The organism is Agrobacterium sp. 6Ca8, from assembly GCF_055382765.1.
In genome coordinates this window covers 170,671-284,144 of the sequence record NZ_AP026435.1, presented here as the reverse complement: position 1 = coordinate 284,144, position 113,474 = coordinate 170,671, and the positions used below count along the sequence as shown (strand labels likewise).

105 protein-coding genes and 15 pseudogenes (2 of these 120 only partly in view) are annotated in these 113,474 nt (G+C 56.0%); 50 read left to right on the top strand and 70 right to left on the bottom strand.

The features are described from left to right. The 6 genes from ACZ5A6_RS25005 to ACZ5A6_RS24980 all read right to left on the bottom strand — a co-directional run. A protein-coding gene (locus ACZ5A6_RS25005) for a sugar phosphate isomerase/epimerase family protein (RefSeq protein ID WP_111800562.1) crosses the window boundary here: on the bottom strand, positions 1–770 show its 5' portion. The gene continues 67 nt to the left of window position 1, outside the view; 770 of the gene's 837 nt are visible here — the first part of the coding sequence; the start codon lies at positions 768–770; its stop codon lies off the left edge, out of view. Continuing rightward, complete coding sequence (locus ACZ5A6_RS25000; protein WP_065659044.1) at positions 770–1,846, bottom strand: Gfo/Idh/MocA family protein; 1,077 nt, start codon at positions 1,844–1,846, stop codon at positions 770–772. The genes ACZ5A6_RS25005 and ACZ5A6_RS25000 overlap by 1 nt, the downstream gene beginning before the upstream one ends. A 23-nt stretch (positions 1,847–1,869) precedes the next feature. Next, positions 1,870–2,955, bottom strand: coding sequence for an ABC transporter ATP-binding protein (locus tag ACZ5A6_RS24995; protein ID WP_065659043.1), 1,086 nt, complete (start codon positions 2,953–2,955; stop codon positions 1,870–1,872). A 5-nt stretch (positions 2,956–2,960) separates the two neighbouring features. Next, positions 2,961–3,875, bottom strand: a complete 915-nt coding sequence (locus tag ACZ5A6_RS24990; protein ID WP_112403122.1) for a carbohydrate ABC transporter permease — start codon at positions 3,873–3,875, stop codon at positions 2,961–2,963. Next, positions 3,859–4,740: a carbohydrate ABC transporter permease gene (locus ACZ5A6_RS24985; RefSeq protein WP_236735805.1), complete on the bottom strand. Its 882-nt coding sequence runs from the start codon at positions 4,738–4,740 to the stop codon at positions 3,859–3,861. The genes ACZ5A6_RS24990 and ACZ5A6_RS24985 overlap by 17 nt, the downstream gene beginning before the upstream one ends. 106 nt (positions 4,741–4,846) lie before the next feature. Then, positions 4,847–6,100 (bottom strand): ABC transporter substrate-binding protein, encoded by a 1,254-nt coding sequence (locus ACZ5A6_RS24980; protein WP_112403167.1) that lies wholly within the window; start codon positions 6,098–6,100, stop codon positions 4,847–4,849. A 151-nt stretch (positions 6,101–6,251) separates the two neighbouring features. Here ACZ5A6_RS24980 and ACZ5A6_RS24975 point away from each other — a divergent pair, with 151 nt between their 5' ends. From ACZ5A6_RS24975 to ACZ5A6_RS24965, 3 genes are read left to right on the top strand one after another with little or no spacing between them, the layout of a single operon-like run. Continuing rightward, the gene (locus ACZ5A6_RS24975; protein WP_174007425.1) at positions 6,252–6,596 is read left to right on the top strand and encodes a CidA/LrgA family protein; all 345 of its coding nucleotides are present in this window, start codon (positions 6,252–6,254) and stop codon (positions 6,594–6,596) included. Beyond that, positions 6,589–7,287: an LrgB family protein gene (locus ACZ5A6_RS24970; RefSeq protein WP_112403126.1), complete on the top strand. Its 699-nt coding sequence runs from the start codon at positions 6,589–6,591 to the stop codon at positions 7,285–7,287. Before ACZ5A6_RS24975 ends, ACZ5A6_RS24970 begins: the two co-directional genes overlap by 8 nt. Positions 7,288–7,310: 23 nt before the next feature. After that, a complete protein-coding gene (locus tag ACZ5A6_RS24965) occupies positions 7,311–8,528 on the top strand; it encodes an ROK family transcriptional regulator (RefSeq protein WP_112403128.1) in 1,218 nt (405 codons plus the stop codon). Here ACZ5A6_RS24965 and ACZ5A6_RS24960 read toward each other — a convergent pair. The 7 genes from ACZ5A6_RS24960 to ACZ5A6_RS24930 all read right to left on the bottom strand — a co-directional run bounded on the left by ACZ5A6_RS24960 (position 8,518) and on the right by ACZ5A6_RS24930 (position 14,893). Beyond that, positions 8,518–9,234, bottom strand: a complete 717-nt coding sequence (locus ACZ5A6_RS24960) for an HAD-IA family hydrolase (protein WP_464111587.1) — start codon at positions 9,232–9,234, stop codon at positions 8,518–8,520. The two genes, ACZ5A6_RS24965 and ACZ5A6_RS24960, sit on opposite strands and share 11 nt — an antisense overlap. After that, positions 9,221–9,655: an RbsD/FucU family protein gene (locus ACZ5A6_RS24955; protein ID WP_112403130.1), complete on the bottom strand. Its 435-nt coding sequence runs from the start codon at positions 9,653–9,655 to the stop codon at positions 9,221–9,223. The genes ACZ5A6_RS24960 and ACZ5A6_RS24955 overlap by 14 nt, the downstream gene beginning before the upstream one ends. An 85-nt stretch (positions 9,656–9,740) precedes the next feature. Beyond that, a complete protein-coding gene (locus tag ACZ5A6_RS24950; protein WP_162714266.1) occupies positions 9,741–10,826 on the bottom strand; it encodes an ROK family protein in 1,086 nt (361 codons plus the stop codon). A 210-nt stretch (positions 10,827–11,036) separates the two neighbouring features. Then, entirely contained in the window at positions 11,037–11,807 is a 771-nt protein-coding gene (locus ACZ5A6_RS24945) for an SDR family NAD(P)-dependent oxidoreductase (protein WP_111800553.1), read from the bottom strand. 29 nt (positions 11,808–11,836) lie between these two features. Then, positions 11,837–12,598, bottom strand: coding sequence for an ATP-binding cassette domain-containing protein (locus ACZ5A6_RS24940; RefSeq protein ID WP_065659035.1), 762 nt, complete (start codon positions 12,596–12,598; stop codon positions 11,837–11,839). Continuing rightward, positions 12,595–13,833, bottom strand: a complete 1,239-nt coding sequence (locus ACZ5A6_RS24935; protein WP_112403134.1) for an ABC transporter permease subunit — start codon at positions 13,831–13,833, stop codon at positions 12,595–12,597. Before ACZ5A6_RS24935 ends, ACZ5A6_RS24940 begins: the two co-directional genes overlap by 4 nt. A 22-nt stretch (positions 13,834–13,855) precedes the next feature. Then, on the bottom strand, positions 13,856–14,893 hold the full coding sequence (locus tag ACZ5A6_RS24930; protein ID WP_464111586.1) for a substrate-binding domain-containing protein: 1,038 nt from the start codon (positions 14,891–14,893) through the stop codon (positions 13,856–13,858). Between the two features lie 249 nt (positions 14,894–15,142). Between ACZ5A6_RS24930 and ACZ5A6_RS24925 the strand changes: the two genes are divergently transcribed. Then, complete coding sequence (locus ACZ5A6_RS24925; protein ID WP_112403136.1) at positions 15,143–15,895, top strand: IS6 family transposase; 753 nt, start codon at positions 15,143–15,145, stop codon at positions 15,893–15,895. A 554-nt stretch (positions 15,896–16,449) separates the two neighbouring features. Here ACZ5A6_RS24925 and mcpU read toward each other — a convergent pair. From mcpU to ACZ5A6_RS24890, 7 genes are all read right to left on the bottom strand, one after another. After that, on the bottom strand, positions 16,450–18,537 hold the full coding sequence (mcpU, locus tag ACZ5A6_RS24920) for a methyl-accepting chemotaxis protein McpU (protein ID WP_112403140.1): 2,088 nt from the start codon (positions 18,535–18,537) through the stop codon (positions 16,450–16,452). A gap of 164 nt (positions 18,538–18,701) precedes the next feature. Further along, positions 18,702–19,943: an NAD(P)/FAD-dependent oxidoreductase gene (locus ACZ5A6_RS24915; RefSeq protein WP_112403142.1), complete on the bottom strand. Its 1,242-nt coding sequence runs from the start codon at positions 19,941–19,943 to the stop codon at positions 18,702–18,704. A 6-nt stretch (positions 19,944–19,949) separates the two neighbouring features. Next, the gene (locus ACZ5A6_RS24910) at positions 19,950–20,303 is read right to left on the bottom strand and encodes a RidA family protein (RefSeq protein WP_112403143.1); all 354 of its coding nucleotides are present in this window, start codon (positions 20,301–20,303) and stop codon (positions 19,950–19,952) included. A 64-nt stretch (positions 20,304–20,367) separates the two neighbouring features. Further along, positions 20,368–21,141 (bottom strand): amino acid ABC transporter ATP-binding protein, encoded by a 774-nt coding sequence (locus tag ACZ5A6_RS24905; protein WP_112403145.1) that lies wholly within the window; start codon positions 21,139–21,141, stop codon positions 20,368–20,370. 8 nt (positions 21,142–21,149) lie between these two features. Next, the gene (locus ACZ5A6_RS24900) at positions 21,150–21,806 is read right to left on the bottom strand and encodes an amino acid ABC transporter permease (RefSeq protein ID WP_112403147.1); all 657 of its coding nucleotides are present in this window, start codon (positions 21,804–21,806) and stop codon (positions 21,150–21,152) included. Next, positions 21,806–22,453 carry an amino acid ABC transporter permease gene (locus ACZ5A6_RS24895; RefSeq protein WP_112403149.1) on the bottom strand — a complete coding sequence of 216 codons (648 nt, stop codon included), beginning with the start codon at positions 22,451–22,453 and terminating at the stop codon, positions 21,806–21,808. The genes ACZ5A6_RS24900 and ACZ5A6_RS24895 overlap by 1 nt, the downstream gene beginning before the upstream one ends. 53 nt (positions 22,454–22,506) lie before the next feature. Next, complete coding sequence (locus ACZ5A6_RS24890; protein ID WP_112403151.1) at positions 22,507–23,328, bottom strand: transporter substrate-binding domain-containing protein; 822 nt, start codon at positions 23,326–23,328, stop codon at positions 22,507–22,509. A 310-nt stretch (positions 23,329–23,638) separates the two neighbouring features. Between ACZ5A6_RS24890 and hisC the strand changes: the two genes are divergently transcribed. Both hisC and ACZ5A6_RS24880 read left to right on the top strand, forming a co-directional pair. Further along, positions 23,639–24,754: a histidinol-phosphate transaminase gene (gene hisC / locus ACZ5A6_RS24885; protein WP_112403174.1), complete on the top strand. Its 1,116-nt coding sequence runs from the start codon at positions 23,639–23,641 to the stop codon at positions 24,752–24,754. A gap of 15 nt (positions 24,755–24,769) precedes the next feature. Further along, entirely contained in the window at positions 24,770–25,507 is a 738-nt protein-coding gene (locus tag ACZ5A6_RS24880; protein WP_464111585.1) for a TetR/AcrR family transcriptional regulator C-terminal domain-containing protein, read from the top strand. A 62-nt stretch (positions 25,508–25,569) separates the two neighbouring features. Here the strand turns inward: ACZ5A6_RS24880 and ACZ5A6_RS24875 are convergent, their stop codons facing one another. The 5 genes from ACZ5A6_RS24875 to hutI form a co-directional block, all read right to left on the bottom strand. Next, positions 25,570–26,136, bottom strand: a complete 567-nt coding sequence (locus ACZ5A6_RS24875) for a HutD/Ves family protein (RefSeq protein ID WP_112403155.1) — start codon at positions 26,134–26,136, stop codon at positions 25,570–25,572. 69 nt (positions 26,137–26,205) lie between these two features. Continuing rightward, a complete protein-coding gene (hutU, locus tag ACZ5A6_RS24870) occupies positions 26,206–27,879 on the bottom strand; it encodes a urocanate hydratase (protein WP_464111584.1) in 1,674 nt (557 codons plus the stop codon). After that, entirely contained in the window at positions 27,876–28,694 is an 819-nt protein-coding gene (hutG, locus tag ACZ5A6_RS24865) for an N-formylglutamate deformylase (protein ID WP_112403022.1), read from the bottom strand. The genes hutU and hutG overlap by 4 nt, the downstream gene beginning before the upstream one ends. Position 28,695: 1 nt before the next feature. After that, on the bottom strand, positions 28,696–30,231 hold the full coding sequence (hutH, locus tag ACZ5A6_RS24860; protein ID WP_112403023.1) for a histidine ammonia-lyase: 1,536 nt from the start codon (positions 30,229–30,231) through the stop codon (positions 28,696–28,698). Positions 30,232–30,278: 47 nt separating this feature from the next. After that, a complete protein-coding gene (hutI, locus tag ACZ5A6_RS24855) occupies positions 30,279–31,529 on the bottom strand; it encodes an imidazolonepropionase (protein WP_112403024.1) in 1,251 nt (416 codons plus the stop codon). A gap of 98 nt (positions 31,530–31,627) precedes the next feature. Between hutI and ACZ5A6_RS24850 the strand changes: the two genes are divergently transcribed. From ACZ5A6_RS24850 to ACZ5A6_RS24825, 6 genes are all read left to right on the top strand, one after another. Next, positions 31,628–32,968, top strand: coding sequence for a formimidoylglutamate deiminase (locus tag ACZ5A6_RS24850; protein WP_112403025.1), 1,341 nt, complete (start codon positions 31,628–31,630; stop codon positions 32,966–32,968). 96 nt (positions 32,969–33,064) lie between these two features. After that, positions 33,065–33,826, top strand: a complete 762-nt coding sequence (gene hutC, locus ACZ5A6_RS24845) for a histidine utilization repressor (RefSeq protein ID WP_162714248.1) — start codon at positions 33,065–33,067, stop codon at positions 33,824–33,826. A 683-nt stretch (positions 33,827–34,509) separates the two neighbouring features. Next, positions 34,510–34,920, top strand: a complete 411-nt coding sequence (locus ACZ5A6_RS24840; protein WP_464111583.1) for a L,D-transpeptidase family protein — start codon at positions 34,510–34,512, stop codon at positions 34,918–34,920. Next, the gene (locus ACZ5A6_RS24835) at positions 34,856–34,993 is read left to right on the top strand and encodes a L,D-transpeptidase (RefSeq protein WP_464111603.1); all 138 of its coding nucleotides are present in this window, start codon (positions 34,856–34,858) and stop codon (positions 34,991–34,993) included. Before ACZ5A6_RS24840 ends, ACZ5A6_RS24835 begins: the two co-directional genes overlap by 65 nt. Positions 34,994–35,339: 346 nt before the next feature. Then, the gene (locus ACZ5A6_RS24830) at positions 35,340–35,753 is read left to right on the top strand and encodes a hypothetical protein (RefSeq protein WP_464111582.1); all 414 of its coding nucleotides are present in this window, start codon (positions 35,340–35,342) and stop codon (positions 35,751–35,753) included. A gap of 172 nt (positions 35,754–35,925) precedes the next feature. Next, on the top strand, positions 35,926–36,348 hold the full coding sequence (locus ACZ5A6_RS24825; RefSeq protein WP_464111602.1) for a gamma-glutamylcyclotransferase family protein: 423 nt from the start codon (positions 35,926–35,928) through the stop codon (positions 36,346–36,348). A 121-nt stretch (positions 36,349–36,469) separates the two neighbouring features. Here ACZ5A6_RS24825 and ACZ5A6_RS24820 read toward each other — a convergent pair whose 3' ends face one another. Beyond that, positions 36,470–36,835: a beta-lactamase family protein gene (locus tag ACZ5A6_RS24820; RefSeq protein WP_162714246.1), complete on the bottom strand. Its 366-nt coding sequence runs from the start codon at positions 36,833–36,835 to the stop codon at positions 36,470–36,472. A 60-nt stretch (positions 36,836–36,895) separates the two neighbouring features. On the opposite strand from ACZ5A6_RS24820, the pseudogene istA (ACZ5A6_RS24815) reads away from it, so the two are divergent. Then, positions 36,896–38,462, top strand: a pseudogene (istA, locus tag ACZ5A6_RS24815) (IS21 family transposase). Then, positions 38,395–39,129: an IS21-like element helper ATPase IstB gene (istB, locus tag ACZ5A6_RS24810; RefSeq protein ID WP_062610304.1), complete on the top strand. Its 735-nt coding sequence runs from the start codon at positions 38,395–38,397 to the stop codon at positions 39,127–39,129. The pseudogene istA (ACZ5A6_RS24815) and the gene istB (ACZ5A6_RS24810) overlap by 68 nt, the downstream one beginning before the upstream one ends. A gap of 113 nt (positions 39,130–39,242) precedes the next feature. Here the strand turns inward: istB (ACZ5A6_RS24810) and tnpB (ACZ5A6_RS24805) are convergent, their stop codons facing one another. The 4 genes from tnpB (ACZ5A6_RS24805) to istA (ACZ5A6_RS24790) form a co-directional block, all read right to left on the bottom strand. Continuing rightward, entirely contained in the window at positions 39,243–39,398 is a 156-nt protein-coding gene (tnpB, locus tag ACZ5A6_RS24805) for an IS66 family insertion sequence element accessory protein TnpB (protein ID WP_112403033.1), read from the bottom strand. After that, positions 39,395–39,745 (bottom strand): IS66-like element accessory protein TnpA, encoded by a 351-nt coding sequence (gene tnpA / locus ACZ5A6_RS24800; protein WP_464111581.1) that lies wholly within the window; start codon positions 39,743–39,745, stop codon positions 39,395–39,397. The genes tnpB (ACZ5A6_RS24805) and tnpA (ACZ5A6_RS24800) overlap by 4 nt, the downstream gene beginning before the upstream one ends. A 203-nt stretch (positions 39,746–39,948) precedes the next feature. Next, on the bottom strand, positions 39,949–40,731 hold the full coding sequence (gene istB, locus ACZ5A6_RS24795; RefSeq protein WP_111785441.1) for an IS21-like element helper ATPase IstB: 783 nt from the start codon (positions 40,729–40,731) through the stop codon (positions 39,949–39,951). Continuing rightward, a complete protein-coding gene (gene istA / locus ACZ5A6_RS24790) occupies positions 40,721–42,253 on the bottom strand; it encodes an IS21 family transposase (protein WP_111785440.1) in 1,533 nt (510 codons plus the stop codon). Before istA (ACZ5A6_RS24790) ends, istB (ACZ5A6_RS24795) begins: the two co-directional genes overlap by 11 nt. Before the next feature lie 126 nt (positions 42,254–42,379). Between istA (ACZ5A6_RS24790) and ACZ5A6_RS24785 the strand changes: the two are divergent. From ACZ5A6_RS24785 to tnpC (ACZ5A6_RS24765), 5 genes and pseudogenes are all read left to right on the top strand, one after another. Next, positions 42,380–42,685, top strand: a pseudogene (locus ACZ5A6_RS24785) (hypothetical protein); the annotation flags it as partial. Positions 42,686–43,145: 460 nt separating this feature from the next. Then, a pseudogene (locus tag ACZ5A6_RS24780) lies at positions 43,146–44,360 on the top strand (IS3 family transposase). A 36-nt stretch (positions 44,361–44,396) separates the two neighbouring features. Then, positions 44,397–44,786: an IS66-like element accessory protein TnpA gene (tnpA, locus tag ACZ5A6_RS24775; RefSeq protein ID WP_162690705.1), complete on the top strand. Its 390-nt coding sequence runs from the start codon at positions 44,397–44,399 to the stop codon at positions 44,784–44,786. Continuing rightward, positions 44,783–45,136 (top strand): IS66 family insertion sequence element accessory protein TnpB, encoded by a 354-nt coding sequence (gene tnpB / locus ACZ5A6_RS24770; RefSeq protein WP_162690704.1) that lies wholly within the window; start codon positions 44,783–44,785, stop codon positions 45,134–45,136. Before tnpA (ACZ5A6_RS24775) ends, tnpB (ACZ5A6_RS24770) begins: the two co-directional genes overlap by 4 nt. Positions 45,137–45,205: 69 nt before the next feature. Next, a pseudogene (gene tnpC, locus ACZ5A6_RS24765) lies at positions 45,206–46,570 on the top strand (IS66 family transposase); the annotation flags it as partial. Between the two features lie 2 nt (positions 46,571–46,572). On the opposite strand, the gene ACZ5A6_RS24760 reads toward tnpC (ACZ5A6_RS24765), so the two are convergent. Together ACZ5A6_RS24760 and ACZ5A6_RS24755 are read right to left on the bottom strand one after the other, a co-directional pair. Then, positions 46,573–47,760, bottom strand: coding sequence for an IS110 family RNA-guided transposase (locus tag ACZ5A6_RS24760; protein WP_112403342.1), 1,188 nt, complete (start codon positions 47,758–47,760; stop codon positions 46,573–46,575). 598 nt (positions 47,761–48,358) lie between these two features. Continuing rightward, positions 48,359–49,486 (bottom strand): IS110 family RNA-guided transposase, encoded by a 1,128-nt coding sequence (locus ACZ5A6_RS24755; protein ID WP_065659364.1) that lies wholly within the window; start codon positions 49,484–49,486, stop codon positions 48,359–48,361. Positions 49,487–49,530: 44 nt separating this feature from the next. Between ACZ5A6_RS24755 and ACZ5A6_RS24750 the strand changes: the two are divergent. After that, a pseudogene (locus tag ACZ5A6_RS24750) lies at positions 49,531–49,776 on the top strand (transposase domain-containing protein); the annotation flags it as partial. Between the two features lie 209 nt (positions 49,777–49,985). Here ACZ5A6_RS24750 and ACZ5A6_RS24745 read toward each other — a convergent pair. From ACZ5A6_RS24745 to ACZ5A6_RS24735, 3 genes and pseudogenes are all read right to left on the bottom strand, one after another. Next, positions 49,986–50,411, bottom strand: a complete 426-nt coding sequence (locus ACZ5A6_RS24745; protein WP_019567122.1) for a hypothetical protein — start codon at positions 50,409–50,411, stop codon at positions 49,986–49,988. Positions 50,412–51,322: 911 nt separating this feature from the next. Continuing rightward, a pseudogene (locus tag ACZ5A6_RS24740) lies at positions 51,323–52,100 on the bottom strand (IS5 family transposase). 93 nt (positions 52,101–52,193) lie between these two features. After that, entirely contained in the window at positions 52,194–53,162 is a 969-nt protein-coding gene (locus ACZ5A6_RS24735; protein ID WP_112403307.1) for a GlxA family transcriptional regulator, read from the bottom strand. A gap of 104 nt (positions 53,163–53,266) precedes the next feature. Between ACZ5A6_RS24735 and ACZ5A6_RS24730 the strand changes: the two genes are divergently transcribed. From ACZ5A6_RS24730 to ACZ5A6_RS24720, 3 genes are all read left to right on the top strand, one after another. Beyond that, the gene (locus ACZ5A6_RS24730; protein WP_112403286.1) at positions 53,267–53,809 is read left to right on the top strand and encodes a cysteine hydrolase family protein; all 543 of its coding nucleotides are present in this window, start codon (positions 53,267–53,269) and stop codon (positions 53,807–53,809) included. A 121-nt stretch (positions 53,810–53,930) separates the two neighbouring features. Then, on the top strand, positions 53,931–54,704 hold the full coding sequence (locus tag ACZ5A6_RS24725; protein WP_162714297.1) for an MBL fold metallo-hydrolase: 774 nt from the start codon (positions 53,931–53,933) through the stop codon (positions 54,702–54,704). Positions 54,705–54,854: 150 nt separating this feature from the next. Then, entirely contained in the window at positions 54,855–55,037 is a 183-nt protein-coding gene (locus ACZ5A6_RS24720; protein WP_464111601.1) for a carboxymuconolactone decarboxylase family protein, read from the top strand. A 232-nt stretch (positions 55,038–55,269) separates the two neighbouring features. On the opposite strand, the gene ACZ5A6_RS24715 is transcribed toward ACZ5A6_RS24720, so the two are convergent. Next, a complete protein-coding gene (locus ACZ5A6_RS24715; RefSeq protein WP_464111580.1) occupies positions 55,270–56,076 on the bottom strand; it encodes a L,D-transpeptidase in 807 nt (268 codons plus the stop codon). A 10-nt stretch (positions 56,077–56,086) separates the two neighbouring features. Here ACZ5A6_RS24715 and ACZ5A6_RS24710 point away from each other — a divergent pair, with 10 nt between their 5' ends. Genes ACZ5A6_RS24710 through ACZ5A6_RS24700 form a run of 3 tightly spaced genes read left to right on the top strand, consistent with a single transcriptional unit; the run spans position 56,087 to position 58,091 of the window. Beyond that, on the top strand, positions 56,087–56,749 hold the full coding sequence (locus ACZ5A6_RS24710) for a response regulator (RefSeq protein ID WP_112403305.1): 663 nt from the start codon (positions 56,087–56,089) through the stop codon (positions 56,747–56,749). Between the two features lie 20 nt (positions 56,750–56,769). Next, a complete protein-coding gene (locus ACZ5A6_RS24705; RefSeq protein ID WP_464111579.1) occupies positions 56,770–57,204 on the top strand; it encodes a sensor histidine kinase N-terminal domain-containing protein in 435 nt (144 codons plus the stop codon). A gap of 23 nt (positions 57,205–57,227) precedes the next feature. After that, a complete protein-coding gene (locus ACZ5A6_RS24700; RefSeq protein WP_464111578.1) occupies positions 57,228–58,091 on the top strand; it encodes an ATP-binding protein in 864 nt (287 codons plus the stop codon). A gap of 37 nt (positions 58,092–58,128) precedes the next feature. Here ACZ5A6_RS24700 and ACZ5A6_RS24695 read toward each other — a convergent pair whose 3' ends face one another. After that, positions 58,129–58,827, bottom strand: a complete 699-nt coding sequence (locus ACZ5A6_RS24695) for a L,D-transpeptidase (protein ID WP_464111577.1) — start codon at positions 58,825–58,827, stop codon at positions 58,129–58,131. Between ACZ5A6_RS24695 and ACZ5A6_RS24690 the strand changes: the two genes are divergently transcribed. The 5 genes and pseudogenes from ACZ5A6_RS24690 to ACZ5A6_RS24670 form a co-directional block, all read left to right on the top strand. Next, entirely contained in the window at positions 58,753–59,163 is a 411-nt protein-coding gene (locus tag ACZ5A6_RS24690; protein WP_112403303.1) for a thioredoxin family protein, read from the top strand. The two genes, ACZ5A6_RS24695 and ACZ5A6_RS24690, sit on opposite strands and share 75 nt — an antisense overlap. Positions 59,164–59,371: 208 nt before the next feature. Beyond that, on the top strand, positions 59,372–59,995 hold the full coding sequence (locus ACZ5A6_RS24685) for a DsbA family protein (RefSeq protein ID WP_464111600.1): 624 nt from the start codon (positions 59,372–59,374) through the stop codon (positions 59,993–59,995). After that, positions 59,995–61,833, top strand: coding sequence for a protein-disulfide reductase DsbD (gene dsbD / locus ACZ5A6_RS24680; RefSeq protein WP_464111576.1), 1,839 nt, complete (start codon positions 59,995–59,997; stop codon positions 61,831–61,833). Before ACZ5A6_RS24685 ends, dsbD begins: the two co-directional genes overlap by 1 nt. Before the next feature lie 211 nt (positions 61,834–62,044). Further along, entirely contained in the window at positions 62,045–62,632 is a 588-nt protein-coding gene (locus ACZ5A6_RS24675) for a TlpA family protein disulfide reductase (protein WP_162714287.1), read from the top strand. A 10-nt stretch (positions 62,633–62,642) separates the two neighbouring features. Further along, positions 62,643–62,850 (top strand): annotated as a pseudogene (locus tag ACZ5A6_RS24670) (IS110 family transposase); the annotation flags it as partial. A gap of 20 nt (positions 62,851–62,870) precedes the next feature. Here ACZ5A6_RS24670 and ACZ5A6_RS24665 read toward each other — a convergent pair. Next, a pseudogene (locus ACZ5A6_RS24665) lies at positions 62,871–63,125 on the bottom strand (IS110 family transposase); the annotation flags it as partial. A 191-nt stretch (positions 63,126–63,316) separates the two neighbouring features. Continuing rightward, positions 63,317–64,303 (bottom strand): GlxA family transcriptional regulator, encoded by a 987-nt coding sequence (locus ACZ5A6_RS24660; RefSeq protein WP_112403272.1) that lies wholly within the window; start codon positions 64,301–64,303, stop codon positions 63,317–63,319. Between the two features lie 117 nt (positions 64,304–64,420). Between ACZ5A6_RS24660 and ACZ5A6_RS24655 the strand changes: the two genes are divergently transcribed. Then, positions 64,421–65,425: a helix-turn-helix domain-containing protein gene (locus ACZ5A6_RS24655; protein WP_162714285.1), complete on the top strand. Its 1,005-nt coding sequence runs from the start codon at positions 64,421–64,423 to the stop codon at positions 65,423–65,425. 116 nt (positions 65,426–65,541) lie between these two features. On the opposite strand, the gene ACZ5A6_RS24650 is transcribed toward ACZ5A6_RS24655, so the two are convergent. From ACZ5A6_RS24650 to ACZ5A6_RS24630, 5 genes and pseudogenes are all read right to left on the bottom strand, one after another. Beyond that, positions 65,542–66,108: an HD-GYP domain-containing protein gene (locus ACZ5A6_RS24650; RefSeq protein WP_313595622.1), complete on the bottom strand. Its 567-nt coding sequence runs from the start codon at positions 66,106–66,108 to the stop codon at positions 65,542–65,544. A gap of 45 nt (positions 66,109–66,153) precedes the next feature. After that, positions 66,154–66,480 (bottom strand): annotated as a pseudogene (locus tag ACZ5A6_RS24645) (DUF3391 domain-containing protein); the annotation flags it as partial. A 153-nt stretch (positions 66,481–66,633) separates the two neighbouring features. Next, positions 66,634–67,116, bottom strand: coding sequence for a chemotaxis protein CheW (locus tag ACZ5A6_RS24640; RefSeq protein ID WP_112403265.1), 483 nt, complete (start codon positions 67,114–67,116; stop codon positions 66,634–66,636). Then, on the bottom strand, positions 67,116–69,038 hold the full coding sequence (locus ACZ5A6_RS24635) for a methyl-accepting chemotaxis protein (RefSeq protein WP_112403263.1): 1,923 nt from the start codon (positions 69,036–69,038) through the stop codon (positions 67,116–67,118). The genes ACZ5A6_RS24640 and ACZ5A6_RS24635 overlap by 1 nt, the downstream gene beginning before the upstream one ends. 506 nt (positions 69,039–69,544) lie before the next feature. Continuing rightward, positions 69,545–69,796, bottom strand: coding sequence for a helix-turn-helix domain-containing protein (locus ACZ5A6_RS24630; RefSeq protein ID WP_464111599.1), 252 nt, complete (start codon positions 69,794–69,796; stop codon positions 69,545–69,547). 835 nt (positions 69,797–70,631) lie between these two features. On the opposite strand from ACZ5A6_RS24630, the gene ACZ5A6_RS24625 reads away from it, so the two are divergent. Next, on the top strand, positions 70,632–70,919 hold the full coding sequence (locus tag ACZ5A6_RS24625; RefSeq protein WP_162714282.1) for a hypothetical protein: 288 nt from the start codon (positions 70,632–70,634) through the stop codon (positions 70,917–70,919). Between the two features lie 271 nt (positions 70,920–71,190). Here ACZ5A6_RS24625 and ACZ5A6_RS24620 read toward each other — a convergent pair whose 3' ends face one another. From ACZ5A6_RS24620 to ACZ5A6_RS24595, 6 genes are all read right to left on the bottom strand, one after another. Continuing rightward, positions 71,191–72,345 (bottom strand): ABC transporter ATP-binding protein, encoded by a 1,155-nt coding sequence (locus tag ACZ5A6_RS24620; RefSeq protein WP_112403257.1) that lies wholly within the window; start codon positions 72,343–72,345, stop codon positions 71,191–71,193. Then, positions 72,342–74,303 carry a glycoside hydrolase family 127 protein gene (locus tag ACZ5A6_RS24615; protein ID WP_464111575.1) on the bottom strand — a complete coding sequence of 654 codons (1,962 nt, stop codon included), beginning with the start codon at positions 74,301–74,303 and terminating at the stop codon, positions 72,342–72,344. The genes ACZ5A6_RS24620 and ACZ5A6_RS24615 overlap by 4 nt, the downstream gene beginning before the upstream one ends. A gap of 27 nt (positions 74,304–74,330) precedes the next feature. Beyond that, positions 74,331–75,200 carry a carbohydrate ABC transporter permease gene (locus tag ACZ5A6_RS24610; protein ID WP_112403298.1) on the bottom strand — a complete coding sequence of 290 codons (870 nt, stop codon included), beginning with the start codon at positions 75,198–75,200 and terminating at the stop codon, positions 74,331–74,333. Between the two features lie 5 nt (positions 75,201–75,205). Next, entirely contained in the window at positions 75,206–76,123 is a 918-nt protein-coding gene (locus tag ACZ5A6_RS24605) for a carbohydrate ABC transporter permease (protein ID WP_112403253.1), read from the bottom strand. A gap of 83 nt (positions 76,124–76,206) precedes the next feature. Then, entirely contained in the window at positions 76,207–77,445 is a 1,239-nt protein-coding gene (locus ACZ5A6_RS24600) for an ABC transporter substrate-binding protein (RefSeq protein WP_112403251.1), read from the bottom strand. Between the two features lie 38 nt (positions 77,446–77,483). Beyond that, positions 77,484–78,497 (bottom strand): LacI family DNA-binding transcriptional regulator, encoded by a 1,014-nt coding sequence (locus ACZ5A6_RS24595; protein ID WP_112403249.1) that lies wholly within the window; start codon positions 78,495–78,497, stop codon positions 77,484–77,486. Between the two features lie 433 nt (positions 78,498–78,930). On the opposite strand from ACZ5A6_RS24595, the gene ACZ5A6_RS24590 reads away from it, so the two are divergent. Then, entirely contained in the window at positions 78,931–79,158 is a 228-nt protein-coding gene (locus ACZ5A6_RS24590; RefSeq protein ID WP_112403247.1) for a hypothetical protein, read from the top strand. A 195-nt stretch (positions 79,159–79,353) separates the two neighbouring features. Here ACZ5A6_RS24590 and ACZ5A6_RS24585 read toward each other — a convergent pair whose 3' ends face one another. Continuing rightward, on the bottom strand, positions 79,354–79,704 hold the full coding sequence (locus tag ACZ5A6_RS24585) for a winged helix-turn-helix transcriptional regulator (protein ID WP_112403245.1): 351 nt from the start codon (positions 79,702–79,704) through the stop codon (positions 79,354–79,356). Positions 79,705–79,790: 86 nt separating this feature from the next. Here ACZ5A6_RS24585 and ACZ5A6_RS24580 point away from each other — a divergent pair, with 86 nt between their 5' ends. Then, positions 79,791–80,648: an NmrA family NAD(P)-binding protein gene (locus ACZ5A6_RS24580; RefSeq protein WP_112403296.1), complete on the top strand. Its 858-nt coding sequence runs from the start codon at positions 79,791–79,793 to the stop codon at positions 80,646–80,648. Positions 80,649–81,105: 457 nt separating this feature from the next. On the opposite strand, the gene ACZ5A6_RS24575 is transcribed toward ACZ5A6_RS24580, so the two are convergent. The 3 genes and pseudogenes from ACZ5A6_RS24575 to istA (ACZ5A6_RS24565) form a co-directional block, all read right to left on the bottom strand. After that, the gene (locus ACZ5A6_RS24575; RefSeq protein WP_464111574.1) at positions 81,106–81,417 is read right to left on the bottom strand and encodes an ArsR/SmtB family transcription factor; all 312 of its coding nucleotides are present in this window, start codon (positions 81,415–81,417) and stop codon (positions 81,106–81,108) included. 772 nt (positions 81,418–82,189) lie between these two features. Further along, positions 82,190–82,971: pseudogene (gene istB, locus ACZ5A6_RS24570) on the bottom strand (IS21-like element helper ATPase IstB). After that, a pseudogene (gene istA, locus ACZ5A6_RS24565) lies at positions 82,961–84,461 on the bottom strand (IS21 family transposase). The pseudogenes istB (ACZ5A6_RS24570) and istA (ACZ5A6_RS24565) overlap by 11 nt, the downstream one beginning before the upstream one ends. A gap of 236 nt (positions 84,462–84,697) precedes the next feature. Here istA (ACZ5A6_RS24565) and ACZ5A6_RS24560 point away from each other — a divergent pair. Further along, a pseudogene (locus ACZ5A6_RS24560) lies at positions 84,698–84,922 on the top strand (transposase domain-containing protein); the annotation flags it as partial. A 111-nt stretch (positions 84,923–85,033) separates the two neighbouring features. Here the strand turns inward: ACZ5A6_RS24560 and ACZ5A6_RS24555 are convergent. Next, on the bottom strand, positions 85,034–86,014 hold the full coding sequence (locus ACZ5A6_RS24555) for a helix-turn-helix domain-containing protein (RefSeq protein ID WP_112403235.1): 981 nt from the start codon (positions 86,012–86,014) through the stop codon (positions 85,034–85,036). A 144-nt stretch (positions 86,015–86,158) separates the two neighbouring features. Then, entirely contained in the window at positions 86,159–87,295 is a 1,137-nt protein-coding gene (locus ACZ5A6_RS24550; protein WP_464111573.1) for a mandelate racemase/muconate lactonizing enzyme family protein, read from the bottom strand. Between the two features lie 83 nt (positions 87,296–87,378). On the opposite strand from ACZ5A6_RS24550, the gene ACZ5A6_RS24545 reads away from it, so the two are divergent. The 5 genes from ACZ5A6_RS24545 to ACZ5A6_RS24525 all read left to right on the top strand — a co-directional run bounded on the left by ACZ5A6_RS24545 (position 87,379) and on the right by ACZ5A6_RS24525 (position 92,363). Further along, complete coding sequence (locus ACZ5A6_RS24545) at positions 87,379–88,065, top strand: GntR family transcriptional regulator (protein WP_464111572.1); 687 nt, start codon at positions 87,379–87,381, stop codon at positions 88,063–88,065. 110 nt (positions 88,066–88,175) lie between these two features. After that, positions 88,176–89,411 (top strand): ABC transporter substrate-binding protein, encoded by a 1,236-nt coding sequence (locus tag ACZ5A6_RS24540; RefSeq protein ID WP_464111571.1) that lies wholly within the window; start codon positions 88,176–88,178, stop codon positions 89,409–89,411. A 74-nt stretch (positions 89,412–89,485) separates the two neighbouring features. Continuing rightward, complete coding sequence (locus tag ACZ5A6_RS24535) at positions 89,486–90,412, top strand: carbohydrate ABC transporter permease (RefSeq protein ID WP_464111570.1); 927 nt, start codon at positions 89,486–89,488, stop codon at positions 90,410–90,412. Beyond that, positions 90,412–91,257, top strand: a complete 846-nt coding sequence (locus ACZ5A6_RS24530) for a carbohydrate ABC transporter permease (protein ID WP_464111569.1) — start codon at positions 90,412–90,414, stop codon at positions 91,255–91,257. Before ACZ5A6_RS24535 ends, ACZ5A6_RS24530 begins: the two co-directional genes overlap by 1 nt. Positions 91,258–91,274: 17 nt before the next feature. Continuing rightward, positions 91,275–92,363 carry an ABC transporter ATP-binding protein gene (locus ACZ5A6_RS24525; protein ID WP_464111568.1) on the top strand — a complete coding sequence of 363 codons (1,089 nt, stop codon included), beginning with the start codon at positions 91,275–91,277 and terminating at the stop codon, positions 92,361–92,363. 790 nt (positions 92,364–93,153) lie between these two features. Here the strand turns inward: ACZ5A6_RS24525 and ACZ5A6_RS24520 are convergent. The 14 genes and pseudogenes from ACZ5A6_RS24520 to ACZ5A6_RS24455 form a co-directional block, all read right to left on the bottom strand. Then, entirely contained in the window at positions 93,154–94,059 is a 906-nt protein-coding gene (locus ACZ5A6_RS24520; protein ID WP_112403227.1) for an amidohydrolase family protein, read from the bottom strand. Next, a complete protein-coding gene (locus tag ACZ5A6_RS24515) occupies positions 94,059–94,808 on the bottom strand; it encodes an SDR family oxidoreductase (RefSeq protein ID WP_112403225.1) in 750 nt (249 codons plus the stop codon). Before ACZ5A6_RS24515 ends, ACZ5A6_RS24520 begins: the two co-directional genes overlap by 1 nt. A 121-nt stretch (positions 94,809–94,929) precedes the next feature. Further along, positions 94,930–95,919 (bottom strand): aldo/keto reductase, encoded by a 990-nt coding sequence (locus ACZ5A6_RS24510; protein ID WP_112403294.1) that lies wholly within the window; start codon positions 95,917–95,919, stop codon positions 94,930–94,932. 19 nt (positions 95,920–95,938) lie between these two features. Continuing rightward, a complete protein-coding gene (locus tag ACZ5A6_RS24505) occupies positions 95,939–96,283 on the bottom strand; it encodes an L-rhamnose mutarotase (protein WP_464111567.1) in 345 nt (114 codons plus the stop codon). Next, a complete protein-coding gene (locus ACZ5A6_RS24500; protein WP_112403223.1) occupies positions 96,283–97,344 on the bottom strand; it encodes an ABC transporter ATP-binding protein in 1,062 nt (353 codons plus the stop codon). The genes ACZ5A6_RS24505 and ACZ5A6_RS24500 overlap by 1 nt, the downstream gene beginning before the upstream one ends. A gap of 15 nt (positions 97,345–97,359) precedes the next feature. After that, the gene (locus ACZ5A6_RS24495) at positions 97,360–98,193 is read right to left on the bottom strand and encodes a carbohydrate ABC transporter permease (RefSeq protein ID WP_112403221.1); all 834 of its coding nucleotides are present in this window, start codon (positions 98,191–98,193) and stop codon (positions 97,360–97,362) included. Between the two features lie 10 nt (positions 98,194–98,203). After that, complete coding sequence (locus ACZ5A6_RS24490) at positions 98,204–99,070, bottom strand: carbohydrate ABC transporter permease (protein ID WP_464111566.1); 867 nt, start codon at positions 99,068–99,070, stop codon at positions 98,204–98,206. 67 nt (positions 99,071–99,137) lie between these two features. Further along, positions 99,138–100,400: an ABC transporter substrate-binding protein gene (locus tag ACZ5A6_RS24485; RefSeq protein ID WP_112403219.1), complete on the bottom strand. Its 1,263-nt coding sequence runs from the start codon at positions 100,398–100,400 to the stop codon at positions 99,138–99,140. A gap of 407 nt (positions 100,401–100,807) precedes the next feature. Then, a pseudogene (gene tnpC / locus ACZ5A6_RS24480) lies at positions 100,808–101,589 on the bottom strand (IS66 family transposase); the annotation flags it as partial. Then, positions 101,588–101,836, bottom strand: a pseudogene (gene tnpB, locus ACZ5A6_RS24475) (IS66 family insertion sequence element accessory protein TnpB); the annotation flags it as partial. The pseudogenes tnpB (ACZ5A6_RS24475) and tnpC (ACZ5A6_RS24480), both read right to left, overlap by 2 nt. Beyond that, positions 101,833–102,291: an IS66-like element accessory protein TnpA gene (gene tnpA / locus ACZ5A6_RS24470; RefSeq protein WP_112403215.1), complete on the bottom strand. Its 459-nt coding sequence runs from the start codon at positions 102,289–102,291 to the stop codon at positions 101,833–101,835. The pseudogene tnpB (ACZ5A6_RS24475) and the gene tnpA (ACZ5A6_RS24470), both read right to left, overlap by 4 nt. A gap of 996 nt (positions 102,292–103,287) precedes the next feature. After that, positions 103,288–104,229 carry a GlxA family transcriptional regulator gene (locus tag ACZ5A6_RS24465; RefSeq protein ID WP_112403213.1) on the bottom strand — a complete coding sequence of 314 codons (942 nt, stop codon included), beginning with the start codon at positions 104,227–104,229 and terminating at the stop codon, positions 103,288–103,290. Positions 104,230–104,365: 136 nt separating this feature from the next. Next, complete coding sequence (locus tag ACZ5A6_RS24460) at positions 104,366–105,508, bottom strand: DJ-1/PfpI family protein (RefSeq protein ID WP_112403211.1); 1,143 nt, start codon at positions 105,506–105,508, stop codon at positions 104,366–104,368. Positions 105,509–105,902: 394 nt separating this feature from the next. Next, positions 105,903–106,085 (bottom strand): annotated as a pseudogene (locus ACZ5A6_RS24455) (tripartite tricarboxylate transporter permease); the annotation flags it as partial. A 1,053-nt stretch (positions 106,086–107,138) separates the two neighbouring features. Here ACZ5A6_RS24455 and ACZ5A6_RS24450 point away from each other — a divergent pair. From ACZ5A6_RS24450 to ACZ5A6_RS24410, 9 genes are all read left to right on the top strand, one after another. After that, positions 107,139–107,855, top strand: a complete 717-nt coding sequence (locus ACZ5A6_RS24450) for a Crp/Fnr family transcriptional regulator (protein WP_464111565.1) — start codon at positions 107,139–107,141, stop codon at positions 107,853–107,855. A 232-nt stretch (positions 107,856–108,087) separates the two neighbouring features. Continuing rightward, the gene (locus ACZ5A6_RS24445) at positions 108,088–108,681 is read left to right on the top strand and encodes an SCO family protein (protein WP_112403205.1); all 594 of its coding nucleotides are present in this window, start codon (positions 108,088–108,090) and stop codon (positions 108,679–108,681) included. Between the two features lie 9 nt (positions 108,682–108,690). Further along, complete coding sequence (locus tag ACZ5A6_RS24440) at positions 108,691–109,074, top strand: c-type cytochrome (RefSeq protein WP_112403203.1); 384 nt, start codon at positions 108,691–108,693, stop codon at positions 109,072–109,074. Positions 109,075–109,120: 46 nt separating this feature from the next. Next, complete coding sequence (locus ACZ5A6_RS24435; RefSeq protein ID WP_112403201.1) at positions 109,121–110,224, top strand: ABC transporter substrate-binding protein; 1,104 nt, start codon at positions 109,121–109,123, stop codon at positions 110,222–110,224. Further along, positions 110,221–111,279, top strand: a complete 1,059-nt coding sequence (locus ACZ5A6_RS24430; protein WP_464111564.1) for a FecCD family ABC transporter permease — start codon at positions 110,221–110,223, stop codon at positions 111,277–111,279. The genes ACZ5A6_RS24435 and ACZ5A6_RS24430 overlap by 4 nt, the downstream gene beginning before the upstream one ends. 8 nt (positions 111,280–111,287) lie before the next feature. After that, positions 111,288–112,037: an ABC transporter ATP-binding protein gene (locus ACZ5A6_RS24425; RefSeq protein ID WP_112403199.1), complete on the top strand. Its 750-nt coding sequence runs from the start codon at positions 111,288–111,290 to the stop codon at positions 112,035–112,037. A gap of 58 nt (positions 112,038–112,095) precedes the next feature. Continuing rightward, positions 112,096–112,593, top strand: coding sequence for a copper chaperone PCu(A)C (locus ACZ5A6_RS24420; protein ID WP_112403197.1), 498 nt, complete (start codon positions 112,096–112,098; stop codon positions 112,591–112,593). A 319-nt stretch (positions 112,594–112,912) separates the two neighbouring features. Continuing rightward, positions 112,913–113,314 (top strand): DJ-1/PfpI family protein, encoded by a 402-nt coding sequence (locus tag ACZ5A6_RS24415; protein WP_112403195.1) that lies wholly within the window; start codon positions 112,913–112,915, stop codon positions 113,312–113,314. Further along, positions 113,280–113,474, top strand: the 5' end (the start) of a protein-coding gene (locus tag ACZ5A6_RS24410) for a helix-turn-helix domain-containing protein (protein ID WP_162714280.1). It continues 195 nt past the right edge of the window; only the first 195 of its 390 coding nucleotides appear in the window; the start codon lies at positions 113,280–113,282; its stop codon lies off the right edge, out of view. The genes ACZ5A6_RS24415 and ACZ5A6_RS24410 overlap by 35 nt, the downstream gene beginning before the upstream one ends.

Here is a 113,474-nt window from a genome sequence, read left to right as displayed (position 1 = left end):
GATAGACCATGGGTGATCAGGCTACCGCCGAAGCCTATGGCGGCAAGGCGACGAAGATAATAATTGTAGTCCAGAACGCCCTTGCCGGCGGTCGCAAATCGCCCGTCGCTGGCCCGGTCCTTGGCATGTGCCATCACGATCCGATCGGCTAGCAGGTCGATTGCCGAGGAAACAATCGTCTGCTGCTCTTCTGGCGTTTCGACCTCAAATAAGTTCGCCGGATCCAACACGATCTTGAGACGTGGGCTCTTTAACTCGTCAATCAGCTGGCGGGCCTTCGCGGCTGAATTAATGACATTGGCGAGTTCGGGTTCAATGCCGAGATCGATATCGTAGCGATCGGCAATTTCGATCGCAGTGCCCATTGCTTCGACAAGGTCACGCCAGGCTTCGGGCGTGTTGTTGTCCGGGTGCTCCTTCCATTGGTCGACAGGATCGCGCGTGCCGGTGCAAAGCGTGATGAGACCTGTCGACATGGCGGCACAACGCTCCGCCAGAACGGCCAACCTGCGGTGGCCGGCGTGGCGCACGGCAAGGTCTGGGTGGATCATATTGTAGGTGCCCGAGACAGCGACAATTTCGACACCGGCCACAGCAGCAGCATTCGCCACCGCGCGCGCCTGCTCCTCGCTGATCTCGTCCGGCATAGGGGCAAGACCCGAGCAGGCCATATTGTACTGCGTGGCCGAAAATCCTGCGTTGGCGACGGATTTGAGTACCGGGCCCGGCTCGGTACCCTCAAAGGTTTTGGCGAAAATTCCGAGCTTCATCACACACCACCCGTTACATCGGCAAGCGCGACCGGTTTGCCGCTTTCTACGGAGCGGGCAATGGCGACCATCGCCTGTACAGATGCCAGCCCATCATTGATATCGGCCCCTTCCATCGATGCCTTATCCAGGATCGTGCGCGCAAAGCTCTCGACCTGACGGCGGTAGAAATGGCCGTCGGCGCCAAGCACGCGATGGGTCGCGCCGTCAGCTTCGCGGAAAATGTCCACTTCGCTGGATTTGTAATACCAGGGGTTATAGGTCTTTCCGAGAATGCTGCCGTTCTTGCCGTAAATCTGGAACCCTTCGTGCCAGTCCATCCGGACCTGGACGGTGAGGTCGAGATGGCCGAGCGTGCCGGAAGCAAACTCGACATCAACGAACCAGCACCAGATGCCGGCCCGTTCAGAAAGACGTGCATGGACCGAGACGATATCGCCCGCAAAGTAGCGGGCGGTATCGATCAGATGGCAGCCATGGGCCAGCATGTAGTACCGCCGCAGGTCGGCCTTCGGATTTTGGGAGGGCTTTCTGGCATTGGCGCTGGTGACGATCAGCGGTTGGACCGCATCGGTCATCGGGTAGCGATGGGTGTTGTCGCAGTACCAGGCCTTCAGGGCGATCAATTCGCCCATTTCATCGCTGATGAAAGACTTTGCCGCCTGCAAACCTGCGTCGAAGCGTTTCATGTGGCCGACCTGCAATATCTTGCCGGACTTTTCGACCGCGTCCTTGAGAACGAGGCATTCCTCGACCGTCACGCCGATCGGCTTTTCGCAAAGGACATGCTTGCCGGCTTCAAGTGCTTTGATTGATGCAGGGACGTGGAAGGCGTCGGCCGTCGCGATGATGACGGCGTCAAGGTCCGGATCGGCCAGCATCGTGTCATAGTCGTTGTAGGTCTTCTGCGCACCATGTGTGATTGCCATGCGCTCGCGCAGATCGTCGGCTACATCGCATATGGCGTAGAGATCGGCGTTGACCGCTTTCGTGCAGCTTTCGAAGTGAGCGGCCTGTGCGATTTGTCCCGCACCGAGTACGCCTATACGGAGACGACGTTCCTGTTTTGCTGGCATCGGAAATTTCCTTTGATCGACGGTTAGATTGCGGCGCCAGTTTCGGCGTCGAAAAGAACGGCTTTCGAGAGGTCTACGGAAAAGCGGGCCTTTTCACCGACGCGGATCTGGGAACCCGTGGGGAGCCGGGCCATGATGTCGCGCTCACCCAATTTCGACGCCACGAAGATATCAGGACCGGTCGGCTCGACGACTTCGACGTAGACATCGATTGTCGGAAACGGCGTGGCCTCATTTCCAGCCAGCGATAGCCATTCGGGTCTCAGCCCTAATAGGACCTCCTTGCCTTGCGGGGGCTTATCGAAGAGCGAAGCAGGGACCGGCAATGTCACATCCGCGCCGTGGATGGAAAGGCGCTGCGAGCCGGTGGCAATCACGGCCGGAAGCAAGTTCATCGGCGGCGATCCCATGAAGGTTGCGACGAAAACGTTTGCGGGACGGTCGTAGATGTCTTCGGGCGTCCCGAACTGCTGGAGGATGCCGTCTTTCATGACCGCAATCCGGGTCGCCATGGTCATTGCCTCGATCTGATCGTGCGTGACGTAGACGATGGTGGCGCCGAGCCGCTGGTGCAGTTTCTTGATCTCGGTGCGCATCTCGACGCGCAGCTTTGCATCAAGGTTCGACAACGGCTCGTCGAAGAGAAAGATCTTCGGCTCGCGCACCAGCGCCCGTCCCATGGCGACGCGCTGGCGCTGCCCGCCGGAGAGTTGGCCCGGGCGCCGCTTGAGTAGGTGGCGAATTTGCAGCAGGTCTGCAACCTTGCCGACGCGCTCCAGCCTTTCGGGCTTCGGCATCTTGCTCATTTCCAGCGAGAATCCGATGTTTTGCTCGACGGTCATGGCCGGATAGAGCGCATATGACTGAAACACCATTGCGATGTCTCGCTCCTTCGGCTCAAGTCCCTGGACAGACTTGCCATCAATGGTGATGGAGCCCGACGTGTGCTCGTCCAGTCCAGCAATGATGGACAGGAGTGTCGATTTTCCGCATCCCGAAGGACCGACCAGGACGAGGAATTCCCCGTCTTCAATGGCAATATTGATGTCCCTGAGAACCGTCAGACTGCCGAAGCTTTTGTTGATATGGTTGATTGCCAGATTGGCCATCGTCGTTATCCCTTCACTGCGCCGGCCATCAGACCACGAAGGAAATACCGCCCTGCCGCCACGTAGATAATTATGGTGGGTAGCGCGGCGATCATCGCGGCGGCCATGTCTTCGTTGTAGGCCTTGGTGCCTGTTGATGTGTTGACCAGGTTGTTCAGGGCGACCGTGACGGGTTGGCCGGAGCCAGCTGCGAACGAGACCCCGAACAGGAAGTCATTCCAGACGCCGGTGAACTGCCAGATGATGGACACCATCACGATCGGCCATGAGATAGGCAGCAGTATCCGGAAGAACACTGCCCAAAAGCCCGCGCCGTCGATGCGCGCTGCCTTGAAAATCTCGACTGGGACAGTCACGAAATAGTTTCTGAAGAACATCGTCGTGAAGCAAATCCCGTAGACAACATGGACGAGAACCAGCCCGGGTATCGTTCCGGCGAGCCTCAATTGCCCGAGTAGCCCGGCCATCGGGATGAGAACGATCTGCAGCGGTATGAAACAGCCGAACAGGATGAGGCCGAACAGGATATTGTCACCCCTAAAACGCCAGTTTGCGAAGATGTAACCGTTCAGCGCCCCGAAGCCGACCGATAGCAATGTGGCCGGTATGACAATCAGGAAAGAATTGCCGAAATAGCCCTTCAGGCCCCCGCAGGTAACGCCGATACATGCCGATCCCCAGACGTGCTTCCAGGCCTCGAACGTGATGGCTCGCGGAAAGGAGAGAATATTCCCGGTTCGGATCTCATCCATGCTCTTCAGGGATGTGAAAAGCATGGAGGTAAGCGGCGCCAGAAAGACGGCGGCCAGGAGGATCAGACATCCGTAGATGAACACGCGGCCAAGGATGCGCGAAAATCTTCTCACATCAGCGCCCGAAGCCAGCATTGCGGCGCTTTCGGCGTCAAGTCGTAGGCTCATGGCGCAGCTCCGAATAAAGATATGGAATGATGATGCTTGCCAGGGTGACGAGCATGACGGTTGCGCTGGCGGCACCGACCGCAAGTTCATTGCGGGTAAACGTCATCGAATACATGAAGGTCGAGGGCAGTTCGGTCGACACGCCGGGGCCACCCTTTGTCAGCGCCACCACAAGGTCGTAGCTCTTGATGGCAAGATGGGCCTCGATGACGAAGACGGTCAGGAACGCGGGTCGAAGCGCTGGAATGATAATGCGCGTGTAGACCTTGTGTATGGGCGCGCCGTCTATGCGTGCGGCGCGGAGGATTTCGGTGTCCACGCCGCGAAGACCCGCCAGGAAAAGCGCCATGACGAAACCGGTCACCTGCCAGACGCCGGCAATGACGATTGTGTAGATCGCGCGGTCGGGCTCGATCAGCCACTGGAAAGTAAAGGACGTCCAGCCAAGCGCGCGCATCATGTGCTCAAGGCCGAGACCCGGATTGAGCAGCCACTGCCAGATAACCCCCGTCACGACGAAGGAGAGCGCCATGGGGTAAAGAAAGATGGCGCGGAAAACGCCCTCGAATCGAATGCGTTGGTCGATCAGAATCGCGATGAACAGCCCGAGGCAGGTGGCGCCGACAATGTAAAGGCAACCAAAGATTGCCATGTTCTCTATGGCGGTAATCCATCGCGGATTTTCGAAAAGCCGGCCATATTGGCGCCAACCGACGAAGGTGAAGCTGGCAAACATCTTGGATCCGGTGAAGGAAAGAAGTGTCGTATAGGCGATAAAGCCATAAACGCAGACCGTGACGACCGCGAGCGACGGCGATAGAACGATTGCGGGCATGACCTTGCCAAGGCGTTTTGAAATGGACATCTGCTGGCCCGGAATCGACAGGTTGGCGTTCGGCATCGGCCGAGCACACAACCTTGCTGCAGGATACCCCCACCGCCATTCGACGGCAGGGGCAGGGAGGAGCTGATTATTTCGCAGCGTTGATCGAGTTGATCAGCGCGGTCACGGCATCCTTCGACGACATGTCCGAGTTGAAATGCTGGGTCACGACGTCAAAGATCGCGCGCTGGATGGAGGCGGGCTCCGCGTGACCGTGGGCAAGTGACCCCATGAGAGTGCCGGACTTCTCTGCTGCCTTCAGGTCGGCCATGGACTTCTGGGCGCAGGCGTCGAACTTGTCGTCTGGCACGTCTGAACGGGCCGGAATGGATCCCTTTACGAGATTGAAGGCTTCCTGGAATGCGGGTGACATGACGCTCGATGCAAGCTTGATCTGGGCGTCGACCTTGTCGGCGCCGACCGGGAACATGGCGAGGAAGTCGGTATTGAAGAGGAACGAACCTTCGGTGCCAGGTGCGGTGACGCAAAGGATATCGACGCCAGGTGTCATGCCAGCCTTGACGATTTCGCCCTTGGCCCAGTCACCCATAAGCTGCATCGCTGCGTCACCCTTAAGCACCATGCCCGTCGCAAGGTTCCAGTCCCGTCCGGAAAAATTCGGGTCGACAAAGCCGCGGATCTTACGCATCTGGTCGAAGACATTGAGCATGGTGTCCGAACCAAGCGCGGTCTCGTCGAGCTCGATGATGGCCTTCTTGTAGAAGTCCGGCCCGCCAAGCCCGAGAACGACGTCATCAAAAATCGTATCGTCCTGCCAAGGCTGTCCGCCATGCGCCAAAGGCGTGATGCCTTTTGCCTTCAGCTTGTCCGCAACGGCGTTGAACTCGTCCCAGGTCTTCGGCGGCGCCAGACCGTTGTCCTTGAAAATCTTGGCGTTAATCCACAGCCAGTTCGGACGATGGATGTTGACCGGCACGGCCTGCCACTTTCCGTCATGGACGGCGAACTGCTTGATCTGCTCCGGAACGACCTTGTCCCATCCCTCTTTTTGAGCGACTGCGGTCAAATCACCGAGTAGACCCTGTTCGGACCACTCGTTGACCGCCATGCCCAGCAGCTGAGCAGCTGTGGGAGGATTGCCTGCGGCAACCCGGGCTTTCAGGGTGGTCGTTGCCGCTTCGCCACCGCCGCCTGCGACCGGCATATCCTGCCAGCTGACACCCTTTTTCTGCAAATCGTCCTTTAAGACCCCGACTGCCGCCGCTTCGCCCCCGGAAGTCCACCAGTGCAGCACCTCGACGCTTTCAGCCGCGAATGCAAGGCCGCTGACCGAGGCACTGAGGGCAGCCGTCAAGGCCATCATTTTTAAAGATAGGCGCATGTAATCCTCCCAACCAACCGGCCCCATGCCGGCTTCAAACAAACGACACTCCCTTCGTTTGTTTCGATTGAAAACAAACATAATCAAGTTTATGAGTCAAGCGAGTTTGTTGTGGAGCCGAACAATGGTCGTTGGGATTACGATACTGCTGATGTTTCAGCTAGCTGGAGAGGCCATCGCCTATTATCTGCATGGCATCGTACCAGGCCCAGTCATCGGAATGGCGCTGATATTTGCGGGGCTGGGCGTAACGCGAGAGCGGTTTTGGGTGACGCTGTCCGAATCGGCAGTCCTCACATCCCGAGCCCTGCTGGCAAGTTTCGGGGTACTGTTCGTCCCTGCCGGCGTGGGGATCGTGCAACATTTCGACCTCATTGCTGAAAGAGGTCTGTTGCTTTTCGCAACGATAGTCGTCTCCACGTCCGCGACGCTTATCGTCACAGTATGGACATATCTGGCAACCAAACGGCTAGTGGGGAGAACAAGCAATGGATGAAGGATTGTGGGTCTATCTCGCAGCCTCCCCTCTCTTATGGCTTTCCGTCACGCTCCTAGTGTGGATAAGCGCGCTTAAGATCGAAAGCTTTCTTCCCGCCAATCCTCTCATCAATCCCGTTTTGCTCTCGGTTTCCGCAATCGTATGTCTTCTTGCTGTCTTTCACATTCCCTACCAGACCTATTTCGCCGGGGCGCAGTTCATTCATTTTCTGCTCGGACCAGCAACAGTGGCGCTCGGGATACCACTCTATGAAAAGCTTCACCTGGTTAGGGCCAATCTTATTCCGATGGTCGTGGCACTGCTTGCCGGGAGCCTGACGGCGGTGACCACTACGATCTATTTGGGCCATGTCTTCGGCTTCGATCAGACAGTCATTGCTTCGCTCGCCCCAAAATCGGTCACCGCGGCAGTCGCTATGGCAATTTCATCAGGTTTGCACGGCGATCCGGGCCTGACCGCGGCCGTCGTTATTTTGGCCGGAATTACCGGCTCCGTCATCGTGACCCCACTGATGAACGCCATGAAGATCAGCGATTACAGTGCGAGAGGATTTGCTGTAGGGCTTGCATCTCACGGTATTGGCACGGCACGCGCCTATTCGGTTGACCCGGTGGCAGGGCTTTTTTCCGGCCTCGCCATGGGCTTGAATGCGATCGTCACTTCCTTGATTGTACACCTCTTTTTGTGACTCTATTCGACTGGAGACTGCCAATGTCCATGCCGCGCGCCGTAAGGCACATTAACGAGGTCAGGGCGCTGGATGTTGTGTTTCGCCATGGCAGGATTAGCCGGGCGAATATCGCCAAAGAACTCAGCATGGTTCGCTCGACGGCAAGCAGTATCGTTGCCAGCCTGACGGATGAAGGGTTGCTGGTGGAAGATGAATCCCAGGATGATAAAAGCGCTGGTACGGGCCGGCCCGGCACGTTTGTTCGGATTAATCCGAACTACGGGATGTTCATAGGCGCTGATATCGGCGTCGGGCGAATGAACGTCGTCGCCCTCGATATGGAGGCGACGGTTATCGCGCAGTCCAGGTCGGATTTCAGCCTCCTGGAGGCAAGCCCGGACCTCGTGGTGCAGCGGCTGGTGGATGTGGTTGAGGGTATCCGGGAACCGCTTGGGAAGGACTATCGCATCCGGGGCCTATGTCTGACCGCGCCAGGGGTAATAGATCGGAATGGCACGATTTTGCGTGCGCCCATTCTGGGATGGCGCCAAGAACCGATCCTCGAGAGACTACAACAACGACTGCCCGACATACCGCTGCTGATCGCTGAGAACGATGCCAACGCATTCGCAATTGCCGAGATTTACCAATCCAAAGATGAAAGCGTCGATACGGAGATCTACATCTATCTCGACGCCGGCGTCGGCGGGGCGATCGTGAACTCCGGTCAACTTTTCCGCGGCCAGGACGGTTACGCTGGCGAGCTTGGCCATATTATCCTTGGTGACGAAGGCTTCGTTGAGCTGGCCACGATTTCTGGGTCGTTTGAGAGTTTCATTGGCCGGGAGGCCGTCCTCGCGCGCTACCGCTTTCACGGGGGATCGGCAGGCGACATTCAAGCATTCATCCAGGCAGCGAGACAACAGGAAAGGGCCGCTCTTTCGACACTCAGGGATTGGTCATTTTATCTCGGCCGTGGAGTCGCAACGTTAACGAGCATATTCAATCCCGCGCGGATTGTGCTTGGCGGCCCGGTCGCCGCACTTTTCGAACTTTGCCGGGAAGAGACATTGGAAAAAGTGGCCCGGAACCTGCTTGAAGGGCATCCGATACCTGAAATAAAACTTTCGACCCTCGGCCTCGAAGGTCCCGCCATCGGCGGCGCGTCAATGCTGCACAAACAGATGTTTTCCGTGGATGAGAGCCTCGTTTTTGGCCGTCCGAAAACGGAAGCTCTACGCGAAAAAGTCAGCGATTAGGATGTAGCAGGCTAAGGCCCCCGTTGACGATTTTCGCGTTGATACGCTCGTAATTGTCGAGTTGCTTGTGAACTCCCGTCAATCGCTGCTTGTGCGTCTCAGTGATAACGACGACCTGGCAACCCGCCGCTGTCGCGGCGGCAATACCGACCTCGGCATCCTCGAATACAAGACAACGAGTCGGATCAACCGAAAGACGCTCGGCGGCGAGAATAAAGCAATCCGGGGCCGGTTTGCCCCGACGCACATCCTCGGATGTCACGATCGTCGCGGGCATTGGCAGACCGGCTGCCTCGATCCGTCTTCTGGCCAGGGCAGCAGGAGCGGATGTTACGACAGCCCACCGGTGGGATGGGAGGCTTCTTAAGAACCGCTGCGCGCCGCCAATGGCGATAACGCCCTTGATCTCATCAATTTCCGCTTGCGTTATGACTGCTGCCTCGGCCTCCGGATCAATATCCGGGAGGCCGAGAGAAGAAATTGTTTCCGAGGCTCTTCGCCCGTGGATTGTCGGCAGGAACACCTCTGGATCTAATCCGAACTTCCATGCCCACGCTCCCCAGACGCGTTCGGCAGCCGCGATCGAGTTGAGGATGGTCCCATCCATATCGAAAAGGAAGGCATCGAAAGTGGATGCGAAGAGATCGGGCAATGCTTTACCGCCTTTGTTTGAGTTCCGGCTCGACGCCAGCTCACTCTGGTGCAATGACGCCCTTGCGGAGAATGACGCTCCCGTAGAAGCGCCTCTCTCCCGTCACCACGACGGTGTGGGCGGCGCGAACGCGGTCTTTAAACTCGTCTGGCTCCACTGCAGTCAGTTCAACTGCTTTACCTTGTGTCTTCTCTAGGCCGGCGCTGTAGTCTTCGAAGACCGGCAAGATCTTGGCGGCATCGCCTTCGGCGATCATCCGCCAAGCCACATGCGGTTCCTGCTCTTCCAGTGGGAAGATCTTAAGGATGGCGTCCAGCGCTCTTGGGCCAGAAATGCCATCGAGGCGAATGAGACGGTCGTCGCCTGGATCGCAAGGGAAATTTGCATCAACGATCGCAATATCGTGTCGATGTCCCATCGATCGAAGAGCGTAAAGAAGTTCTGGCGAGAGAATTGGGTCGATTTGCTTCAGCATTGGTTTCCTCCACTCGTTGGCTATTTGCTTTTGTATTATACAAATACAAATAGGCTGTCAAACTCGTTTGGTGTTAGGTCTGGAATTAAACGGTGGGTAGTTCAGGAAGGTCGAAAAGGCTCTCGCGAAGAAGGGCGGCAGCGCCGATGGCGGCCCCGTCACCACCGAACCTGGCGACCGATATTGGCGGTACGTTAAACCCGTGGACGAGGTTTTCGGAAAGCAGGATCTCGACGCGCTTCGATACACGCGGATAGAGGACGGCAAGGGGCCCCCCCAGCACGATCGCTTTCGGATCAAGGATATGAATGAGATTCAGGAAACCGGTCGCCAGCGCCAAGGCCCATTCGTTGAGTGCCTCATCGAGAACCGAGGATCCTTCCAGCGTCACAAGTTTGGCCAACCCTTCCGGAATCGGGACATCGTGTTCGATGAAGGGAAGAAACTTCTGATAACCGGCCAAAATTTCGAAAGTGTGTGTCCCCGCCATTCCAGGCTGTCCGCCCATGACCATATGTCCGACTTCGCCACCCAGTCCGTGGGCACCCTCGACGACGCGGCCCTGACGGAGATGGGCACTGCCGATGCCCTGCGCGAGCAATAGCAGAAGCACGTCGCTCAGGTCGTTTTCCGATGCGTCGGCCGCTACGGCACTCGCAAGAGCAACCGCGTCGTTGCAAATTTGGACCTTCAGTGAGGATTGCATCGCATCCGACATCGCCGACATGACGTCGACATCACGCCAACTCAGCCACGGCGCAGAAATTATACGGCCTTCACGCACGATGCCTGGAGCGGAGATACAAACGCCGCGCACGCGCGATGCCTGTACCTTCGATATGTCGATCAATTCCTTGGGCAAGGTCGCGAGCAGCTCAATGACTCGCTTCGGGTCATCATAACGGTCGGCGATCGACACGATCCGCTTTGCGACTACATGCATCGAGAAGTCGATCAAAACGGCGTTGATTTCAGCCGAGGAAATATCAAGTCCGATAAAGTAGGCGCCGGCCGGGTTCAGCGACACGAGCGCGCCTGGACGCCCGGCACCGTTGGCTTCAGCGCTCTCATTGAGGTCGATAACCAGATTTTCTGACAGCAGCTGTTTTATCGAGTTGCCGACGGTCGCCCGCGTCACGTTCAGTTCGCGTGCAATATCCGCGCGCGACAAAGGGACGTCTCTACGCAAGACGCGAAGGCACCGCACAGCATTCATGTGTCTTAAGACACTGTTCGTCGTCAATGTTCCTCCTAGAGACAACATGTGTCGGTCAGGAGCTGTTTTCGGGCATCGGCAAAGCACTCGAATCGTTGCCGAAAGTATCCGTAGAGGCAGTAGCAGATGCCCGCGTGCAAGCAAAGGTTAGGATAGACGTCCCATTCATGCGATCGACCATCCACCGTCAACCAACAGATTGGCGCCTGTGACAAGAGATGCAGCAGGAGATGCGAGATAGACAACAGCGCCGACGACATCATCGGTATCGCCGATCCGCCCCAGCGGAATATGGCCCACCGTCCGAGCGTAGAAATCAGGGTCAGCGAGGACCGGCCGGGTCGAATCCGTCCAGATGAAGGTCGGTGCGACGGTATTGACCGTGATGCCGTAATGCGCCCATTCCGCGGCCAGGCACCGGCTCAAATGGTTGATTGCTGCCTTGCTCATGCAATAAAGCGCTTCACCGCGAAGTGTCACCGTCCCGGCCTGCGAACTGATGTTGATGATCCGGCCGCTTTTCTGCCCAATCATATGACGGGCGACGGCCTGCGTGACAAGAAACGTGCCTTTGATGTTTACGTCGAGAATTTGGTCAAGGTCCTTCTCCTCAACGAGTTCCGCAAGATTGCCCGGGGCGACGCCGACATTGTTCACCAGCACGTCGATTTTTCCGAATGCGGCAACTGCCTCAGCAACGGCGTCCAAAATCTGGCCGCTGTCTGAGATATCCATTGTAACTGCGAGAATGCGCCGACCAGTTGTTTTCAGTTCGGCCACCAGGTCGGCAACCGCCTCTACGTTGCGGACGCCGATGACGACATCGGCGCCGGCCGCCGCGCAGGCGAGCGCACAGGCGCGACCGATCCCGCGGGCCGCGCCGGTGACCAGCGCCACTTTTCCATCGAGACTGAAATTTGGTGCTTTGACTGTCATGTTTCTATCCATTCCGGGGTTGGTGGGCCTTATGCCATCGCGGCGGCAAGTCGGGCGGGCTTGCGGCCGAGGATGATCATTTCCAGGGCGTCGTCCTGTGTCAGCTCGCTTGTAGCGTAGGAGCCTACAACTCGACCTGACTTCATGACGGTGATCCTGTCAGACAGCGCAAAGACATCGTGCATGTCATGACTGATGAGAAAGATACCCAGACCCTGCTTTTTGAGCTCCTGGATCAGTAGGCCGACATTTTTTGTCTCCTCAGGACCCAGAGCTGCCGTCGGTTCGTCCATAATGAGGATTCGCGCATTGAAATGAAGGGCTCGCGCGATGGCAACAGCTTGACGCTGCCCTCCGGACATCGACCTGACAGACGACGTCAGAGAAGGAATCCTCAGCCGCATGCGCTCGATCGTCTGTCGGGCGCCATGCTCCATCGCCTCGGTGTCCAAGAAGCCGAAGCGGTCCGTCTGTTCGCGTCCGAGGAAAAGGTTGGAGATCGCGTCGAGATTGTCGGCAAGCGCCAGTGTCTGATGGATTGTCTCGATACCGAGTTCCTGCGCGTCATGCGGCGAGCGGATATCGACGGTCTTGCCATCGATGAGGATCTCGCCGCTGTCTGCGGGGAAAACCCCTGAAAGCATCTTGATGAAGGTCGATTTGCCAGCACCGTTGTGGCCGAGCAGAGCGACGACTTCGCCAGGCAAGAGCGACACACTGACATTTTCCACCGCGTGAACGCCGCCAAAGGCCTTGTTGACGTTGCGGGCTTCGAGCAGTGGGGTTGTCATGATGGTCTCCTTTCGCGCCACATTGTATCAATCCAGACGGCAAGCACGAGAACCGCGGCGAGCACCATGCTCTGCAACGGGCTTGCGATGCCCATGAGAACCATTGCGCTTTGAAGGCTCTGCATGATCAGGGCGCCGACGCAGCCGCCGAGGATCGTCCCCGCTCCACCTGCAAGCGACGTCCCACCAATTACGGCGGCGGCAATGACGTAAAGTTCCATCATCGTGCCCGCTCCGCTTGCAGCGGCATTCAATCGGGCCGTCAGCACGATGGAGGCCAAACCGGAAAGGAACCCCATCAACACGAAGACCTTGAGGACCACGCGCTGGGTATTGATGCCCGTTAACCGGGCGCTCAGCGGATCGCCCCCGACTGCAAAGACATGACGTCCGAACCTGTGTCGTTTGGCGATAATTGTCATCAGCGTCGTCACTGCAATCAGAATGAGCACAGGCACGGCCAATCCCATAGACTCTGTCGTTCCCGGTCGCTTGTAGCTGTTCATGACCGCGACAAGACCGAATGCGCAGATGCACCAGAGAGCCGCCGAGACAACGTCGAGTGCCGTCGACGGGTTCTGAATGCCAAGCGACTTCTTCCGCTGATATTTGCGCACGAGATTGAAGACAATATAAGCGCTGACTGCGGCGGCGGCGGCCCAGCTCAACGTGGCTCCGAGAACGCCATTCTGACCGCCGCCGAAAATCTGAAATGTCGCGTTCAGTGGGGCGATCGTTGTGCCGTCATTCAACTCGTATGCGGCATTGCGCAAGAAAAGCAGGCCACCCAGGGTCACGACAAATGACGGTATTCGCGCATAGGCGACAAGGGCGCCTTGGAGCAAACCGATGATCATGCCAGCCGCCAGCATGACAAGGCAGGAGATCCACCAGGCCTGCATGCTGTCGGGAAGCCAGTTGCTCTGTACGAGACCACCGAGAACCCCGAGAAAGCCGACCTGAGATCCGACCGACAGATCGATATGGCGCGTAACAATCACGAGAATCATGCCCGATGCCATGATCGCCACGACGGAAACCTGCAGCGAGAGATTGAACAAGTTTCGAGGCGATAGGAATACGCCGTTGGTAAGGGTATTGGCGCAAAGCCAGATCAAGGCGAGGACGATCACCATCGCCACAAGGCGAGTGTCGCGGGCACCTCCCCCGACCGCTTGTAGCAGTCGGGGGAGAAGCTTCGTTGAACTGGACGCAGGTTGGAGAATAGATGTCATGACAAACTCCAGCTGGGACTGCTTATTCGCAGACTTTTGGCGGGTTTTTCGTCACGCCTTTGCAAAGCACGTCTCTCGAGATCCACCCAGCCTTCACAACGAGGTCGAGATTCTCGCGCGTGATGGCGATTGGATCGAGGATGATCGCGGGCTGCAAGGCGCCGGTGGATGTTGTGCCAGGCTTTGCCCCTGCCACTGCGTCAATTTTCGTGCCCTTGATAATTTCGACGGCGACCTTTGCGGCGACCAGTCCAAGCGCGTTCGCGTCCTTCCAGACGGTCATCGTCTGCTCGCCTTTGGCGATGCGATTGAGGACGTTTTTGTCGCCGTCCTGCCCGGAAATGGCGACCTTGCCCAGAAGATCCTGGCTGGCGAGTGCTGCCGCCACGCCGTTGGCGATGCTGTCGTTCATGGCGAGCACCGCATCGACCTTGTTATCGTTTGCGGTCAGTACCTGCTCCATAAGCGCTTGTGCCAAGTCGGGCTTCCACTGCTCGACATTTTGCTGGGCGACGACCTTGATGTCACCCCTGTCGATCGCCGGCTGGATTGCCTGCATCTGCCCGCTCTTGAAAACCTGCTGGATCGTCTGGGCCGGATCTCCATCCATCGAGACATAATTGCCTTTCGGCACCGCCTTCAGCAGGGCTTCCCCCATAACGCGGCCGACCGCCACGTTGTCGAAACTCGTGTAAAGGACATCGCCGGTGTCGATCGGCGCATCGTATGCGATCACGGCAATGTTGCTGCGCTTGGCTTCATCGATAACGGGAATGATTGCCTTGGCATCCTGAGCGACGACGACGAGGACTTTGACGCCGCGCGCAATCAGGCTCTCGATGTCGGCGGCCTGCTTCTGGGGATCGCCCTGCGCGTCGATGCCGACATAGGAAACACCGGCCTTGTCGAGAACGGATTTTATCGCGGCTTCATCGATCTTCCAGCGTTCGTCCTGGAAATAACGCCAGCTCACACCCACCGTGTCCTGAGCGGCAGCCACATTCGTCATCAGCGCAACAGCGGTGATGGCACCGGCGAGCATATGCGAAAACTTCAGCATTCTGTTCCTCCCTTTGAAAAAGCCGCGCGGTCTCCCGCCGCACGCTTTAGCAAGACCTCCCGTCGTGCTATTTGTATTTGTTTAAAGCAGATACATATTAGAGTCAATTGGGTTGTTGTTGAGGTTTCGCCGGCGGTAACAAGCATTTGCCCCGCCAGCAGCAAGGAGGCCCTGTCGCAATTTTCTTGGTTAACCGCGTGTTGACGATTACCGGAGAAATTTCCGCTCCCAATGTAGTGGAGCATAACAATGATTCTGAATGCCATTGCCGAGAAGCTGAAGCGCCAGTCGAAGGGTGATTTCAAAGGGCGGCATTTCGAGGCATGGCTGATCGTGCAGGCAGTCACGTGGTATCTGCGCTACCCGCTCAGCTACCGAGACCTTGAGGAGATGTTCCAAGAGCGCGGCTTCGAAGTAGACCACAGCACGATCAACCGCTGGGTCCTTGCCTATGCACGACTCATCGAGAAGCGGCTGCGCCAGTTTCGGCGCCCGCACAGTGGCTCGATCCGCATTGACGAAACCTACGTCAAGATCCGCGGCAAGTGGCGCTATCTATACCGCGCCATCGACAAGCACGGAAGCCCGATCGACTTCCTGCTCACCGCAAAACGCGACATCGACGCGGCCAAGCGCTTCTTCCGCAAAATGCTCAAGGACGAGCCACTCCTCTCGCCGACAAAGATCGGCACGGATGGCGCCAATACCTTCCCCTCGACGATCAAGACGGCCATCGACGATGGTCTGTTGCATCCAAATCCGGTCCACTATGTCACCAAGTACCTCCAGCAAGGCATTGAGAGCGATCACTTCCGAGTGAAGAAGAACATGCCGAAGATCGGCGGCTTCCAATCTTTCAGCACGGCGCGTCGAACAATTGCCGGTTTCGAAGCGATGCTCTGGCTGAGAAAGGGCTTCGGCTTCAGTGGCGATTGGACCGTCAACGATCAGAACGATCTGCTCGCGCGCCTCTTCGGACTTCAAAAGGTTAACAAAGCTTGAAGGTAGGCCCCGCTTTTGCGGTCATGCTGACATCACTGAAAGTTTGCAACAGGCCCTCTTCAACACTTGCCTAGGGCCGATCGTTTCTCCCTGTCAGCGCGAAAGGATACGCATGCATATAAAGGACGCCCACGCAAAGGGCGCGAATGGGTAGGAAATCGTTGCCGCCCGACCCTTTCGTCTCGTGAACGAAACAATGACTGTCTGCCGCGAAGATGCCTTCGGCCCCGTCACTTCGCGTTACGCCTACCGAACCGATCGCTTCCGCCATTGATTTGCCCTGCGCATTCAGCACGACAACCGGACGAAGATTCGTGCCAATGTCTTCTGCCTTGTCATTTCAATGTCCTTGTGCTCATAAGTCAAACTTCAAGAAGCGACACCTCTATTGGCAGACCACCAGGACAAACCTACCCCGGTGACCCGCACTTCACAGAATTACCACCCGAAATCACATGGATAGAGACTGGGAATGCCGACTCTTTTTCCCATGCTCCAAAAGCACGCCCTCCATCTGATACCCTTTGTCTGCCCGTTGACAGTGCCTTGGTCACTCAGGCGGCATCACTCCATGGTTTTTCCGCAACCGCGATATCTTCCAAACAAAATCGATTTAGCAAAGTTTTGAGTGCACCCGCTTCCGTTGCCAAACCATGGCTGGCAGCAGTTTGCTCTTCCACCATGGCTGCATTCTGCTGTGTGTTCTGATCCATCGTGTTGATTGCAGTATTGATCTCGTTAAGACCCGTCGATTGCTCGCGGGTGGCTGTCACTATCGCACGGACATGGGTGTTAATTTCTTGCACCTGGGTGACTATAGTCTCCAATGCACGACCAGTTTGGCCGACAAGTGCCACGCCGGACTGAACCTGAGTGCCAGACGTATTTATTAGCGTCTTGATTTCTCGTGCCGCATTTGCAGAACGCTGGGCAAGTTCACGCACTTCCTGTGCCACCACCGCAAAACCTTTACCTGCTTCACCAGCGCGCGCCGCTTCCACACCGGCATTGAGCGCCAGCAGGTTGGTCTGGAAAGCGATATCGTCAATCACACCAATGATGTTCTCGATTTCGCTTGACGATTTCTCGATCCCTTCCATGGCGTTTACAGCCTGGCGGACCACGTTGCCCGAATTTTCGGCATTGCCACGGGCGCGGTCCACCAGCCTGCCGACCTCCTCGGCTCGCTGTGCGGAATCACGCACGGTGATGGTGATCTGTTCAAGTGCCGCTGCTGTTTCCTCCACAGAGGCCGCTTGCTGTTCGGTGCGGTGGGCAAGATCGTCTGCGGCATTGCGAATTTCATTGGCCCCTGAATCGATTGCCTTGGCATTTTCGCCTACCGCGACCAGCGTGCGGTTGAGGTTGGCAATAGAGTCGTTGAAGTCGGTGCGGAGGCGGTCAAGATGGTCAACGAATGGTGTGACAATGCGGTGCTGGAGGTTGCCGTGCGAAAGTTGCATCAATCCCTCAGCAAGAGCATCAACTGCATGCTGCGTGGTGGTAGCATCACGGGCGGCTGTCGCCTCTCGCTCCCAGCGTTCCTGCTCCGAAAGCGAACGGGTATGTTCCGCAGCACCCTCAAGACGGAGACGTTCCTGTGCATTGGTGCGGAATACCGCCACTGCAGCAGCCATTGAGCCGATCTGATCGGTACGCTGCTCACCGGGGATGGCCACATCGAGCTTGCCCAGAGCCAGCTCTTCCATCGCAGCAGTCATCTGGGTGACTGGATTGATGACCAGACGACCAAGAAGAAACGTCAGGAAGGCAATCATTGCTGCCACGGCCAGCACGGTCGCAAGTGTAGCGGCAACACGGAAATGGTTGATAGACGCATAGGCCGTGTCGGCATCGACAACAAAGCCGATATACCATTCGACGCTCGGCAGGCCGCTGACTGGCACAAAACTTACCAGCGCACGTTTTCCTACCATTTCGGTAACGATCACATCTTGCGAGACAACCGGTTCCTCAAATGGCAGCATGCTGCTCATTGGTTTGTTTGCAAGTGCCGCATCTGGGTGAATAAGGATCTGGCCGCTTTTGTTGACAAGAAAAGCAAAGCTCCCATCACCGACATTGATGGAGTTGATGATTTCAATCAGTGTGGTCAGAGTAACATCTGTTGCGGCCATGCCAGCCAGCTTGCCATCGCGTTTGACAGGAACGGCAACGCTGACAACCAGATCGCCGGTCGCGGCGTCGATGTAAGGCTCCGTCAGCACGGTCGTGTCGGCTTTTGCCGTGGTCTGGTACCATGGACGCTTGCGCGGATCATAGCCGTCGGGCATCGGGGTTACGGGCCAGTTGGTAAAGCGGCCATTTTCATCGCCGAAAGCAGTCGATCTGAATTCCTTCAGAAGCCTGTCATTGAACAGCGCGGCCTCCATGGCGGCCTGATCGGGTGCCTTGGCGATTGCTGCAGCCACAAATTCTGTGAGAATGACGCGGCCGTTCAGCCAGTTGGCGATGCTGTGGGCAGCCTGCTTGCCAGAGGACTGGATATTGCTCTCCACTGCGCGCGTTGTTGCGCTGTATTGCAAACTATCAATGTAGATAGAGAAACCGGCAAAAGCCGCCACAACGACAAGCGAGGCGGCAACCAATATGCGTGTCATTAGATTTGATTTACGAGACATGGAAAGCCCTTCAGATGCGCGGCAGCGAGTAAAGCAGCGCCCGGTCATTGCCGGTAAGATAACGGGACATGCCCTCAGGGGCGTCGTAATCCACACGCATCATGCGGCTTCTGCATAGTCACTTCTAAAACAGGCGGTATTATCAAAGGCAGTGAGAGACGCGCTTAATGAAAGCGCGCCGGAGAAAATCTTGAAGAAAGTATGTTCGAAGGCTTGCCGGATATCTCGCCCACCAAGACCTGTGCCGTGGACGGCCCGAGTGTGAAGCCGTGATGACCATGGCCAAAGTTGCACCAGATGCCGTCTGTGCCATGCAACTTGCCAATGACGGGCAACATGTCAGGCATGCAGGGTCTCCAGCCCGCCCAGGGTTCATGTTCGACCGGGCTTCCCAGATCCAGCACTTCACGTGCCGACTTCTCACCCCGTTCCAATTGCTTCGAGGTTTTGGGTGCATTCGGAAAACGCGCAATTTCCGCACCCGTTGTCAGCCGCAGGCCCTGCCTCATGGGGCAATACAGAACCGCCGCTGCCACATCGAAAAGCGGACGGGTGGGGAGAGAAGGAGCATCATAATGACGGTGATAACCGCGCTTGTATATCATCGGGAAGACATGCCCGAAGCGGCGCAACAAGTTTGGCGACCAGCTTCCGAGAGCTACCACAACCTGCTCGCCGCTCGCCATACCGCCATCGTTCAACGTCACCTGCCAGCCTGCCCCCGATGAGACGAGCGTTGTGGCATCTCCCTGTACGAGGCTACCGCCCCGGCTCTGAAAGAGATCGGCATAAGCCCGCACCAACGCCGCAGGGTCGACGCAACTGCGGCTTGCACGCCAATGAATAGCTCCGGCGAAATCCCGTTGCAGCACGGGTTCTTCTTTCCGCAAGTCTGCGTTGTCGAGGATTGTGGTCTGTATTCCATACTCGCTCGTTAAACGCTCTGCGTTCCGTGCGTCCTTGTCGAACGCTGACGCACCCCGATGCATCTGGATGTATCCTGTGCGTCTGATGAGCGCCTCGGCTCCGGACGCCTGGATGAGTTGATCGTGGGTTATGCCGGAGGGTTCGATGATGGTGCGGTAGACAGATGAAATCTCCCGATGCCGACGAGGTGCCGAGTTCAGAAAATACCCTGCCAGCGAACCGGCAGCAGCGGGAAGAGCAGCCAACTGGTAGTTTACGGAGTTATCCAGCCCGAAGGCCAGACGGATCAGGCTCAAGGGATCGCGTGGAAAGCCGTAAGGTTCTGTGGCTTCAACCTGGATAATTCCTGCGTTCCCGTAGCTGGCCTCACTTGCTGAGAGATTACGGTCTACAACTGTGACGTGATGCCCGCATTCCTGCAAAGCCAACGCGGTCGTCACGCCAACTATGCCCGCGCCGAGAACGATAAAGTCAGTCATGTGCGATCACAATTCCTGCGCCTGGGCGATAACCGTAATTTCGATCAGTGCATCAAGCACCAGATCAGTGACGATCGTGGTTCTTGTCGGTAGTTCACCTTCTGCGAAAAATGTCCGGTATGCCTGGTTGAAGCCTGCAAAATCATGTTTGTGAACCAGATAGCAGGCGCAAGAAACGATATCCCGGCGCGATAGGCCAATGTTGGCAAGCGTGGTTTCTATCCGGTTCAGGGTGGTCTCTGTTTGCTGGACAATATCGCCGCCGATCTGGCCTGACGCGTCAAAGCCAAGCTCTCCCGACAGATAGACCGTATTGCCGACACGGCGGAGCGGCGAAAATGGCAGTGTTGATGTTGTCATTCTGATTTGTCTTTCTTGTCTATGTCTTCACGAAATCTGCCGTTGCGGTGACTTCGAACCGCGTTCAGATGTCATTACGTTCATGATAGCTGTGAAGGAACGCTTCCAGACGAGGGTCCGAAGGGTTTCTGAAAATCTCGGACGGACTTCCGGTGGCAACCATTTTTCCTGAGACCATGAAGGCCACCTGATCGGCGACATGCGAGGCGAAACCCATTTCATGGGTGACGACAACCATGGTCATACCTTCCGCTGCAAGTGTCTTCATCACCTGCAGAACTTCACCGATGAGTTCAGGGTCAAGCGCGGATGTAGGCTCATCAAACAGCATCAGCCGAGGCTGGATTGCAATGGCGCGTGCGATTGCCACCCGCTGCTGCTGTCCGCCCGACAGGCGGCTCGGATAGTTCTCACCTTTGTCTGAGAGACCGACCTTGGTCAGGGCCTCCATGGCCTTTTCCTTCGCCTCGCGAGCGGACAGGCCACGCACTTGCACAAGCGGTTCCGCAACATTCTGCAGCGCCGTCATGTGGGGCCACAGATTGAATTGCTGGAAGACCATTCCGATCTTGCGGCGCATTTCGCGCAGTCTCGCAGTGGACATTTTAGGACCACCGGGGCTGTCATAGCCTATCAGTTCGCCATCGATACGCACTTCACCGGAGTCATATTGCTCCAGAAAATTGATACAGCGGAGCAACGTGGATTTGCCCGATCCGGATGGACCGATAAGGCAGGTCACCTTGCCGGGCGGAACATGAAGCGAGACTTCATGCAGCGCCCTAAAGGTGCCGAAGCTTTTTGAGACCTTCAAAAGGTTAGCAGAAGACATGGACATAAGGGTTCTCACTTAATCAGATAATGGGTGACACGGTTTTCGAGCATCCGTCCGAAACGCGATATGGCCTCAACGAAAATCCAGAAAAAGAGAGCCAGTGCGAGGTTCGCTTCAACGAAAGCGAAAGTCTCTGCTGACATGGTCTGCACCTGGTACAGGAGTTCCGGCACGGTAACGACCGACAGGATGACGGTTTCCTTTGTGAGGATAATCGCAAAGTTGGTCAAAGCCGGTAGTGTCGAAACCAGCAGGATCGGGATCATGATGCGGCGAATGATGCTTGCTTCCGAAAAACTCATCGCCCTGGCGGCCTCGATCTGTCCATGAGGGACCGACTGAAAACCGGCACGGAATATTTCTGCGAAATATGGGCTTCCATAGATGATCAGGCCAACGAGACCTGCTTCAAGACTTCCCAGCCGCAAGCCCAAATGGGGACCACCATAATATAGCAAAAAGAGCTGTACGAGAAACGGTGTACCTCGAATAACCTCGATATAGGTCTGCAAGAGTGCCCGAACAAAGCCGTTCGAGTAGCGTTGTATGATGGCGATCGTGAACCCTACAACTGCGCCGCCGACTGTGCCTATTGCCCAACACAGGATCGTCATTCCGAAACCAGACAAGAGCGCCGGACCGTATTCAATGAAGAGGTTGATATCCATCAGATCGCGCTCCTTTTTTCAAGAAAACGCCCAAGCAGCGCGAGGGAGAGATTGATAAAGAGATAGACCGCAGCGGCCGAACTGAAGATTTCAAGCGGACGATAGGTTGCGGAAGACAAGGCCTGGCTCGTTCGGGTCAACTCTGTGATGCCGACAAGCGAAACCAGGGACGAGGCTTTCACCAGCAAGATCAGTTCATTGATGAGTGCTGGGAGGGAAATCCTAAACGCCTGCGGTAGAATGATCCGTGTCCAGATCCGCGTTGGCGCAAACCCGAGCGTGACCGCCGCTTCGCGCTGTCCCGGCGGAATCGCGTTGATCGCACCACGCAGGTATTCTGCGACATAGGCTGACGAACATAAACCGACCGTGCCGACGGCAGCCACCATCGCTGGAACGTTTAAACCGATTACCGGGAGCATATAGTAGAATAGAAGAAGCTGAACGAGCAGCGGTACGCCGCGGAAGAAGCTCGTGTAGATAGCGCTCGCCGTACGGATACTACGGATCGGCGATATTCTGGCCGCACAGAGCACAGCGCCAAGAACAAGCCCGATGGCCACTCCAAGGATTGAAACCAGAAGTGTCAGCCGCGCAGCCCAGAGCAACTGGGGTAGATTGTCAATGATGACCTTAAATGAGAACATTGTCGCCTCCCGACTGACGGGCAGCTATAAAGCTGCCCGTGACGAAGTCTCTATTACTTGACGTCCGGAAAAGTCTTCGGCAGCTCGATGACCTGTCCGAACCACTTCTTTTGAATCTCGCCAAGTCGTCCGTCGTCCTGCAGCTTGATCAGAATGGCGTTGATTTCCGTGACCAGAGTGGCGCTCTTTTCTCCCTTGCGTGCTGCCCAGGCGTAGTAGGATTTTTCACCGAACGGTGGGCTGACGGTTGAGAAAAGTTCTGGACGCTTGGAGGCGGCGTAAGCACCAAGCGGCGCGCCGTTGGCAACAGCATCAATCCGCCCTGCGGCGAGATCGGCATAGGCATCTTCGGTAGAGGCATATTCCTTAACCGTCACATCTTTGAGCTTGGCTGCAAACGCCTTCAACTCGCCAAGTTCTGCCGAGCCCTTCTGCGCAGCAATCGTCTTGCCTGTGATGTCTTCAGGCTTTTTGATCGTATCATCGCCAGTGCGCTTGACCAGCCCAACGGTCGCGTCGGAAATCGGAAGAGTAAAGGTATAGCGCTCCATACGCTCATGCGTGATCGTGACCGGAGCATTCGTCATGTCGAATTTGCCAGCTTCCAGGCCTGGAAGCACAGCCGTCCATGGAAGGTCCTGGTATTCAGGCTTAACACCCAGTTCTGAAGTTACGAGATCCGCCAGATCGCGGCAGAAGCCTTCGTACTTGCCATTCACAAGCATATCGAAAGGTGGGTAAAGCATTTCGGTTGCGAAATGGATTTTACCGCTCGCCTTGATGTCGGCGAGTTGGTCGGCATGCGCGGATGAAAAACCGATGGCGACCCCGGCAAGGCAGATTGCCGCAGTTTTCACGAATGTTGAAATGCCCATTATGGCGCTCCCTATTGTTGTGAGGGCACTGATGCATCACTTCGCGCGCCCTTATTCGCGAAATGGTCTTTCTCAAAAAAATCACTTTCCTTTTCCCAGAATGATTTTTTTGTTCACTGGCCAATTGATATTATGTATATACCTATTATTCTGTCAATGATGTATTTCTGACTTCGCAATTTTCCTCGGTACCCGGCAGGGGCGACCGCTTGAATGGCGAAGCCAGATGTTGTGGCAGGCAAAACTCCTGCTTGGCATGGGAGTGCATCGGAATGAACAACCGGAACGTCATCTTGTGGAAGGTCCAGACATGTCACTAATCGAGGAAAATGCCCTCAAGTCCCGCCCGGAAGTCGCGGCACTTCCTGCATACAATGCCGGAATAACGGCATCTGTCGCCAGGCGGGTCAGCGGGCGGCAGGATGTTGCAGCACTTGCAAGCAATGAGAATCCATACGGTGTTTCACCTGCCGTCACGGCAGCGCTTAGTGGCATAGACCCTTCCCGCTACAGTGATTCAGCCGCATCGACATTGCGCCATGCCCTGTCAGATAAGCTGGGCGTCGGTATTGAGCGGATCACCTGCGGCAACGGGTCCGAGGAACTGATCGCAGCACTCTCCCGAGCCTATCTGCAAAAGGGTGATGTCGTCCTGACCGTATCCCCCAGCTTCGGGCTTCATGAGATAGAGCCTATGGCAGCGGGTGCACGGGTCGTAAAAGTGCCTATGACGGATAAGCTTGAATTCAATATCGACGCTCTGGAAGAGCAGCTCGCCCGGCGACCGAAGATCGTCTTTATCTCTTCTCCCTCCAATCCTGTCGGTGTAGCCCTTGCACTGCCAGAACTTGAACGACTTCTAGACGCAACGTTGCCCGGAACCCTTTTCGTTCTGGACGAGGCTTACTTCGAACTCATCGATTCCGACTATCCCGATGGTCTGAAGGTGCTGAAAAACCGCACGGGCCTTTCCTGGGTCGTGCTGCGCACCTTCTCCAAGGCCTATGGTCTGGCCGGTCTGCGTGTGGGGTATGGTGTTGCCTCGGATGCCGGCATTGCCCGCGCCATGCGCTCGACACTCACGCCATTTAACGTCAACTCCGTTGCACAGGCGGCGGCGACTGCTGCCTTGCAGGATGAAGAGTGGATGCAAAATGTCACAGCAAGAATCAAGGCCGATAGGGTCATTCTCACAGAACGCTTGCGTAAAATGGGCGTTCGCGTCGTTCCATCCCAGACCAATTTCCTGTTTCTCGATCTGGGAAAAGACGCCGCAACCGTGGCGAAAGCCTTGCTTCAGAAGGGAATCATCGTCAAACCCTGGATGGAGGCGAATTACACCAACTTCCTGAGAGTCAGTATTGGGACGGCAAAAGACAATGACAGATTTGCTCAGGAACTCGAACTGCTCCTCACACTTACATAGTCACAACGGATGACAGTGTCGAAGAAGGATTCTATCTTGAAAAAACGTCCCCTTGGTCGCGCTGCGGCCATCGGGCTCACCCGGGAGCGCATCGTGGAGGAGGCCATCGCCCTCATCGATGATGAGGGCCTAACGGGCTTCTCCGTCCGTGCGCTGGCGCGCCGCCTGCAAGTTTATCCAACCGCTCTATATTGGCATGTCGGTGGCGCGAAGGCGGATCTTTTCGCTGAAATTTCCGGCTCACTGATCGCAACTCTGGTCATGCCGAACGAAATTTCGGACGACTGGCGTGAAACGATCAGGATACTGTTCAGGCGCTTTCGCGCGCGCATTCATGAGCACCCACGGGCAGCACCTCTATTGGGACCGCATATCCGCTCCAATGGAGCACCAAACGCTCCGTGGGTTGAGGTCATCCTGCACGCACTGACCAAAGCAGGTTTTGACGGACAGGGTCTGATCAACGCGTTCAACGCTATAGTCGGCGCGCTTGAAGGTTACGTCACCATCGAGCTCGCCGCAGACAGTGCAGTTCCGGGCTCGGAGTGGGTTACAGCCTTTGACAAGGGGCTGGAAGACCTCGACCGGAAGGAATTTCCGCTTGTTACGCAGCACCTGCCGCAGATGTACAACCGGGCATTCGTCATGCGCTGGCAAAATGGCGAAGCCGCCCCTCTCGATGATGGATATGACTTTTTGCTCGAAACCCTCATTCTGGGGCTTGAGGCACAAGTCATGAATAACCGGGAATAGCGGCCACGCATCCGGAGTCTGTGAGGTTCATAAAGAACCAGGCAGGCTCTGGCTTCTCGCGCTCAGACCGGGGTGATGCGGATCAGGAAGGAATCCACCGGCATATCGGAGGTGATCGTCATGGTGCCATCCAGTATGGCACAATCGAGCGCGCCAAGTTCCTCTGCATGACCTCCATGGTCGATCCGCAGATGGCCGAGAACGAGAAGCAGCGTGACACCACCATCGGCATAAAGATCATGCTGGCCCTCGAATGTCCGCCGCTCCACCTTATGCGTCCATTGTCCGCGACGGGTCATGATGTTGAGATCGGTGATGGTGCCCGCTACAAGGCGAGCGGATGTTGCAGCATCGGCGGGAAAGGCCAGTGGCTCCGATGCCCGGGTTAACACGACAGGCTGGCGCCCGGCAATATCGAGTTCCATACCTTCGCCTTCAAGGATCGACAGGGTGCGATCTATCCCGGAAAATACAGAGAAAGGCCCGTCGCTTGCGACCGTTGCCATGCTGACGCGCCAGCCAAATTCAGACAGATCGGCATCCGGTGGAAAAACTGCGATCTCTGTCGTCTCACCGCCACCATTCTTCCATGGCATGCGTCGATGGTCATTGTTGCGCAGTATCTTCATGGTAGCGGCCCAAATGTTTTGACACGGTCGGCCGGGCTTCAAACCATAGCTCGAAGCCCGGGTTTTTGTTTACTTACCGAGAATGCCGGGCAGTCGCAGGCCCTGCTCTTTTGCGCATTCCACGGCGATTTCGTAACCGGCATCGGCATGGCGCATGACGCCGGTTGCCGGGTCGTTCCACAGCACGCGCTCTATGCGGCGGGCCGCGTCATCGGTGCCGTCGCAGCAGATGACCATGCCGGAATGCTGGGAAAAGCCCATGCCGACACCGCCGCCGTGGTGCAGGGAAACCCATGTCGCGCCGGATGCGGTATTGAGCAGCGCGTTCAGCAGCGGCCAGTCGGATACGGCATCCGAACCGTCCTGCATGGCTTCGGTCTCGCGGTTCGGCGAGGCGACGGAGCCGCTGTCGAGGTGGTCGCGGCCGATGACGATCGGAGCGCTGAGCTCGCCGTTCTTGACCATTTCGTTGAAAGCAAGACCGAGACGATGGCGATCACCAAGGCCAACCCAGCAGATACGCGCCGGCAGGCCCTGGAAGGCGATGCGCTCGGCGGCCATATCAAGCCAATTGTGCAGGTGCTTGTTGTCGGGCAGCAGTTCCTTCACCTTTGCGTCGGTCTTGCGGATGTCTTCCGGATCACCCGATAGTGCCGCCCAGCGGAACGGGCCGACGCCGCGGCAAAACAGCGGGCGGATATAGGCCGGAACGAAGCCCGGGAAGGCGAAAGCGTTTTCCAGCCCTTCTTCTTTTGCCACCTGGCGGATGTTGTTGCCGTAGTCGAAAGTCGGAATGCCCATGTCCTGGAAGGCAATCATCGCTTCGACATGTTCGCGCATCGAGGCACGGGCAGCTTTTTCGACGGCTTTCGGATCGCTCTCGCGCTTTTCCTTCCACTTGGCCATCGTCCAGCCCTTCGGCAGATAGCCGTTGATCGGGTCGTGCGCCGAGGTCTGGTCGGTTACCATGTCTGGACGGATGCCGCGGCGGACCATTTCCGGAAGGATTTCAGCGGTGTTGCCGAGCAGGCCGACGGACTTTGCCTCGCCGGCGGCGGTCCAGCGCTCAATCATCTCCATCGCCTCATCAAGAGTTTCGGCGCGGGCATCGACGTAGCGGGTGCGCAGACGGAAATCGATCGAATCGGGATTGCATTCAATGGCAAGGCAGCAGGCACCGGCCATCACGGCGGCAAGTGGCTGGGCGCCGCCCATGCCGCCAAGGCCGCCGGTCAGAACCCATTTGCCTGTGAGATCGCCGTTATAGTGCTGGCGACCGGCCTCCACGAAGGTTTCGTAGGTGCCCTGCACGATGCCCTGGCTGCCGATATAGATCCACGAACCGGCGGTCATCTGGCCATACATTGCCAGACCCTTCTTATCCAGTTCGTTGAAATGGTCCCAGGTTGCCCAGTGTGGCACGAGGTTGGAATTGGCGATCAGCACGCGTGGTGCATCCTTGTGGGTGCGGAACACGCCGACAGGCTTGCCGGACTGCACCATCAAGGTTTCGTCTTCGTTGAGGTCGCGCAGCGTTTCGACGATCTTGTCGAAATCCGCCCATGTGCGGGCAGCGCGGCCAATGCCGCCGTAGACCACCAGCTCATGCGGGTTTTCTGCGACCTCCGGATCGAGATTGTTCATCAGCATCCGAAGCGGTGCTTCGGTCATCCAGGATTTTGCGGTCAGTTCTGTCCCGCGAGCGGCGCGGACGTCGCGGATATTGTGACGAGGATTGCTCATTTTGTTCCCTTTTTCGTATTTGCCAATGTCAGCGCTGCTGTTTCGATGCGCGTGAGAATGTCTTTGAGGTGAATGCGAAGCTGTTCCGCCTTGCTTTCGTCATACGCGAAGGGCGGTGTCTCAGTGATCAGATGGGTGGCTTGCGCCAGTTCCATCTGGATTGCATGAACTCTGGTTTCGGGCTGACCATAATGCAGCGTCGTCCAGCCGCCCTTGAAGCGGCCGTTCAGAATGCTGGTATATCCCTGTGCATTCGAAACGACATCGATAGTTGCATCCTGAATTGTGAGGTCGCAGGTTTTGCCCGAATCTGTGCCAATGTTGAAATCGGGCAATGTGCCTTCGAACAGGAACGGGATGCCCGACCGGATCGAATGGCAATCATAGAGCACCGCAACGCCGTGGATTGCCTTCACCCGCTCGATCTCGGCAGCAAGTGCTGCGTGATAAGGCGCATGGAACCCGGCCAGGCGGGATGCGATGTCCGTTTCGGTCGGCTCCTCGCCATCCTTCCAGATTGCGACGCCATCGAAATCCGTATCAGGCACAAGCCCGGTCGTATTCTGACCGGGATAGAGACTGTTCCCGGCGGGGTCACGATTGGCATCGATGACATAGCGATGGAATGTGGCGCGCACCGTCGTCACATCCGGCAAAAGGCCATCGTAGAGATGATGGATATGCCAGTCGGTGTCGGCGAGACCCCGTCCGTTGTCGTTCAGCCGCTCCCATATCGCGGGCGGAACATCCGTACCGGTGTGGGGAAAGCCAAGAATAACGGGGGAACTACCCCGTCTGACTTCAAAGACGCTCACCTCACGCCTCCAGAACCGGAAGAATACCGCCGGAAACCGCAGCGTTCAGAGCACCGGTCGCAACAAGCTCGCTTGCTGCTTTGAGGTCGGTTGCCATGTAGCGGTCGACGTCCAGTGTCGGTACGACCTTACGGATCGCTGCGATGGCATTAGTCAGTTCCGGGCTGGTGGCGAGGGGGCTGCGGAAATCGATGCCCTGGGCAGCAGTCAGCGCCTCGATGCCGATGATCGCAAACAGGTTGTCGGTCATCTGCAGCAGACGACGCGCACCGTGGCAGGCCATGGAAACGTGGTCTTCCTGGTTGGCCGAGGTCGGAGTAGAGTCAACCGAGGCCGGATGCGACATCTGCTTGTTTTCCGACATCAGCGCTGCCGATGTCACTTCGGCGATCATGAGACCGGAGTTGAGGCCTGGTGTTTTGGCAAGGAATGCCGGCAGGCCGTAGGAGAGCGCCGGATCGACCAGCAACGCGATGCGCCGCTGAGCAATGGCACCGATTTCGCAGATGGCAAGCGCGATCTGGTCCGCCGCAAAAGCCACAGGCTCGGCATGGAAGTTGCCGCCGGAAACCACCGAGTTATCAGACAAAACCAGCGGATTGTCTGTCACCGCATTGGCTTCGATTTCGAGTGTACGGGCCACAGAGCGCAGGAGATCGAGGCATGCGCCGTCAACCTGCGGCTGGCAGCGGATGCAATAAGGGTCCTGAACCCGCTCGTCGCCTTCGATATGGCTGACACGGATTTCGGATCCTTCCAGCAGGTTGCGCAGTGCAGCCCCCGCATCGATCTGGCCCTTGTGGCCGCGCAATGTGTGAATATCGGGATGGAAGGGAGCCGAAGAACCCATAGCGGCATCGGTGGAAAGCGCACCGGTAACAAGCGCCGATTGTGCAGCACGATGAGCGCGGAACAGGCCAGCCAATGCGAGAGCTGTGGAGACCTGCGTACCGTTGATCAGTGCGAGGCCTTCCTTGGCTGCCAGCACGACCGGCTTGAGGCCAGCGCGTTCAAGGGCTGTACGTCCGTCAAGCTGTTCGCCGTTGAAGAAGGCTTCACCTTCGCCCATCATCACCGCTGCCATATGAGCCAGTGGCGCGAGGTCGCCCGAAGCACCAACGGAACCTTTTTCAGGGATAACCGGGATGACACCCTTTTCGAGCATGCTTTCAATCAGCCGGATGAGTTCGAGCCGCGTGCCCGATGCGCCACGACCGAGCGAAACAAGCTTCAGCGCCATGATCAGGCGAACGATGTTCTCGGCAAGCGGCTGGCCCACGCCACAGCAGTGCGAGAGGATAAGGTTACGCTGAAGGATGGCCACATCGGCGGCGTCAATCTTGATGCTCGCCAGTTTACCGAAGCCGGTATTGATGCCATAGACGGGCGCGTTTCCGGCGGCGATCTCGGCGATACGGGCCGCGGCCTTTTCGATGCCCTTGTCGAACGAGGGATCAAGCCGGGCCGGTTCTCCGGTCCAGTAAATTGTCTCAAGGGTCGAAAGCGGGACAGAGCCCGGCTGAAGAATTAGCGTCATTTTGAAGTCCTCACCAATACACGGGATCTAGACCGTGTGCCTCAAATTCAGTGTCCGTTGCGTATGCGCGCATGCAGCGGGTTAAAGCCCATGCGGTAGACGAGTTCTGCCGGTCGCCCGATATTCCAGATGGCGAAGTCGGCCCGTTTTCCGGCCTCCAGCGTCCCCACTTCATCGACCAGACCCAATGCACGCGCCGCTTCCCGCGTCACGCCGGCAATACATTCGTTCACCGTCATGCCGAACAGGGTCGCCGCCATGTTCATGGTCAGCAGCAGCGAGGTCAGCGGTGAGGTGCCAGGATTGCTGTCGGTGGCAATTGCCATGGCAACGCCCGCCGTGCGGAACAGATCGACCGGCGGCTTCTTCGTTTCGCGAATGAAATAGAAAGCACCAGGCAGAATGACGGCAACTGTACCGCTCCTTGTCATCGCCTCTGCGCCTGCTTCGTCGGTATATTCCAGATGATCCGCCGACAGTGCGCCATATTCTGCCGCAAGCGCTGCGCCATGCAGATTGGAAAGCTGGTCGGCATGCAGCTTGACCGGCAGACCGTGGGCTTTTGCAGCCTCAAACACCAGCCGCATCTCATCAGTCGAAAAAGCAATACCTTCACAGAAACCGTCAACCGCATCGGCCAAGCCTTCCGCCGCTATGGCGGGCATCATCTCGTTGATGACTTTTTCGATGTAACCTGCCTTGTCGCTCTTGAATTCAGGCGGCAAAGCGTGAGCGCCTAGGAAGGTCGTTCGGACGGTAACGTCGCGCTCTTCACTCAATCGTCGCGCGGCGCGCAAGGCCTTAGCTTCGTTTTCAAGGTCAAGCCCATAGCCGGATTTGACTTCTACAGTGGTCACACCCTCAGCGATCAGCGCATCCAGCCGTGGCAGCGTCTGCGCTACCAGTTCGTCTTCGCTGGCTTCGCGCAGTGAGCGGACGGAAGAGACGATGCCGCCTCCCGCGCGGGCAACCTCTTCATAGGTAGCACCGGCAAGGCGCATTTCAAACTCGTTGGCACGATTCCCGGCATAGACCAGATGCGTGTGGCAATCGATCAGACCAGGTGTGATCCAGCGTCCGCCGCAATCGATAATTTCCGCAGCGTTATCAATCGGGAAAGGCAGATATTCTTCAGCGCCGACATAGAGAATGCAACCGTCCCGAACGGCAATGACACCGTTTTCGATGAGGCCAAGCCCCGGCAAAGAAGGGTTTAGCGTTGCAAGCCGGGCGTTTCGCCACAGGCAATCACAGTCGCTTGATGGCTGGCTGTTCGGTGCCGAATTTATGGAAGACATCGTTTTCTGGCCTTTCCTTTTCGTGCCGTTATGTATAGACATAAAGAAAATGAGCGCAAGTGTTTTTTTAAGAGAAGCAGTCAGGAAGGGATGAGGTCATGACCAGCATTCATGTTAAATCGGCTCTGACGCCAGCGGGATGGCAGAAGAATGTGCGGCTGAAGATTGAGGATGGCCGCATCGTTTCCGTCGAGGCGAGCACTGCGGCGCAGCCGAGTGACGAGCGACATGATATCCTCGTGCCGGGTATGCCGAACCTGCACAGCCACGCATTCCAGCGCGGCATGGCAGGCCTTGCAGAAACCCGTGGTCCCGGTGCCGACAGCTTCTGGAGCTGGCGCAATGTGATGTACCGTTTTGCGCTATCGATGACGCCAGATCATGCCGAAGCCGTTGCCAGCCAGCTCTATATGGAAATGCTGGAAGCAGGTTTTTCGCGTGTTGGCGAATTCCATTATCTGCACCACGATATTGATGGCCGCCCTTACGCCCACATTTCTGAAATGGCTCAGCGGATTGCGGCGGCAGCATCCCATACGGGGATCGGCCTGACGCTGCTTCCGGTTTTCTATGCCCATTCGACTTTCGGCGGTGCGGCACCCAATGAAGGCCAGCGCCGGTTTATCAACACTGTAGAGAGCTTCGAGCGGCTGCTTGATGGCTGCCGTTCTGCGGTCAAAACTTTGCCGGATGGCCGTGTCGGCGTTGCTCCGCACAGTCTGCGAGCAGTCACACCGGACGAGCTTGCTGCGGTCGTTGCGATGACCAAAGACGGGCCTATCCATATTCACGTGGCCGAACAGGTCAAGGAAGTCGAGGATTGCATCGCCTGGTCCGGCGCGCGCCCAGTTGAATGGCTGCTCGACAATGCCGGGCTTGATGGCCGCTGGTGCCTGATCCATGCAACCCATATGACCGACAATGAAACCCAGCGCATGGCTGAAAGTAAAGCGATCGCCGGCCTCTGCCCGATCACCGAAGCCAATCTTGGTGATGGCACGTTCAACGCGGTGGTGTTTGGCGAAGCAGGTGGCAAGTTCGGCATCGGTTCGGATTCCAACGTTCTGATCGGTTTGCCTGACGAGTTGCGTCAGCTGGAATATTCGCAACGCCTGGAGCATCGCTCCCGCAACGTTATGGCGGCACCCGGTCAGTCGACAGGACGTGCGCTGTTTGACGGTGCGATCGAGGGCGGTTCGATTTCCATGGCGATCGAAACCGGTATCGCCGCCGGTAAACCTGCCGATTTTGTCAGCCTGCGCGCACCGGACGGCGATCTCACCGACGATGCGGCTCTGGATTCCTGGCTGTTTGCCAATGGCACGAAGCCTGACAGCGTCTGGGTAGCGGGCCGCAAACAGGTCGAAGGCGGCAGGCATCACAAGCGCGACGAGATATCAGCCCGGTTCCGCAGTGTGATGCATGAGCTTCTTGCGTGAGCCGCTCAACTTCAGGCACTACATTTTTTACCGACAAAAGTTGCTGAATAATGTCTAAAGACTGAAGCGATTCGTAGAGGTGGTCATGTGGTGAAAATGCAGGATGATGATGCGGTCGTTGATGTAGCGCTTGCCGAGAGCGCCGGCGACATGTCGCTGCATCAGCGTATCCTCGGCGATATAGAGCAACGCATTTTATCCGGAGAATGGCCACCCGGTTTTCGCATTCCGTTCGAAGTTGATCTGGCCGAGCAATATAAGTGCTCACGCATGACTGTGAACAAGGCTTTGACGCAGCTGGCAAAAACCGGATTTATCGAACGTCGGCGCAAGTCAGGCAGCTACGTCACACATCCACGGGCGCAATCCGCGGTGCTGGAGATCCGCGACATCAAGCTTGAAGTCGAGTCCCTCGGTTTTCCCTATCGTTACAAACTGGCGACGCGGACCAGGCGTCGGAGTTCAGCCGAGGACCGGCTGCGCCTTGGCCTTGAGGTTGCAGCACCTGTGCTCGATATTCAATGTACGCATTTTGCCGGTCACAGACCATTTTGCGTCGAGCACCGTCTCATCAACCTGGCCGCGGTCCCTGATGTTGCAGCCGAGACATTTGAACAGGAAGCGCCCGGTCAATGGCTGCTGAACAGGGTTCCCTGGAGCGCGGCCGAGCATACGATACGGGCAGTTTCCGCTGACGAAGGCATTGCATTGGCTTTGGGCGTTGCGATTGGAACTGCATGCCTTACAGTGGAGCGGCGGACATCAAGCAATGGCGCCTACATAACGCATGTTCGCTTTATCTACCCCGGCGAGCGGCATGCGCTTGTTGCAAACTTCATGCCCTCACAGCCGAAATGAGAGTCCACCGACAGCGACGCGTCCAGGCGCAGGCTTATTCTTACGCCTTCGCCGGAGATTCTCTGCTTATACCGAATGTACGATCGAGAATGGAGGCAAGGCGCCGAAGACAACCAATATACCCTGGGACTCTGAAATCGGCCCGCTGGCTGAAGATTCTTCCCCGACTCTATGATTTCTGCCGTCCTGATTGAATGCGTATTTCCACACCATTAAAAGCGAGCCAGTTGCCTAAAAAAAACACACGAAATCACCAAGATTGTTTTACGCATTATTTGTATAGACATAATGACCATTGCCTTTTTATAGAGTGGCATCCTCTGACGTACCTTCAGACTCCAAACTACCCATGTGCTCGAAACGGCGCTGATCACAGTACCGCACCACACTGTGGTTCGAACACTGGAAGAATATCTTGACCTATCGTGTAAGTCGCCGTTCCTTCGTTGCGCTTGCTGCGACCTCTTTGATGAGTGCTGCCTGCACCCAGACACCAAAGCCAAAAATCGAGACGGCGTAGTTCTGTCGGAAGGCAAATCCGAAAAGTCTGTACTGCCTGAAATTCCGCAACCAACTGAAAACAAACCGGACTATGCAAAAATCTACGCGGACGTAGAAGATGGTGGGCATTTCGTTCCTGCGATACCATATCATAAAATAGCCCCCAGTTTCTTCGTCAGGAAGTGGCTTTTGAAACCGTTGAACCGGTACACTCGGTTATCGTCGATACCGAAAAAAGATTCCTTTACTGGATTCTTTCCGACGGCAAAGGCATTCGCTGTGGCGTAGGCGATGGAACCCAGGGCAGGACTTGGAAAGGTCGGGCGGTCATACATTACAAGCGAAAGTGGCCTCGTTGGATTCCAACCGAAGGAATACTCGCGCGTTCGCCGAAGATGAAGATCTATGGAGTGGAAAGTGGGGGATGCCACCTGGCATTCGTAACCCCATGGACGACCGCGCTATGTACATATTCCAAGATAGAAAAGATACGTTTATCGTATCCACCGAAATCCTCAGTGGGAATCGATTGGCAAGAATGCGTCAGCGGGTTGCGTCCGCATGTTGATACAAGATTCGTTCAATTTGTATGATCGTATCAAAGGCCACACGCCCCTTCTTGTTATGAGAAATAGCGGTACCTCCGTACCTTGCTGCTACGCTTAAGTTGAGCTTAATAGTGCGATGTTGAGCTCTTTTTGAGGATCGTTGCGATGGCTACCAGCCTTCTTGTGACAGCGACGATAACGGGATTGTGGGGCTTACCACGCTCCTTCAGTCGTAGAGCATCTGGTTGCAATAAAGGGTTGTGATAGGCGGCCGGGAGTGCGGCCTGGTACAAGGCGCAGCGCTCTCCCGCGACCGTACGCTTGCTTCGCATCATTAGGTTGTCGTAGCGCGCAGGCGCAAGTCTTGTCATAGCGGCGACTTCAGCCGATATCATTTTGCCTAAGTCCTGTGCCAAAATGACTATCCTCATGGAAGCGAGCGTTGTAGTTCCACCGATCCAGAAATGCGTTTGATTATGAAAGTATCAATTCCCCTAGAAGCTTTTCCCGAATTAGGAACGGTCGAAAACCCTGCCGTGCTGTATGACGGGAACGACGCATTCGTTCGCTATGAAGCCTCGTTGCGTGCAGGAGGCGGCAATGTGGTGCTTAAATTTGGAGAAGTTATCGATTTCAGAATAACGCCGATAAACGTTGATGGCCTGAAAGAGTGCCGGTATGCGGTCCACCCATGGAGTTTCAACGAGATTGTTGGCGGCGAAGAGACCTCCAAATGGAAGGCTCTGAACCCTAGACTCTGGCTTATATCTTTCAATGACGTAATGATCGAAGTTCTGTTTGAAACGATTTCTCTCATCCACCGCGACATGGAAGGTGGGCCACAATACAAAACGTTGATTAGTGCCCTACCTGATTGAAGTGCACAGGGATTCTCAAATCGGTGACCTTGAAATGACCCGTTGAAAGAGGGCCGTCAGCTTGACTGATGGCCTACGTTCAACCCCTGTCGACTTTACAACGATCAGGGTGACTTAACGTGATAGCTATCAAGGCGATTTCTGCAGCCCGGTTTGAAACCTCCCACGCGGACTGGACAAAGTCAGTACCATCCAAAAATGCTGCTGGCGGAGCAGTATCGTTAGGTGTAGATCGAGGCAAAAGACTAGGGAAAACGCCAAGTCTAACATCGAGCACCGTCTGGCCACCTATGGCACCCTTGCACCGGGTCGCGCGAACCACCATCAGCTGGATGGCCTGATTGGCACGTGGTCGAAAGGCACCGTGTATGGGCGCTTGCTGGAAAATGGCTGGGGCGCGGCGATGGGCTTTCCCGGCATGGTGTTGGACAGCGACGGCTCCGCTATCGAGGTACACCTGTTCGAAAGCGCGGATTTGCCTGCCCATTGGGCTCGCCTTGACCATTTCGAGGGTCCCGGATATTGCCGAAGCGAAGTTGTGGTTGAAACCGACAACGGCACCGTTATGGCGTATCTTTATCTGTTGGCTCAGTGACTTAAGACACCGAAGCCGTGTCAATGAGATGATATGCCGCTGACAAAGATTGCGATCTGCAACTGAACGAGAAGCGCCGTTGGGCCCTCCTCGACATATTATTTGTCAAAGCGGTGCAGTCTCAATTCTCGCAGGCGGCAAGTACCAGATCGCTGAGACGCGACAATCTTTCGAAGTGCACCAGTCCTTCCATGAAGCCTGATGACAGGAACACAAATGTCAGGTCTCGGGCAGGATCGACCATCCACATGGTCGACGCACCGCCGACAGCACAAAAAGCACGAGACGATGCGGTGAGCCCCATGGGCGTGAGGAAATGTCCCTCGCCACGGGCATATCCACCAAGAAGCGAGAAGTTGGCTCGCTGAGGCTCGCGTCCTTCGGCTTCCACAATGAACTCGGTCGCGCCGTTCAGCATATCGCCGGTGTGGTTACGTGTGTTTCGGCGTGGAATATTGACCCCTCTGGCGGGGTGACCGGCGTCCAATTTTGACCCCCCACCTGTTTCGTCTGACCATCCGTCTTTTGCTGGCGGATGGAGGGGGAGTTGAAGCGAGTGGATACGATTGCGCGTGTTCGTCGAGCCTTCCATGTGCAGGGCTGGTCGGTGAAGAGGATCGTCCGGGAGCTGCATGTTTCCCGCAATACGGTGCGGAAGATACTGCGATCCGATGAGACCGACTTTTCCTACGAGCGCGAACGGCAGCCGCTTCCGAAGACCGGGGCCTGGAAGGCTGAGATTGAGCGCTTCCTGGCCGCGAACGAAGGCAAGCCATCTCGCGAGCGACTGACGCTGATCCGGATTTACGAAGAGCTTCGGGCGTTGGGTTACGACGGCAGCTACGATGCAATCCGGCGCTATGCGAAGGGATGGTCGAAGGATCGAGGGGCCGTGACGGCCGAAGCCTACGTGCCGCTCTACTATGCGCCCGGCGAGGCTTATCAGTTCGACTGGAGCCATGAGATCGTCCTGATCCAGGGCGTGACGACAACGGTGAAGGTTGCCCATGTCCGGCTTTGCCACAGCCGGATGATGTTCGCGCGGGCCTATATGCGTGAGAGCCAGGAGATGGTCTTCGACGCCCACGACAAGGCCTTCGACTTCTTCCGTGGCACCTGCACGCGCGGCATCTACGACAACATGAAGACGGCCGTGGAGGCCGTCTTTATCGGCAAGGAACGGCTCTACAATCGCCGTTTCCTGCAGATGTGCAGCCATTATCTCGTCCACCCGGTGGCCTGCACGCCAGCATCCGGCTGGGAGAAAGGACAGGTCGAGAACCAGGTCGGCCTTGTGCGCGAGCGGTTCTTCACGCCGCGTCTCAGGGTCAAAAGCCTGGAGGAACTCAATGTCTGGCTGCTCGACAAATGCGTTGCCTATGCCAAGGCCCATAGCCATCCCGAACAGACGGCGCAGACGATCTGGCAGATGTTCGAGGCCGAACGCAGCAGCCTCGTGCGCTACGTCGGCCCGTTCGACGGTTTCCACAGCGTTCCGGCCTCGGTGTCGAAGACCTGCACCGTCCGCTTCGACAACAACAAATACTCGGTCCTGTCGACTGCCGTCGGCCGCCCAGTCGAGGTTCATGCCTATGCTGATCGGATCGTCATCAAACAGGATGGGGTGACGGTCGCTGAACACCAGCGTAGCTTCGGCCGTGGCGATACCGTCTATGATCCCTGGCACTATGTCCCTGTCCTTGCTCGCAAACCCGGTGCCTTGCGCAACGGTGCTCCCTTCCGCGAATGGGTTTTGCCAGCCGCGATGGAGAAGGTGCGCAAGCGGTTGAAGAGTGCTGACGACGGTGATCGACAGATGGTCACCATACTCGGATGCGTTCCCGCCGATGGTCTCGCAGCCGTTGAGGCTGCCTGCCAGGAAGCGCTCGATCACGGCGTCTGCTCCGCCTCGGTGATCATCAACATTCTGGCGCGAAGCCGCGATCCGGCTCCCGCTGCAACCCTGCAAATCCCGGATGCGCTTCGGCTTGCCCATGAGCCGGTCGCCGACTGCGCCCGTTACGACAGGCTCAGGAGGGTAAGTTGATGGAACGCACACAGGTTCTCGAACTGATGGGCACGCTGAAGCTCTACGGAATGCGCAGCGCTTATGACGAGGTCATGGGAAACGGCATCAAACGGCAGCACGAACCGCCGCGCATCGTCGGTGATCTCCTGCAGTCGGAGATCGCCGAGAAACAGGCCAGGTCTATCCGCTACCAGCTCAGCATCGCCAAATTGCCTTTGGCAAAAGACATCGACGACTTCGACTTCGCCGACACGCCCGTCAATGAACCCCTGGTGCGAGAACTGGCCACCGGCACCTTCGTCGCCGACCAGCGCAATGTCGTTCTCGTCGGCGGCACAGGAACAGGCAAGAGCCATCTGGCTATCGCGATTGCCCGTGCGCTCATCCGCAACGGCACACGTGGACGCTTCTTCAACGTCGTCGATCTGGTCAATCGCCTGGAAACGGAAACGCGCAACGGCAAGCAAGGTCGGATGGCCGATTACCTCACGCGCCTCGACTTCATCATCCTCGACGAACTCGGCTATCTACCGTTCGCACAGGCCGGGGGTCAGCTCCTGTTCCACCTGATCAGCAGGCTCTACGAGCGCACCTCGGTCATCGTCACGACCAACCTTGCCTTCGGCGAATGGCCGTCGGTGTTTGGTGATGCCAAGATGACGACGGCCCTCCTCGATCGCCTGACCCATCACTGCGAGATCGTGGAAACCGGCAACGAGTCCTGGCGCTTCAAAAACCGCTCTCAAAGCTAAAGCCAAAGACACCCGTCACCCGCACTTGGCCTACCCTCTGCAACCCCGGCCAGCGCCGGGCAGGCCAAGCGCTGATCGCCTACAGGGGGTGAATATTGGACGCCGATAAGGGGTCAACATTCCGCGCCGATTGACACCCGGAAGACATAAAGAGCCCCGTTGAACGGATCACTGCCAGCATCTCGAACCAGTGATAGCAAGCTGTCAGGTCCCTTACGGAAGTCGATCGGATGGCTCGCTAGAAAGACTTTCACGTTCGACGGGATCATGCCGACCGCACCGCTCGGATCACGCGACTGAGGTGTGCTTCATCGGCATCCACCCCCGCCCGGATAATCACGTCGCCGATAACCACCTCGATCACCGCCTGCGCGCAAACCGGTCCCGAATCCGCCTCAACAGCCGCAGGCACCGAAGAGCCCCCTTGTTCGGCGCGAGCATCACGACGCCAGCCGAATAACTGTGATGGATGTATGCCGATGCGACGCGCAATTGCCGAGACATTCGCTCCAGGCTCCATCGCCTCAGCCACCGCTCGCTCCTTGAAATCATCGGACCAACGCCGCCGAAACTGCCGCGGCGCGCCCTCTAAACGTTCCGGAACGGCCTCGATCATATGAAAGTTTCTAGTTCCAGAGATAGGCGCAGACATAGAAGCTCACAGCTGGTGAATAGTCATTACGCAATAGCTGAGCTCGCGCTACTGACGCCAGATGGGGTCAGCTTGCCGCTTACATGTTGATTTCCGCGCAGAAGTGAGCCGGTTTTTCCACCGAGAAGTGAGCCACCTCTGAGTATGGTTTTCTGATCAGGTTTTGGTCAAGGGCTTGGCTTTTCTCCTCTCTTGTGTGCTGCGGCGGCGGAACTGGCTTTGAAGCGGAAGCTGTCGTTTCCTGTTTCCAGGATATGGCAACGATGGGTCAGGCGATCGAGGAGCGCGGTGGTCATTTTGGCATCGCCGAAGACAGATGCCCATTCGCTGAAACTCAGGTTGGTGGTGATGACGACGCTGGTCCGTTCATAAAGCTTGCTCAGCAGGTGGAAGAGCAATGCTCCACCTGAGGCGCTGAATGGCAGATATCCAAGCTCGTCGAGGATGACCAGGTCAAGACGGACCAGGGTCTCGGCGATTTGTCCCGCCTTGCCCTTGGCCTTTTCCTGCTCAAGCGCATTGACCAGTTCGATCGTCGAGAAGAAGCGAACTTTTCTGCGATGATGCTCGATGGCCTGGATGCCGAGGGCTGTCGCGACATGGGTTTTGCCTGTTCCTGGGCCGCCGACAAGCACGACATTGTGCGCTCCATCCATGAACTCACATCGATGCAATTGCCGCACTGTCGCTTCGTTGATCTCGCTGGCGGCGAAGTCAAAGCCGGAAAGATCCTTGTAAGCCGGGAAGCGAGCCGCCTTCATATGATAGGCGATGGAGCGAACCTCGCGCTCGGCCATTTCGGCTTTCAGCAACTGCGACAGAATGGGCACCGCCGCATCGAAAGCCGGGGCCCCTTGTTCGATCAGGTCTGTGACGGCCTGGGCCATACCGTACATCTTCAGGCTTCGCAGCATGATGACAACGGCGGCACTTGCAGGATCATGACGCATGGCGACCTCCTGCGATCCGGACGCGCAGGCCATCATAGCGTTCAACATTTGCCTCAGGTTCACGCCGTAAGGTCAGCGCCGGCGGCGTATCGATACCGGGACCGTCGGTCGTCTTGCCGTCGATCAGCATGTGCAGCAGATTCAGCACATGCGTTTTGGTCGCCACGCCCGCCTCCAGGGCGAGTTCCACGGCTTGCAGGACGGCCTCTTCGTCGTGATGAAGGACAAGGGCGAGGATATCGGCCATCTCACGATCACCGCCGGGACGGCGAAGCATCTGATCCTGTAGTTGCCGAAAGGCCGAAGGCAATTCCAGGAAGGGCGCACCATTACGCAACGCACCGGGTTTGCGCTGGATGACGGCAAGGTAATGCCGCCAGTCGTAAATCGTTCGCGGCGGCTTGTCGTGACTGCGTTCAATGATCCGCGTATGTTCGCAGAGGATATTGCCCTCGGCTGCAACGACCAGTCGCTCGGGATAAATCCGCAGGCTGACGGGCCGGTTCGCAAAAGACGCAGGCACGCTGTAGCGGTTCCGTTCGAAGGTGATCAGGCATGTCGGTGAGACGCGCTTGCTTTGCTCGACGAAGCCGTCAAAGGCGGCAGGCAACGTCATTAATGCCGCCTTCTCTTCGGCCCAAATGTCGGCGATCGTACCGGGCAAAGTGCCGTGCGGTGTCTCACGCCATAGATCCTGGCAGTGCTGTTCCAGCCAGACGTTCAGTGCCGCCAGATCTGCGAAGGCGGGCATCTGTTGCCACAACCGCGGACGGGCATCCTGGACGTTCTTCTCGACCTGTCCCTTCTCCCAGCCTGCCGATGGATTGCAGAACTCAGGCGCAAAGACGTAATGGTTCGTCATCGCGAGGAAACGGATGTTGACCTGCCGCTCTTTGCCGCGACCGACACGATCGACCGCCGTCTTCATGTTATCGTAGATGCCGCGACCAGGCACGCCGCCGAACACACGGAAGCCGTGCCAGTGGGCGTCGAAGAGCATCTCGTGTGTCTGCAAAAGATAGGCACGCAAGAGGAACGCCCGGCTGTGCGCCAGCTTGATGTGTGCGACCTGAAGCTTCGTACGCTCACCGGCTATGACAGCGTAGTCCTCACTCCAATCGAATTGGAATGCTTCGCCAGGACGGAAAGACAGCGGAACGAATATGCCACGCCCCGTCGTTTGCTGCTCACGTTGCCGATCAAGTCGCCATTCACGGGCAAAGGCAGCCACCCGGCCATAGGAGCCGGTAAAACCAAGGGCAACCAGATCAGCATGAATCTGCTTCAACGTACGCCGCTGCTTGCGCGACTTTCCAGCCTCGCTCTTCAGCCAACCCGCCAGTTTGTCGGCAAATGGATCGAGCTTGCTCGGTCGTTCGGGGACCGTGAATGTCGGCTCGATCGTGCCGGCATTCAAATATTTGGAGATGGTGTTGCGTGACAATCCGGTTCGTCGGCTGATCTCGCGCACCGACAACTTCTCGCGCAGTGCCATCCGACGGATGATATTCAAAAGTCCCATGTGGATCACTCCGTTGCCCCCGTCACTCAAAGCGATGGGGAAAGGTTCACATGGCTCAATTCTCAATGGAAATTATGCGCCTAACCGGCTCACTTCTGCGCGGAAATCAACAGCTTACAGCTATCGAGCGCTGACGCGGCCTATAATCAGACGACATTCTATGAAGCTTGGCGTCTCATCATCCAACGCTACGGCATCTATAACCCGTATACGGGTCGCGGAGCTATCAGAGGCTTGCTGCCGCACGGCCCTCACAATGTTCGGGACGTGTTGGCAACGCACATTCTGAAACTCACCGGCTCATATGAACAGGCGAGCTATGCCATTCAGGATACGCCGGAGATGGTGCAGCAGCACTACGGGCGCTTCCTCCCACAAGACAAGGCAGCCCTCGCCGCAAAAATATTGAACCAGGTGTGGGAAGCGGCTTGAAGACAAGTAGGCTGGCGATGGCGTAAACATCGCCGGCGTTTCAGTGATTAGATACACTGATCCAGCGAACTGCTTTGTCACATATTGCACTGCGAGCTATGGATTCCAAAGGTAGATCTCGAAGGGATCGAACCGTCGTCCCGCTATTCCCAAATGGGGCAGTTGAGAGGCCGCAACCTCGCCGCCATCCTTTCCCCGCAGAACCGGTGCCGGCTCGATATCACCCGCAATGACGGTCCGGCGAATGACGTTGCGTACGTTGCCTTGGTCACACGGAGAGGTGCAACCTCGCATATGCGAATCGTATCACGGGCGATATAATAGGTTCGCAACAAACTTCGTTTCCGTCATCACACTCATATCAATCACAATCGTATGTATTTGAATGAGTCTGTAGTGGCCCCTTAATTCCCCGGACACGATCTCCCACTTGTTAAGTGTTAGGAGTAATGTTCCCATTATGACCAGTCACATACCTAAGATAGAAGTGCTGTCCGGCCCTGAGCGCCGCCGTCGCTGGTCGACAGCGGAGAAGCTGGCGATAGTCCAGGAGACCTACGAGCCTGACGTCACGGAGCATCGTTGCGCGACGGCATGGCATTCAGCCGAACCAGTTGTTCGCCTGGCGCAAATTGGCGGCACAGGGTGCGCTGACGGCGACGGCATCTCAGGAAGAGGTTGTCCCGGCATCTGAATACAAAGCACTTTAGAACCAGGTGAAAGAGCTTCAGCGCCTCCTCGGCAAAAAGACGATGGAAGGCGAAATCCTCAAAGAAGCGCTTGAGATAGCATCAGGGTCAAAAAAACACCTGTTGCGCTCGCTCTCGTTGCCGAAGGACGGTTCGCGATGACGGCGGTGTGCGAGACCTTGGGTGTCGCCCGGTCCAACATAGCGGACCGCGTGAGGCAACGTCCTTCCAGAGCCAGAGGGCGGCCGCCGCTCGCTGATCAGGAACTGATGGATGAGATCAAGACGATCATCGATGACATGCCGACCTACGGAAATCGCCGGGTCCACGCGATCCTGCGCCGTAAAGCCCGCAGCGAAAACCGTCCATGGCCAAATGCCAAACGCGTCTACCGGGTGATGAAGGTTCACGGCATGCTTCTTCAGCGCCATACGGGTGCAATCGACACCCGTCGCCACGATGGCCGCGTCGCCGTCGAGCAATCCAATATGCGTTGGTGTTCAGACGGGTTTGAAATCAGCTGCGACAACAAGGAGAAGGTGCGCGTTGCTTTCGCTCTCGATTGCTGTGATCGCGAGGCCATCGCCCATGTCGCGACAACCGAAGGCATCAAGAGCGAGGACGTCCAGGACCTTGTCATCACGGCTGTTGAGAACCGTTTCGGTCTCGTCAACACACTTCCAAAGCCAATCGAATGGCTGACGGACAACGGCTCCTGCTTCATCGCAAAGGAAACCAAATCACTGCTCATCGATATCGGCATGGAGCCGTGTTCAACGCCCGTTCGCAGCCCTCAGTCCAACGGAATGGCCGAAGCCTTCGTCAAAACCTTCAAGCGCGATTACGTCCTGGTGAACCCCTTGCCGGACGCCATGACCGTCATCGCACAACTGCCCTCATGGTTCGAACACTACAACACCCTTCACCCGCATAAGGCAGTAACCGGTGTTCTGCCCCCACATTGCCCGTCGTCGCCTGATCTGTGATCGACATTCCGTGGATGAGCGACAAGGAGTTTCTCCATGGAGTCTACGTTGGAGGTTGTCAAAACGCGGCGGAGCAGACGTGAGGCCCATCGCCAATGGCCCGATGAGGTCAAGGCGCGGATCGTTTCGGAGAGCTTGAGACCAGGCGTAACCGTGAACGAAGTAGCAGGGCGCTACGGGCTGAAGGCCAACCACCTGTCATCGTGGCGGACGTTGGCTCGGCAGGGCAAGCTTGTGCTGCCAGAGCCCGAAGACGGGGTCGAGTTTGCGGCCATCGTTGTTGATGCTCCATCGCCGGAGCCGCAGGCAGCCAAGGTCGCTTCCCGCGCCGAGATCGTCGTGGGTCCAGTTACAATCTTTCTTGAGGAAGGCGCGTCAGCGTCCCGGATTGCTGCAATCGCCCGCGCCTTGGCGGCAGCTACATGATCTTTCCGTCGAACCGCGTCAGGATCATGGTGGCGACCAAACCTGTGGACTTCCGCAAGGGTCATGATGGTTTAGCGGCGCTGGTGAAGAACGAACTGCACAAGGACCCGTTCACTGGAACGGTCTTTGTCTTCCGGTCCCGCAAGGCGGACCGGTTGAAGCTGATCTACTGGGATGGCTCCGGGATCGTCATGGCCTACAAACGGCTGGAAGAGCACACGTTCACGTGGCCCGGCATCAAGGATGGCCTGATGACGTTGACCCATGCCCAGTTCGAGGCCCTGTTTGCGGGCCTGGATTGGCGGCGGGTTCATGTCGTCCAGACGAGAGCACCGGAAGCCATAGAATAGCTGCGGCACAATGACTCAGCAGGGCAAATTGCAGAGGCAAATCGGCTCCGGATTTGGTAGCTTCCTGCTATGTTTGATGCCGCCGACCTTCCCGATGATGTTGCTGCCCTGAAGGCGATGCTGATCGCGGCGCAGGCACGCGAGGCGGCCAAGGACGTCGCGATAGCGAGCAAGGACGAGCATATCGCCCGCAAGGATGAGCGGATCGAGCGGCTTGAGAAGCTGGTCGCAGCATTCAAGCAGGCAGCCTTCGGGCGCAAATCCGAGAAGACCGATCCGGACCAATTCGACCTGGCACTGGAAGACCTGGAGACGGCTATGGCCGTGATCCATGCCGAAGATGAGGCGGACGTTCCGGCTGGAAGCAGGATTGCTAGGCCACGCGCGATCAATCGCGGTTCCCTTCCGAAGCATCTCCCGCGTGTCGAAGAGGTGATCGAGCCGGAAAGCCTGACGTGCGGCTGCGGCGGTTGTCTGCATTGCATTGGCGAGGATGTCTCCGAGCGACTGGACGTGATCCCGGCACAGTTCCGCGTGATCGTCACCCGGCGGCCCAAATATGCGTGCCGTGCCTGCACTGACGGTGTCGTTCAGGCTCCGGCACCAGCACGGCTGATCCAGGCAGGGCTGCCGACGGAAGCGACCGTCGCCCATGTGCTGGTCTCCAAATATGCAGACCACCTTCCGCTCTATCGGCAGGCCCAGATCATGAGCCGCCAAGGCATCGATCTCGACCGCTCCACGCTCGCCGACTGGGTCGGCCGGGCAGCCTATGAACTGCGGCCCGTCTTCGATGCTTTGGTCGCCGACCTGAAGCGCTCAACCAAGCTGTTTATGGATGAGACTCGTGCCCCGGTTCTCGATCCCGGCTCCCGCAAAACCAAGACCGGATACTTCTGGGCACTGGCGCGGGATGATCGCCCGTGGAGCGGCTGCGCTCCACCAGGCGTGGCCTTCACCTATGCGCCCGGTCGCGGTGGCATTCATGCCGAACGGATACTGCAGGGCTTCACGGGCATTCTGCAAGTGGACGGATATGCCGGATACAACAGGCTGATCGCGCCGGAGCGCGTTGGTCCCGACATTCAGCTCGCCTATTGCTGGGCACACGCTCGTCGCAAGCTGGTGGAGATCACTCGCATTGGCTCAGCACGGATTGCCGAGGAAGGAGTGAAGCGGATCGGAGAGCTGTATCGCATCGAGGCCGAGCTGCGAGGCCTTGACGCGGAGGCTCGACTTGTCGGACGACAGGAACGCTCAGCGCCACTCGTCGCAGACTTGCATAACTGGCTTGTCCATCACCGCGCACGCGTCGCAACGAAGTCGCCGCTCGGCGAGGCATTGGCCTACATCGCCAAATACTGGGATGGTCTGAAGCTCTTCCTGACCGATGGACGCATCGAGATCGACACGGATGTTGTTGAACAGCCCCTTTCTCAGCCTTTTTGTGGTTTAGGTGGCCTATCTCTCCAGGCTTCGACCATGGCTGCGTAGGCTGCCTCCGCCTGTGCAACGAGCTCCATCTCTCGATGTCGGATTTCCTTGATCCAGTAATCGCGGGCGGGACCAGCGGGCCCATGTGCTTTGGGAGCGCCGGCACGAAGTTCAAGCTTGCGCATCTTCATGGCGACAAAGGCGGGCCGAGCCCATCTGTAGGGAGCCTCCTTGGTCAGCAACTGCCAGATCAGATTTGCGATCTTGCGCGCCGTGGCGACCGCCGCGACGTTGAGACCTTTGCGGTCCTTTATCCGGAGAAAGAAGGCACGCAGCGGCCCCGGGACCGACGCGGCCGACCAGGCAGCTTCAATCAGCATCGTTCTGGCAATCGCGTTTCCCTGTTTCGAGATGCGGCCATGGATTGCGCCGCGATCGCCGGACTGGCGCACCCGTGGGGTCAAGCCGAAGTAGCTCGCAAGCCGGTCGGGCGTCGGGAACCGGGAGATGTCGCCAATGGCGGCTATCACCGCCGTGGCAACCACGGAATTTACTCCGGCGATCGTCATCAGCTTGCGCGTGCGAGTGTCGTCAAGCGCAATTCGGGCCATAGCACCATCCAGCTTTTCGAGCTTGGCCTTCAGCCAGTCCAGTTCATCGAGATGGCGGGCGAGGAGGTCGCGCTCTGCCTTGGGCAACGGGGCCTTCGAAAGCCAGTCTCTGCCATCTTTTCCGAACAGATGTCCCGAGTATTTCGGCACGAGATTGGCGTGGAGAACGGCCTGAACCCGGCTCTTCACTCGTCGCACTGATCGTACGAGCGCCGCGCGCTCCGACACGAGACGACGCAGGTTCAGGGTATCATCATCCGCGGCCCAGACCTCCGGCAAGAAGCCGGCGGCATGAAGCTGCGCCAGAATCCGCGCGTCGACTTTGTCGGTCTTCACGCGCGCGTGGGCGATGGCCTTCACCTGAAGCGGGTTCGCGATCACGACCTTGGCCACGAACGGCGTCAGCAACCTTACGATGGCCGAGGTGTTCCCGGTTGCTTCCAGTATGACTTCGTCATCCTTTCGAAGCTTCTGCCCAAAGGCCACCACAGCGTCGTAATCCAGGTCCACCCGGAATTCTTCAGTGACCTTGCCCCTGTCAAGAACCGCGACCTGCGCAAAACTTCGATGCACATCCATTCCGATCGACCGCATTCCAAATCCTCCATGTTGTTGATGGGGGAGTGCGCGGGCTGTGCGACATCTACGGATACGCGCTCGCAGCGCAGACGGGATAGTCGCAGGGGCGGCCAGATAACAACGCGAGCTCGCAGCTCAAAGTCAATTCGGCCTGCCCGCTTCTTCGCACTCCGACGCCCCTGTCCCGACACGACAATTCTAACATGACAGGATAGAATCTGCCGAACGTTCGTGGGACGCCGATGGCAACATGCCCGATAACAACATCGCTGAACGAGCCATGCGTCCGCTCGGAATTGGAAGGAAGAACTCTCATGACCGTCCGTCAACAATAAAGGGTATGCGAAATCGCCGCCCGCTTGCGCGTAGCCAAAATGTATGGAGCCCAGCAGGGACAGAGCACCGGGTAAGAATTATCGACGGTCGCTCAAACTCTCATTCTGGGGTTTGGTTATCCCAGTTGTGACCATGCGTCGTGGGCTGCCTCGTTCTGGCTGCGGGGATCGATGATCGCCCCTCCAACTTGCCTGAGGATTCTCCATACCGCACCCGATGCCCTGACCATGCCGGGCAGATTTATATCTCTATGTTCGTCGCTTCATTTTTCCAGGTCTGGTTTCAGCTCGCTAGGCTGAACATGTTGGCATACTGCCCAAATGAACCCGAGTAGTTCACGCGCGACTGCCGTCACCGCAACTTGGCTTCGCTTCCCGTTGGAGATTAGTTTGCGATACCTGCCATGTAATCGGACCTGAGCCTTCCAGGCTATATCTTTGATGACCTGTTGGGTCTCGGGCATTCGCGTCCAGCACCACTGCCCGACTTTCGGCCTGTTGCGGTAACACCAAGCTGCTTCGAACAGAAGTGAGCGTAACGTTATGTTTCCGCTCTTGGTAATTCCGCGCGGCCGAAGCGATTTACCACTTGACCGTTCTCCTGGCACCAGGCCGAGATATGCCATCAGCTGACGAGGATTAGCGAAGCGCATGAAGTCGCCTATCTCCGCGACTAACGCCACTGCCACTACGACCCCAATACCCTTCAGCGCCTGAAGCGCCTCGACAATAGGGGCCAATGACCAATGCGGTATCAGTTCGACGATCTGTTCGTCGAGTTCTTTCCGGCGGCTTTCAGCTTGCTCATGTGCATTGAGATAACTCTGGAAGGCAATCTGTTGAGCGATGTGATCAAAGCTTTGGTCGGATAGCCAGACCCTGTGCCGATAGGTCCAGCTTTTCGCGCCGAACTGTCTTCCCTGACGTAGCAGAAAGCTCTGGATTCGCTGTCGCGCTTTTCGAACATCGTAGGAGGCAGTCTGTCGTGCCCTCGCAAGATCTCGCATCGCTTCATGCACCTCGTCCGGTACCCACACCGCAGTCAGCTCACCTGCACGAAGCAATCGCGCCAACATAGATGCATCGCGGGTGTCATTCTTTATCCGGTCGCTGGGCTTCTTGGGAGTCATCGATGGAGCGACAACGATACATTTCGCACCCTTGGCATGCAGCGTTCTGTAGAGCCCATAACCGGTCGGGCCGGCTTCATGAGCGAACTCCAGCTCGGCATATTTGCCACGAAGCTTGTTGAGCAACTTGTCGACTGAAGTTGGTGTATTCGCAATCGTGCCCCACGATCGGACTTCGCCATTTCGTTCGGCCTCGGCTACCGCAACGGCGATGGTATCCTTATGGACGTCAAGGCCGACATATGCTGTCATCTTTTCCATGATCGTTCCCTTCCGTTTTAGCGCCCCTCTGGCGCTAAAACATCTTGCGAGGGATCGCTGCCCCCGCCAAGGACGGTCATATCATCTGGCTCTTCGCCGGATCAGACCGCGGCGCGGATCGTGCAGCCTTCATGGCCACGTTGATCATGACGGCAAAGCTCAACGACATCGATCCGCAGGCGTGGCTTGCCGACGTTCTTACCCGCATCGCTGACACGCCGATTACCAAGCTGGAGCAATTGCTTCCGTGGGATTGGAAACCACCGGCTATTGAAGCACAAGCGGCATAACCTAAGGCCTTTTAAAAGGCGTCTGCTGCTATTCGTATCGTAGCAGCAGAGCAGCTTCCTCATATCGAGCCAACAAACGTAACGCTGTGGCTTATTTCAAAATTTTATCAATAAATCCGGTTGGGATTCTGAGGGGTTTCGCTGCAACTGGCGGGAAGCACGAGCTCCCCGCGCAGTTCAATCGAGCTTTCCTAAACTTGGCCAAGTTCTTAGCCTCCAAGGTTCTTGAACACCTCCTGGCCGCGCTGCGTCAGAGCATACGTATTGCCAGCATTTTTCTTAACCAAACCGTACGTCTTCAGGTGTCCGATTTGAGTATCGACCATCTTGGTAACACGCTTAGTGGTGTTCGTATAAGCGCTCGCATTGTTGCGGAGATCGTTCAGCGTTTTGCCATAAGGCTGCAATTCGCCTTCGATCCAGCCTTCAACAATCTCCTTGCGATCGACTGGAAGCTTAGACTTGGTCACCATCTGAGCGACAGTCATAAAGAATGCCGCCGTTTCCAACTGTACCAAGGCCTTAGCTGCGCCTTTCGGCGTCTTGTAAATATCGCGATCCGTGTCGTTAAGCAGCCGGACCCATTCCTGGGTCCAAGCCTGAGAAAGTTCCTTGAGAGCTGACATTGCGGTCATGGTTTAGCACCCTTCGCGCGTGGCTGGATCTGCCCATGCAGTCCTTGAGAATAGCCACTATATTGCGTAGAATCCCCGTGACCGAGTAATGGAACAAAGCCACTACATCCCGGAAAAAGGTTACTACTGCAATTTGCGCGATATCGTAATGAGCGCTAAACATTCTGAATCCTTCCTAATCTTGTAGGCAGGCAGACAATACCATAACTCTTCCGCTTCGGAAGAACCTCCACTTTTTGTGGAGAACTCGGCAAGATTAAGGCCTTTAAGTTGGCATAAAAAATACACCGCCAAGCTTCTTCCTAAGGAGCTTTCTCTCGACAAAGGCGCGAAGGTGTTCAGCTCACAAAAAGTGGACGTTATTGGCGCACTTTTCGTGGGCCTCATAGTGATCGGCATCGACCACCCGAGCTATGGAGAGTCAATTGAAAAGGCCCAGCAGTGTTGTTTCCGCTATCGTTATTGGAGCGTGCGTTTCCGCGCCGCTGCTTTTCAGCGCAATCGAACTGAAGATCATTCCGATAAAAGAACCAATGCCATTTACGGAATGTGGCGTCATCGAGGAGGCCGACTTCGGTTACTTCGGTAAGATCAGGGGTTGCGTTGGTTGGTCTTTTCAGTTCCCTAAGTCCAACCCGTACATGATTATCCTGCGAACCCTCCAGTCGAAATAACTGCTTATCCCCATTTTCGATAAGGGCGCCGCAGAGAGCTGCGCCTCTTTTGTGTCACAGGACTGGAGTGCGGACGAATGACCTTCACCAAAGGCTCACCTCGATCAGATGCTTCCGTGAAATTGGACGCCACCGACCCGCGATGCTCGAGCAGTCAGACTTGCGGCCTTCACCGGAGGCTTACGTTTCGCAACACCAACGGATCGGACCACCTCCTCGGGGGGTATGCAGCGCCTGCTAGGACGCGGACTCATTAGCTGAAGCGATCCAGATCCTCGTCGCGGCAAGTTTGAGCCCGGCAAGGTAATTATCTGCGCGTCTGTCGTATCGTGTTGCCAGACCACGCATCTGTTTGATGCGGTTGAAGAAACGGTCTATGAGATTTCGCTGGCGATAGACGCAGCGATTGAAGCTAAAGGTCTGTTTGCGGTTGGCCTTGGCGGGAATGTTTGCCCAGCATTTGCGTTGCTTGGTGAAGTTACGGATCGCGTCGGTGTCATAGGCTTTGTCTGCAAGCACTGTCGTTCCAGACTGAATGTCACTCAGCAGCTTTTCGGCCATCGGAGCATCGGCGGCCTGACCGGCGGTCAATTCCAGTCGAACAGGCAAACCATCAGCATCGACGAGCGCGTGAATCTTTGTCGTCAGGCCGCCACGCGAACGTCCCATGCAAGGATCGGTAGATCCCCCTTTTTTGCGTTGGCACCATGCTGGTGAACGCGGACGCAGGAAGGATCGATCATGACGATCTCTCCAGCATAATGCCTTGAAACAGCGCCAAGAAGGCGATCCCAGACGCCTGCCTTGCGCCAGCGCGAGAAGCGATTGTAAAGCGTCCGCGCGGACCATAGCGCTCGGGTACATCATGCCAGGACGAGCCAGTCCGAAAGCGCCATAGGATACCATTGATCACCCGGCGGTCATCCACGCGCTCAACTCCACGGCTGTTGGTCGGCAGCGAAGGCGCGATAACCGCCCATTCCTCGTCGGTCAGTTCGTGACGGCGCATGACAATCTCCTTTCCAGGAAATTGAATCACACAACGCCATCAACGTGAACCCGTTATGGGGACGCAGCTTAGGGCAAACGTCGAGGTCCTCAGGCATGGTCAGGCTTGAAAACGTTGGCGATATTCTCCGGGCGTCAAACCAACAATGCGAACGAAGATTTTGCTAAACGCGCTGGGATCGGTATAGCCGACCTCCCAGGCGATGCGTCCGACTGGAGAATGGCCGAACTGCAATAGCTCTTGGGCCTTGGCGACCCTAAGGCGTTGAGCGTAATCGGTCGCGGTCATGCCCGTGGCTTTCTGGAAGCGACGCAGGAACGTGCGTTGTTCCAGCCCTGCCTGTTCGGCCAGGATGGCAAGCCGAGCCTCCTTGCCCCCATTCGCCTGAAGAAAATGCTGTGCCTTGACGATGGCTGCGTCCCTATGGCTCAGCCGTGGGGCGAACCCGCTGTAAAAGCGTTGCTCACGCCCCGGCGGATCGACCAGCAACATGCGCGCGGTCTGCACCATCGCCACAGGACCGAGAAAGCGCTCCACCAGCTTCAAGCCGAGATCGGTCCATGCCATGAGCCCGCCCACCGAGATGATATCGCCGCCGTCGACAATCAGCCGATCGGTATCGAGCGCCACATCAGGGAAGCGGTTGCGGAAGGCGTCGGCAGAACCCCAGTGGGTTGTGATCGTTCGTCCGGCAAGAAGCCCGGTTTCTGCCAGAAGGAACGCCCCGGCGCAAACGGAAGCCAGTACCGAACCCTCACCATGACATGTGCGCAGCCAGCGCGCAAGCGGCGCGGCAGCCTCAGCCGATATTGGTGGCTCCAGCGAAGGCGGCAGAATCAGCACGTCGCAAGGGCCTGTGTCCTCCCCGGTTGCATCGGTATCGCTGTCGAACACAGCAACGGGCTCTTCATCGCCCTCGATCCGCAAATGCCGCACCAGCAGACGCGGGGTAGCGGGATCGGCATTATCAGCCAACCGGCAGGCGACCTTGAAAAGGTCGGTCAGCCCCAGCACCGCTGATGTCTGCGCGCCTGGGTAAAGCAGGATCCCTATCCGCACATGCGCCATGTCGATATCGCCCTTTATTATGTCGTTTTCGCCAATTGCGCCAACACTCACCTGAAACGATATTCAGCGCAAGCAACAACTAACTCTAAAAAGGATTTTTCGGGATGTCGAAGCGAGCTATTCTGATCGTCGACCTTCAAAATGAATATTGGCCATCGGGCAACCTCCCGCTCCATGGCATCGACGCGGCCGCCACTAATGCCGCCCGCGCTGTGGCGCATGCCCGAGCGAAAGGTGATCTGGTCGTCAACATTCGCCACGAGATGCCCGACGCGCCGTACTTCGTGCCCGGCAGCGCAGGGGCCGAGATAAACGACGTCGTGCGGCCTGCGACCGGTGAGCCTATCATCACCAAGCACTTCCCTAACTCTTTCCGCGAAACCGGGTTGAGCGATCTGCTCCAGGAACACGGCGTTCAGGACGTCGTGGTCGTCGGCGCGATGAGCCATATGTGTGTTGATGCGACGGTGCGTGCGGCCAACGATCTCGGGTACAAAACAACGACGATCCACGATGCCTGCGCAACGCTTGATCTGAACTTCAACGGTATCACGACTCCAGCAGCGCAGGTGCATGCAGCAATGATGGCAGCGCTTTCCTTTGGCTATGGCGCCGTAATCTCCACCGAGTCCTTTCTCGCTCACTAACGACCTATTCCGGAGAAGACTATCCATGACCACACGCAGAGAGCTTTTTGCCCTATCGGGCGCTGCGCTTGTCGCCAGCGCCTTCCCGGCCGGCGCAGAGGTTGCCACGCCGCAGGACAGTGTGAAAATAACGCAGATACGCAACGCAACGCTCCATATCGTCTATGGCGGCGTTCGTTTCCTTGTCGATCCGATGCTTTCGGATCGTCACTCCTGGCCAGGTTTTGAAGGCTCGGTGAACAGCGAGGAACGCAATCCTCTCGTGCATCTTCCTATAACTAAGGAAGAAATCATCGACGTGGACGCGGTCATCGTCACCCATCTTCACGAAGACCATTGGGATGAGGAAGCGCGCAAAGTTTTGCCGAAAACACTGCCGATTTTTGCCCAGAACGACGCGGATGCTTCAATCATCCGGGGACAGGGGTTCTCCGAAGTTCGCGTGCTATCGGAGACATCCAGCTTTAAGGGTGTACAGCTCATCAAGACGAACGGTCGTCACGGGACTGAGGCGCACTACGCTAGGATCGGCAGTCTTCTCGGTGAGGCGTGCGGTGTCGTGTTCAAGAAAGCCGGACTTAAGACCGTCTATCTGGCTGGCGACACGATCTGGCACGAAAGGGTAGCGACAGCTCTGAAAACGCATCGTCCCGATGTGGCTATCCTGAACACCGGCTATGCGATGACCGCCGGGATTGAGGGCGGCATCATCATGGGAACGCAGGATGTGCTTTCGGTCCACAAGGCCGCCCCTGAAACCCTCCTGATCGGCAGCCATATGGAAGCGGTGAACCACTGCACTGTGAGCCGGGCTGACCTTCGGGCTTTCGCCCGTGCAAACGGTTTCGCTGACAAGCTTCGCACTCCCGGTGACGGGGAAACCGTTATCCTTTGAACTGACTTATCGTTGGGCGCCTTGAATACGGCAGTGCCCAACGCCAGGCCGCCCCCGAGTGCCGCTCAACATTTGCAGTTATTCTCTCCCATTAACACCAGAAACAGGAGCATAATTGAGGTGCACACTCACGACGAGAATCTAAAGTATATGCCCGATCTGCGGGATGCCGCGCCCGAGATGGTGGCCGCAACTTTCAATTTCGATAAAGTATCGTTCAACAAGAATGTCGGGAGCCTAGACCTTGCCACTCGTGAGTTGATCGCTGTGGGCGTCGCGGTCACAACGCAGTGTTCATACTGCATTGTCGATCATGCGAAGCGGGCTATCTAGGTGGGTGCATCTAAAGAGGAGGTCGTGGAAGCCATTATGGTGGCTTCGGGGCTTCGCGCCGGAGGAGGTATCACCCATGGCTGGCAGGCGATGAAGAGCATTTCTGAAGGGAAATATTGAGATAGAAGAGAGGGCGTCAGACGGGCAGTTCAGCATCAGTTTCTATGGCGATATCGACATAGTGCGGAGGTGATCGAGATATCCAATAATGCCCGGTCGAGTTTGCGAATGCCTAGTGCACCACGATACGTGCCCCGTGTTGCACTCGGCTGTGAAGATCGATGATGTCCTGGTTCAAGAGCCGTATGCAGCCAGCGGATACCGCTTTGCCGATCGAAGTCGGATCGTTGGTGCCGTGGACGCGGTAATAGGTGTCAACACCATCCTTGTGCATGTAGAGCGCACGCGCGCCCATGGGATTGCGAGGTCCGCCATCGACACCATTGCCATAGCGCGCATATTGCTTGGGATTGCGTTCGATCATGCTGGGCGTCGGCGTCCATCGTGGCCAGGCCGCCTTTCGCGCGATCACCGCTTCACCGCCGGAAAAGGCCCGCGCAACCGGTCCGACCCCGACGGCGTAGCGCATGGCTTTTTGTCCGGGCAGGATAAAATAGAGATAGCGTGCGGTCTGGTCCACGACGATTGTTCCGGGCTTCTCGGCGGTCGGATAGTCGATGACCTGCCGAACATGGCTCGGGTTCATTTTTGACGTATTGACGGCTGGAATCTGGAAGCCACCATCCGACATAGTGCGATATATGTGGGCAGAATCTCTTTCTGCCTGTCCAAAGGCTATGATCGCCGGGTCCGTCCGCGCGTGCGGCGCGAATTGAGCCGATGTCGTCTTGTGCTCGGCGCGCGATGTAGAGCATGCTGAGAGGGCTACTGTGCACATCAGCGCGAGCGCAACGTTCTTTGAAAAGTACAGGATCGGCAAAAAGAAGCCCTCAGAATCATTGGCGAAAACACGTCGTCCATGGGGCGCGATCCTTAAGGCTGCCTTAAGCCTGTCCGATAAAGACAGGCGGAAGGACAAGGGGACTGATATGCGGATACTTATTGTCGAGGATGATGCCATTCTGCGGGACGGTCTGAGGGTCGGCCTGGAAATAAACGGCTTTACTTCTGACGCCGTCGAGACGTGTGAGGAAGCAACCGCTGTTCTCAAGAATCATGAGTTCGATGCAATTGTGCTTGATCTGATGCTGCCTGACGGTTCCGGGCTCGATATCCTCAAATCCTTGCGCGATCGCCGTGACGACACGCCCGTGCTTCTGTTGACGGCAAGGGATGCGGTTTCTGACAGGATCACAGGGCTGGACACAGGCGCTGACGATTATCTGGGCAAGCCCTTTGATCTTGATGAGGTGGCAGCACGATTGCGCGCCCTTGTCCGTCGCGGCTCGGGTCGGTCGCGCGCTGTGCTGGAATGGCGGTACTTGCGGCTCGATCCCTCTTCTCAGGCCGTGGAACAAAACGGTGAAGCTGTGCGGCTTTCGCGCCGGGAATATTCGATCCTCCATGTCCTCATGGCCCATCCGGGACAAATCCTCTCCAGGAGCCAGATCGAGGGCAAGCTCTATGGTTGGCAGGAAGAGGTGGAGAGCAATGCTGTCGAAGTGCATGTCCATCATCTGCGCAGCAAACTGGGGCCGGGCGTCATCCACACAGTTCGGGGGATCGGCTATCGTCTCGGGGAGGAATCGTAATACCTTCGATCAGCGAACGATTGTTCCTGATCCTTGTTCTGACCACTGGCCTGGTCTGGCTGTCAGCCGTGGTGTGGATTTTCCTCAGCACGCGCGCCGAAGTCGAAAAGGTGCTTGATGCACGCCTCATGGAAGCGGGGCGCATGGTCAGTTCCCTGATCGCCAGCCAGGATATCTCGGTCGATCAGAATCCGAGCCCGGCTGCCGGGGTTCCAGTGCGGGCCCACTATTCTTATAACCACCAGCTTTCGTGCCAGATATGGTCATTGCAGGGCGCGTTGATTGGACGCTCCGAGAGTGCCCCCGATCAAAAGCTCTCCGAGAATGCTGACGGCTTTTCAGAGACCGAGATCGACGGCGAACACTGGCGTGTCTATGCGGTCACCAACAATGAACTCGGCGTCCGCGTCCTGATCGGCGACAACATATACGCGACGGCCGCGTCAATGATGTGATCAGTGGGCTTCTCCTTCCCGTCATGCTGATCCTGCCTGCTCTTGCCGGCCTGATCTGGTTGAGCGTGAGACGGGGTCTCGCGCCATTGAACAAGATCGCGGATAACCTGGAGCAGAGGCATGCTTCCGACCTGCGGCCGATCGAAGACGTCGAAATCGCCAGGGAGATCGTACCCGTTCTCCAATCGTTGAATGGCCTGTTTGCCCGCGTTGCCGGGCTGCGTGAGAGGGAGCGGAACTTCATCGCCTTCGCCGCACATGAACTCAGGACTCCGCTGGCCGGCCTCAAGACACAAGCGCAGGTAGCACTGGCCAGCAAAGACCACACGAGTCGTGACCAGGCGCTGCGGCAGATCATGGTCGGCGTCGACCGTACCGGGCGTCTCGTCCGGCAACTGCTCGACATGTCGGCAGTCGAAGCGCGTGATCGGGATGCGCCGGCCGTGGTTGTGCAACCCGGGAAGATCCTTCGATCATTGGCGGCAGAACTCGCCGACCCGGCGAGACAAGTAGAGATCGAGATTTCCCCCGAGCTTGACGGGATCGAACTTGCCATCGATCCGGAGACATTCACGCTGGCGGCACGCAATCTGATCGAGAACGCAGTCAATCATTCGCCTCCAGGCGGCGTGGTCCGTTGCCGTACGGCCGACGATGCTGAGGACGGTCTCGTCATCATCGAGGACGACGGTCCAGGTATTCCCGATGACGAGCTTCCCAAGGTTACGGAGCGTTTTTTCCGCGGACGAAACAAGGTCCCCGTTGGCAGTGGGCTGGGCCTGGCGATTGTCGAACTTGCATTGGGTCGAAGTGGCTGGCGCCTCAAGCTCGAGAATCGGATTTCGGGCGGGCTGAGCGCCGTCATCGCTCAGCCACATCGTTTGTAACCTGGCGCATCGCTGGAATACGGGCATTTCTGTCGGATTATCCGATCACGAGCCGATCGGCTTTAGCTGGATCCGGAATGACGACGATCTTGCTGCCGTCAGGCACATTATCGGCAAGATGAATGACGTCCTGATTGAGCAGCCGGATGCAGCCCGACGACACGGCCTTTCCGATGCTGCGAAATTCAGGCGAACCATGGATCCGGTAGATCGTGTCCTTGTTACCTTCGTGAATATAAAGGGCCCGGGACCCTAGCGGGTTGTTGAGACTGGGGGGCATTCCGCCACTGGCAATGCTGTAGGGCTCGAGCTTAGGCTGACGGGCGACCATCTCGTTGGGAGGGTTCCACCGAGGCCATTTGCGCTTATATGCAATATGTCCTTGGCCAGCCCATAAAAAACCGTCGCGACCGACGCCGACGCCATACCGTCCCGCTCTTGCGTTGGGCCTGACGTGATAGAGATAGCGGTTGGGCGTATCGACAATCACAGTGCCAACCTTTTCGTCGGTTGGATAGTCTATCTCGGTACGCCACCACCTCTCGTCGACCTGCGAGACGTCCACCTCGGGGATCGGGAACTGTTCGTCAGGAATAGCCGCATAAATCAGTGGCGTGACTGGGTGACTGGGCTCAGGAACTGATGCAACCGCAGTCGTCGGTTGTCGCGTGGACATGCAGCCTGTCAATGTCAGCGCGCTGCTGGCACCGAGAAGGAACGTGCGTCGGGTGACCATCGCGGCGAATTGGCTCGCCTTGCGAAGAACTACGGATATGCCTTGATCGATATACGAGCGGACTGGTGCGCCGTCTGCCACAGGATCGAAGGTGAGATACTCTCTCATGTTGCAGTTCAGCGGCTACTGGACCATGTGGCGTTGCTCAAGGTGGATGTCACGGCGATGGATGGCGGCAATCGGCAGCTGCTATCCTATCTCCGGGCCGATGGGCCTCCCACGTTCTTTATTGTGGATACGGCAACTGGCGGGGAATATGCCTGGACCCGTTCCGTCGGGTCGTTTCGCAAACACGATCTCATTCGACGTCTGCAGCCATTTGCGCGCGCAGCGTGATGCAGATGGGGAGGCATGAAACCCAGATCCGGCAATGATCGCGACAGAGCGAGCCTGCAGCGGCGGCCCCACTCTTAAGCCTGCCTTAAGGTCACAGAGGTCTGGAAGAATAAATGTAAATATCTGGAGCTCCGCAATGGACGATCGGCTGGAAATCACAACTCACCATGCGATGCCTGTGGCCGAGGGCTACAGACCTTCTTTGGCGATCAGCAGGCGAACCTTGCTATCGGGGCTGGCCGCACTTACCGCCGCAGGAGTGGCGACACGGGCGCAGGCCGCCGATGACGCATCATCAACGGAGATGATCCTCATCGATCCGCAGGCGCCGGTGGGCGGCAATCCAAAGGGTGACCTGACAATCGTCTCGTTCTTCGATTACAACTGTCCTTTCTGCAAGCGTACGATCGAGCCGCTGGACGCCGTCCTGGAATCGGATGGCAAGATCAGGCACGTCTACAAGGACTGGCCGATTCTTTTTCCAACCTCCGTTTACGGCGCCAAATACGCCCTCGCGGCGAAGTACCAGGACCGCTACGAGCAAGCCTATCGCGCGCTCATGGGCATCGACGGCAGCCGTGTACCCGAGGAGACAATGCGGGCGGCGCTTCAAGCTGCCGACCTCGACTTCGCCAGGCTCGAAGCCGATGCGCACGACAAGGGCGCGGAGATCACCGCCCTGCTCAAGCGAAACAACGCCCAGGCGGAGGGCTTGGGGTTGCGCGGTACGCCGGTCTTTCTGATCGGACAGTTCCTCGTTGCTTCCGCGCTCGATGAACCGGGATTCCGGCAGGTCGTCTCCGACGCGCGCAAAGCCGGCCGTTCCGATTGATGCTGTACCGTCCGAGAGAACTCATGCGCCACGTTTCAGTCTTACAACTCCTCGCGAGTTTGTTTCTTATGGTCTGGTGCGCCACCGCCATGGCACAGCAGTCCGATCTGTTGCAGGCCGAAGAGGCCTTTCGCTTCTCCGTAGAGCGCGGTCAGGATAACCGGATCACCCTGCACTGGGCTATTGCAGAAGGATATTATCTCTATCGCGATCATCTGGAAGCGAAGGATGCAGGAACCGGGGCGGGTGTCACGCTTCAGAGCGACCCCGGTGTGGTGCAGGCCGACGATCCCAATTTCGGTCCCTCTAAAGTCTACTACTCCCGGGCAGTTGCGCGCCTGAGCGCCGACGCGCCCGACCAGGTTGCCATCACCTATCAGGGCTGCAAGAAAGACTCGATCTGTTATCCGCCGATCACGCTGACTTTGGACACAAAGTCCCTGCAGCTCTCTGAAGCGGCGGTTGGCTTCGGAGTTACCTCGCCGCAGACAGCCTTCCCAAGCAGTACGAAAGCCGGCAGTTTCCAACTTGCAGAAGAGTCTGTCGGCAGTGGCATAGTCGGCTCGCTTCTCGCCAGCGGCGGCGCGCTCTGGGTCATCGCTAGCTTTCTCGTCTTCGGGCTGCTGCTGGCCTTCACGCCCTGCGTCCTGCCGATGTATCCGATCCTGAGTGCCACGCTGGCGCGGGAAGGCGAGGCGCTGACGGCGCGGCGTGGCTTTGTGCTGTCCTTGGCCTATGTGCTGGCTATGGCCGCCGCGTTCGGCGCGCTTGGTATTGCAGCTGCCTGGTCGGGACTGAATCTGCAAATCGTGTTGCAATCGCCTTATGCCGTTGGCGCCATCGCCATTCTTTTCGTTGTGCTGGCCATGTCGATGTTCGGTCTGTTCGAACTGAAATTGCCCTCCGCATGGGTCAACCGCATGGCTGGTGTCCAGGCCGGCGCGCGCGGTTCGATCGGCGGTGCGGCCGCGTTGGGGTTTGTTTCGGCGCTCATCGTCGGACCCTGCGTCACCGCTCCGCTCGCAGCCGCATTGCTGTACATCGCCCAGACCGGCGACGCCGTGCTCGGCGCCTCCGCACTTTTTGCGCTCGGGCTGGGGCAAGGGCTTCCTTTGATCGCTTTTGGCACGATGGGAAGCCGTGCTTTGCCGCGCGCTGGGGCCTGGATGGTGCAGGTCAAATATATCTTCGGTTTCGTCTTTCTTGGTGCGGCCGTGCGGATAGCGTCCAGGCTTCTGCTCCCGCAGGCGACCCTCGCGCTATGGTCTATCGTGCTGTTGGCTGCGGCAGTGTTCATCGGAGCGGCTGATCGGCTGACGGCGGATGCGAAGGTCGGCCCGCGTTTCCGCAAGGCGGTCGGCATGGCGCTTTCGCTTGGCGGCGTGATCCTTGCCCTCGGAGCGGCGTCTGGCGGCACCGATCCGCTGCGGCCGCTTGCCCAATTTGGCGCAGGCGGCGGGGTGCAGCAGTCCACGACCGAACTGACATTTGCCAAAGCGGGTTCAACGCCCGCTCTGGAAGAAAAGCTCGCCGCCGCCAATGGCCGGCCCACGTTTGTCTATTTCACGGCCGATTGGTGCGTCACCTGCGGGACGATTGAACGCAACGTCCTGCCGAATTCGGAAATCATGGCCGGACTTGACGGTTTCCAGCGGGTCAAGGTCGATCTCACGACGCTGGACGCCGCCAGCCAGGCCCTGATGCGCGATCTCGCCGTTATTGGCCCGCCCACGATGGTTTTCTTCGATAAGAATGCCGCAGAACTGAGCGGATCTCGGCTGGTCGGCGACGTGACCAAAGAGACGCTGCGGGCTTCGATCGCCAAGTCGGGACAGTGAGATGAACGCTGTCGCCCGGCCCACTCGTCTTCGCCCCTGATCGCTTCGCCGCCATTCTCGCGATTGGCGCTTTTCTTCTACTCAGTGAAGTGCTCTCGCGGAAGGTGGACCCGCGCTTCTCCTCATGGGGCTGGGAAGCGGTTGTCGCCTTCGTCATCGGGGCGCGGTCAGGTCACGTTGTGACACATGCCACGAGCTTTATGGAGGAGCCATGGCGTGTTCTGGCGCTCTGGCAAGGGGCTTCCACACTGCCTTCGGAGCCGCTGTAGCGGTGGTCTTCACGCTCTTACGTTTCCGTCTTCAGTGGCGTCTCGTGCTTTGGTCAGCGCTACCCGGTGCAGTTGCGGCTTATGCCGCCGTCTTCGTCCTGCAACTCACCGCCGGCGTTCCAGCGATACCTCTCCCGACCGGAGACAATTACTTGACGTTGGCCGGCGAGCCGTTCAATCCAACAGACTTCAAGGGCCGGCCCGTGGTCGTCAATCTCTGGGCGACGTGGTGTCCGCCATGTCGCCGGGAAATGCCGATGATGGCGGATGTAGCGGCGAGTAATGACGCTGCCACGTTCGTTTTCGTCAATCAGGGCGAAGGGCGCGAGGTCATCGACCGCTACCTGAAGACCGAGAACCTCAAGCTTGATCATGTCGCGCTCGATTCATTGCGTGAGTTTGGAGGGCACTACGCAGTGCCAGGTTTGCCAGCGACGCTATTCATCGGAAGCGATGGGACGCTGCAGTCGGTGCACATGGGAGAGATTTCAAGAGAGGCGCTAGCGGCAGGAGTTCAGAAAATCCAATAGCGATCCATTTTTTCAGGTTCATGCCGCCGGAAGCGATGGCGGTGTCGTCTTGCGCAGGAAACTGTCTCTCGGCCAAGTCGTCACATTTTTTACGGAACTGCCCAAACGCACGGTCGCGATGGAATCCTGTCACCGCGCACTACTGGGCGCGTGAGATCGGCAAACTTGGCCACGATGTTCGCTTGATTCCGCCGGCTAACGTTAAGCCCTTTGTCAAATAAGGCTCACCTGACCATTATTTCACGAAAGGCTTCACATAAGCGGGTGGTAGCAATCGAACTTCATGGCCAAGCTTCCCGATCTCACGAGCCCAGTAATGCGCGGTCGTACATGCTTCCATCGCAACGACACACCTCGGCAATTCCGAGAAGAAACCCAAGACATGAACGCGAGATAGCTTCCTACGAAATACCAAACCGCCATCGGCGCTGGCAGCATGGAGCTGGAATACCCGCTTCGCAAGGTCAAGGCCTACAATGCTAACTTCCTTCATGGATGCTCTCTCCTCTGAGTGACGTTGTTGCAAACATCACTTTGGCACATCGCGATGCCGTCGGGAGGGGGCATCCACTCCATCAGTTCTCAGTGGCAATCAACACTCATTGCCAATACAATGCGATGTTTTGTATAACATAAACGATACATGCTTTTGTTATTAAAAAATATGCCGTATTGAGAAAGACATTAATTGCTATCGCTGAAATTGTCAGAGCTTCGCCCGAAACGGGATCTGTATTGCCTTGGGCTTGAACCAAATTTCTTCGCAAATCTTCGAATGAACGTCTCTTCACTATTGAAGCCGCACTCTTTTCCAATTTCTTTGATCGGTAAACGAGTTTCAAGCAAAAGATGACGTGATGCCTCGAGACGAAGTGTTTCTACTACTTTGCTCGGTGTGTGGAGGATTTGCGCCCTATATTGACGCATGAAAGTTCTCTCACTCATGTTCATGCGTTTGGCCAAAACCGGCACTGACAAATTTTTAGACAAATTCTCAGATATCCAGGCATGCAAATCCGAAAAGCGATGGCTTTTGGACTGCAAATTCAGCGGCGCGCTGAATTGTGCCTGACTGCCGGGACGACTAAGGAACATGACAAGGTGCCGGGCAACTGCGAGTGAAAGCGACCTACCCAGATCCTCTTCTACCAGAGCAAGGGCTAAATCTATACCTGCGGTTATGCCCGCAGATGTCCAGACATTACCGTCGTTTACAAAAATTGGACCCCGCTCAACGATAATGTCAGGAAAACTTCGTTCCAGTTCCACGTAGTGTTCCCAATGCGTTGTTGCCCGACGTCCACGAAGATGGCCAGTCGCGGCCAGCGCGAACGCGCCTGTACAAACGGCGGCCAGTCTTCTTGCTTTATTGCACTGGTCCGAAAGGGACGAACTAAGGTCGACGTCGTCAATAAAGAGCCTAGGGTTCGGTCCCCCGGGAACTATCAAGGTGTGTGGTGCGGGAGCAGCGAAGTCTAACGGCAACGTTTGTAAAAGAAGCCCGGACGGAAGTCTGACTTGTCCATCACGCGAAACCACACTGACGTCGTAAACATGCGTCCTGCCTTTGTTTAAGTGGTTCGCCATCATAAACACTTCAAACGGCCCCGAGAAATCCAGGAGGTTCATTCCTGAGTACGCAAAAATCTGCACCGCAATCGTCTCGACCATGACCCGCTCCAATACCGGATGTCGTTTTGGCAGATTTCGTCAATCATATGACATTTCCGCAATTTGTTTTCGCATATAGTAATAATATTACAAATGTTTTTCTTACACGGGTACCTTATGCCGCATTTCAAATGCCCTGTGGAATTCATTGAATTCACCAGCAATGACCCTGAGATGGCAGGCAAATCCGTCTCAGCTCTCTCAACGCCTTCTATCTACTCTGCGCTGACCGAAGACTCTTATTTTCAGATGGCGATACGGCTGGCGCGCGTGGACGCAATAAGTGTGTGGGAGTCATCTTCAACGACTGGATTTACAATGGCGTTGGAAGCCACACAGCATCCTAGAGTGGAGCTTCACTTTGTGGAGAAAGGGCGTGTTCGCTCAAAGACTGAGAATTCGGTTATTGATGCGAGCGCAGGCGAAGCTTTTCTTCTGCGCGATGTCAAGCAACACAACATGGTCAGCGAGCCAGGCACATCTCAAATCTGTGTTGCGATTCCCTCTGCCCGCCGCATACGTCTGATTGCACGTGAATTCGGTGATCCGCTTGGAGACATCTCCGTCATGCATTCCACCGTGGGTGGCAGCCAATCGAGTTTGCGGTGCTTGAAGGACGCGGCCAAACTCCTAATTTCGGTGAGCAGCAGTGGACCATCATCTGGCGGATCGTCGCTTGGTGCCAAGTTGTTACGCGACGCCTTTTTAGCTATTTTTGTTGAAAGTTGGCCTCGTGCGGGCGGCTACAGAATCAGCCAAACGGCAAGGCCTTATTATGTTAAGCGCGCCATCGAATGGATGCATGCAAATGCCACGCAGAAATTCAGCCTGGAGGATCTCGCCGCTGCGTCAGGCGTAAGTATTCGGACGCTGCAACTCGGTTTTCGTAATTTTTCAGGCCAGAGCCCGATGGGCTACTTGCTCAATCTTCGGTTGGAGTGTGCATATAACGATCTTTTGACCGAGCCGACTGCCACGACGATCGAGGAAATTGCGAGGCGCTGGGGCTTTAGCAACCCTGGCAATTTCGCGGCCCAGATAAGAAAGTTGTACGGAAAAAACCCGCTCACAATTCGTAAATCTTCGCGAGAACGTTCGCCTAGGCTCAAGTTAGAGCATTAAGAACGATATCATATCCCGAGCTCATTGTAGCCTTACAACAAGTTATCTTTGGCAATGACTGCTAATTTGGCATTCGTGATGCGGGTCAAGAACAGCTAGTTCCGCGCGGCCAGCCGCTAGCACGGTTCAATAAAGTTCAAACAACGAAAAAAAGAGCGGAGGATTGTTTGATCGAACTGCCCTTCTTGCTTGGACATGAATTTGGCAGCATCACGCGGTATCCAAGCTTTTTTGTATGGTCTCCTTGATGTGAGGGCATCATAAACGTCGCAAATTGACGCGATACGAACCGGCAAACTAATCTGGCCTGCTGACAAACCTTTCGGATAACCCTTGCCGTCAAGTCGCTCGTGATGATTCATACAAATGTCCAGAACGACATCCGGCATGTCGTCTTGGCGTGACAAAAGATCGTAGCCGTGGGCGGGATGCTGGCGAACCTGTGCCATCTCCACGTCGGTAAGCCGACTGGTCTTATTCAGGATCTTCATCGGTAATTTTAATTTCCCGACATCGTGCAACAGCCCACCTAATCCTAAAACATGGACGGCTTTTTCGTCAGCCTTGAGCGAACGGCCCAAATGCATCATCAGCGCGGTCACGGCGACAGAATGAAAGAATGTGTGTTCGTCCCTCGTTTTAAGCCGGCTTAGCTCGACCAAAGCTTGCGCGCTGTCACCCATGCACGCCGCTATTTCCTCAACAACACACATGGCTTTCCCGACAGGCACACTGTTCCCCATTCTCGCGTCTTCAAAGATTGACTTCATGAGAGGCTTGGACCGTTCGATTGTGCGTAGAGCTCGCGTTAGGTGGACAGTGCGCGCAGTGCGATATACGCTTCTATTTTTCAAAGGCGGGACGGTTACGACGCCGACACCCAACACTACGTTGATTACAATGTCGGTGGCGCCACAGGCTCGAAGAGCTTCCACATCTTTGGGACAGTCAAGAAGAAATCGGCTTCGCCAAAAGCGTTGACCTTTCCAGTCGCCGTCAATTCGTTCAATAAACATTCCCAATCGGACTTGCTCAGGTTTTATATGCTTGAGCATAATAGAATTACTTCCAATGCGTTGATGGCTCTGAATTATTAAAAAGCCGATGAAATATGTAAAAATGCATGCAAATGAGCTGTAACTCTTGATTGGCACTTGCGAGGATTACGGGGAAGCCAAGTAACGACCTCCCCGTGTTGAGCGTCTCATCTACGCAGCGATCATACGAACGGTCTCGGAGACTTCGAACATTCGCTCCAGATTGAGGAAGCAGATCATTCCATCGGGGTGGGCGATGATTCCATCGGCGTAGCGCATCCGTTGAGACGCGCTGATTTCCGGAACGGGTTGAAGCAGGTTTACGGAGATCGTCAGGATATCAGAGACCCTGTCGACCACCAGGCCCGTTGCCATACCATGCACTTCAGCGACGACGATGGCGCTCCGCTCGTTTGGGTCGGTGCTTCTCATGCCGAGCTTTTTCGCAAGGTCGATGATGGGGATCACCGTACCGCGCAGGTTCATCACCCCGATGACGTCTGCCGGTGCGTGCGGGATCGACGTGGCTGGACCCCACCCACGAATCTCTCGGATCGTTGTCGTGCGCACGCAAAATTCCTGATCGTGCAGCCGGAAAGCGATGATCTCAAGCATCTCGTCCGTAACGTTTGCCGAGTGTCGGGGACCACTCATCAAAAGTCCTCCCAGGTTTCTTTGACAACTGCGTTGCCGGAGAAAGCTCTGGCAACCTTGCCACCCAGCTTTCGGACATGGGATGGGACGGGACGATGTGCGGCGCTGGCAGACATCACAGCAGCTGTTTTCCGCAGGGTGTGTCCTAACTGGAACTGCGAAATCAGCTCGCGCAGCCTGCCGCTCTCATTGGCAAGCGTGGCACCCGCCGCACTGGTTTCCTCGACCATGGCCGCATTCTGCTGGGTCACCTGGTCCATCTGGTTGACGGCAGTATTGACCTCTGCCAGACCGACGGACTGTTCCCTCGCCGATGTGGCGATCGAGTCCATGTGCTGGTTGACCGTCACGATGTAGCCTTCGATTGTCTTTAAGGCGTCGCCGGTCTCCCTAACGAGCTTGACACCACTTTGGACTTCGACCGAGGAGTTGCGAATGAGATCCTTGATCTCCTTGGCCGCCTGTGCTGAGCGTTGGGCAAGTTCGCGCACTTCTTGGGCGACGACGGCAAAGCCCTTTCCCGCATCGCCGGCACGCGCCGCCTCGACGCCCGCATTTAGCGCCAGGAGGTTTGTCTGGAAAGCGATCTCGTCGATGACGCCGATGATGTTGGTGACCTGGTTTGAAGACGCCTCGATCTTCTGCATGGCGTCGACTGCGTTCGCCACCACCCGGCCCGACTGAGCTGCACTTTCATTGGCCTGCACCGCGACCTTGCGTGCTTCTTCTGCACGTTTGGAGGAGTTGGCAACATTGACTGTGATCTGGTCAAGGGCAGCAGCGGTTTCTTCCAACGAAGCCGCCTGCTGCTCCGTCCGCTTGGACAGATCGTCCGCGCTGGCGCTGACCTCGCGACTGCCATTGTCTATCGCGCCAGTAGCATCCGAAACTGCCCGGAGCGTCTCGGACAACTGTGCAACGGCAGCATTGAAGTCGGCGCGTAGCGTTTCGAAGTCAGGTGCGAAGGGATCGACCAGCTGGAACGCCAAGTCACCACTTGCCAAATGCTTCAGGCCTTCGCCGAGTCCGGCTGTTGCCTGCGTCATCTCCTCGGCCCGCACACGATCGGCCTCGGCTTTACGCTGGCGTTCTTGTTCCGAAAGGCTACGGTTGGCGACGGCTTCCTGCTCAAGACGCATATTGGCGACCGCATTCGCACGAAACACCTCAACTGCGGCAGCCATATCACCAATCTCGTCGGCGCGGCCGTCGTACGGAATAGCCGAGGCGCTATCACCCTCAGCGAGCTTTTTCATCGCGGCGGTGATCGTCTGGATCGGCCGGGCAATGCCCGTGAGAGCAAACCAAATGGATACGGTGATGACGGAAAGACAAAGCGCAACAATTAAATAAGTGAGCAACATGGTTGAAGCGTAGGTCTCGCCGCTGGCTTTTTGAGAGGCAGCAGCACCTTCAGTGTTAAGTACGACTATTTCCTTCAGCAATTTGTCGATGTCGTTTGCCAACGGTAGCATTTGCAACTGCTGAATTCTTGTCGCCTCTTCATTTTTTTGGTCGCCCGACATTTGGACCACCGTTTTTCCAAGGGAGTTTAAATCAGAAAATAGGGATTTAATCTTCGCGATTCGTTGGCGGCCGTTTTCATCGATGATGAGAACTTCATACTTCTCCGCTATCCTCAAGAACTCTGAACTAGAATCCGAAATACTTTTCTCAGCTGATCTGATTGCGTCGACATCCAACGCCATAATGTGATTGAGGTAGCCGCGCCTGATGTTCGACAGCTCAACACTCATGTCTTTTGACAAGCTGACCTTTGGCAGCCAACGAGAAGTAATCTCGTTGGTGCTGTCGTTTAACGCGCCCAAGCTAAGAATGGCGATAGCAGCAAATCCAATAACCGATACCGCGATAAGCGCGAGTGCGGAGATTAGCGCAGTTCTAATTTGTGGTCGTTTCATCTAGGTCTCCCGGCAGATAATACTGCCTGCAATGGACGCGAGGACCATAAGCAAATTCATTCTGCCGAAGGTGGTAATGGACACGGTTTCATGCCGCGGGGTGTGCTTTTAAAACACCGCTCTTGAGCAAATCGACTAAGGTAGATACGTGTCTCAAAGCCGATTAATTTTGACGCGTTGTTTGCGTGAGACTGAAGCAATACGCTGGTTTACAAAAATATAATGGGCTTCCAAACGACTAAATTGTCTTGCGCTGTCTGTATGGAACTGCGTTATCCGTATGTTCATAACCATGTCCCGGGCAGCACATCGCAAGTTCACGAAAAGGATGGCTAAAAGAGTTAGTTTCTCCAAGCAGTCTACAACCGGCTCGTCCCACCCAGCAGGCGTAACCAAGAACCGAACCTTTTCACCTACGTGATGTTATGGCTTTTCGCATTGTATGATCGCAGACACTTAAAGCGAGCGCCAATATCTGCGGCCTAGTTTATTAGAATACGGCATCACTATTCACGGGGCCTTCGCCTGATGACGAGGGGGTTTTCTCCGTACGTCGCACATATATCGGCTGCAAATTTTCCTGGGTTGGAGAACCCCCATCGTCTGGCGATCTCATCGACAGTGGTCGGCGGAGGCTCTATGACCAAATCCCTGTAAGCCTTCTCCAATCTAACCTTCAGTAGAAAAGCCATAGGGCTGAGACCACAAAAATTTTGAAATCCAAGTCGAACTGTCCTGCCGCTAACTCCCGATATCATCGCAAGTTGTTCTAGCGTGGTTTTCTCCGCTGCATGAGACTGCATCAATTCTATAGCCCTCTTAATGTAGAATGGTCTTGCAGAATATTTAGCTGGATGGCCAGTTGACCTTGGCCAACTTTCAACGAAGAATGTTAGAAAGTCCTTACATAACAATACGGCCGCGTTACATGACTTCTCTTGAAATGGAGCAGTGCGTCCCAAAGACAAGACCAAGTCGGCAGTTTTCTTCAAGGACTGAATATTTACGCTGTGACAACTCGCGACGGGCCGCATCCCCGACAGGTCACTGAAGGGATTCCCGAACTCGGATGCCATCACATTAGAATAGCGCGCGGCAGGAATTGCTATGCAGATTAACGTCGTATCAGCTTGGCATACAAGTTCATACTTACTAAAGTCGTTAAGTAGAGGCGCATCACTAGCATCGGTATCTATCGAGAGATTGTTTGTGACCGTTGAACAACGACCTGTTTCCACGAAGTGTAACTCGAACAAGCAATTTCTATCCACATGTTTACTCAATAAAAAATCTGTCGAAGATATTGAGTGTCACACATAGATGTCGCCGATCTGCACAATTTGGATGGAATGGTGGAATTCACCATCGGCATTAAGGGTAGAAAATCGCGCCGGTGACAGAACACTAGAGACAACCGTACTCGCAACATCAGTATCGTTGTTATGAAACTGCCAAAATCTTGTTACCTGCGCGAGATCAATCATTCCGCCGTGGCCATTCCTGGTCGGGGGATGTGGTGGGCAGCGTTATTTTGGTCTGAGAATGTCAGCAATTTTCGCCTGCCTGCGCTTGGCCACAATAGGCTGTGGCTCCATGATTGCGATGGACGTGCCATGCCAGCAAATCTTGTTCTATCGTCGGCTCGATACCGACGATCGCGAGCAGATCGAATCCTGGTCCCTGGCGTGCCTGCTCGATGGGAAGTTTAACGGATGCCTTCAAGTCGAACAGATAATCGGCGGGGTTCTGACGAGCGATGGTGCGGTCGAGCTGGTCGAGAAGATCGCCTTGGCTTCCGCTTGGATACACGACAATGCCCGTGCCGAATTCCACACCGTCCTTGCAGCAAACAATCAGCGCGGCACCGAATCCGTTCCGTAATCGACGCCTAAAGCTAGCATTCTAATTCCTCCATTGCCTGATCGCACCCCTATTGGATCCGAACCTGCGTGCGAGCGCGTTTTCACGGGCAATCGTCATCCCCGTCGCGCCCATGCATGGGGCATCCGATGGGTCCGGTGACAACTGTTTCCACGTATGTGGTCCGATTCATCCAAGGGATAGGCGGTTTGCAGTTATGTTTGCACCGCGCGCGCCTCCCCTCTCTGGCCAAAACGTGGAAGTTTCCCGGGGTATGATGAGACGGCGTTCGTCATTCAATTACGCTCGAGACGACCTCCCGAATTCGGAGCCCCGAAGCGTCAAATATGTGCGTGTTTTGTGGGGACCAGGAGAGATAGACACGATCGGTTGGCTTTATGATGGTGGAAGGCCGATACTCGACCGTCACCGCCTGGCCGTCCGCCAGTTGGCAGTAGAGATATTGAGTGCCACCCAGAAACTCGAGAAAATCCACAATAGCTGGAATTTGGCCTCCACCGGACACCTTGGTCTGGACTGCGATATGTTCAGGTCGAATTCCCATCAAAATCTCACCGCCCCTGTCGCCGTCTTCAAATATTGGATGCGGCGCAGCGAAAGGAGTGTCCGCCAACACGACCGTTTGGCGACCCGCATGCCTGGCCTTCAAAAGGTTCATGCGCGGCGAGCCGATGAAGCCTGCAACGAAGCTGTTGGCCGGATTTTCGTAAAGTTCACGAGGGCTCCCAACCTGTTCGATGCGACCGTCACGAAGGACGACGATCATGTCTGCGAGCGTCATAGCTTCTGTCTGATCGTGAGTAACGTAGATCATCGTATTGCCAAGTTCTCGGTGGAGACGGGCGATTTCGATGCGCATTGAGACCCGCAATTCCGCATCAAGATTTGAAAGCGGCTCATCGAACAGGAAGACGTCAGGCTTTCGCACAATAGCCCGACCAATCGCCACACGTTGCCGCTGACCGCCGGAAAGCTGGCCCGGTCGACGGTCGAGTAAGTGATCCGTCTTCAGGATTGCGGACGCAGCACTGACTCGACGGTCGATCTCATCCTGAGGAGTTTTCGCCATTTTCAAGCCAAAGCCGAGGTTGTCCCGCACGCTCATATGAGGATAGAGCGCGTATGATTGGAACACCATAGCAATGCCGCGCTCCGATGGATCAAGGTCGGTGACGTCACGGCCCTTGATTTCGATCAGGCCGTCGCTCACCTCTTCGAGCCCCGCGATCATGCGTAGAAGCGTCGATTTTCCGCAGCCAGAGGGGCCAACAAAGACAGTAAAGGCCCCTTCGGGAATCGCAAGGTCGATACCGTGGATGATGTCGAGGCTACCGAACGATTTGCGGATGTCGGAGAGTTGCACGCCACCGTTTTTTGCTGCGGCACTGTTGTCCGTCACCCCTATGGTATGTGTGCTCGCGCTCATGCGGAGCCTCCTCGGCCATCCCGCATCCAGACGAGCATCTCGCCGGGCTCCCGATTGTCCCAGAGATGGTAGGGAACAAAGCGCGCTTTGACTTTCGTGGTTTCTGGCGGTGCCTCGCGATAGAGCGTGTGTCCCCAGTCAGCTTCGTCCCGGTCGGCTGCTATGTCCAGCGCTACGGCATGGTTCAGAACGGGGATCGTGCTCTCCATCGCGTCACCGAGTTGTCCGGTTATCGCCAACCGGTTAAGGCCGGAGCCATTGTCGGTTTCCTCAGTGCAGTAGATAAGCGGTCCGCGTGCCAGCGCAACCAGACCGGCGTCCTGGCGGATCAACGGATTTGCGCTGAGTAACCGCGCGGCAAGCGGCAGGTTGAGCGTGATCTCGTCCTTGTGGGACCATTCGCGCTCGATCCGCGCATAGCCGTCGACCATGACCTGATTGAGATCGACGCTCGAGCCATTTATCGACAGCTTCGCCCCGTCGCACCATGATGGGATCCGAAGCGAAACCGTGAACCGCGTCGGGCTAGCGATCCCAACCTCGAAACGGATGGCGCCATTCCAAGGGTAGCGCGTCTCCTGCGCCAAAATCACCTCTTCTTCCGATATCTTGAACCGGGCCTTGCCTTCACCATAAAGATGAACCGCAACCTCGTCGTCAGACACCGCATACATGTAGGAGCCGATGGAGGCGAGAAGCCGAGCGATGTTTGGCGGGCAGCATGGGCAAGGATGCCAGGTCCAGCGATGGTGCTTGCCTGCGCTTTCCAGGGGATTATCGTAGAAGAAGCGCGTTCCATCGAGCGAGAGACCCACCATTGCGCCGTTGTAGAGCGCCTGCTCCATAATATCGGCATAACGGCGATCAGGGCCACGACCGAGCATGCGCGCAGCCCAGAAGACGAGGCCGACCGATGCGCAGGTCTCGTTATAGGCACTCTCGTTTGGCATGTCGTAATAGTCGGTGAAGCCCTCGTTCGCTGCCGATGGACCGATCCCGCCTGTGACGTACATCTGTTTGGTGACAAGGTCGCTCCACAGCGTTTCCAGCGCACCTGTGAGACTGTCGTCGCTATATTCTGTCGCGATGTCGGCCATGCCGGAATAGAGGTACATTGCCCGCACGGCGTGACCGACGACCTTGGTCTGCTCCCGCACCGGCTGATGGGACTGGTTGTATTCGAAGCTGTGGAAGACGAACTTCTTTGCCTCGCGACCGTCGCGTTTCGCTTCCTCGATGAAGAAGTGAGGTTCCCGGCCCCGTTCGTCGATAAAATATTTGGAAAGATCGAGATATTTCTGCTCGCCGGTTACGCGTGCAAGACGCACGAGAGCGAGTTCGATTTCCTCATGGCCGTCATAGCCGGGAAGCTGACCTTCGCCATGACCGAAAACTTTGATCATGTAATCCGCGAAGCGTGCCATAACGTCAAGAAGTTTGCGCTTTCCGGTTGCCTGATAATAAGCGACGGCACCCTCTATCAGGTGGCCTGCGCAGTAAAGTTCGTGAAAATCCCTAAGGTTCGTCCACCGGCGACCGGGCTGCACGCGCTGGAACCATGCGTTCACATAGCCGTCTTCGTCCTGCAGCGTCTCGTAGAGATCGGCGATCTCGTCGACGCGTGCTTCAAGCTCCGGGTTAGGCGATCGGAAGAGCGAATAGGCGACCGTCTCGATCGACTTGCCGAAATCGCTGTCCCAGAACATCTGGGTCGAACCGTCCCAGGGCTGTATCGGCAGCACGACGCCGGGACTTGGTTGTTTGACGTCGATGGCACCGAGCATGCCGGCCTCGACGCAGCGGTCGAGTAGCGTCTTTGCCGTCGTTGCGCAAATGGCATCCTGCCGCTCTCCAAAAAGGCCGCCGAGCGTGACACTCGGGACCGGCAGCGGTCGGAACTTGCGATCCTTGCGGATCTGCTTCTGATTCGGGCTTCGGGTTTGAATGTTGTTATCCATGGCTTTCACTTTCGAAATGAGTAGACATCACTTGACGGCGCCGGCCATTAGGCCGCGCATGTAGTAGCGTTGGAGAAGAAGGAAGACGATCAGGCATGGGATGGTCATGACGGCGACGCCGGCTTGCACCGCACCCCAGTTGACAGCGCCGAGACGGCCGGCGCGCACGGCCATCATCAGGACAGGAAGCGTATATTTCTCGTTGCTCGACAGCAGGATCAACGCGGCCAGAAACTCATTCCACGCGTTTAAAAACGCAAAGATTGCAACGGTTGCGGCGCCTGGAAGGACCAGAGGCAACAGCACCCGCACGAGAAGCTTCAGATCGCGCGCGCCGTCGATCCGGGCAGCTTCTTCGATCTGCTTCGGTACCGCGTCGAAGGCATTGCGCATCATAAAGACGGAAAACGGTAATTGCAGCGTCACGTAGATCAGCGTTAGCCCGAACAGCGAGTTGTTGAGGCCAAGCTTTGCCAGAATAATGAACAGCGGCGTCAGGATTGACTGGAACGGGATCATCAACGTGGCGATAATCAAGACGAACAGCACGTTTTTCAGCGGAAATCGATAGCGCGAAAAACCGTAGCCCGCCAGCAGGCTGACAATGACGGTCAAGAACACTGTCGCAAGCGAAACCAGCAGCGAGTTAAGCATATGCTGCCAGATCCCGGCCCCGAAACTATCCAGCGATCCATAGGCGTCAAGACTGAACCCGTCTGTTGGCCATGGTGGCAACGGCGGAAGACCAGCCTCCGCTCCATGGCGGAAGGAGGAAAGAAATGCGATAACGAAGGGTGCCAGGAAAAACAAGGAAATGGCAATGCCGGTGGCGTGATAGGCGCCGTTCGACCAAGCGGCTTTACGGGCACGGCGTTGCTTTGCGGGTGTCGCTTTGATGTTTGTCACGATTTTTCCTCCCGGACGCGCAGGAGCCAAAGCTGAACGATGCTGATGGCGACGAGAATGGCGAGCAGAACGATCGAAAGCGCTGCGCCGTAGCCGAGGTTGAACGACACGAAGGACTGGTTGAAGATGTAATAGACCACCGAGATCATCCGGTTCTGCGGCCCGCCTGACGTCATGATGTAGAACTGGTCGAAGGCCAGGATCGAACCGGTGACTGAAATGATCAGAGCCAGCGCGATCGTCTTGCGCATTAGGGGAAGCGTCAGGTGTCGGAAGCGCTGCCAGCGCCCCGCGCCATCAATCCGGGCGGCCTCCGTCAATTCAGTGGGAATGGCCTGCAGGCCGGTTAGGAGAATGATCATAGTGAAGCCGGCAATTTTCCAGACGACCATGATGACAATGGTGAGAAAGGCGCTGTCGAACGTGGCGAGCAGGTTTGGGCTCTTGTCCACCCAGCCCAGCATCCTTAGAGCCGGTCCAATGAAGCCGCTGTCGACATTCGCAAGCCAGACCCATAGCAGCGAGGCCGTCGCAAGGCCGACGACGACCGGCAGGAAAATGACGGTGCGGTAAGCGCTCACGAAGCGCCGCTGCTTCTCGACGAAAATCGCCAGGGGAAAGGCAACGGCGAAGATCGCGATCGTAACGACGATAGTATAGTAGGCGGTAAACTGGAGTGCGGTCAGAAAACGTGCGTCGTTGAGCATGCGGGCGTAATTTTTCAACCCAATCCAGCGGGTTCCGCCCATTAAAGGCCAGTTGTGCAGACTCATCCACCCCGTGAAGATGACCGGAATGACGAAGAATGCTATGACGAGCGCCATGGCGGGCGCAATATAAACCAGTCCGTGCCAACTCGTCTTACGGGAGCGGCGTCGTCTGGGCGCTAGATTGTTTGGACCGGATATTGTCATCCAGATTCTCCGCTGACGGGTGATGAGTGGTGGCCGGAAGGAGGGCTTTGCCTTCCGGCCACAGAGCGGTACAGTCGGGAGGATTACTGGCCGCTATCGATGATGGACTGCATCTCGCTCTGCGCCGATGCAAACGCGCCGTCCACATCGCCACCAAAGATCGCTGCACTGACGAAGGTCGCCCAAGGACCGTTGGCGCTGTTGATCAGATCGTTGAACTGCAAGGTATAGGGCGTCTTCGCGACTGCAATTGCGGCGAGGCCGACCTGCAGACGTGGATCGAGGCCCTGGAGAACGCTATCTGCGATATCACCCCGCGTCGGCAGGCTTCCATACTTCGCCATGATCTTCTGGCCATCCTCGGAGTAGATATATTCGAGGAATTCCTTGACTGCGGCAATGTTCGGCGTGTCCTTGGTGACGACGAAGTTATCTCCGCCGGCAAAGGATGACGTTCCACCGGTGGCACCGGGGATCAGCGTTACTCCGAAATTGATCTCGGGATGCTCCGTCACCAGCGATCCGATAGCAAAGGCTCCGAGACTTTGCTGTCCGATCTTGCCGTTGGTAAACGAGAGGAAGTTCGTGCCGGTGTCCGTGGCAGCGCCGGCAGACACCAGATCCTTTTTCACCATATTGCGGTAGATATCGACGGCTTTGCGCATTTCCGGCGTATCAAGCGTCGCCGTTTTACCGTCGGCAGTCACGATGTCGGCCCCGGAACCCCAGACGAGTGGGGTGAAGGTGAAAATCATACAGCCGCCGCAACCACCGCCAGAAAAATAGAAGCCGTAGGTGTCGTCACCGAGGGCTCTGATCTTCTCGGCATTCGCGGTGATCTCGTCCCAGTTTGTCGGCGCCTTTTCCGGGTCGAGACCGGCTTTCTTGTAGAGATCCTTGTTCCAGGCGAAGACCGATGTCTCGACAGAGAGCGGCAAGCCGTAGATGCGGTCCTCGTAGGTACCCAGCTTGACGTGCGATGGCGACAGTGAATTGAAGTAGGGCAGAGACTTTGCCCAATCGGTGAGGTCCTCGAGTTGTCCCGCAGCAGCGAAGGCGGGATTGTAGATCAAGTCCATCGACAGCGCATCGGGCGCCTGGCCGCCAGCAACTGCAGTTGCGTATTTCTGCACCAGTTCCGAGAACGGCACTTCAGTCATCGCGACCTGATGCTTGTGGCTTGAATTATAGGATTCGACGGTTTTCTTGAAAGCCTCGCCGACGCCTGTTCGGACCCACATGTTGATGGTTTCGGCCAAAACAAGGCTAGGACTCAGCCAAAGCGCGAGCAGGCTCGTAGCAGCAAGAAGTTTTTTCATAATGATTTCTCCTCCAATTTGGCGCTCCTCGCACCGTTTTTTTAGTCCTCAAGGCTCCCTGCCCCGCACGATTGCCGCACGACCAACCGGCATGGCAAAGTTCTGACGCCCAGCTCCACCGGCTGACCTTCAGCCAGCGCCAGGATTGTCCGACCTGCCTGACGGCCCAGTTCTTTCAGTTCCATATCCACGGATGTTAATGGCGGCCGCGTCTGGCTCGCGACAATCTCCCAGTTATCGAAGCCGACCACCGCCACGTCTTCTGGGACGCGTACGCCACGCTCGCGCAGAGCATCCATGACGCCGCGCGCGATCTGGTCGTTGCCGCAAAAGACCGCATCCGGCATTTCGCCATCTAACGCCCAAATCCGGTCGACTGCGTCCCGACCCCAGGATTCGGACCACTCCCCGAACAGAACAACGGCATTCTCTCCGGCGACGGCGCGAAAGGCACTGCAGCGCTCACGTACCGAGAAGAAATCCTCCGGGCCAGTGATATGCGCAATCTTGCAGCGCCCCTGCTCCATCAGCCATTCAACCGCCAGCGTCGCACCTTGGGAATCGTCTGAACGGAAAGAGACACTGCCCGGTCCGCCCTCGGTAAAAGCGTACACAACCGGTACCGGAACATTAGAAAGGTCGATCGGCAGACTGCGATCGACGCGCTTGCCAGTCGCTATGATTCCATCGACCTGTTTGTCGAGCATCGCATCTACGTGGATCTGCCCAAGCATCGGATTGTCCTCGATGGCACACAGAAAAACCGATACCCCGCGATCAACGAGAGCTTCTGAAACTCCCGCCATGACCGGCAATGTGAAGCGTCCATATGTATCGTTCGTCAGAAGACCAATTGTGAAGCTTCGCTTGGAAAGCAGACCTTGCGCTAAAGCGTTTGGCCGAAATCCGATTTCTCGCGCCACCTTTTTCACGCGCTGGCGCGTCTCTTCACCCATTCGACCTGTGTTGTTCAGTGCCTTTGATGCGGTCGAAATACTCACACCCGCCATTGCCGCCAAGTCGCGGATCGTATGCCGGCCGCCTTTATTGCCCATTCGTTTAAATCTCCACGTCGTGATTGAGAAAACCTTTTATCAAATTTATTGTCAAGTGAGAAAACGTTTTCTCATTGCTTTTCTGAACGTACGACTGACACGAGGCCTGACGATATCCCTCGAGAACTGCTTAAACGGAAGAGTGACTTCAAATATTGCCGCGCGCTTGCGGGCATGAGGGATTGAGTGACGCGACCCCATTGTCGTATTCGACAGCGATGCTGGCACGACCGCGGAAGGCGAGGGTCGACATCGTCTCAGTCGGGGGGGATTAACAGCACGATCCGATCTCAGATTGGAGCTGGTGGAGCGTTTTCTTGGCGCTTTGATGATGGCCCTGATCGCGACCATGCTGCTTGCTGATCCATCGGAAAACGCGAGCAGCGCTACTACGGCGGGTTTGCCCCGCAACTGACAGTCAAATGAAGGCGAAATGCTGGCTTGGACCTTTGCCGACCAGGCCGCGCTGGAAGGATGGACTAGCCGGCGCCGCTTTCAAAAAGCCACAGGCATGACCGCGACCGACTATGTTCAACGCTTTCTGGTCGCAAAGGCGCAAGAACTGTTGAATTCAACTATCATCGAGAAGAACGCACGCCTTGGAGGTTGTTACTCCGATGCGAGCGCGTTTCGCGAGGTTTTCTTCGAATCATTGGCTTGACGCCAAGAGATCGCCAGCAACTTGGAGCGTAGGTGCGCCACTCGCGGATGAAGAGCGGCCACACAAAAACTTCAGTAGCTACAGGACTGTCAATGGATGGCCTTTGCACATGGCAATTATCGCTTCTTCGCCGATCGAACACTGACACGACACATCGAATTACTCTTCAACTTCGCGAGCAAGTTCTCCGCGCTGTTATTCGACAAGCCGGATAGTGCTGTTGTTGAGTACCCTATCAGGAAGCGCATCACCCCAGTCTTTCATGGCATAAAGAATATCGTGCAACGAAAGTCCAAGGTCGGTCAGTTCGTAGACGACACGGGGAGGCGTTTCTGCATATGCCATGCGCGTCACCAGACCATGCTCTTCAAAACGCCTTAGGCGGTGTGTCAGCGTGTTTGCACTGATACCACGCAGCATGCCGCGCAGCTCGGTAAAGCGCCGCGGCCCGCCTAGCAACTCACGGACGATCAATGTTGCCCAGGGACCGTCAAGAAGCACTAGAAATCGCTCGACCCCGCAGCATGGCAGTTTTTTCGCTGTCATGAATTTTCTTCCAATAGTGCATTTGACATAACTGATGCAGATAATGCACCAATGGCCTCCTACCTGCAACTGCAATGGAGCAAGCAATGTCATTCATCATTCATGGCGCGACTGGAGCACAAGGCGGTCCACTCTTTGACCTTCTTCGATCTAAAGGGCAACCCGTGCTTGCTGCGGTCCGAGATCGGTCCAAGTACGGCGGGAAACCTAGCATCGCGATCGACAACAGCTCACTGGACTCATTGGTGGCGGCCTACACTGGATCGGATGGGATCTTTTTCCATCTCCCGCAGGCGCCGGAAGCTCTACGCCTCGAGTATGCGCGCAATTTCCTGGAAGCGATCACCGAAGCCAAGCCCAAGCGCGTAATCGTTTCGACCAGTGGCGCCGTCATCGACCAGCCTGGATCGTCGGCTCAGGTGCCTGATGACAGTGCTATGGGAATACTTGTGCGGGGTATAACCGCAAGCCAGATATCCCACGCCATCGTGGCCCCTAGGCTCTACCTGGAAAATCTCCTCCTGCCCATGGTATTGGGTGGTGTAAAACAGAAAGGTGTTCTCGCTTATCCGATAACTGCTGCTCTTAAGGTATCCTGGAGTTCCCACCTTGACATCGCAGACGTTGCCGAGAAATTGCTCACGGATCATGCGGTCACCGGTATTGTCGGCGTTGGACACCTCCCCGGCTTGCGTGGCGCTGAACTGGCTCACGGATTCGCGGCCCGGTTCAATCGGCCCGTTCAATTCGAGGCACAGTCACCGGAGGACTTCCGCAAATTGCTGGAACCCATGTTGGGTCCGGCCGCCACCAATGTCGCCGCCTTCTACTTCGCGCTCGCTACAGTCGATGAAAATGTGATCGCGGAAGAAACAAGTGCGCAGCGACTTGTCGGCGTCGTTCCGCGTAGTGTCGACAAGTGGTTGGCTGACGTATCCGCCTGACCTCCGAAATAATGGCGAAGGTCGCCTCGACTCGGCATGAGGCGACCGAAGACTAGCTAGGAAGACAGATGAATGGCGCTGTTAGGCGATTTACTACAACTGTGGCAACACGCGTGCCGGTCGCTTCGTATTGCTTTGCAGCTTCGACCACGAAATACTCAACAACGGTTGTGAAACTCGAGCGATAAACTCATTCCGCCAATTGGGTGCACGGATGGAAATGTGGCAAGCATCGTATAAATAACGAGATTCTATGACCTCAACCCTTTTACACCGGATTCCGCTTCACCTCCTCTTTCTTGGTCCAACCGGGACGTGTTTGAAATCCAGACATCTGATACACGTGATCACCCGAGCGAATTTTTTATGGCAGTAAGCAGCCCCCTTGGCTCAATTATGTCAGCGTGACCGTTTATGACATTCCCCTATCACCGTATCCCAGCGAGGACCTTTGATTTTAGCAGTCCGGATCAGGTTCGACGGACAGTGGCAGCTTAAGCAACATTTCCAGAAACCTCTCGATCGCCACGGAGTCGCAAGAATAGTATACTGTCTGGGCTTCGCGTCTTGTCTTTACAAGACCGCTAGTTCGCATCAGGGCAAGATGCTGTGATGTGGCAGACGGACTTAGGTCAGTCATGTTTGCAAGCTCTCCGACTTGAATTTCGGTGCTCAAGAGCAGCCGGAGCATTGTTAACCGCTTGCTATTTGCAAGTACAAAAAGAAACCTCGCGGCCTCGTCGTAATTGGATATTTTACAGCTTTGCACAATGAATTGTCTCGCGGTTATTCATCTTTGAATTGGGATCGTCACAAGCGCCATAACTAAAGCTTAGGCGACTTCATTGACGTTACTGGGCGCGGAACGGCTGACGAACTGAGGATGTGTTCTCTTCCCCCTGTCATTAGCCCCGGTTGACCTTTTCGCCAACGCGTTATTATGGCTTTTCGCTTTGCTGCTCAGTACCCCCTGACGAAAAGCGATAGATCTTATCGAGTGAAACAACGGCATATATTTTATCTAGGTCGACACCCTGCCACATCTCAAAGAGTGCCTTTCGAATTGCGCGTTGGCGCATCGCTTTTCGTGTAGCGCATTTTTGGATTATGTCATTGAGCTCCATGCTCTTTGATCTCCTCGGATTTTGGTGATAGCGAACTCAACGACATCATGTCCTTTTTCACAATTCCAACGGCCGCCAGCATCATGCCTTGTAGCCGCGTCAACGGTGCGCTCGTGACATCCGAGCAACAATATCAATATCACTCAAAGCTGGAGTGGAACTTAATAATAAACTGAAAACGCTGTAATATATTTGAATATATTTCTTATTTTGTTGCGTTATTTTTACATTTTTTCGCTTTTTGTATTTTTCATCCGCATATGTAATACGTTCCAGTCAACGGCGCTGATTGGAAAATATTAAGCCGCATTGATTTCAAACAGAAAGATCATGTTGTTGGTTTCCACGCGGAACTGAGCCGGTTTTTCCACCGAGAAGTGAGCCACCTCTGAGTATGGTTTTCTGATCAGGGTTTGGTCAAGGGATTGGCCTTTTCTCCTCTCTTCTGTGCTGCTGCCGCCGAGCTGGCCTGAATCGGAAGCTGTCGTTACCGTTTCCAGGATGTGGCAACGGTGTGTGAGACGGTCCAGCAGAGCCGTGGTCATCTTGGCATCGCCGAAGACCGTGGCCCATTCGCTGGAGCTGAGGTTGGTGGTTATGATGACGCTGGTGCGCTCGTAGAGCTTGCTCAGCAGGTGGAACAGCAGTGCTCCGCCTGAGGCGCTGAACGGAAGGTATCCGAGTTCATCGAGGATGAGCAGATCGAGACGAACCAGCGTCTCCGCGATCTGGCCTGCCTTGCCTTTAGCCTTCTCCTGCTCGAGCGCATTGACCAGTTCGATGGTCGAGAAGAAGCGGACCTTTCGGCGGTGATGCTCGATCGCCTGGACGCCGAGGGCGGTCGCAATATGCGTTTTTCCTGTGCCCGGTCCGCCGACAAGCACGATATTCTGCGCTCCGTCGATGAACTCGCATCGGTGCAACTGGCGCACCGTCGCTTCATTGATCTCGCTGGCGACGAAGTCGTACCCGGAGATGTCCTTGTAGGCCGGGAAGCGGGCAGCCTTCATGTGATAGGCGATGGAGCGGACCTCACGCTCAGCCATCTCGGCTTTCAGCAACTGGGACAGGATCGGCACGGCAGCGTCGAAGGCGGGAGCACCTTGCTCGATCAGGTCCGTGACTGCTTGAGACATGCCATACATCTTCAGGCTACGCAGCATGATGACGACGGCGGCGCTGGCGGGATCATGACGCATGGCGACCTCCCACGATCCGGGCGCGCAAGCCATCGTAGCGTTCTACATTGGCCTTGGGTTCACGCAGCAAGGTCAGTGCCTGTGGCGTATCGACGTCGGGACCGTCGTTCGTCTTGCCGTCGATCAGACGGTGCAGAAGATTCAGCACATGCGTTTTGGTTGCCACGCCTTGATCCAAAGCCAGTTCTACAGCCCTGACGACAACCTGTTCGTCGTGATGAAGGACGAGGGCAAGGATATCGGCCATCTCACGATCACCACCGGGACGGCGAAACATCTGGTCCTGCAGTTGTCGAAAGGCAAACGGCAATTCCAGGAAGGGAGCACCATTGCGCAGGGCACCGGGCTTGCGCTGGATGACCGTCAGATAATGTCGCCAATCATAGATTGTCCGGGGTAGCCTGTGGCTGCGCTCGATGACCCGTGCGTGTTCACATAGAATGTTTCCCTCGGCCGCAACGACCAGGCGCTCGGGATATATCCGCAGGCTGACGGGCCGGTTTGCAAATGATGCAGGCACGCTGTAGCGGTTCCGCTCGAAGGTAATCAAGCATGTTGGTGAGACGCGTTTGCCCTGCTCGACGAAGCCGTCAAATGCAGTCGGTAATGCCATCAATGCTGCTCGCTCATCGGCCCAAACATCTGCGATAGAACCGGGCAAGGTGGCATGCGCCGTGTCCCGCCACAGCTCCTGGCAATGTTGCTCCAGCCAGTCATTCAAAGCCATCAGATTTGGAAAGTCTGGCATCTGTTGCCACAAGCGTGGTCGGGCATCCTGGACGTTCTTCTCGACCTGACCCTTTTCCCAACCGGCCGCTGGATTGCAGAACTCAGGCGCAAACACGTAGTGGTTCGTCATCGCAAGGAACCGGATGTTGACCTGTCGCTCCTTGCCGCGGCCAACGCGATCGACCGCCGTCTTCATGTTATCGTAGATGCCGCGAGCAGGCACGCCGCCGAACACACGGAAGCCATGCCAGTGGGCGTCGAAGAGCATCTCGTGCGTTTGCAGCAGGTATGCCCTGACCAGAAAAGCCCGACTGTGCGATAGCTTGATATGTGCGACCTGCAACTTCGTGCGCTCGCCGCCGATCACGGCATAGTCCTCACTCCAATCGAACTGGAATGCTTCGCCCGGGCGGAAAGACAGCGGGACGAAGTTGCCGGTCAGCCCGCCAATCACGGGCGAAGGCGGCAACCCGACCATAGGAGCCGGTAAAGCCGAGAACCACCAGATCGGCATGAAGCTGCTTTAGAGTTCGACGCTGTTTGCGTGACCTCCCGGCCTCGGTCTTCAGCCAAGCCGCCAGCTTATCGGCAAAAGGATCAAGCTTGCTCGGTCGTTCCGGTATCGTGAATGTTGGCTCGATCGTACCGGCGTTCAGATATTTCGCGATCGTATTGCGCGACAGCCCGGTGCGCCGGCTGATCTCCCGGGTCGACTGCTTCTCACGCAGCGCCATCCGACGGATGATGTTTAAAAGTCCCATGTGGATCACTCCGTTGCCCCCGTCGCTCATCGCGTTGGGGGGAAGGTTCACATGGCTCAATTCTCAATGGAAATTATGCGCCTAACCGGCTCAGTTCCGCGTGCAAACCAACACCAAAACCTTCAAAAAGCGACCTGTCGCTCGTTCTTCAACGCGGCGAATGGAAACCTTATGGCCAAAATACGGATGCCAACGGTAATAGACCTCGACTTCGTCGCCGACATGGGCAGAATGAACGGGGAGTTGCCACCGGTAGGAAATCGTGGCTGTTCAGCGATTCCGTCGACGGAGCCAAGGCCAGCGCCGTGATCTACAGTCTCATGCTGACTTGCCGCGCTTGTGGCGTCGACCCGCTCGCCTGGCTGCGTCACGTGCTGCATGAGTTGCCACAGCGCGCTCCCGACGTCGGAATTGACGACCTCCTGCCGTTCAACTTCGCCAGCAAAACACCGCAAGCATAACAAACAAATCCGAACCAATACCCCGGATATACCGGTGACGATCGTGTCAACCTGCGAAGAAAATCGCGTTTACATTTAAACAGGTCCGCCAGCGGATCCCTGAACACTCACTCAGGCTTCCTTTAAACCTCTGCGTATGGCAAAAGGATTTCGTCCGTACTTCTGGCGAATGTAGCCGGAGAATTTGCTTGGATTGGAAAAACCCCAGCGCTTTGCGATTTCATCAATAGTGACATTTTTGGGTTCTGTAAGAAGATCTTTGTAAGCCCTTTCTAGTCGGATCTGCAACAAATACGCCATCGGGCTTAGACCGGAAAATGTCCTAAATCCAAGTTGAAGCGTCCGAACACTAACGCCTGATACAACCGAAAGATCTTCGAGGGTGACCTTCGCCGCAGCATGCGCGTGCATCCACTCGATCGCGCGCTTGATATAAAATGGTCTTGCCCCTTGTGTGCTTCGGGCACCGCCTACTCTAGGCCAGCTTTCGATAAACAACGCTAAGATCGCCTCCGTCAGCAAATGTGCTCCAATTGATGAGCGGTTGGCTGCCGTCTCGCTGCGACTGACAGAAATCAAGAGCTTTGTGGCCTGCTTGAGGCACGGAATTCCGGGCAGTCGGCAATTCGCCGACAAATGCATCGCTGAGAGATCTCCGATTGGATCAGCGAATTCTTCGCCGACCAATCGTTTATACCGGGCCAATGGTATCGCAACACCGATTCGGGACGTCTCGGGTTGGCAGATCAGATCATGTCCGCTGAAATCTTTAAGTAGTAATGCATCGCCGACATTGGCTTCAACCACACGTTCCATAGTTTTTGACGTGCAGGAGCCCGACTCAATAAAGTGAAGTTCAAATCGAGAATACCGTGGTGCCTCGGTACTGAGAAGAAATCCTGTCGACGAGAATGTCTGCCAAGCATATATGTCATCGATAGATGCAACGCAGATCGAGTGATGAAAGCCAACACTCTGTGGAAGGGCCGAGTACTTGGGATTGTCGAAGATGCCTGAAGTGATCTCGGATGCCAGTTCAGGATCGCTGCTGGTGAATTCCACAAAATTTGGTGGAAGTTTGGCATCGATCATTCGATTTCAACACTATTCACTGGGAGTTACCGTTTTGCGCCAACGAGTGCTATCTCGCTTCGACGTGCAAGCTCGAAGCGCCGGTCCAGCTAGCGGCTAGGCCTGCAAGAACTTGATGGTCGCCAGCACTCTGCATTTTCTGTGTCAGACTTGCATACGCTGATTCATAGGGGCTTCGCCTAATTCATCCCGCGCAAGACAACGCGGCCTGCTCCACTCCCGCCGCGCAGTCTCGCTCAAGACGAGACCATGACCAGGGCGATTTGGCGCATAGGCATAACCCTCTTTGATCTCAATGGGTTGTTCCACCAAATGATCAAAATTTTGAAACGAATATTCAAGCCACTCGACTTCTGGCAGGGCGACCGCCATATGGACACCGATCTCGAGAAAGGTATTGCCGAGCGAGATCGGTATTCCGATATCTGCGGCCAGCCAGCCAATGTGCATCACGTCGGTAACCTGACCATGCACATTCAGAATATCCGTCCCGTGCGCTTCCAAGAGCAACCGCTTGCCATGCAAATCGAGATATTCGCCGGAATTGATCTGCGTCCACGTAACAGCGTGCCGAAGCGTCCGGAGGCCTTCGTGATCGTGACGTAAGATCGGATCTTCAACCCACAACAGCGCATGGCCGGAATCTCGTATCGCCTCAAGCTTCATAACGGCTTCTTTGGACGACCACGCTTCATTTGGGTCGATCATCACTTTGGAGCCGACAGGAACGCAGGTTTTCAAAAGTTCAAGGCGACGAAGATCTCGATTAAAATCTGGATGGCCCACCTTGATCTTGAATGCTTCATATCCGAGCGCGGCAGCATGACGGAACAACGAAACGAAGGCTTCGTCATCAAGATGGAAATCGAGACCGCTGGCATATGCTTTAACGCGGTCCCGCTGGCTTCCAAGCATGACATGGAGTGGCAATCCCGCTTCCTTAGCGGCCAAATCCCACAGGGCTACCTGAACCGCCTCGTGGAACGGCAATGAATGACTGCGCTGATTACCCCCTCGCGGCCGCCTGATCTGATGGACGATGGCAACAGCCTTTCGTCCCTTGATCGCCGGCCACACCTCCGCTTCGAAGAGGCGTTCGATCTGCTCCTGGTCTGGCAGAACGGTGAACAAGACTTGGATGAAGCCCAGTCCAATCTCTCCGCTGTCGGATATCAGTTCCAGCGCCGCGACGTTTACATCGTCTGCTTTGACCTGACTGTCACCAATTACTCTGTCGCGAGCGAATTGAAAGCGGGTTATACGGAAAGACGATAGGGTCATACAACACTCTCATTGAACACTTAAGTCTTTATCTGATCTATCAGATGCTACCATCTAATATCGCAGCCTTGGAGGCATGGCAAGTGGCACCAAAATCGAAAACGCTAGAAAAGAACCCGTCGGCAGCGCCTCGTCTAAGCGATACGGCGTATGAAAGGATCCTTGAGGGACTCTTCAATCGGACAGTGCCGGTGGGCGGTTTTATTTCCCAAAACGAACTTTCGACGATCATTGGTGTCCCCATTGCACCCCTCAGGGACGCGCTACGGATACTGGAGACCGAAGGGATCCTGACCATTCATCCTCGCTCGGGCATACAGTTTGTCAGACCGGGCATGGAGCTTACGCGAGCGACCTACCAGTTTCGTGCGATTATCGAGCGCGCTGCCGTTCGGGTCTTTGCGGAGCAACCGAATGAAACGATATTAGAAAGCTTGGAATTGCGACATTTGCGTGTGATACGGTCAATTGAAAAGGACGGGTTCAGCGTAGACCTGCTCACAGAGATCGATGCTCTAGAAAAAAGCCTCCACGGTGCGGTCGTAGCGGCTCTGAACAATCCACTGATCGCGAGCAACTACCGTCGAATTCACAATTATCTGCGACTGTTGCGGCTTGAACAGGGATTCACCGCCCCTGTTGTCACGAGAACACTCAGAGAACATCTGGAGATCATTGAGGCGTGTCGTTCGCATGATGCCGATAAGGCCGAAGCCGCGCTCCAGGCTCACTTTCAGGCCGCAACGCAGCGAACACTTGGGTTTGGCTAACGCTAGGGCAAGGGCTGCTCAACCCATATTGCTTACCACTAAATATCCTGCTACTAAGTTCTTCTGATCGATCAGATCATTATATTGATATCTTTTGGGAGGAAGAAGTCATGCAACTTAGTAAGAGGCAGTTTCTCATTGCGAGTGCCGCGGCAGCGTTTCTGGGGCGAATTGGGAGCGCCGACGCCGCCGGCGCGATCAATTACTGGCACCACTTCGCCAGCCAGTCTGAGGCCGCAGGTCTTCAAAAAATCCTGGAACTGTATAAGGCATCGGTGCCTGATATTGCGGTGACCCAAGAGGGCATTCCGAATTCCGAATTCATGGCGAAAATTTCCTCCGCTGTTGTCGCTGGCGGTCGCCCAGATACCGTTATGGTTATTGCGGAACGCTTTGCTGACTTGTTGGCAATGGATGGCCTCGTCGACATCAGCAGCCGAGTCAATGCTTGGCCGGGCAAAGAAAACTTTCCCGACAATCGTTGGAAAGGCCTGACGAGCGATGAAAAGATCTACGCTGTACCGTCTTTCGCCTTTGTCGACTGGATGTACTTCCGGAAGGATTACTTCGAGCAAGCTGGGCTCTCTGGTCCGCCCAAGACTTACGATGAGTTTTTGACAGCTTGCCGCAAGCTTACGAACCCATCGAAGGGGCGTTATGCGTTCAGTATGCGTGGTGGTGCGGGCGCTTTTAAGTATGTCATAGACGTCATTGAGGCGTTTGGCTCGCCGATCATGAAGGATGGTCAGCCAGCGATCGACAAGGCGGCTGCCGTTGAGGCAATCACGTTTTACTCCAACCTCTTCGTCAAAGAAAAAGTCGTGCCGCCCAGTGCGCCAAATGACAGCTACCGCCAAATCATGGAATCGTTCCGCACTGGTCAGACTGCCATGGTCTGGCACCACACCGGCTCACTGCATGAAATTTCTACGGCCTTAAAATCCGAGCAGTTGGGGACAGCCGCGATGCCTGCGGGTCCAAAGGCTCGCATCGCCCGTGTCGCTTACGCTGGAAACGGGATTATGAAGAGCGACAATATCGACGCCGCCTGGGACTGGGTCAGCTTTTGGGGACAGAAAGAGGCGGCTATCGCGCTGCTGGAGGCAACCGGCTATTTTCCAGCTTCCATCGCAGCGCTGGAAGACCCCCGGATCAAGGCAAACCCGATCTACGCAGCGGCGACCGAGACCCTCAACTTCGGACGGTTGCCAAACAGCTTCGTCGGGCTGGCTGGATGGGCGGAAAATATCGTGAACCCTGCATTTCAGTCCGTACTGACCGGACAATCGACGTCCGAACAGGCAGTAGATACCATGATCGCAGGACTTGATGCCGCCGTAAAATGATAATGGTGGGCTTGGCGACCGATCATCGCCGAGCCACCAAAATATGAGGGGCGGCGCTCGATTGCCGTAAGTTTATGAAATCAAGCCCAATTTTTCCTTCGCCCGTCCACGCGCTCGGTGAGTTGTCCGAAACGCGTTTTTGGATCTACCTCCTGTTGTTACCGAGCTTGCTCATTATTCTGATGGTGATTGGATACCCAACAATCTACGGGATCATCATCAGTTTCAGGGAAATGCGCCTAACACGCCCGGCGCTCGCGGGCTGGGTCGGGTTAAAGCACTACTCCACGATGTGGAATGATCCGGTTTTCTGGATCGCTCTGAAGAATACCGCAATCTGGGTCACCGCGGCAACAGCACTGGAGCTGGCACTCGGACTTGTGACGGCGATTTGCCTCAACCGCAATTTACCGGGAACGAGAATTTTCGGCGTGCTCATTCTACTGCCTTATTTTCTGCCGAACGTCGTCGCTGGACATATGTGGGCCCTTCTTCTCGATCCGAGACTTGGCCTCATCAACGACATCCTCGTTAAAGTAGGACTGTTGGAACATTACAAGGCTTGGTTTGCGGATCCCGCGACCGCTCTTGCGGCAACCATTCTTGTAGAAGCTTGGCATGGCTTTCCATTCTTTGCGCTCTTGCTGATGGCAGGCCTGAAATCCATTCCCCAGGACCTCTATAAGGCAGCGGCCGTCGATGGTGCGAGCTCCACGGCACAACTTAGACTAATTACACTTCCGATGTTGAAGACCGTCATAACTGCAGCCGTTATTCTGAGGGTGATCAGTCTGGTCAACTCTCCCGATTTGCTTTTGATCCTAACCGGCGGAGGGCCTGGAAACGCGACACAGGTACTGTCTCTCTATGCGTTCCAAACCGCTTACAAGGATTTCAACTTTGGTTACGCCGGCGCGCTCTCGGTTGTGATGTTCATTATCTTGATGCTTTTTGCCTTTTTCTATGTGCGGATTTCAAAGATCAACGAGGATCAATTGTGATGAAAACAGGCGCACGTAACGGCTTTACCATTGCGAATATTGCAACATACGCAATATTGACTCTACTCTCGATTTTCTGCATTGGGCCCGTGCTATGGATGTTTTTAACATCTTTCAAGTTGGAAGCGGATATCGTTACGCAAAATATGCAATACGTTCCGACAAGGATCACTTTCCAGAATTATGCTGCGATATGGGATCAATCAGGTTTCCCGGTTTTAATCGGAAACAGCACTGTGGTGACTTTGCTGACCGTTACTATTTGTCTGGTCACTGGGACACTTGCAGCCTACGCGTTTTCGCGGTTTTCTTTTCCGGTGCGAAACCAACTGCTCCTCGGCTACCTCATGGTGCGGATGTTTCCGGCAGTCATGATGATTATCCCCCTTTATGTCGTGATGCGCAGCGTTGGTCTCATTGATAGCCGTGTTGGCTTGGCAATTGCTTATACTAGCATTTTGCTGCCCATGTTCGTGTGGATGCTCAAAGGCTTTTTTGATGCCGCCCCGAGAGAACTCGAAAGCGCGGCTAGGATTGACGGGTCAACGAGACTGGGAGCGATGGTGAGGATCGTCATCCCCCTAGCGAGGAACGGGATTGTTGCAAGCGCCGTGTTCGTCGGCATTGCAGCATGGAACGAGTTCCTCTTCGCGCTGATGCTGACGACGGGACAAGGGTCCAGAACCTGGCCGGTCGGGCTTCAACTAATGGTGGGCGAATTCCAGTTGCCCTGGGGCGTCCTTGCAGCGGGCGGCATTCTCAGCATTCTCCCCGTCATCGTTCTTTTCGCAATTGTTCAGCGCACTATGGTGCACGGTCTGACGGCCGGAGCCGTTAAAGGCTAAACTCAGGAGATACCAAATTGGCGACACTTTCGTTGCGCGACGTCCGTAAATCCTATGGCGCTCTTTCAGTTCTCCATGGGATCAATCTTGAACTCGAAGATGGTGGTTTTCTCGTTCTGGTTGGCCCATCCGGCTGCGGAAAATCGACTTTGCTCAGCATTATCGCCGGCCTCGATGACAATTGCAGCGGGGATATCCAGATCGGGGAGACCGTGGTGAATGGCGTTGCACCAAAAGATCGGAATATCGCAATGGTGTTCCAGTCTTACGCGCTGTATCCGACAATGTCTGTCGAACGAAACATAGGTTTTGGACTAGAGATGCGTGGTTTGAACGCTCAGGACCGCAAAGATGCGGTCCGAAAAGCGGCTGATCTGCTTCAAGTCACACATCTGCTCGATCGAAAACCTGCTAATCTTTCTGGTGGTCAGCGGCAGCGCGTCGCTATGGGTCGGGCAATTGTCCGTAATCCCGCGCTTTTCTTGTTTGACGAACCCTTGTCCAACCTCGACGCCAAACTCCGTGTCGAGATGCGGGCAGAGATCAAGCGCATGCATGAGCGCCTCGGTACGACGATCGTGTATGTCACGCATGATCAGGTCGAGGCAATGACGCTTGCAACCAAGGTCGCTGTGATGAAGAGTGGATCCATCCAGCAACTTGCTGATCCCCGAACGATCTATCAGACGCCTGCAAACATCTTTGTAGCAAGCTTTATAGGCTCACCCTCAATGAACTTCCTTGATGGGCAAATTGTCGTCGGGCCTGATGGCACAAGGTTTGAAACCGAGGGAGCAAACGTCCTTGTCAGTGGGGTTGCTGATGGCAAAATTAAGGATAGACCCGTCGTGTTGGGCCTACGCCCCGAAGAGATGAAACTCTCCGAGGCAAGCCATGCGAACCTGAAGGGCGTTATCGATTTGGTCGAGCCAACAGGACCTGATACGATGGTGACTGTGCTGGTCGGACACCAACGCGTTATCGCGCGTGTCTCGCCTCGTTTCATCGGCAACCGTGGTGATCCGATCAACTTTCTGATCGATCCTATGATCGTTCATATTTTTGATAAGCAATCCGAAGAGCGGATTGATGTTTTGGTGCGGTGATCGATCGTGAGCGACAATCCAACTGACACTCTCGTTGGTGAGCATGGTTGTTTTGAAACTGACATATCTCGACAGCATTAGCGCGAGTACGAGCAATATCGCACATAGCTTCACGTCCTATTTGGAAAACATAATCGACCCTGAGCTCGTCGGCCCTCAATACGCGGGCGAGCAGGTACGCTTCACATCTCCTCTTCACCCCGTCCCAGGCTTCCTCGGATCAATAACGGGAGACGACCAGGGTCTCATGGCCAACTATTCGATTACCCGATGGTGTCGATAGCGGATCGGACAAACCCCACATCAGATATGGAGGTGGTTAAACTTTCGGGCCATTCAGTGATGGCGAGCGCTGGATCCCAAAGGTCGACCGGTCGTGGAAATTCTTTTGCTGAAGACCCTAAAGAGTGTTTTAGCGATTGAGGAACGCATCGGTGGAAATCACCTCGCCATAGCCGAAGGCCGGTAATGACATCATGTTGGCGCGGGCCTGTTTTCTGTTTTGCCGTCTCGCCGAGATACTAAATCCCCCGAACACCGGGTCACGAGCGCCAGAAGCGTCATGGTCATCGTGGTTTTATTCCGAGAGTCATTTGTCACACGCACTATTGCTTCGACGCAGATTTGGCTCATCGCAGCGGCGACCGCGGCATCCTGGATGCCCATTTCCCTTTGAGCAGAGACCTTTCATAACATCAATTGTAGTCAATGCTTTGCGTTGGATCTACAAATTCTACAATATTGAAAACTCACTTGTAGCGGAGCTCAGACTGGCGGAAAGTAGCTGCGATCACGTTGAGTTCGCAGCCTTTATCGAGTAGAAGCGCCTTGCGTTGTTTCCAAGAACATCGGCTCTATCAGCGTTGCCCAGATCCGCAAGTAGAATATCTGTGACGCGATCCCAAAACGCGTAGGGAGAAACAAGGGTCAAGACAGGCCAGTCGGATCCCCACAGGATGCGCTGCGGCCCGAAGTGATCGATGAGCTCCGAAAACGTTGAGCGCAAATTTCTGGCTGCTTCTTCAGGTGAGCGCCTTACCTCTTGAGGCATTTCCGTTAAAAGACCAGACAATTTTACAAACACATTAGGGTGACGGGCCAGACGGGCCATATTCTGCGACCACACCAAACGGATATCATCGCCTGCGGATGCCGACAGCGGGGGTTTGGCAGCATGATTGATGACAACAGGTAACTCTGGCATCCGCTCAACGAACGTTGCGAGTGCGTCGAGGTGACGGACATCAACAAGCGCGTCAAACCGGATGTTCAAGCGTTGTAGGGCATCCATTGCGTCCGCCCTTGGCTTTGAAAGTAACCAAGCGCGGTCGGCAATATCCTGCAACATCGGGCGCACACCCAAAAAGAGGGGGTCCGTAGAAAGCTCCTCTAGTTGGGCCACGCACGCAACGTCTTCCAAATCGACCCAGCCAACGACGCCTATAGCAGAAGGATCCTTCCTCGCCAGCGCAAGCAGGTAGTAGGTTTCGCTGAGGGTCGGAGCGGCCTGCACCAGCACACGACCATGAATTCCGGCTTCTATCGCCAACGGGTCGAGGTCACTGGCGGTGAAGTCTCGATAGAGAGGCGCAATCCCCTCGTTTTCCGGCGTAAGCCAGCCATAATCTTCGCGCGAGATTTCCCAGAAATGACAGTGGGCGTCAACCCGGCAGGCGGAACCGCTAGGAGTACCCATCAGATTGTAACCCCACCATCTACGAGAAGTGCTTGTCCCGTGACGAAGCGCGATTCTGGAGAAAGCAAGTAGACGATCATGGGTGTGAGATCATTAACTGTTGCCAGACGCCCCATTGGCTGACGCGCGATAAAATCCCTTTCGGCTTGGACAGGATCAGTTGCTTCTGCAATGCGCCCACGAAGTGAAGGTGTATCCACTGTGCCGGGGCAAATGGCATTGCAACGCACACCCTGACGAACGTAATCAGCGGCGACAGCTTTGGTCAATCCAATCACCGCAGCCTTCGTCGTACCGTAAGCAAAGCGATTGGGAAATCCTTTAATGGACGATGCCATGGATGCCATGTTGAGAATCGAAGCCGTACCGGTTTCCTTGGCGCGCTCTAGCATGGCCGGCGGGAAGGTCCGCGTCATGCGGTACATCGACTTTACATTGAGATCGAAGGAAAACTCCCAAGCCTCTTCGGTGCAGTCTAGGATGGTGCCACTATGGACGTAGCCTGCGCAATTGAAGAGTGCGTCCAACGTGCCAATGTTTTTGGAAAGAGCTTCGATCGCCATGCTGTCAGTGACGTCGAGCCGATGTGTCTTGATAGTCGAATTAACTGTGACAAGAGTTTCCAATTGCGCTTCGTTGATATCAGTCGCAATCACATCCGCGCCGAGCTCTGCCAGCGCAAGAGCGCTGGCACGACCGAGACCTTGACCAGCTGCGGTCACGAGAACGCGGTAATTGTGCAGGTTCATGGTTCTATTCCGTCTATAAGAGCTTTGGCTTAATGGTTGACGATGTAGGGGGTCGAATACATTTTAAGTCAGGCCAGGCAGTGAAGATGATGCAGGAGCCAGATTTTCTCCGCCTATCGATCTAGTGCCCGATAGTGTGAACCGTGCAGGCATCAAAGACTTCCTTTGGCACCCGCGGCTCCAGTGATAGGAGGTTGCGACGCAAGCTTTCTGGATTGGATGAGCCTAAAAGTAGTGAAACGACCTGTGGGTTGCGCAAGGGAAACTGGAGGGCCAGCGAAGCCAGATCTCTTCCAGAGTCGATCGCAATTTTCTCCAGCATAGCAACGCGCTCCTTGATATCGGCACTGGCCTCTTGATAGTTGAAGTGTGCGCCCGGAACCGGCCCCGTTGCCAGGATCCCGGAATTAAAGATGCCTCCAACCACGAGTCCAGTGCCAAGCTCCGCGCAGCGAGAGAGAAGAGATGCCTCCGCAGAGCGATCCAGAAGCGTGTAGCGGCCCGCGAGAAGGATACAGTGCAGCCGAACATGATCCATAATCGTCAGGCAAATCTCCACCTCGTTGACACCCAGGCCCCATGCCCCGATGATCCCCTCAGCTTTCATTGCCTCAAGTTCAGCAAAACCAGACCCGACCAAAGCCGACAGATGAACTTTGTTGCGGTCAGCGCCGTGTGTCTCAATGCCGATGTCATGGATAAACACGATGTCGAAGTGATCAAGCCCCGTACGGTGTCTGCTAGCCTCGATGCTACGGCGAATGCCTGCTCCGGAGTAATCATATTCAACGACGCATGGGTTTCCGCCGATGAAGCCGTAGTCGGGCGCCTCAGAAGGTGAAACGGGCCGAAGCAACCGACCGACTTTCGTCGAGATGGCGTAGTCCGCACGCGCCTTTGTCTGCAAAAAGCGCCCCAGTCGCTCTTCAGAGAGGCCCGCTCCATAAAATGGAGCGGTGTCGAAGTACCGAATGCCGGATTGCCACGCCAACTCAAGCGTTTCTTGGGCGGCTTCCTCACTGCACGCGCGATATAAACCAGCGATAGATGCGCAGCCAAACCCGACTTCGGTTAGAGAGGTTTCCGTTGCGGTGATCATGCGTGTAAGCATCGTCATCGATCCCTATCGGCTACTCGGAGGTTTCCTGAAGATGGTAGACAGGCTCCATGAAGCTCCACCATTCCCCGACACTTGCCGACGACAAACGTTGCTGACATGGATCGGTCAGTTCCAGCCAGCGTTTTGTCATTTTAAGGGAACGCAAGGACGCCATGTCAGCGTCGAAGTCATTGCCGACATATTCCCAATACCCAAAGAGAAGATTTTCTGGCTCCTTCAAAAATATGCTATAGTTACGGATGCCAGCGGTCCAAAGCGCATTGTTCAACTCCGGCCAGGAATGTGCGTGCAGCTTTTTGTATTCCTGGATGCGGTCCTGTTTGAGACCGATTACCATGCCCATGCGCTGTACCATCAACGTACTCTTCCCCCATTTGTGTCGAACAATCGGACGCGTGCAATGTCGAACGACAACGAAATCGTGTCGCCGGGGCTTGCCGTGGTATCTCGCCTCTCCGCAATCAAGGTTTCCCCGGTAGAAAGCCGACCGTGAACATAAGCGGTTGCCCCGAGCCGCTCTACGAGCTCGACGACAACTGGAAAGCTCAGGCGGCCCACCTCCGCCAGGTGTTCTGGCCGGATCCCGAACTGAAGCGCGTCACCGGCCATTCGTCGCGTCTCCAAGGCCGGCAAAGGCACAGTGACGTCGCCAAGCTGTATCGATTGCCCATCGGGGCCAACCTTCGCATTGATGAAATTCATTCTGGGTGACCCGATAAAGCCGGCGACGAATGCATTGTCTGGATCATCATAGAGTCTCATGGGCGGCCCGATCTGTTCTATGACGCCACCACGAAGCACGACGATCTTGTCCGCGAGTGTCATAGCCTCGGTCTGATCGTGAGTGACGTAGATAATTGTGTTCTGGAGAGTCTTGTGTAGTTTCGCGATCTCGACACGGGTCTGAACACGCAACTCCGCATCGAGATTGGAAAGCGGCTCGTCGAAGAGAAACACGTCGGGATTTCTGACAATCGCGCGGCCGATCGCCACGCGTTGACGCTGACCACCAGAGAGCGCTCCGGGTTTGCGATCAAGAAGGGTGCCTAGCTGGAGAATATCGGCTGCCGTCTTTACCTTAGCGTCGATCTCCGCCTTCGGTCGATGAGCCATGCGCAGCCCAAAACTCATGTTCTCCGCAACTGTCATGTGAGGGTACAAAGCGTATGACTGGAACACCATGGCCACTCCGCGTTCTGACGGCTCAGTATTATTCATTCGCTTGCCACCGATCATGAGATCGCCGGAGGTGATTTCTTCCAAACCGGCGATCGCCCGCAACAGCGTCGACTTACCGCAACCTGAGGGCCCAACGAAAACCACGAATTCGCCCGGCTCGATCGTCATGGAAACGCCGCGAATGACGTTAACCGCACCAAACTTCTTGTGAACATCGTTCAATATAATCTGCGACATAAAAATATCCGTTTTTCAGCCTTTGACCGCACCGACAGCGATGCCGTCGACGATCTGGCGTTGGAAAACCACGTAGATGATGGCGATGGGAGCCGCCGCGAGCACGATCCCGGCGGTGAGAAGCGGCACATTGGTTGTATACTCGCCGCGAAGGGCTGCGATGCCGACCATGACCGTCCTTTCCTTCTGCAACACGAGCAGCGAGATCAGGACATCGTTCCAGCAATACAGTGTATTAAGGATACCCAAGGTAATCAGCGCCGGCTTGCCCATCGGCAGCATTACGTGCCACCAGATCTGAAGGATGGCAGCGCCATCCATGCGAGCCGCCTCCACAAGTTCTCGCGGCAATCGCGAATAGAAGGCCGTCATCATATAGACGCTGAACGGCATGAAGAATGCCGTGTAGGAGATGATGAGGCCGATGCGGGTATTGATCAGATCCAGCGTGATCATGGTCCTGTAGAACGGCACAAGCACGACCTGTACCGGGATCATCAGCGAAGCCAAAATCACGAGGAACAATAGGCGCCGGAACGGAAATCGCAGCATAGCCAGCGCGAAACCGGCGAGAGATGAGACAGCCAACAAGATGACGACGGCCCCGCCCGTGGTGATGACCGAATTGACAAAATACTCGCTCAGGTGAGCCCGCTGCCAGGCCGTCACGAAGTTGTCAAGGGTCGGCTCCGCGACGATGCCGAACCGATCGAGAATATAACCCTTATTGGTTTTAAGGGCATTATTAATCGCGAAAAATACAGGATAGACACACGATAAAGCCAGGATCGTCATCGGTACGAATGCGGCCCACAGGAGACGTCGCTCTCGCTTTGCAAGTACAGCCATGACCTCTCTCCTAAAGGTTCGTGTTTCGGGACATGATGCGGATTTGCACGTAGGCGAGTCCCGCCATCATCGTGAACAACACCATCGAGATAGCCGCCGCATAACCGGGGCGGTTCATCTTCCCCTGTTCGAGCCAGATCAGGAATTCCGGCAAGGTTGTAGCCGTACCCGGTCCGCCAGCCGTTAACACGTAGATGAGCCCGAACATAGAGGTGAGCACGCCGATGGTCGTCACCACTGCGACGAACTCGATGATGGGGCGTAGTGCTGGAATAACAATGTGAATCCATATCTGGAGAGGCTTTGCCCCATCCAAGCGCGCCGCTTCTATCAGCTCTTTCGAAACCGTCGAAAGGCCTGCCATGAAGATCAGCAAGCTCATGCCGAACGTCGACCACAATTGCACTGCAATCAGGCTTGCAAGCGCGGTGGATCCGTTACCAAGCCAATCCACCGGCACCAAACCAACGGCTTTCAGGAAGGCATTCAGGCTTCCGTCGAAACGCAGCACAACGTTGAAGATAGATCCAACAATCACTGTCGAAAGCACGGCGGGAAAGAAATACACGGCTCGAAAAATCTTCCCGCCGGGAACACCTTGGTGAATAAGAATTGCCAGAAGCATGGGCAGCATGACCCAGATCGGAAGAGTTGCGATCAAGATTAAGGTATTTTCGATGCTGTCATGAAAGGCAGGATCATTCGATATGGCGATATAGTTGTCGATCCCAACGAACATGGACGGGCTAAAGCCATCAGAAGCTGTGAAGGATAGTAAGAACCCCCAGATCAGCGGAAATATCCTAAACACACTCACCAGCACAATTGCTGGTAGGACAAACAATAATCCAATCCGTTTTTCTGCACTGCTTCCCAAGAACCACCCCCTGTTTCGACTGACGAGTCGAGACCTCACGTCCCGGCTTAATTGCACGCACGCTTACTTATTTCCGGGCTTCCGCTTGCACTTCATCCATGCGCTTTGCAGCGGCATCTACGGTGACGTCGCCATTGAGAAGTAACTGGCTTTGACGATGAAACTCCTCCAATTCTTTCGCTGTTGCGTTGGCGTGCGCGGAGGGACTGCCGGACGAACGAAGCCAGCTGAGGATTTGCTTGCCGGAGGGACTTTCGACCTTGGTCGTATCGACCGTCGTGTTGGAAGCGATGGCACCGGTTTCACTGAAGAAAATTTGCATCGGCTCAGGTGAAGTCAGGGTCTTCGCGAATTCGACTGCCAGATCGGCATGCATGGAAGACTTGTTGACGCCATAACCGATACCACCGGCAACCGGCATCATAGCCTGGCCGATTTGAGAGTCAGCAGCAATCGTTGGGGTCGGAAGAAGAAATGCCCCATTGTTGTCGGCCCCGAGGAACTCGTCAAATTGCTTCCAATGGGCGACATCGGAGATCAGGCCGATGGTATTTGCTGCCTCGCCACGCATGTAGCTTTCATATTCGTCCATGAATTTCGCGGTCGAGTTGGCACCCGGAGTGAACCAGCCAGCAGTATTCGCATCGACCCAGCTTTGCAGGATCGCTTTGACTTGGGAACTGGACCAAAGCAACTTGCCATCCGCAAACAGCTGCTGTTCCTGCGCGGTCCATTCGCTTGCAGCCATTGCGGAGAACCAGAACTCCACACCATAGCCCTCTTTATTTCCCATTGAAATGCAGGGCACAGTGCCTTTCGCTTTGAAGGCATCGCAAACTTTGGAAAGATCCACCCATGTCTTGGGCGGGCTTTCAGGATCGAGCCCAACCTCTTTGTAAAGCGCCTTGTTGTAGTAGACGACGAAGCCTTGGATCGACAGCGGGATCGCATACAAGCCGCCATCTGGACCTGTGAACTCGGGCCAGCCAACGAGATCAGACTTAATGGACGCAACCTTGTCGTCGAGCTTTAACAACGCGCCAATACGTGCCTTCGCCTGAGCGCCGCCGTTCAACAAAAACAAGTCGGGACCGGAATTCGATGATAGCGCCGTGCCCAACAGCGTATAATATTGATCGAGCGGCTGCATAACATAGCGGATAGTTGCGCCAGGATGTGCCGCCTCAAAATTTGCCTTGGCCTTCTCATAGTACGCCGAGGCCGCCGGATCGCCAGACTTCCAGTCCCAAACTGTCACTTCTTGCGAAGCGGCGGCTTCTGCAACCGCAATACTTCCTAACGTAAGAATTACAGAGAATGCCTTATGCATGTCATTTCCTCCCAAAACATCTGTCCTGTACCAAGCCGTTTGATGGTTTCCCTCACCCCACGCAACCCCTGTTCCGCTACCCAGTACGTCCCGAACGGGGGCTTTGATCCTCGACCACATCAGAAGATCCTTCAGGAGATTTGACCAGACGAAAGAGTGCCAACAGGTCTCAAGCTCGTTCTGATAGATCAGTCATCTCTTTTAGTAGATCACGGTCAGCGTTTGTACAAGCCCCGGCATCAGAAAAGCCCCGATTTTCCCAAACCGTCCGGTGCGACGACTGAGCAACAGGAAAGGACGGTTTCATGAGGGGCGAAAACGGGAGGCTGGAAAAAGTACCATTTTTCAGTTTCGCCTCTCGACAGCGGGGCGCCGAGTTGGCTTACGCTAAGTTCCGGTGACACGAATCAAGGGAGGAGACTTTCCATTTCGCTGGCTTTCACCTTGCCGGAGATGATGCGCTCCAGCACATCGGCAAGCCAGGCCTCGGGGTCCACACCATTCAATTTAAAGGTGTTGACGAGCGATGCGAGGACCGCGAAGGACTTGCCACCGCGTGCGTTGCCCCCGAACAACGAATTCTTCCTCGTCGGGCCACGGCTTTCATCGAGCGCTCGACGACATTGGAGTCCACTTCAATCCGGCCATCCTCCAGGAAGGCTGCCAGCCCGCTCCAGTGATTGAGCGTGTAGGTGACGGCCTTGCCAAGCGCCGATTTCGCCGACACCTCGTCGCTCAGTTCGGTGAGATGAACCTTCAGTTCTCTCGTGACAGGAGCTGCCTCGCGACGCCTCACGACGAGCCGGATATCGACACTTTCGCCGCGCAGTCTCGCTTCGATCCGACAGAGCTCGGCAATGCTTGTAAAGTTCGACAGCGCCTCCGAGGAGCGGGTCAGCTGGACGACCTCGACGAACTTGCGTCGGGCAGGGCAGAAGGCGAGCCGCATCGGGGCGACATTGCTCTTCCCCCGGCGCTTGGCCATGGTCTTATAGGCTTGGTATCCATCGACCTGAAGGACGCCGGCAAACGACGACAATTTCCCCTCGACCTCGCGAGCGCTGCGGCTTTCGGCAAAGATATAGGCAACTGCCGGGGGCGCAGGACCTTTCCATGGCCGATCGTCGATCGCCTGCGCCCAAAGTTGGCAGACCCTGGTTCGCTTACGCCCCGGATCAAGCCGCGGGAGCGCCATCGCGGATCGGTGACCAAACGAACTTGCCAGCCTCAAGCCACTTCGTCGCTAGGATCATGCCTGATCCGTCCCAATAAATGCAGCGAAGTCGGTCGAGACGATTGGTGCGGAACACGACCACGTCTCCGCAATAGGGATCAGCCGAAAGCGCCGAAGCCACCAATGCCACCAGGCCACGCCGGAAGTCGACAGGCTTCGTCGCCACCATGACTTTTACGCCGCTCGGTGAAAGACCAATCACCGGCGGCCCCGCAAAGCCGCCACCACCGCTTGTGCTAACTCGGGCGCCACCGAGCCGATCATGGTCAGGCGTGCGTCAGCAATCTCGATCTCAATCCGACCTGCGGCAAAATGGGCGGTATCCGACGGCAAGTGTTCGGGCGACGTTCGATCGTCAACCGCGGTCACCGGCACGAACATCAGCTGCTGCGCGCAGGTCTTGGCAGAGCGACGAGAGGTCAGCCCGGCATCCCGACGCCAAACATTCAGCAAGCCGCGATTGACGCCCCAGCGCCGAGCAACAGCCGACATGTTCACATCAGGTTCCGCGCTTTCCGCAAGGATGCGCGCCTTCTCCTCGTCAGTCCAATTTCGCCGCTGGTGCCGACCGGTGATCACCTCAATCCGAAGATATGTTCCCTCATGCCTGGCTTCATCCATGACTTCAAGCATGGCATCAGCGCGATCTCCAATCATTCCGTTCCGCTTCACCTCCAACGGCCAGCGCCGCCTGCGTTCAATGCCTGATATAATCTCCATGCGAGCCATGCCAACCTCTAAGATCCCGATCTAATCCCAGCATTAATGCGGGTACTAACGCCAGATCATCGCCTGGATCGCTCAGCTCGCGAAATGTGTTGGCCGAACGCACACCGAAAATTGGGAGCAGGCCAGGAAACTAACACGGCGGGGTCGGATTAGCCTTAGCAACCTGAGAGGATATCTCGGTGTAATATCCCCAAGCTCATGTCGCGGGCGACAGGCTGATACGGATTGCTTTCAGAGTAACTTCGAACCCTGCGCTACCGTCAAGGAGACGTTCCATCATTAGCGCTCCTTCGAGCGAAGACACGACAACGCGTGCCGCCTGGGACATACGATGAATGGAAACAATTAGCACAGAGAGATCCGCTTCCGAGAGGTATTGGACCTCGTCTAAAAGAATAATCCATCCCCTACCCACTGCTTTGCGGCACGACCAATCACCTCGAACAAATCCGGTAGATCGTATTGGAGCTGTCCGCTATCTGCGAGACCAGGCTCGGGTTCAACTCCCACCTCGACGCCGGCGATCTCAATCTTGAAGATGGAGGCGAACCCGCGCAGTCCCTTAAGTCCGCGGGTAGCGTGTGCGGCGGCAGCCTTCCAACTGGAAGAATTTCAAACGCGATTTGCTCAATCCTCTGTGAGAGCAATCATACCCTGCGTCACGTAAACCACTAGGCCTTGCAACGACCACCAATCAAAGATGACAGACAGTTGCCTCATTAGACCTGGGAACTCAAACGGCCTTCACGACACCTTCTCGTCACCGCTGTCAATCACAACTGCGCGCACTTTTCGTTTGAGATTGCGCCACACAACATAATGTAGATGGCAAGTACGGTTGGGACGAGAAATTGTCGCAAACTGATTCTTGCCAAGTGTTGAACGAAGTGATTGAGAATCGCTGAACGCTCCTTGTATGTCTATTTACCCTGATCGGGAGGCGCGTCGAATGGCTTGGGGCGGATGTCCAAAAATACGGATAAAGCTCTGGCGCATTCTGCTCGCATCGCTAAACCCCACTGCGCGAGCAACTTCCTCGAGCGACTCTCGACCTTCTTCAATTCGCGGTCGTGCGGCTTCGGCCCTCAGTCGTTCGATAGCCTTGGCGGGGGTAACACCCGTTGCAGCATGAAAAACCCGTCCGAATTGCCGCGCACTCAGGTGGGCGACGTCCGCGAGCCGCTCCACCGGCAGAGGGTCGCCCAGATGTGCGCGCATGTAGGCAAGCACCAAGCGGATCCTGTCGGAGTCCGGATTTAAGTGAAGTAGCGAGGAGTACTGCTGTTGACCGCCTGCGCGGCGATGGTAAACCACCAGCATTCGGGCGACTGCCAAGGACGCTTCCCGCCCGAGATCCTCCTCAACGAGTGCCAAGGCCATGTCAATACCGGCGGTGACGCCAGCAGATGTCCAGACATTGCCAGCCTTTATAAAAATCCGGTCCGCCTCAACGCGCACGGCGGGATGCATAGCCTGCAGTTTCGCGGCATCCATCCAGTGAGTGGTGGCGCTGATCCCATCTAAGACGCCGGAGGCCGCCAAGACAAACGCGCCGGTACACACACTTGTCGTGCGCCGGGCAAGCGCGGAGGCATGGCGGACATAGTCGATAGTGTTTGGCCCCAGCGCACCTTCAACCAAAGTTCCGCCGACGACAAGTAGAGTATCAAGCGGGTCTTTGACCAGAGGATTGGCAAAGATGGTCAGGGCAGACTCGCTTACGACCTCCCTGCCATTTAAAGACATCACCGTCAGTTGGTAAGCGCCTTGATTGTGTCTTTCGGCCCACTGAAACACCTCAAGCGGCCCGCTTAGATCAAGAAGATTGAAGCCGGGGAATACCAGAAATCCTATGTGACGCGTCATAGCCGGACCTGAATGAGTATTGAGATTCCAAACTTCACCAAGCCACTCCCCGGGACCTTTGGTCAACCCGTTCCAGCCTCGCCTAATGATCCGCTGACGAGGCCTAAGAAAACAGACATTCGGTGAAGCGCCGGCGTTACCCTGCGAAGCCCGGATACTCCATGAAGAGTGCGACATGTCGCGCCGCTTTCCGACCATAGGTTTTATGAATGTCGGTTAGTGCGATGTCCAGCGCGCGAGTAGCATGATGTGCATCGAGCGGTGCAAGCATGCGGTCAACTGACTTCGATCCACCTGTGACGAGGTCGGGGATAACAACTAAGCCGTGTGCCAACGTAAAGCGAGCCTTGGATTCTGCGACGGCAAGGGCCGTCGTAATGCCCGTCGTGCTATAGGCTTCCGCGGTCAGCGAGAGCGCAATCTCGTCGTCGCCTGCCTTGACTGGAATGCCAATCGTGATTTCAGGCTTTGTATTAGCATCTGGCATGTCGGCATTGTCGGGATCGGATTTGAAGACGTCGCTATTGTGCCTTGAGTCCCAGTTATCAATGCCAACATCATGGGCGACCTCGGCGGCCTTTTCAGGACCTGCGATTGCTTCGATCAGCGCGATTGAGGTCGGCATGGAAGCGGTGACGCCTGCGCTTGAAACGAACTTGCCGTCAGCGACATAACGGATATTCTTCTGCCAGTTCACTTTCGGGAAAAGCTCAACGCGCATCTCCTCAGTGCTGTAGTGAGAGGTTGCCCGACGGCCATCAAACAGACCTGCGTTGGCCACGGGCAACGCTCCGTAACAAATGCTGATAATTGTGCCGCCCTTTTCGCTCTGCGCCTTGACCCATTTTGAAAGACTAGCGTCTTTAAAGTTCGAAACTGCCGGTACAAATAGATAGTCGGCGCCGTCGGGAAAGCGCTTGTCGAAATCGTCAATAGTTGATTGCAGTTCAAAGGTCAGAGGGTGCATCTTGACAGGACCGGGCTTTACCGAAACAGACACAACGTCGGCCACATCCGCACGCGCCATCACGCCGAACGGGATACAAAAGTCGCTTATAACTGTGCCCTCGTTGAGGGCGACGACGGCCACCAGTGGCCTGGCGCGACCGAACCGGGCTTTGTATGGAGCGATCTTCTCCAAGGTCGGATTTTTGGAAGCATCAAAGGTTGGCGATCCATTCTCGGCTTGCTGCGCAGCCGACACCTTCGTCCCAAGAGCCAGTCCGCCAATCGCGACGATCCCGGAAACGATTGCTGTCCGTCGTGTCAGATACTGCATCGGAAATCCTTCTTATTCCTGCTTACTGCACATACTTATCCAGGAACCTCCAAAAGTCGTAAAGGACGTAAATCGGCGGAATTCAGACATCGCACGCTTGCACGGTCTCGATATGCGCGGTTGAGTCCAACCTAATATTTCGGACTTCAAAGACACGCGGATCAAATTCATCAGTTGATGAACGAACAGCGAACAAGCAATTCGAGCGTGATACCCTGGATGATCATCGCGCCAACCATGAGTTCCATCACGGGATTGCCGGGATGCCGAGTGTTAGCATCGGAATGAATGGGGTCTGCGCTCCGGCTTTATTGGCTGCTTCAGGTGCCGCGCACCCCTAGATTGCTTCCTTACCGAATTCTGCCCGGTTGGGCGAAATCCGCTTCTCCATCGCGACAACGGATGAGTTTCCGCCGGGCAAATTGATGAGAATGGCTGTCGTCGAGCCGCCGGATTGTGCCCAATAAAAAATACCTGCCAGCATGAAAAGTGCTGATTTCGGCGGCAAGCCAAAGGTGATGGGCAAGAGCTTCGCGATCGTTGCTGTCGGCCCCAACCCGGGTAGAACGCCGATTGCCGCCAGTTGGTGTACCGGCTGCGGTTCCAATGATCAACGGAAACATGGTTGGTGCAAGCCCGAGACCCGCAAGCAGAAACCCAAAGCCTATCGGCCATGCAATCACGAGGCTGTATGCGTTCCAGTTCCGGATTTCCGGCTCGCTGCAGTCACCATCGGCAACGAGTGACTGAGCCATGCTCGCCGCGCCGATTGCGATCAGAAGAACGGTTAGCAATATCGGGAAATAGCCTAGCCCCATCTGAGGGAATGCCAAACGTCCAGCCCGCGCCCGAACCAGATAAACAGTAGTCCGCCACAGGTCATTGTAGCGGCGCCGACAAAATCTTGACCATTTCTCATTTTCAGCACCGCTTTCCAATCGAAGGTGCAAATTGAAGAGCCGTCCGGAAATTACTGCCCAACTGGCAGTAGCTTATTGCAGGAACGTTGGCCGCCTTGACGACGTCCGCCCACTTAGGCGGCGATGGTATTTCCCCTGCGAATTTGTCGCATTGCCACCGTCGCTAAGTATCGCTAGTTGTTTTGTCCGAGGGGTGGTCCAATGTATAAGGCAGATAGCAAGTTCGGAAAGCTGCTGTGCATCTTATGCGCCGTCGCCTTCGTATGCATTGGTTTTGCGCATAAGTCACCTCATGTATATGCGCAAACTCTCTCCCCTTCAGAAGTCGCACTTTACACTCTTCCCGACGGTACTTTGCCAGTGTTGTGCCTTCCGTCTGACGACGGCAATTCTGGTCATGTCGATCATGGAATGGGAACAAACTGTGAAGCTTGCCGTCTGACGGCTGCAATATTGCTGCCGCCGCAGGCGGATATGTGCGGCTCGAGAGTTCTTCAGCGAAACGCTGTGGTCCTTCCCGCACGCCACGAAGCGTCTTATCGTCAGCTCTTTCCTCCCAATACCGCTGCGCGCGCTCCCCCTAAGTTTCAGTCCGCCTGAGCAACCGCTATCGGATCCCGGTGGCGGTTTTTTTCAGCATCGTATCATCGTTACCAGAAGGATCTGATGTCCTCCGGTGACTTTTCGGGTACGCGACCGGATGGAAACATATGTTCTCCAAATCACATATTTTCGAAGCACCGCAAGACACGTCTCAGGACGCTGAGGATGCTGGATTTTTAGTCAAAACGCAGGCGATGACTCTCGTTCCCGGAAGACCGATTTTCCTCCAGCAGATACGCCGGGACGCTTTTCGCATCGTTGATGGGTGTGTTGTCATCTATCAGGAGCTAAACGGCGACCGTAGGCAAATCCTTGATATTTTAGGTCCAGCGCGCATCTTTTCATATGCTATGGCGAGCCTTGAGAACTGCGAGGCACAAGCGGTTGTACCGACGAAGGTGGAAAGGCTTGCTGTTAACTCCGCCGTGTCGCCTATGGAGATTCAAGCAGCGCTTTATCTCTCTTTTCATCGGATCCAGGCGCACGCCGTCTCGCTTGGACGAAAGACCGTTACGGAGAGAATTGCCTGTTTCCTACTTGATCTGGCTACACAGTTCGCACGACGAAATGGCGGACGAGCCTCGCGAAAAACCACATTTGCGCTTCATCTCACGCGCGCCGAAATTGCCGACTATCTCGGCCTTACCCTTGAAACGGTAAGCCGCAACCTTAGTCGACTGAAGCGGGAGAAGCTGATTTCCTTCGTCCGCCCCGAAATCGTGACAATTCTTGACAGGGCCGCGCTTGAACGACTTGCAGCCGGCTTTTCTCTAAGCACCATCCGTCCTGCCTTGGCTCTTACAAGGGTGCCAGTGACAGCATGACAGTTTCGGCGACACCTCCCAACATGGCACTTTGGTAAACCGGGAGCATCATCATGCTGGCCGTCTCATTTTTGTTTCCTCTTACCGGGCTCTTACTGGTCGGTGTCCTTGCCGTCGATTTTCTGGTCATTCGCAATCTCAAACCCATGAAGCGTGCCGTAAGCTGACACGCCGCCATTCCCGATGTCCCGATGTTGATCGGGTAAAGCTTAAATAAAAGGAAGATTGCGTCATGCAACCGAAACATATGCGCATTGCCATCATGATTTTTTGCCTCACAGTGAGTCTCCTTGGAGGCCTAATCACCTTAATCGTGGTGAACACGCCCAAAATGGAAACCATGCAACTCGGTACCGCTTTCAAGCTGACCGACGACCGCGGCCAACCGATAACGGAGGCCGCGCTGAAAGGGCAACCGACACTGCTTTTCTTCGGGTTCACCCATTGCCCTGAGGTCTGCCCCACGACGCTTTACGAGATGGCAGGCTGGTTCAAGTCGCTTGGATCGGAAGCGGACGGTCTAAAAGCTTTCTTCTTTTCGGTAGACCCTGAGCGAGATACGCCCGAGTTGATGCACAACTACACGTCCGCATTCACCGACAGAATTACTGGCGTGACGGGCGATCCCTCTGAAATGCAAGACGTCATCAAGAGTTGGAACATATATGCGAAAAAAGTGCCGACGGACGATGGCGATTACACGATGGATCATACCGCTTCCGTCTTGCTGCTGACCGAAAAAGGCGACCTGAAGGGGACAATCTCCTACGGCTCGACACAGGAGACGGCAGTAGCAAAAATCCGCAATCTTTTGGGCAAGAACTAGGAGAAAAAGATGAAAACGACTTTTCTTCTTCTGTCAGCGTTTTCAGCCATCCCCGGTATCGCAGTAAGCGCGGACGCGGAACGAGGCGCTGAATTATTCAAAAAACAGTGCTCAGCATGTCATGTGGCTAGCGAACCCAAAAATAAAGTCGGACCACACCTGCAGGGGATTGTCGGGCGCAAAGTCGCAAGTGTCGAGGGCTTCAGATATTCCAAGGCAATGCAGGAATTTGCCGCTGATGGAAAAGTCTGGGAGGCAGAGAAGCTTCAGCAATTTCTGCGAAAACCGCGCGATCTTGTGAAAGGCACGTCGATGGGATTTGCCGGCGTGAAGGACGACAGCAGCGTCGGCGACATCGTCGAATATCTCAAGACGCTCCAGCCACATCAGTGATCTATGCGAAAGTAAAACAACCGAGCTTCAAATTTAGGAAGATGAAATGAAAAAATTGGTGCTATCAACATTCATCGGTTTTCTTGCCTTTGGTTCCCAAGCTTTTGCCGACATTACCGTTACAGATGTCAAAGGCCGGACGGTTACAGTTCCCAAAATTCCAGAACGCATAGTATTGGGCTTCTATTATGAGGACTATCTTGCAATCGCTGGTCCAGGCTCTTTGGACAAGGTGGTCGCGCTATCGCTTTCGACCTGGAAGGACTGGCGCCCGAACCAGTTCGCAGCCTACGAGAAAGCGTTGCCGAAGCTTGCCTCCATCCCTGACGTCGGAAATACAGAAGACAGCACATTCTCTATCGAAAAAGTCATCGCCGCAAAACCGGATCTTCTGATCCTGGCTGCGTGGAGTTATGATGCGTTGGGAGAAGGTATCAAGCAGATCGAAGCTGCTGGCATTCCAATCGTCACCCTGGATTACAATGCCCAGACCGTCGAAAAACATGTCGCTTCCACATTGGCGCTCGGAAAACTTCTTGGCACGGAAGATCGCGCGGAAAAACTCGCGGATAACTACAAGCATGCGTTCGAAGATATTGATGCCCGTATCAAAAAGGCCGGCCCCACAACGAAGAAGGTCTATGTCGAACTCGCTCAGAAGGGGCCGTCCGAAGTCGGAAACTCCTACGGATCAAGTATGTGGGGTGCGCTCATTGATCAACTTGGCGGTCAAAACATCGCCAAGGGACAGATCGGCAACTGGGGGCCACTCAGCCCGGAATACGTTCTCGCAAAGAAGCCGGATCTTGTCTTTCTAGCGGGTTCAGAGTGGCTGAGCAAGCCGCAGGCGGTAACCGTTGGCTTTGGCGCTGATCCCGCTGTAGCAAGGGCCCGCATGGCGGCCTACGTGGCCCGACCAGGTTGGAGCGACCTACCAGCGGTCAAGAATGCCGACATATACGCAATTTACCACGGTGGAGCTCGCACGCTCTCCGACTATGTCTATGCGCAATATATCGCCAAGCAACTTTATCCGGACGCTTTCAAGGACGTCGATCCGGCACGCAACATCCGTGATTATTATGAAAAATGGCTCCCCGTAAAGGCAGATGGCGTCTTCGTACTGCCGTACGAGGCCCAGGCCCAATGACGAGAGCCAGCACATCTGCGGATGTGGGACACAATGATTACCGTCGCGAATCCAGACGACGCACAGCAACCATCGTCCTTGCCTGCGTTTTTCTGGCGATGTTGATGGTCCTGGATCTCACAACCGGTCCGTCAGGCATGCCCCTTAGCGACGTCTGGAACGGCCTTCTGGCAGGTCCTTATGGTGGGGACCGTGCCGTGGCAACCATCCTGTGGCAATTGCGCATGCCACAAACCTTGATGGGGACGTTGGTGGGTGCCTGCCTGGGGCTTGCAGGTCTCCAGATGCAGACCATCCTGGACAATCCGCTGGCCAGTCCCTTTACGCTGGGTTTTTCCGCAGCAGCCGGCTTTGGAGCAGCGCTTGCCATCATGTACGGGGAGCTTGTACCCCTGCCAGCCTATATCGTTACGCCCGTCTGCGCCTTCGTAATGACGCTTGCAGCTTGCGGTCTCGTCTATGTGATTGCGCGTTTAAGAAGCGCCACACCAGAGATCCTGGTGCTGGGTGGCATCGCCGTATTGTTCTTCTTCCAGTCCGTACAATCACTTTTGCAGTTTCTGGCGTCGCCTGAAGTACTTCAGCAGATCGTGTTCTGGCTGTTCGGCAGCCTGCTAAAATCAACCTGGACCAGTGTGACGGTAACAGGACTTCTCGTGCTTTTGTGCATTCCGTTCGTTCTTCGCGACGCATGGTCTTTGACGACGCTGAGGCTTGGAGACGCCAATGCGTTGAGCCTCGGCCTTTCCGTCGAAGCCGTACGGCGGCGCAGCTTCCTGATTGTCGCAGTTTTGACAGCAGCGGCCGTGTCTTTTGTCGGAACCGTCGGCTTTGTCGGCCTGATCGCACCACATGCGGCACGGTCTTTGGTTGGAGAGGACCACCGTTTCGCCTTGCCACTTTCGTCGGTGACCGGTGGCATCATCCTGCTCAGCGCGTCCGTCTTCGGCAAATTCATCTCGCCCGGTGCCGTCATTCCGGTCGGGATCATCACCGCGGTGGCAGGCGTTCCTATTCTCTTTGCGATCATCGCCCGACGCGGTGGGAAGGGTTAGCTTCTACGATGACACTTAAACTCGAACATGTTGTCGTCGCTCGCGGGAAAGCAGCGATCCTGCACGATATAAATGCCGAATTGTCACCGGGGCAGATCATTGGTGTTGTCGGGCCGAATGGTACAGGGAAATCGACCCTTATCGATGCCATAGCAACTCTTATGCCTTTTTCGGGGAGTATCACTTGGCAAGCAAAGCCTGTCGATCTGCGTCAGATTGGCTACATGCCGCAACACACCCACGTACGTGCTGACCTAAGTGTGATCGAAACCGTCCTGTTAGGACGGCACGAACAACTCGGCTGGCGCGTATCGATGACCCATCTCGAGGAGGCGCTGGCCGTGCTTGGTGACTTCGGGATCGTGGAGCTACATAACCGCAACATGCGAACGTTGTCCGGTGGTCAACAGCAGCTGGTGCTTTTGGCTCAGCGTCTGTTAAGGGCACCCCAACTGCTGCTTCTCGACGAGGCAACAAGTGCGCTGGATATCCGACACCAACTAAAAGTTTTTGAGCGACTTCGCAGCTATGTCGAGCGAAGTGGTGCCCTCGTAGTTGTCGCTATTCACGATCTCAATCTTGCCGCCCGTCACACTGACAAGATCGTTTTACTTGATCGCGGCAAGGTCGCCGGTTGCGGTACTTTTTCCCACGTCATCCATGCACGCTCACTCAGGGAAGTCTACGGGATCGAAGCCGAACTGCTCGCGTCCAGCACCGGACACTCAGTTATCCTGCCTGTTACGGCCTGCCGGTAATGAAGCTGCTGCAAAGAATAGCCAGTTTCAACTTGCCAACCCATAAACGGAGAAGACCATGAAGAAACGTCTTAAAGCACTCACTCTCGGCTTCCTACTCCTTGCATCGCCACTGCTTGCACACGAGTTCAAGCTTGGACATCTGGAAATCGTTCACCCCAACTCCCGCGCAATGGTTGCGGGCGCTCCCGTTGGCGGAGGCTATCTCAAGATTATCAATCGCGGCAAAACTGACGACCGGCTGGTTTCAGCCAGATCGAGCCGCGCAGGGGTCATGCAACTCCACGAAATGACGATAGAAAACGATGTAATGAAGATGCGCGAAGTTTCCACCGGTATCGCCATTCCCGCAGGCGCGACGGTGGAGCTCAAACCGGGTGGTCTGCACGTTATGTTCATGAAGGTCCGTCAACCCTTCAAGGAAGGTGAGATGGTGGAAGCGACGCTTATCTTCGAAAAGGCCGGTTCCGTCGATGTGGAATTCAAGATTGGTCCTGCATCTGGTGGCGCTTCCGAAATGAAGCATGGGAACCATGGCCATGCTGCTACGCCTTGATTCACCTCTGCGGTGAGTTGGTGCAGATGATCATCCTTTCCGGCATTAGCGAACCAGGCTTCGGCTCGGATTGCTGACGTTCGAGGCTCGACACGATGCGGTAGGCAACCCAGCTCTCGGGCCGGCTTTGACGAAGTCGTCCATGGATCAACGAGCACGGTAGATCACAGCGGAGCGGGACAGAAGGAACACGCGAGCTTTTCAAGATCGTTTCCGTGTTCCGCCCCCGCCCGCGGTCACATACTCGATTCTTCACAGGCTTTCGGTTTCACGTTTCCTGCAAAATGCCGACCTGCGTCGGCTCTACTATGAGGACAAGATGACGAAGCAGATTCCCATTCAACTTTTTGCATATACGGGCATGAGCTTACTTGACTTTTCCGGACCGCTCGATGTGTTTCAGACTGCCAATCACTTGAGCAGCGATGAGACAGAACCGTATGATATCAGTGTGGTCTCAATGGATGGAGAAGTCGAATTATCTCTTGGGATGTCTCTGCGTACGCTCCCGGTAGAACGCACGTTATCTGTCCCAAATACCCTTATCATACCAGGTGGCCCGGCTATCCCCCACGACGTCGACGCTTTCGAATTTCGATCGGCCTTCTCATCCCATGCTCGCAAGGCAAGCAGAGTGGCAACGGTTTGTAGCGGGGCTTTTGTGCTGGCTGCCACTGGGCAACTTGATGGACGACGAGCCACAACACTGGTCACACTATGACGAATTAGAGCGCCAGTTCCCCAGAGTAATCGTTGAGCGGGGACCGATTTACATAAACGACGGTCCGGTTTGGACCTCTGCTGGTGTAACTGCAGGAATTGACCTAGCTCTTGCGCTCGTTGGGCAAGACCTCGGTAAAGCGACAGCTTTAAAAGTTGCG

Bases quoted from the DNA above. Each gene is read 5' to 3' on its own strand.
- ACZ5A6_RS25000 (WP_065659044.1), bottom strand. From the start codon at position 1,846: ATGCCAGCAAAACAGGAACGTCGTCTCCGTATAGGCGTACTCGGTGCG.
- ACZ5A6_RS24995 (WP_065659043.1), bottom strand. From the start codon at position 2,955: ATGGCCAATCTGGCAATCAACCATATCAACAAAAGCTTCGGCAGTCTG.
- ACZ5A6_RS24990 (WP_112403122.1), bottom strand. From the start codon at position 3,875: ATGAGCCTACGACTTGACGCCGAAAGCGCCGCAATGCTGGCTTCGGGC.
- ACZ5A6_RS24985 (WP_236735805.1), bottom strand. From the start codon at position 4,740: ATGTCCATTTCAAAACGCCTTGGCAAGGTCATGCCCGCAATCGTTCTA.
- ACZ5A6_RS24980 (WP_112403167.1), bottom strand. From the start codon at position 6,100: ATGCGCCTATCTTTAAAAATGATGGCCTTGACGGCTGCCCTCAGTGCC.
- ACZ5A6_RS24975 (WP_174007425.1), top strand. From the start codon at position 6,252: ATGTTTCAGCTAGCTGGAGAGGCCATCGCCTATTATCTGCATGGCATC.
- ACZ5A6_RS24970 (WP_112403126.1), top strand. From the start codon at position 6,589: ATGGATGAAGGATTGTGGGTCTATCTCGCAGCCTCCCCTCTCTTATGG.
- ACZ5A6_RS24965 (WP_112403128.1), top strand. From the start codon at position 7,311: ATGTCCATGCCGCGCGCCGTAAGGCACATTAACGAGGTCAGGGCGCTG.
- ACZ5A6_RS24955 (WP_112403130.1), bottom strand. From the start codon at position 9,655: ATGCTGAAGCAAATCGACCCAATTCTCTCGCCAGAACTTCTTTACGCT.
- ACZ5A6_RS24945 (WP_111800553.1), bottom strand. From the start codon at position 11,807: ATGACAGTCAAAGCACCAAATTTCAGTCTCGATGGAAAAGTGGCGCTG.
- ACZ5A6_RS24940 (WP_065659035.1), bottom strand. From the start codon at position 12,598: ATGACAACCCCACTGCTCGAAGCCCGCAACGTCAACAAGGCCTTTGGC.
- ACZ5A6_RS24935 (WP_112403134.1), bottom strand. From the start codon at position 13,833: ATGACATCTATTCTCCAACCTGCGTCCAGTTCAACGAAGCTTCTCCCC.
- ACZ5A6_RS24930 (WP_464111586.1), bottom strand. From the start codon at position 14,893: ATGCTGAAGTTTTCGCATATGCTCGCCGGTGCCATCACCGCTGTTGCG.
- ACZ5A6_RS24925 (WP_112403136.1), top strand. From the start codon at position 15,143: ATGATTCTGAATGCCATTGCCGAGAAGCTGAAGCGCCAGTCGAAGGGT.
- mcpU (WP_112403140.1), bottom strand. From the start codon at position 18,537: ATGTCTCGTAAATCAAATCTAATGACACGCATATTGGTTGCCGCCTCG.
- ACZ5A6_RS24915 (WP_112403142.1), bottom strand. From the start codon at position 19,943: ATGACTGACTTTATCGTTCTCGGCGCGGGCATAGTTGGCGTGACGACC.
- ACZ5A6_RS24910 (WP_112403143.1), bottom strand. From the start codon at position 20,303: ATGACAACATCAACACTGCCATTTTCGCCGCTCCGCCGTGTCGGCAAT.
- ACZ5A6_RS24905 (WP_112403145.1), bottom strand. From the start codon at position 21,141: ATGTCCATGTCTTCTGCTAACCTTTTGAAGGTCTCAAAAAGCTTCGGC.
- ACZ5A6_RS24900 (WP_112403147.1), bottom strand. From the start codon at position 21,806: ATGGATATCAACCTCTTCATTGAATACGGTCCGGCGCTCTTGTCTGGT.
- ACZ5A6_RS24895 (WP_112403149.1), bottom strand. From the start codon at position 22,453: ATGTTCTCATTTAAGGTCATCATTGACAATCTACCCCAGTTGCTCTGG.
- ACZ5A6_RS24890 (WP_112403151.1), bottom strand. From the start codon at position 23,328: ATGGGCATTTCAACATTCGTGAAAACTGCGGCAATCTGCCTTGCCGGG.
- hisC (WP_112403174.1), top strand. From the start codon at position 23,639: ATGTCACTAATCGAGGAAAATGCCCTCAAGTCCCGCCCGGAAGTCGCG.
- ACZ5A6_RS24875 (WP_112403155.1), bottom strand. From the start codon at position 26,136: ATGAAGATACTGCGCAACAATGACCATCGACGCATGCCATGGAAGAAT.
- hutU (WP_464111584.1), bottom strand. From the start codon at position 27,879: ATGAGCAATCCTCGTCACAATATCCGCGACGTCCGCGCCGCTCGCGGG.
- hutH (WP_112403023.1), bottom strand. From the start codon at position 30,231: ATGACGCTAATTCTTCAGCCGGGCTCTGTCCCGCTTTCGACCCTTGAG.
- hutI (WP_112403024.1), bottom strand. From the start codon at position 31,529: ATGTCTTCCATAAATTCGGCACCGAACAGCCAGCCATCAAGCGACTGT.
- ACZ5A6_RS24850 (WP_112403025.1), top strand. From the start codon at position 31,628: ATGACCAGCATTCATGTTAAATCGGCTCTGACGCCAGCGGGATGGCAG.
- hutC (WP_162714248.1), top strand. From the start codon at position 33,065: ATGCAGGATGATGATGCGGTCGTTGATGTAGCGCTTGCCGAGAGCGCC.
- ACZ5A6_RS24830 (WP_464111582.1), top strand. From the start codon at position 35,340: ATGCGTTTGATTATGAAAGTATCAATTCCCCTAGAAGCTTTTCCCGAA.
- istB (WP_062610304.1), top strand. From the start codon at position 38,395: ATGGAACGCACACAGGTTCTCGAACTGATGGGCACGCTGAAGCTCTAC.
- tnpB (WP_112403033.1), bottom strand. From the start codon at position 39,398: ATGATCCCGTCGAACGTGAAAGTCTTTCTAGCGAGCCATCCGATCGAC.
- tnpA (WP_464111581.1), bottom strand. From the start codon at position 39,745: ATGATCGAGGCCGTTCCGGAACGTTTAGAGGGCGCGCCGCGGCAGTTT.
- istB (WP_111785441.1), bottom strand. From the start codon at position 40,731: ATGCGTCATGATCCTGCAAGTGCCGCCGTTGTCATCATGCTGCGAAGC.
- istA (WP_111785440.1), bottom strand. From the start codon at position 42,253: ATGGGACTTTTGAATATCATCCGTCGGATGGCACTGCGCGAGAAGTTG.
- tnpA (WP_162690705.1), top strand. From the start codon at position 44,397: ATGGAGTCTACGTTGGAGGTTGTCAAAACGCGGCGGAGCAGACGTGAG.
- tnpB (WP_162690704.1), top strand. From the start codon at position 44,783: ATGATCTTTCCGTCGAACCGCGTCAGGATCATGGTGGCGACCAAACCT.
- ACZ5A6_RS24760 (WP_112403342.1), bottom strand. From the start codon at position 47,760: ATGGATGTGCATCGAAGTTTTGCGCAGGTCGCGGTTCTTGACAGGGGC.
- ACZ5A6_RS24755 (WP_065659364.1), bottom strand. From the start codon at position 49,486: ATGGAAAAGATGACAGCATATGTCGGCCTTGACGTCCATAAGGATACC.
- ACZ5A6_RS24745 (WP_019567122.1), bottom strand. From the start codon at position 50,411: ATGACCGCAATGTCAGCTCTCAAGGAACTTTCTCAGGCTTGGACCCAG.
- ACZ5A6_RS24735 (WP_112403307.1), bottom strand. From the start codon at position 53,162: ATGGCGCATGTGCGGATAGGGATCCTGCTTTACCCAGGCGCGCAGACA.
- ACZ5A6_RS24730 (WP_112403286.1), top strand. From the start codon at position 53,267: ATGTCGAAGCGAGCTATTCTGATCGTCGACCTTCAAAATGAATATTGG.
- ACZ5A6_RS24720 (WP_464111601.1), top strand. From the start codon at position 54,855: ATGCCCGATCTGCGGGATGCCGCGCCCGAGATGGTGGCCGCAACTTTC.
- ACZ5A6_RS24710 (WP_112403305.1), top strand. From the start codon at position 56,087: ATGCGGATACTTATTGTCGAGGATGATGCCATTCTGCGGGACGGTCTG.
- ACZ5A6_RS24700 (WP_464111578.1), top strand. From the start codon at position 57,228: ATGCTGATCCTGCCTGCTCTTGCCGGCCTGATCTGGTTGAGCGTGAGA.
- ACZ5A6_RS24695 (WP_464111577.1), bottom strand. From the start codon at position 58,827: ATGGTCACCCGACGCACGTTCCTTCTCGGTGCCAGCAGCGCGCTGACA.
- dsbD (WP_464111576.1), top strand. From the start codon at position 59,995: ATGCTGTACCGTCCGAGAGAACTCATGCGCCACGTTTCAGTCTTACAA.
- ACZ5A6_RS24675 (WP_162714287.1), top strand. From the start codon at position 62,045: ATGGCGTGTTCTGGCGCTCTGGCAAGGGGCTTCCACACTGCCTTCGGA.
- ACZ5A6_RS24660 (WP_112403272.1), bottom strand. From the start codon at position 64,303: ATGGTCGAGACGATTGCGGTGCAGATTTTTGCGTACTCAGGAATGAAC.
- ACZ5A6_RS24655 (WP_162714285.1), top strand. From the start codon at position 64,421: ATGCCGCATTTCAAATGCCCTGTGGAATTCATTGAATTCACCAGCAAT.
- ACZ5A6_RS24650 (WP_313595622.1), bottom strand. From the start codon at position 66,108: ATGGGTGACAGCGCGCAAGCTTTGGTCGAGCTAAGCCGGCTTAAAACG.
- ACZ5A6_RS24640 (WP_112403265.1), bottom strand. From the start codon at position 67,116: ATGAGTGGTCCCCGACACTCGGCAAACGTTACGGACGAGATGCTTGAG.
- ACZ5A6_RS24635 (WP_112403263.1), bottom strand. From the start codon at position 69,038: ATGAAACGACCACAAATTAGAACTGCGCTAATCTCCGCACTCGCGCTT.
- ACZ5A6_RS24630 (WP_464111599.1), bottom strand. From the start codon at position 69,796: ATGATATCGGGAGTTAGCGGCAGGACAGTTCGACTTGGATTTCAAAAT.
- ACZ5A6_RS24625 (WP_162714282.1), top strand. From the start codon at position 70,632: ATGATTGCGATGGACGTGCCATGCCAGCAAATCTTGTTCTATCGTCGG.
- ACZ5A6_RS24620 (WP_112403257.1), bottom strand. From the start codon at position 72,345: ATGAGCGCGAGCACACATACCATAGGGGTGACGGACAACAGTGCCGCA.
- ACZ5A6_RS24615 (WP_464111575.1), bottom strand. From the start codon at position 74,303: ATGGATAACAACATTCAAACCCGAAGCCCGAATCAGAAGCAGATCCGC.
- ACZ5A6_RS24605 (WP_112403253.1), bottom strand. From the start codon at position 76,123: ATGACAATATCCGGTCCAAACAATCTAGCGCCCAGACGACGCCGCTCC.
- ACZ5A6_RS24595 (WP_112403249.1), bottom strand. From the start codon at position 78,497: ATGGGCAATAAAGGCGGCCGGCATACGATCCGCGACTTGGCGGCAATG.
- ACZ5A6_RS24590 (WP_112403247.1), top strand. From the start codon at position 78,931: ATGCTGGCTTGGACCTTTGCCGACCAGGCCGCGCTGGAAGGATGGACT.
- ACZ5A6_RS24585 (WP_112403245.1), bottom strand. From the start codon at position 79,704: ATGACAGCGAAAAAACTGCCATGCTGCGGGGTCGAGCGATTTCTAGTG.
- ACZ5A6_RS24580 (WP_112403296.1), top strand. From the start codon at position 79,791: ATGTCATTCATCATTCATGGCGCGACTGGAGCACAAGGCGGTCCACTC.
- ACZ5A6_RS24555 (WP_112403235.1), bottom strand. From the start codon at position 86,014: ATGATCGATGCCAAACTTCCACCAAATTTTGTGGAATTCACCAGCAGC.
- ACZ5A6_RS24550 (WP_464111573.1), bottom strand. From the start codon at position 87,295: ATGACCCTATCGTCTTTCCGTATAACCCGCTTTCAATTCGCTCGCGAC.
- ACZ5A6_RS24540 (WP_464111571.1), top strand. From the start codon at position 88,176: ATGCAACTTAGTAAGAGGCAGTTTCTCATTGCGAGTGCCGCGGCAGCG.
- ACZ5A6_RS24535 (WP_464111570.1), top strand. From the start codon at position 89,486: ATGAAATCAAGCCCAATTTTTCCTTCGCCCGTCCACGCGCTCGGTGAG.
- ACZ5A6_RS24530 (WP_464111569.1), top strand. From the start codon at position 90,412: ATGAAAACAGGCGCACGTAACGGCTTTACCATTGCGAATATTGCAACA.
- ACZ5A6_RS24520 (WP_112403227.1), bottom strand. From the start codon at position 94,059: ATGGGTACTCCTAGCGGTTCCGCCTGCCGGGTTGACGCCCACTGTCAT.
- ACZ5A6_RS24515 (WP_112403225.1), bottom strand. From the start codon at position 94,808: ATGAACCTGCACAATTACCGCGTTCTCGTGACCGCAGCTGGTCAAGGT.
- ACZ5A6_RS24510 (WP_112403294.1), bottom strand. From the start codon at position 95,919: ATGCTTACACGCATGATCACCGCAACGGAAACCTCTCTAACCGAAGTC.
- ACZ5A6_RS24505 (WP_464111567.1), bottom strand. From the start codon at position 96,283: ATGGTACAGCGCATGGGCATGGTAATCGGTCTCAAACAGGACCGCATC.
- ACZ5A6_RS24500 (WP_112403223.1), bottom strand. From the start codon at position 97,344: ATGTCGCAGATTATATTGAACGATGTTCACAAGAAGTTTGGTGCGGTT.
- ACZ5A6_RS24495 (WP_112403221.1), bottom strand. From the start codon at position 98,193: ATGGCTGTACTTGCAAAGCGAGAGCGACGTCTCCTGTGGGCCGCATTC.
- ACZ5A6_RS24485 (WP_112403219.1), bottom strand. From the start codon at position 100,400: ATGCATAAGGCATTCTCTGTAATTCTTACGTTAGGAAGTATTGCGGTT.
- tnpA (WP_112403215.1), bottom strand. From the start codon at position 102,291: ATGATTGGAGATCGCGCTGATGCCATGCTTGAAGTCATGGATGAAGCC.
- ACZ5A6_RS24465 (WP_112403213.1), bottom strand. From the start codon at position 104,229: ATGACGCGTCACATAGGATTTCTGGTATTCCCCGGCTTCAATCTTCTT.
- ACZ5A6_RS24460 (WP_112403211.1), bottom strand. From the start codon at position 105,508: ATGCAGTATCTGACACGACGGACAGCAATCGTTTCCGGGATCGTCGCG.
- ACZ5A6_RS24450 (WP_464111565.1), top strand. From the start codon at position 107,139: ATGTTCTCCAAATCACATATTTTCGAAGCACCGCAAGACACGTCTCAG.
- ACZ5A6_RS24445 (WP_112403205.1), top strand. From the start codon at position 108,088: ATGCAACCGAAACATATGCGCATTGCCATCATGATTTTTTGCCTCACA.
- ACZ5A6_RS24440 (WP_112403203.1), top strand. From the start codon at position 108,691: ATGAAAACGACTTTTCTTCTTCTGTCAGCGTTTTCAGCCATCCCCGGT.
- ACZ5A6_RS24435 (WP_112403201.1), top strand. From the start codon at position 109,121: ATGAAAAAATTGGTGCTATCAACATTCATCGGTTTTCTTGCCTTTGGT.
- ACZ5A6_RS24430 (WP_464111564.1), top strand. From the start codon at position 110,221: ATGACGAGAGCCAGCACATCTGCGGATGTGGGACACAATGATTACCGT.
- ACZ5A6_RS24425 (WP_112403199.1), top strand. From the start codon at position 111,288: ATGACACTTAAACTCGAACATGTTGTCGTCGCTCGCGGGAAAGCAGCG.
- ACZ5A6_RS24420 (WP_112403197.1), top strand. From the start codon at position 112,096: ATGAAGAAACGTCTTAAAGCACTCACTCTCGGCTTCCTACTCCTTGCA.
- ACZ5A6_RS24415 (WP_112403195.1), top strand. From the start codon at position 112,913: ATGACGAAGCAGATTCCCATTCAACTTTTTGCATATACGGGCATGAGC.